Origin of the sequence: Niveibacterium sp. (assembly GCF_041909475.1) — a bacterium.
Taxonomy (GTDB): Bacteria; Pseudomonadota; Gammaproteobacteria; order Burkholderiales; family Rhodocyclaceae; genus Niveibacterium.
On sequence record NZ_JAYRDJ010000011.1, the window covers coordinates 1 to 114,843 of the forward strand.

Here is a 114,843-nt window from a genome sequence, read left to right on the forward strand (position 1 = left end):
CCCCCCCCGGGGCCCCGCGGCGGGCGCGGGGGCGGGCTCCCGGTTGGGCGGTGGGGGCGGCCTTTCGCGGGGGCCCCCCACGGCGGCCATTGCCGAATACGCGCTGGATCAAGCCGGCGCAAGGCATGCGGTGCTAGCCTGAACGGCTCTGAATTCTCAGCGCCGCCTGTGGGCGGCCGGCTCGACATGTCTTCTTCCCGCGATGGCTTCAGTTCCACCTTCGGCGTGCTCGCCGCCACGCTCGGCTCCGCAGTCGGGCTGGGCAATATCTGGAAATTCCCGTATCTGACCGGAGCTAACGGCGGCGCCGGTTTCCTGCTCGTCTATCTGCTTGCGACGCTGCTGGTCGGCTTGCCGGTGATGATTGCGGAGATCTCGATCGGCCGTGCGGCACGCGGCGATGCGGTGAGCGCCTTCCAGCGCCTGCGCCCGACCCAGCACTGGGGCCTGATCGGTGTGCTGGGTGTCGTCGCTGCGTTGCTGATCATGGCGTTTTACAGCGAGGTGGCGGGCTGGGTATTCGCCTATGTTGCCAAGGCGGCAGCGGGCGGCTTGCTCAGTACCGACCCGGCGACACTGTCGGCGGCCTTCGGCGGTCTGGTGAGCGACCCGGCCAGTGCCTTGTTGTGGCAATGGGTGGTGCTGGCGCTGGTCGGCGTGATCATTTCGCTCGGGGTATCGCACGGCATCGAGGCGGTGACGAAGCGGCTGATGCCGATCCTGTTCCTGCTGCTGGTGGTAATCGGCATCCGCGGCTTGATGTTGCCCGGCGCCAGCGAGGGGCTTGCTTTCCTGTTCAAACCCGATTTCTCGAAGATCACGCCGGCGGTGGTGCTGGTGGCCGTGGGGCTGGCGTTCTTCAAGCTGTCGGTCGGCATGGGCACGATGGTGACCTACGGCAGCTACTTCCGCGCTGAGCAGAATGTGCCGGCGACGGCCGTGCGCGTGATGCTGGCGGATCTGACGGTGTCGATGCTGGCCGGCATCGCGATCTTCCCGGCCGTGTTCGCGTTCGGCTTCAAGCCCGAGGCGGGCCCATCGCTGGTGTTTATCACCATTCCCGCGGTGTTTGCCAGCATGCCCGGTGGCGCGTTCTTCATGCTCGCCTTCTTCGTGCTGACTGCGTTCGCCGCACTTGGCGCAATGCTGTCACTGGTTGAGGTGCCGGTTGCGGTGCTGGCGGAGCGCTTCCGGCTGCGCCGCTGGCAGGCGACCTTGATCAGCATCGGTGCGATCGGTGTGCTCGGCACGCTCGCCGCGCTGTCGGGCAGCCTGACGGCGGAATGGAAGCTGTTCGGCATGAACGCCTTTGACCTGTTCGACTATGTGTCGTCGAACATCCTGCTGCCACTTGGCGGCATCCTGATCGCCTTGTTCGTTGGCACATCCTGGGGGCGTGCGGAATGGCTCGCCGAGCTGAGCAATCGTGGTGTGCTGGCGAACGGTGCAGTCGCGCGCAGCCTGTTCGTGCTGGTGCGCTTCGTTTCGCCGCTGTTGATCGTGCTGGTGATGCTGAAGGGCTTGGGCGCGTTCTGATCGAGCCGAACAACGCGGGTGCGGCGGGCGTGCTCAGGCGTCCGCGTGCGCCAGCACGGCGCGCGCGCCTTCGCTCAGGGCATCGAGCCCGTCTGGCGGCACGTCGAGCAGGCGCAGGCAGGCGTCGCCGAGTTTGTCCCATTCGCGCGTGGCACTCAGGCCGGTCGCGCGCTGAAACAGAAATTCCGCCAACTGCACCATCGCGATCAGGCGCTGCGCCGAGGCCGGCAGGCCGCCATGGGCTGCGGTCAGCGCGAAGTTATCATGGTGATGGCGGATCGCGAGGCAGGTTTCTTCCGGCATCCACCAGCTTTGCGCGAGCAGGCAGCCGACCATCGCATGGTTGGTCGGGTGCTGCGCATCTTCCACGTCGGTGAAGCGCTGATCCGTGGCTTCGTTGGCGGCCTTCAGCGTGACACCGTAGTCGCTGAACTTGCGCATCAGCACCGGTATGCCGCAGTCGCGGAACAGCCCAAAAGTGTAGGCCTCTTCGGCGCGGATACCGTTGCGGGCGCCAAGTTCCTGCGCGAGCCAGCCCGACACCATCGCAATGCGTGCCGAGGCATCCCAGAAGCGCTCCAGCGCAGGCACCGACACGAACACCTTGCGCAGAATCAGGCCCGCCACCGCGCGGCTTGAAACATCGAGGCCGAGCATCATCAGCGCCTGCGATACGGTGCGGGCACGGAAGCGGAAGCCGAAGTAAGGCGAGTTGGCGGTCTTCATCAGCCCCGCGGCAAGGCTCACGTCGCTTGAGATGAGCGCTGCGAGGCGGTGGAAATCGGGCGCTTCCTTGAGCATCTCGGCGCCGATGCTGTCGAGAATCGTCGGGCGCGGCGGGATGCCGATGTCGCGGATCGCGTCGCCGAGTACGCCGTCGATTGCGGCGGTCTGGTCCGGTGTCATACCGCTGTCCTTTGTTGCAGCCAGGCGATCAGGGCTTCGCCGTCCATCGGGCGCGCATGCAGGAAACCCTGGATCGCGTCGACCCCGACATCCACCAGCGCTGCCTGTTGCTCTGCGGTCTCTACGCCCTCGGCCACCACCGTCATGCCGAGTTCGCGTGCCATGTTCGTGATTGCCCGCACGATCGCCAGCGCCCGCAGGTCGTGCGGCAGCACCTTGATGAAGGCGCGATCGATCTTGAGTTTGCTGGCCGGTATGTCCTTGAGGTTGGCCAGGCACGAGTAGCCAGTGCCGAAGTCGTCGATCGCGAGCGAGATGCCGGCCATCTTTGCGGCCATCAGATTGCTCTGCACAACGTCGGAGACATCCATGAACAGCGATTCGGTCAGTTCAAGTTCGATCAGTTCGGGCGGTGCGTCGCTGCACAACAGTGCGGCATGCAGCGCCTGAGTGAACTTGGGCGCAGTGAGCTGGGCGCGCGACACGTTGATCGCGACCTTGGTACCCAAGCCAAGCGCCGCAAGCCGGTGTGCGTACATCGCGCCGTGCAGCATGCTCCACTCGCCCAGCCTTACGACCAGGCCGGTTTTCTCGGCAACCGGGATGAAGCGCACGGGCGAAACGGACTCGCCCTCAGCGGTGCAGCGCATCAGCGCTTCGACCGCGTGGATCGAGCCATCGAGCGCGAGGATGGGCTGGTAGTGCAGCGCCAGGCCGCCGCTTTCCAGGGCCATGTGCAACTTGTTCTCGACGGCGAGTTCTTCGCGCGCAAGCAGCACGCCCAGCCGCCCGGCAACCCGCTCGTCGCCAGAGACAACGGCACGGTCGCCGCCGAGGCGTTTGGCTTCGACCATTGCGCGGTCGGCACGCTCCAGTACGCTGACTGCATCCTCGCCGTTTTCGAGCACCGCGATGCCGATGCTGCCGGTGGGGTAGAGGCGGATGTTGCCGACTTCCAGCGGCGTCTTCACGCAGCTCAACAGGTCGGCCGCAATGCGCTGCGCCGCGTCGGCACTGGTGCTGCGTGCGAGAAACACGAATTCGTCGCCACTCATCCGGCAGGCCTCGGCGCGCCCGGCCAGGCGTTCGGCAAGCCGTCTCGCCATGCGCGCGAGTACCGCATCGCCGCCGACATGGCCGAAGGATTCGTTAACCAGCTTGAAGCGGTCGAGATCCAGCCAGATCACCGCCAGCGCGTCGTCGGTGCTCGGCTGGCTATTGACGATCGCGGTCACCGTGGCGATACACCCCGCGCGGTCGAGAAAGCCGGTCAGCACATCGATGTGTTCCGGGGGCATGCGTCTGCGCCGAACTGAGAGGCCGTGGTCGCCGGTTTGCGATCCTGTGGATGTTTTCGGCTGCGGCGAGCGGGACTTGAGTACCTTGTTCGCACGCCGTACTGCCGGGATCGACTCTTGCGGTGTCGATCCCGGCAGTGAGTGCCCTGCCTCAGAAGCGGTAGTTCAACTGCATACCCAAGAGACTCGAGCTGAGGTTGTACCGCCCGCGCACTGTCGCGCAGCTGGACGTATTCCGGGTGCGGTCACACACGCTCGACCCGCTGGCGTTGGTCACGCCGCCGTTTTCATACATGTCGACGTTGCCCTCGGGACGGTAAATGTCCGAATCGGCAACGTCGAGCGACAGCGCCGGTGAGTACGCCCAGTTGGCGCCGATCGAGAACCAGGATCGATCGTTGTCGGGAATCGACGGGGTGCGATTCTCGGCATTGACCGGTGATTCGTCGTAGGCGTAGCCGCCACGCAGCAGTAGCGCGCTGCTGTAGCGCCACGTTGCGCCGATCGAATAGCGCGTCGTGTCTTTCCAGTGCTCAGGCGTGACCGAGTCGGGGAGACTGTTGGCGAAGTCGATGCGCAGCTCTTTCAGTCGTGAATGGCGGGTGCGCGTGATGTCGCCCATCAAGGCCACGCTGTCGGTGATCTGCTTGAACGCCTGGAGCGAGTACGACTCAGGCGTTTCCACCGCGAGTGAGGCATCGCTGTTGGTGTAGGCGGCGGTCAGATTGTTGGCGACCAGATCGCCAAGCCCTGGCCCCAGCGCTCCGTTCAGGTAAGTTTTAAGGTTGTTGGCCGCGTTGGCAACGTCCCATTCCGCTGTGCCCTCCAGTGTGTGGCGGACCTTGGATCGGTAGGCCAGGCCGAGGCGGAAGCCCGGATCGATATCCCACAGCAGCCCCAGGTTGAAACCGTACGAGATGTCGCTGCCTTCGACGTCGACGCCCCCTGAGTAGGTGGGATTGCCGGACACCTCCTTGATCACGCCGGCAAGGGAGTTGACGACCGTTTGGCGCACGACCTCGGTTGGTACACCCGGCTTCGCATTGGCGAGCGTCAGGAGGTCGACCACGCCATTGAGTGCGCCGGAGCCAAAGTCTGCTGCCTTCGCGAGTTTTCCGTGGATGTACTGCGCGCTGACGCCACCGCCGATCGTGAACTTGTCATTCACCCGCCAGGCAAACGCCGGATTGATTGCGATCGTCTTCAGTTCAGTCTCGATGATGTTGTAGCGGCCCGTCCATCCCTCGTCGTACTTGGTGCGGGAGCCAAACGGCACAAACATGCCGATGCCTGCCGTGACCGTGTCACTGAACTGATGCGTCAGGTATGCGTGCGGCACGACGGTCGGTTCGGCGAAATCGCCGCCGTTGTTGCCGCCGGTACGCAGGCCGAACAGGGTGACGCTCCCTTCGTCGGAATAGCCCGGATTAGGCAGCACCACGTTGAGTACGCCGCTCGCCTGAGTGCCCTTGATGTGGATGATGTTCGCAGGGTTGTAGAACAGCGTGCTCGGGTCGGCGGCTTCGGCACTGCCAGCGTTCGCGCTGCCTTGCGCAGATGCGGACTGCGATCCAAAGTGATAGCCAGAGGCCCACGCGCCATGAGCGCTCAAGGCGAGACTCAGGCCGACCAGGCGGACAGCGGCGGTCATTGGTTTCAGGGTCATGCGGTGTTCTCCTCCGTTGGTTTTGTTTTATTGGCAGCCTTGTGCACTGCAGATTGCGCCGGCTCCCATACGGACTAGTATGGCACGGCCTTTTCATGCGTGAGCGTCGTCTGGCGGACATGTCATCAACCCGAGTTCGCGCATCATCTGCGGATCGATAACCGGCAAAAGAACAACCAGGAGGAGACGGAATGCAAAACACCACGGCAAGCGCGGCTGGCAGATTCACGTTTCGCACGATGCTGGCGGGCATGGCGGCGGCAATGCTCGCCGCGTGCGGCTCCAACGATCCTTCGCGTACCGCCAATGGATCTGGCGGTAACGGTTATGCGGCCGAGATCCGCTACACCTCGTTCGGCGTGCCACACATCAAGGCCGACAACTGGAAGGGCGCTGGCTATGGCTACGGCTATGCGTTTGCAACCGACCACGTCTGCCTTTTCTCGCAGGAGGTCGTTACGCTTCACGGTGAACGCGCCCGCTACTTCGGCGAGAAGGACAGCAGCGGCAACGCCATCACCTACCTTGGCCAGCTCGGCGGCTTCATCGGCAACCTCGAGTCGGATTTCTTCTACAAGTCCTACATGACGCCGGACGTGGCCGACAGGATGAAGGCGGCCAGCAGCGCCGATGTGCGTGATCTCGTGGCGGGTTTCGTCGCCGGCTACAACCGCTATCTGCGTGATACCGGCGCAAACGGTTTGCCGGCCGAATGCAAGAACGCCAACTGGGTGCAGCCGATCGCCGAGGCAGATGCCTATTTCCGCATGCACCAGGCGGCAATGACGGGCAGTTCGCTGGCCTTCATCACCCAGATCGCGTCGGCCCAACCCCCCGCTTCCGCGCGCATCACGCAAGCGCGGGTAACGCCAGCGACAGCCCAGCAGTTGCAGCAGTCCGAGATGCTCAAGGCGCTTCACGTATTCAAGGACGGTGTGATCGGCTCCAACGGTTACGGGCTTGGGCGCGAGGTCACCGCTTCCGGCAAGGGCATCGTGCTCGGGAACCCGCACTTCCCGTGGTGGGGCGTGCTGCGACTGCACCAGTTGCATATCACCGTCGCCGGGCAGTACGACGTCTACGGTGCAACGCTGCTCGGCGCACCCTTGCCGTTGATCGGCTTCAACAAGGACGTGGCCTGGACTCACACCTTCTCGACAGATCAGCGTTTCACGCTGTTCCAGCTCAAGCTCGATCCGGCCGACCCCAAGCGCTACATGGTCGGCACGGAATCGCGCGCCATGACGGCGACCCGCGTGCAGGTCCAGGCCTTGCAAGCAGACGGCTCCATGGCGACGCGCGAGCGGACGATGTATTCGACCGAATACGGCCCGATCGCAACCGACAGCCTGTTCACCTGGACCACCTCGACGGCGTACGCCTTCAAGGATGCCAACCGCGAGAACTTCCGCCTGATGGATCAGGTGCTGCTCAACGGCAAGGCGACCAGTGCAGCGAGCTTGCGCGAGGCGCTGGCGACTTACAGTGAAATGCCATGGGTCAACACCATCGGTGCCGACAAGGATGGCAGCGCGCTTTACGCCAACTACTCGGTCGCTGCGAACGTGACCGATGCCCAGCTAGCCAGCTGCGTCGGCACCGGCTTGCCACAGTTGGCGCTTGCGGTGGAAGGCGTGGCGATCCTCAACGGCAACGACGCCAGCTGTAACTGGAGTGGCCATGTGCCGAGCGCGCAGCGCCCCTACGTGCTGCGCACCGACTACGCGATGAATGCCAACGACAGTCACTGGTGGCCGAACCAGAACGTACGCCTCGCCGGCTACCCCAAGATCATCGCCACCGGGCCGGACGCTGAGGGCGTGGAGCAGGGCGAGCGAACCCGTGCTGGCATCGCACAGATCCTTGATCGGGTATCGGGTGCGGATGGCCTGCCCGGCACGCTGTTCACGGTGGCGTCACTGCAGGAGGTCTACAAGGCGGGCCGCTTCTACAAGCCGGAACGCTGGCTCGGTGAGTTCGTCACCGCTTGCCTCGCCAGCGCGCGCACCGATCTCACGGCTGCCTGCACGGTGTTGCGTGACTGGAACCGCAAGGAACAGCTCGACGCCAAGGGCGCCCTGCTATTCCGCGAGTTCTATGCGCGCATGAATGAGATGAAGGATGCTTCGCTGTGGCGCGTGCCTTACGACCCGGCCGACCCGCTCAACACGCCGAACGGTTTCAATCCCGCCAATACCACTGCGTACGACAAGCTGGCCGAGACGGTGGCCTACTTTGGCACGCAGGGCTTTGCGCTGGATGAGACGCCGGGCGCACGCCAGGTCATCACGCGCAACGGCAAACCGCTGGTCATCCCTGGTGGGCGCTACACCTTCAACAACTGGCGTGGCCAACTCGCGAACGGCAAATATGGCGACCCCGCTTACGGCAACAGCTACATGCAGTTCGTGACCTTCGACGACAAGGGGCCGGTGGCGGAGGGCATGCTGACCTACTCGCAATCCACCCACGCGTTCTCCGAGCACTACGCCGACCTGACCGAACTGTATGCGCAGCGCCAGTGGGCCAAACTGCCCTACACCGAAGCCCAGATCACGGCCGATCCGAACCTGCGCACGCTGAAGATCTCTGAGTAGCCGCTGGCGTGTGATCCGGCATCCGACAGTTGCTCATACAGCCCTCGCCACGGCGGGGGCTTTTTTCATTGCTTGCTCGGCAAGCTGCGAAAGGCGCTGTGTTTGGCGAGTTCGACGAAGTACAGCGAAACGCCGTGTCGTTCCCTTGCAAGGGAGCGTGGTACTGGAGCGTCCGGCGTCGTAGTCGTAGGGCGGGTTAGCCGAAGGCGTAACCCGCCATTCAACGATTCAAACATCGACGCTTGTCAGGTTCTGTGCGGGTTCGCCAGCGGCGGACCCGCACTACAGCGTTGCGCCCAGACCCCAGTCCAGCGGATAGTTGCCCAGCGCCACGTGGCGGTGAAAAGACGACCACGGCCAGTCGGCAACACGATTCACGAGCCCGTGTTTCACCGGGTTCCAGTGCAGGTAGTCTAGGTGATGACGAAGGTCCGCCTCGTCGCGCAACAGATGTTCCCAGTAGCGGTGTTGCCATAGCGTGCCGCAGCCCTTTTCGGCCCGGCGGTCGGTAAGCCAGTCGGCGCGAAAGTATGCGGCACCGCAGGCACGGGTCACGTGGGACTTGATCAGGCGCCAACGGGTTGAAAAGTCCGCATCACCCTCCGGCAACGTCCAGATCGCATGCAGGTGGTCTGGCAACAAAACCCAGCCGTCGATCCGGAAAGGGCGCCTTGCCCGCACCGTTTCAATCGCCGCCCGCAGCGCCTCGCGGACGTCGGCGTCCGTCAAAATTGCCTGCCGCCGCTCGGTCACAACCGTGAAGAAATACGACCCTCCTGCCACGTTTGCACGCCGATACCGCGCCATTGAGATGGCTCCGAAAAAATGACCGTGACATCGTAGTGCGGGTTAGCCGCAGGCGTAACCCGCAATTTAACGGGTCACCATTTGGCAACCGTTTGCGCCGCGCGGGTACGCCTGCGGCGGACCCGCCCTACAGGGCTATGTCATTTTTGAGATATTTCAACGCTTGATCAGCTATTACGTCTCGTTGAGTGCGCGATATTGGAACGCGCTCTGCAGACCAATACGGACAGAGACGAGAACGCGAGACCAATGGATAGGTAATAGAAGAACAGTAAGAAGGCGGATATCGCCGTGGTGGACACCGCCAAGAGGAACCGACTCCGTAACGTCAGCGCCAACATGACGTCGCCCTTGGTGGGCAAGTGGGAAAAATCAATTGGTCCAATCGGAAGCCAGACGAAAAAGGCCGTGGATAGCAGTGAGGCCATGACGACCATAAGGGTCAGAAAGAGAAGGTTCGTCCAACCGAGATTACGATGCGCCACGGCGGCTCTCGTCGGCAGTTGATCGCCAAAAACAATGATCGCAAGCGAAAGCGCCACAAATATCCACGACGACGAGGTCACGCCGATAACCAACTCAGGACTTGTCGACGCTTTGGCTAGAATTGTGATGGACGGGATTACTTCAGGAATCCAACGTAACAGAGAGCCAAGAAGGGAGCCAGGCGCAACCCATTCTCCTTGAAATAGAAGAGACCAAACAAAGAACCCCACAAGCAGTTTTATGGATAGACGTTCGAGCCTCAGGTTTGCCAGCCGGAGCGTTTCAATCTCTTCAGCGGTTGCTCTTCCGGAGTAAAGGGGCTGTCCCGGAAGGTGAGCATCGCTTTGATGGTGCGGCACGTTCTTTGACATGTTCAATTTGTCCCGTCGTCGGCAGATTGTTCGGGCTATCCGCATCTCGTACAGCGCATCACCGCTCTCTCAAACGAGTGTCGTTGTCCTGAGTGCTGGACTTGGGAAACACTCAATTGTCCGCCGCGGCTCGGTCGCGGCTACGGCCCTCGCCGCCATGCCGGTTGAGGGAGACACGTCTCACTCGTCAAGTTGGATCGCTGTGCGATCGAATCTTACGGAACGGCCGATGCTCCGCCAGTTCATCCACATACTGTGCGATGCCGTCGCGCTCCCTTGCAAGGTAACGTGACACGGCGGCATCCAGCCGCGGATCGGCGAGCCAGTGCAGCGAGGTGGTCTGTACCGGGTCCATGCCGCGGGCGAGTTTGTGCTCGCCTTGCGCGCCGCCCTCGAAGCGTTTGAGGCCCCGTGCGATGGCGTATTCGATGCCCTGGTGGTAGCAGGCTTCGAAGTGCAGGCAGGGTATGTATTCGAGCGCGCCCCAGTAGCGGCCGTAGAGCGCTTTGTCGTCGCGCAGCATCAGGCTGGCGGCAATCGGGTTTCCGGCGCGCTCGGCGATGACCAGCACGCAGGCATCCGGCAGGCGTGCGCCGAGTTGCAGGAAGAAGTCGAGCGTGAGGTAGGGCGTGGAGCGGTGAAGCGCGTAGGTGGTTTCGTAGCAGCGCACGAAGAAGGCCCAGTCCGCCTCCGAAATCTCGCGGCCTTCAAGCCAGCGCAGGCTGACGCCGGCGTCGCTGACCTTGCGGCGTTCCTGGCGGATCTTCTTGCGCTTGTCGTGGGACATGCGGGCGAGGAAGTCGTCAAAGCTCGTCTCGCCCGCGCTGAGCCAGTGAAACTGCACCGCATGGCGGCGGTGCATGCCGAGCGCGTCGCCGGCGGCCAGGGTGGCATCGTCGGCGAACAGCACATGCAAGGAGCTGAGCCCCGCGTCGCGACAGGCGTCGATCACTGCTGCCAGCAGCGTCGCGCGGTGCGTGTTGTCGTGCGCGAGGATGCGCAGGCCGGGCACCGGCGAGAACGGAATCGCGCCGAGTGCCTTGGGGTAATAGCGGATGCCCGCGCGCTCCGAAGCTTCCGCCCATGCCCAGTCGAAGACAAATTCGCCGTACGAGTGGGTCTTTACGTACAGCGGCATTGCAGCGAGCAGCGCGCCGGCCTCGTCGCGCAGTGCCGCGTGCATCGGCTGCCAGCCGGAGCCCTCGCCAACACAGCCGGTGGCCTCGAACGCATCGAGAAAGGCGTGGCGCAGGAAGGGCTGCGAGCCGGCGAGGGCGTCCCACTCGGCGGCGGGCAGATCGGCGATGCGGCGATGCAGGAGCAGGCGCGTCAAGGGTCGGGTCCGCGGTGATGCTGGAAGGCTGCATCATCGCCGATCCGGCCGGCCCTCGACAGCGTCGGTGTGTCAGAACACCACGCCTGCGCGCAGGATCACATTGGCGTAGGGCGAGAATTCGCCGGTGCGGACGATCGCGCGGGCGCGCGCGCTTAGCGCCTTGAAGTCTTCATGCGACATGCGCGCTACCGGCGTGTTGCCGAGCAGTTGCAGCGTGGCGGTGTTCACGGCCGGGTTGCGCGCGATGATCTCGTCGGCCAGCACGGCCGATTCGACCTGCATTTCGCTCAGCACGGCTTTCAGCACATCGACAAAGCCGGGCAGGTTTGCGCTCACCGCCAGGTCGATGCGGCGCGGGCCGTCCGGAATCGGCAGGCCGGCGTCGCCGATCACCAGCATGTCGCCGTGGCCAAGGCGGGCAATCACTTCCGACAATTCGGCGTGCAGCAGCGTGGTGCGTTTCATGAGCGGGCCCTTTCGGTGGGTGTCAGTTCGGAGCGCCACGGGATCGACGGCTGCGCGCCGATTCGCGTGACGCAGATTGCGCTGGCCGCCTGGCCGAGCGCGGCCGCGTCGTCCAGGCTCATGCCTTCGGTGAGGCCGACGGCAAGGCCGCCGACGAAGGTATCGCCGGCCGCGGTGGTGTCGACTGCTTCGACCTTGCGGGCCGGCAGGTGCCGCGCGCCCTGCGCATCGCAGATCATCACGCCCTGTGCCCCGAGCGTGATCAGCACCGTGCCAACGCCGCGTGCGCGCAGCACGGCGGCCGCTTCGGCGGCGCTGGCGGCGTCTTTCACTTCAACGCCGCTGAGCAGCGTGGCTTCGCTTTCGTTCGGCACCAGCAGGTCGATCATGGGCCACAAGGTGTCGGGCAGGGTGGCCGCCGGCGCCGGGTTCAGCAGTACCGGCACGCCGGCTGCATGGGCGCGCTTGATCGCTGCGACGACCACCGGCAGTGGTACTTCAAGCTGCACAACCAGCATCGCAGCCTGTTCGATCTGCGCCGCGACGCCGTCGATGTCCTCGGTGCTGACGCGGCCGTTGGCGCCGGCCGAGATCAGGATGCGGTTCTGGCCGATGTCTTCGACCAGGATCATCGCGACGCCGCTGGTCACGCCTTTGGTTACGGTGACCTGACTCACATGCACGCCGTCGCGCGCGAGCCCGCTCTTCAGCACCTCGCCGAAGTTGTCGTCGCCCACTCGCCCGACCATCGCGACATGGCCGCCCAGGCGGGCGCAGGCCAGCGCCTGGTTGGCGCCCTTGCCGCCGGGCAGGGTTGCGAAGTCGTGGCCGAACAGGGTTTCGCCGCCCCGCGGTACGCGCGGGGTGCGCATTACCAGATCCATGTTGAGGCTGCCGACGACGAGGATCGGGCGGTTCGGGCTGTGCTGCGGATAGCTGGGCATGGCTTGGCTTTCAGGTACTGGGCCGATAGCGCGCGGTGCTCTTGCGCACCCGCAGTTCCGGCTGAAGGATCAGGCGCTGCGGCGCGCCGGTTGCACCCGCGACGCGTTCGAGCAGCAGTTTCGCCGTGCCGGTGCCGATGGCCTGCTTGGGCTGGGCAACCGTGGTCAGCGGCGGGAAGGTGTAGGCGGCGAGTTCGATGTCGTCGAAGCCGACGACCGAGATGTCTTCCGGCACGCACAGCCCCGCTTCGTGGATCGCGCACAGCGCGCCGATCGCCATCACATCGTTGCAGACGAAGACGGCGCTGGGCCGATGCTTGCGGGCCAGCAGGCTCTGCATCGCAAGGTAGCCGCTACGGCTGGTGAAGTCGCCGCGCACCAGATCGCCCTCGCGGCGCGCGACGCCGGCTGCGGCCAGCGCACGCTTCCAGCCAGCACGCCGTTGCGAGCTGGGTGTGAGGCCGGCGGGGCCGCTGATGCAGACGACTTGCGGGTGACCGAGTTCGAGCAGGTGGCGGGTGGCGATTTCCCCGCCGGCAGTGTGGTCCACCTCGACCAGATCGCAGTCCAGCCCCGGCACCTCGCGGTCCACCAGCACCACCGGCAGCGCCTGCGCCTGCAGCTGCGCGGCAAGGTCAGGCGCGACACCGGAGGAGACGAGCACGAGGCCGTCGATGCGCTTTTCGGCCAGCACACGCACGTAGCTCGCCTGCTTGTCGGGCTGGTCGTCGGAGTTGCACAGGATCAGGTTGTAGCCGGCGTCGAAGCAACAGGCCTCGACGCCGCGGATGATCTCGGCGAAGTAGGGGTTGGAGTTGTTGGGGATCAGCATGCCGAGCGTGCGCGTGGTGTTGTGCTTGAGGCTGCGTGCCACGGCGCTGGGCACATAGGCCAGCGCCAGTACCGCGGCCTCGACGCGCTCGCGTGCGTCGTCGCTGACGAAGCGTGTGGCGTTGAGCACATGCGACACCGTGGTGACCGACACCCCGGCGCGTTGCGCGACATCCTTGATCGTTGCCATTCCCCGAAACCCTGTTGATCAGGCGCTGCGGCGGTTGCGTCGTTCGCGCACCATGTCGAGCACCACGGCCGCGATGATGACGCAGCCGGTGATGATCCGCTTCGTGGGCTCACTGGCGCCGACCTGCGCGAGGCCCGCTTCGAGCACCGAAATGATCAGCACGCCGAAGAAGGTCGCGATCACCGAACCGCGGCCGCCCATCAGGCTGGTGCCCCCGATCACCACCGAGGCGATCACGACCAGCTCGGCGCCGATGCCGGCATTCGGGTCGGCGGCTTCCAGTCGCGAGGCCTGGAACATGCCGGCCAGGCCTGCGAGCGTACCGACGATGGCGAACACGGCGATCTTTACCGGGCGGGGATCAACCCCTGCAAGGCGCATTGCTTCTTCGTTGGTACCAATGCCGATCATGTAACGGCCGAACACCGTGCGGGTGAGCACAATCTGCGCGGCAATCACGATCAGCACCGCGATGATGAAGGCGGGCGATACGCCACCGAAGAGCGGTGCGCTGAGCCAGTCGATCGCGCTGCCGATGTACTGCGTGCGCGAGTTCGTCGCGATGTAGGCCGATCCGCGGGCGACTTCCAGCATGCCCAGCGTGACGATGAAGGAGGGCAGGCGCCAGCCTACCGAGATCAGGCCATTGACCATGCCAGCGACGAGCCCGGTGAGCATCGCGACCAGCACCGCGGGGAACAGGCCCCAGTGCCATTGCAGCATCACGAGGCCGGCGGTGGCACTGGCGAGCGCCATCACCGAGCCTACCGACAGGTCGATGCCGGCGATGATCAGCACGAAGGTCATGCCGACGGCAGTGACCGCGATGGCCGGAATGTCGTTGGCGATCGTGATGAAGGTGCTGACCGAAAAGAAGTACTCGGACAGCGAGCCGAACAGCGCGATCATCAGCACCAGTGCGACGACCAGGCCGAGGTAGTTGCCGAGGCTGCCGCGCAGCGACAGGGCGGGCGTGGATGCAGGGTTGGACATGGTCTTCTCAGGCATGGTGGGCGGTAGGGGTTGCGGTCGTTGCGCCGGCATGGCCAGCGCTGTAGCCACTGAAGGCGGCTTCGAGCAGCGCGTGCTGCGACCACTCGCCGCGCTCGAAGATGCGCACCAGGCGGCCGGCGCTCATCACTGCGATGCGGTCGCACACCGACATCAGCTCGCGCAGATCGCTCGACACCATCACCAGCGCTTTGCCGGCGGCGGCCAGGCGATCCATCTGGGCGTAGATGTCGGCACGCGCGCCGATGTCGACACCGCGCGTCGGTTCGTCGAGCAGCAGCACGTCGCTGTCGCGATGCAGCCAGCGTGCGAACACGACTTTCTGCTGATTGCCGCCGGAGAGCTCGCCGACGGCTTGTTCAATCGAATTGCAGCGCACGCCCAGCGTTTCGCGCAGTTGCTCGACCGTGCTGCGTTCGCGGGTGCGATCAAGCCAGCCGCGGTGCGAGACATCCGCGATGCGCGCAAGCGTGGTGTTTATGCGGATCGGCAGCGTCAGCAGCAGGCCCTGCGCCTTGCGGTCTTCGGTCACCAGACCAATGCCGTGGCGCACCGCTTCCATCGGCGAGCGCAAGGGGCGCGGATTCGTTTCGCCATTGAGGCGGATCTCGCCGGCGTCGGCGCGGTCGGCGCCGTAGATCAGCCGCAGCAGTTCGGTGCGCCCGGCGCCGACAAGGCCGGCGATGCCCAGCACTTCGCCGTGGGCAACGTCGAAGCTCACATCCTTGACCAGCTTGCCGCGCGAAAGGCCGCGCACCTGCATCGCGATGCCACCGGTGGGGCGGCGCGGGCGGTCGAGCTCTTCGCGCACGTCGCGGCCGACCATGCGGCGCACGATGTCGTCCTGCGTCATGCCGGCCATCGGCTGGGTGTCAATGTGCTTGCCGTCGCGCAGCACCATCACACGGTCCGCGATCTGCTGCACTTCGTCGAGCCGGTGCGAGATGTAGATGATGCCGACGCCGCGCGCCTTGAGCAGCGCGATCTGGCGGAACAGGTGTTCGATCTCGCGGCTGGTCAGTGTTGCGGTGGGTTCGTCGAGGATCAGGATGCGGCAGTCACCGACCAGGCTGCGCGCGATTTCGACCATCTGCTGATGGCCGACGCCCAGTTCGCCAACGGGGGTGTGCGGGTCGATTTCGGAGAGCCCGATCGCCGCCATCTGCGCGGCAGCCTGCTGGTTGAGCGCCTCGCGGCGAATGAAGCCGGCGCGGCGCGGCAGGTGGTCCAGCAGCAGGTTCTCGGCAACCGTGAGGGTGGGCACCAGCCCGAGTTCTTGCAGCACCATGCGCACGCCCTGGTTTTCGGCGTCGCGTCGTGATTGCGGGCGGTAGGCTTGGCCAGCGAGCTCAAGCTGGCCGTCGCTGGGCGGTATCAGGCCGGCAATGATCTTGCTCAGCGTGCTCTTGCCAGCGCCGTTCTCGCCGGTGAGTGCCAGCACTTCGCCCGCGTTGAGGGTGAAGCTCACATCGCTGAGCACCGGCGTCGCATAGCGCTTGCCGAGTCCGGTGCCGCGTAGCACGGGTGGGGTAGGGGGCATCGTCGTGCGTCCTGCGTGCGGCGCGCACGAGGCGCGCCCCACGGCCTGGCGTTACTTGGTGATCAACTTGACCGGCGTTTGCACGGTGCCGGGCAGATCCTTCTGCGGCGTCTTCGCCTTCACGGCCTTCAGCGCGGTCTCGATGCCGAACACCGCTTGCTGCGCGGCGAACTGATCGGCAGTCGCGAGCACGCGGCCATCTGCCAGCATCGGTTTGATCGCGGAGATGTTGTCGTAACCGACCACCTTCACCTTGCCAGCCTTACCGGCGGTCTTCACCGCAGCCACGGCGCCGAGCGCCATGTTGTCGTTGCCGCAGAGCAGGGCGGTCAGGTCCGGGTGCTCACGCAGCATCGCGCTGGCGACCATGTTGCCTTTGTCCATTTCCCACTGGCCGGATTGCACCCCGACCACATTGGCGCCGACGGCCTTCATAGCGTCCTGGAAGCCGGCCGTACGCTGCTGTGCGTTGGTGGTGGTGGACACGCCCTCGAGGATGCCGACCTTGTCACCGGACTTGAGTTGCTTGGCGAGGTACTCGCCGACCAGCTTCGCGCCGGCGCGGTTGTCGGGGCCGACGAAGGGCACGACGATGCCTTTTTCCTTCAGGGCGGCGTCGTCAAGCTTGTTGTCGATATTCACGACGATGATGCCCTTGTCGATCGCTTCCTTGACCACCGGCACCAGCGCTTTGGAATCGGCCGGCGCCAGCACCAGCGCATCGACCTTCTCGACCATCATCTGCTGGATGATCTTGATCTGCGCGGCGGTGTCGGTTTCGTCCTTGATGCCGTTGGCGATCAGCGCGTATTCGGCGGCGTGCTGCTTCTGGTGCGCCTTGGCGCCGTCCTGCATGGTCTGGAAGAACTCGTTGGCGAGCGACTTCATGACCAGTGCGACTTTCGGCTTGGCATCCGCGGCGCTTGCGCTGCCGAGCGGCAATGCAACGGCGACGGCAATCATGGCGAGCGACTTCAGGGTGCTGCGACGTGTGTTCATCTAGGTCTCCTTCGGTGTTTTGCCTGTGCGGTAGCGAGTTGCAGCCGCCAGCGCTGACGTAATAGCAAACGTTTGCGCAAACGTTTGCGTGAAGTGTAGTGATTCCGTTCCGAGTGGCAAGAACTTTCGATGCTGCGGTGCGGAAGAGACTTTGTTGCCAGGCTTGTCGGGGCGGGAACTTGTTGGCGCGAGTGCGGTTCAGAAGAACAAGCCCATTGCTTTGGATTGACTGTGCCCGCCTGGTTTCGCCTCTCGCCGCTGCGCGTTCTGCGCTCCCGACTGTTGCGCCCCTTCGCCAACCGCTTGCTGGATCGCAGGCTGTGGCGCCCGGCACCGCATACCGTGGGGCTGGGCGTGGCGCTCGGCTTGTTCTTCGGCATCCTGTCGCCGGTCGCGCAGATCTTCTTTGCGGCGCTGGCGGCCGCGCTACTGCGGGCCAACCTGATGGCGGCTGCAGTTGCGGCGCTGGTGACGAACCCGCTGACCGCACCACCGATCTATCTGGCGGCCTATCGTTTGGGCGCAGAGGTGTTGCCGTGGATGGTGCCGTCGCTTGACGTGGCGTTGCTGCCGCGGCTCGAGGCGTTCAGCTTCGAGGCGCTTCAGACGATGTGGCAGGGAATGTCGCTGGGCTGGGCCGGTTTGTCGTTTTTTACCGGCCTTGCGTTGATCGCCTGTGGCTCGGCGGCGATCGGCTATCTGGCTGGCTGGGCGGTGATGCGGGGCATTGCGCCCCGCCATGCGGCCAGTTTGCCGGTTGTTCGGCCCTGATCAGACGACCAGTTCTTCGACCGGCAGTACCGTGGTGCGCTTGACCTCTTCCAGCGCAAAGCTGGATTTGACGTCCAGCACGCCCGGGTGGCGCAACAGTTTGTCCATCACGAAGCGTGAGAAGTGCTGCAGATCGGTGACCAGCACCCGCAGCAGGTAATCCATTTCGCCGGTCATCGCGTAGCACTCGGTCACTTCCGGCCAGCCCTGAACGGCGGCCTTGAAGCTGTCGGTGCCTTCGCCGGCGCGTTTGTCGAGCGACACGTTAACGAAGGCCAGCAGCGTCAGCCCCAGCTTTGTGGGGTTGAGGATCGCGGTGTAGTGGTCGATGACGCCGTCTTCTTCCAGACGCTGCAGGCGGCGCAGGCAGGGCGATGGCGACAGCGCAACGTTCTTGGCGAGTTCGACGTTGGGAATGCGGCCGTTCTGCTGCAGCACTTCAAGGATTCGGCGGTCGGTACGGTCGAGTTTGACGGCGTCTGTCATGTTGTTGCTTGAATATAAATAATTCTATTCAAAAGTTGCTCAAATTCTAATTGTTTGAGCAATAAACGCAACGAAAATTCGAGCGCGTTTGACTATTCTTCTTTCTGCGAGGCGCTGCCGACAGAGCGGCCCCCAACAGAGGAGACAAAATCATGCCGCTGAACCTTGTCCGGCCGCGGCCGGAACCGCGCGCCCTATGGGACAACCCCATGGGCACCGACGGATTCGAATTCGTCGAATACACCGCGCCCAACCCAAAGCTGCTGGGCGCGCTATTTCAACAGCTCGGTTTCAAGGCTGTTGCGCGCCACCGCTCGAAAGACGTGACACTTTACCGCCAAGGCGAGATCAACTTCATCGTCAACGCGGAAAAAGACAGTTTCGCGCAATCCTTCGCCCGTGTGCATGGACCCAGCGCCTGCGCGATGGCATTTCGTGTCCGTGACGCGAAAGCAGCCTACGAGCGCGCGCTGTCGCTCGGTGCCGAGCCGCATGCGCAGCAGTGCGGCGCGATGGAACTGCAGATCCCGGCGATCAAGGGCATAGGCGGCTGCCCGGTGTATCTGGTGGATCGTTACGGCGGCCCGTCGATCTACGACGTGGATTTCATTGCGCTGGATAGCGAGGTCGAGCACAAGGGCTTCGGCCTGACCTACATCGACCACCTCACGCACAACGTGCAGCGCGGCCGCATGAAGGTGTGGTCCAGCTACTACGAGAAGCTGTTCAACTTCCGCGAGATCCGCTACTTCGATATCGAGGGCAAGCTCACCGGCCTGAAGAGCCAGGCGATGACCAGCCCCTGCGGCCAGATCCGCATCCCGATAAACGAATCCTCCGACGACAAGAGCCAGATCGAGGAATTCCTGCACGCCTACAACGGCGAGGGCATCCAGCACATCGCGCTGGGCACCGACGACATCATCGCCACCGTCGAAGGCATGAAAGCCAATGGCATCAAGTTCCTCGATACGCCGGACACCTACTACGACGCGGTGGATACCCGCGTGAAGGGGCACGCCGAGGACGTGGCTCGGCTGCGCGCCAACCGCATCCTGATCGACGGCGCACCCTCCGAAGGGCAGGGCTACCTGCTGCAGATCTTCACCGAGACGGTGATCGGGCCGATCTTCTTCGAGATCATCCAGCGCAAGGGCAACGAGGGCTTCGGCGAAGGCAACTTCAAGGCGCTGTTCGACTCGATCGAGCTCGACCAGATCCGCCGTGGCGTGCTGAGCGACCCGGCCGTAGTCTGAAGGACTGAAAAGCCTCGCCGCGGGTTTCGCGGATGAACGCGGACAAGGACAAAACCGCATCGGGCTTTGATTCGAGCAGTCCGTTTAGTCCGCGCAATCCGTGGCAAGGCCGTTCGCTTGTACCCGGAAAGGAGCCCACGATGCTCACACCCGAAAACCCGCTGCGTGGCGATTACTCGCGGATGCGGGACGACTACACCGTCGACCAGGACTGGATGGCCTATACGCCCGACGAGCACGCGCTGTACCGTCGCCTGGTCGAACGCCAGACGAGGAAGCTGCCGGGCTACGCCTGCGACGAGTTCATCGAGCATGTGCATGAACTCGCCAGCGACGGCATCCCGCGCTTCGAGCGTGCCAACGAGCTGCTTGGCCGCGCCACTGGCTGGCAGATCGTCGGCGTGCCGGGCCTGATCCCGGATGACGTGTTCTTCCGGCATCTGGCCAACCGGCGCTTTCCGGTCACGGTGTGGCTGCGCAAGCCGGAGGAGTTCGATTACATCGTCGAGCCCGACGTGTTCCACGATTTCTTCGGCCATGTGCCGCTGCTGATGAACCCGGTGTTCGCGGATTACCTGCAGGAATACGGCCGCGGCGGCATCAAGGCGTTGTCGCTCGGCGGCCTCGGTTATCTCGCGCGGCTTTACTGGTACACCGTCGAGTTCGGCCTGATCGACACGCCGCAGGGGCTGCGCACCTACGGCGCCGGCATCCTGTCGTCGGGCGGCGAGATCCTGCACTGCCTCGATGCGCCCGCGCCGCACCGGGTGCGTTTCGACCTGATGCGGGTGATGCAGACCGAGTACCGCATCGATCGATTTCAGGACACCTACTTCGTGATCGACAGTTACGATCAGCTGTTCCGCGAAACGGCGCAGGACTTCGCGCCGCTGTACGAACAGCTGCGGGGCTTGCCGACGATCGATCCGTCCGTCACCGTAGCGGGCGATGCGCTGGTGCCGCCCGCCAGCCTCTACGACACCCACCGGAGATCCGCCGCATGAAACGCTGGATCAGCTACCCCAAAGCGGAGGGGGAATTCTCCCGCCAGGCGCACTGCGACCTGCCCGAAGGCAGCTTCGAGCGCGAGATGGGCAAGGAGGGCTTCTTCGGCCCCGCCTGCCACTTCCACCACAAGCACGCCCCGACCGGCTGGACTGGCTTCGACGGCCCGCTGCGGCCGCACGCCTTCGACCTGAACCGCCTGGAAGTGCGCGCTGCGAGCCCGTTCCAGGCCTATCCGCTGCTGGCTAACAGCGATGTGCGCATCCGCTGGTGGCTGCTCGATGCGCCGATGCCGGCGCTCGCCCGCAATGCCGACGGTGATGAGCTGCTGTTCATCCACGAAGGCGAGGGCGCGCTGTTCTGCGACTGGGGGCATCTCGACTACCGCGACGGCGATTACATCGTGCTGCCGCGCGGTGCCATGTGGCGACTTGAGCCCCGTGTGCCAACCCGCGTCATGCTGGTGGAAGCCACCGGCAGCAGCTACCAGTTGCCGGACAAGGGGCTGGTCGGGCCCCACGCAATTTTCGATGCAACGGTGCTGGACACGCCGAAACTCGATGCCGCCTTCGCCGCTCAGCGCGATGGCGAGGCAGGCAATCGCCCGTGGCAGGTACTGGTGAAGCATCAAGGCAAGCTGACCATCATCGACTACCCGTTCAACCCGCTCGACGCGGTGGGCTGGCATGGCGACCTTGCCGCCTGCCGCGTGAACTGGCGCGACATCCGGCCGCTGATGAGCCACCGCTATCATCTGCCGCCCTCGGCGCACACCACCTTCGTGGCGCGCAACTTCGTCGTTTGCACCTTCGTGCCGCGGCCGATCGAATCCGACCCCGGCGCGCTGAAGGTGCCGTTCTACCACTCGAACGACGACTACGACGAGTTCATCCTCTACCACCGCGGCAGCTTCTTCTCGCGCGACAACATCCGCCCCGGCATGACGACGCTGCACCCCTGCGGCTTCACGCATGGCCCGCATCCGAAGGCCTTTGCCGCGGGTATGAAGGCCGAGCGCAAGGAGACCGACGAGGTCGCGGTGATGATCGACAGCCGTTTCCCGCTCGACGTCAATGAGCCAGCGCGGGCGGTCGAGCTGCACGAATACGTCGATTCCTGGAAACCGAAGGCCTGAGGGCCGAGAACGTAGGTAGCCACCATGAAACTTGCCACCCTCAAGACTGGCGGCCGCGACGGCACGTTGGTCGTCGTTTCCCGTGACCTGACCTTGTGCCAGCCGGTGCCGGAGATTGCCCGCACGCTGCAGGCGGCGATCGACGACTGGGCGCGCTGCGCGCCGCAGCTCGCCGAAGTCTCGCTGGCGCTGAACAACGGCCATGCGCGCCACGCCCAGCCCTTCGACCCCGCCGCTTGTCACTCGCCGCTGCCGCGCGCCTACCAGTGGGCCGATGGTTCGGCCTACGTCAATCACGTCGAACTGGTGCGCAAGGCGCGCGGCGCCGAGATGCCGCCGGAGTTCTGGACCGATCCGCTGATGTACCAGGGCGGCTCCGACAGTTTCATTGGCCCGCGTGATCCGATCGCGGTGCGCGACACCGCCTGGGGCGTCGACCTCGAAGGTGAGGTGGCGGTGATCACCGGCGACGTGGCTATGGGCGCCACGCCCGAGCAGTGCGCTGGCGCGATCCGGCTGCTGATGCTGGTGAACGATGTGACCCTGCGCAACCTGATCCCGGCCGAACTCGCGAAGGGCTTCGGCTTCTTCCAGAGCAAGCCGGCGACAGCCTTCTCCCCGGTTGCGGTGACGCCCGACGAGCTGGGCGAAGCCTGGGATGGCGCGCGGGTGCATCGCCCACTCGAAGTGACGGTACGCGGTGAGCACTTCGGCCGGCCTGAGTGCGGCGTCGACATGGTGTTCGGCTTCCCGCAACTGATCGCGCATGTCGCAAGAACACGCGAGCTGGAAGCCGGCTCCATCGTCGGCAGCGGCACGATCTCGAACGTCGACCGCTCACGCGGCTCGGCCTGCATCGTCGAGCGGCGGATGCTGGAAACCCTGGCCGAAGGCAAGCCGGCCACGCCCTATCTGGCCTATGGGGAACGGGTCACCATCGAGATGTTCGGTGCCGACGGGCAGTCGGTCTTCGGCGCCATAGACCAGATCGTTGCCCCGTACCCGGCTTGAGTCAAAACCCTTGCGGGCAGATCAACCGCTGTGCGGTCTGTCCATGAAATCGATTGCGCCGCGTGCTATGACTCCCCTGACGGCCGCGCCTGAATGGCGCGCGCCATGCATGCCTTGTTGCAGTGTCCAGTGATGAACCGGGGGAATCATGAAACTGACGATTGCGCGCAGGTTGTGGTTGATGGTCGGCGTGGCGGTGCTGGCCTTGCTGGTGGTGGGGCTGAACGGTGTTCGCGTGGCGTCGCAACTGAGTGCCGCGCTCGATGATGTGAACGACAACATCCTGCCCAGCTATTCGGTGCTGCAGGAGGCAACCAACGCAACGCTGCGGCTGCGCCTGCGCACCTTGCAGCACATCATCTCGCCCGATCAGCAGAAGCGCGACGAGATGGGCAAGCTGGTCGACCAGTCGCTCGCCGAGGTCGACAAGCAGCTCAAGGCCTATGAAAAGCTGATTTCCGACGACACCGACAAACAACTCTTGGCGGCGGATGCCGAAGCCTCCGCCGGCTACGCCGCCGCGGTGAAGGAAGTCGTTGCAGTCTCGAACAAGGGCGATGCGGCGGCGGCAACGAACCTTGCGCTGACGTCTGCGCGCGATGCAGGCAACAAGCTGGTGGCGGCGCTCGCCAAGCATGTCGAGTACAACACCAAGCTGGCGGCCGACGGACGTGCGAGCGCGGCCAGCATGCAGAAGGCCGGGCTCGCGATTGCGTGGGGGCTTGCGATCGGCTGCAGCATCGTCGTTGCGCTGCTGGGCGCGGCGCTGGTGCGCCGGGTCAGCCATTCGCTTTCAGGCGTCGAGCACACGGTGACGCAGATCGATCGCGATCTCGACTTCACGCTGCGCGTTCCGGGCGGCGGGCATGATGAGGTGGGCCGCACCGCGATTGCGGTGAATCGCTTGCTCGAAAAGCTGCAGGCCAGCCTCTCGTCGATCAGCCAGTCTGCCTCGGCAGTTGCGAACTCGGCCAGCGAAATGGCGATTACGTCCGACCAGGTGGCGACTGCCGCCGCGGCGGAGAGCGAATCGGCCGCGAGTATGGCCGCCGCGGTGGAAGAGCTGACCGTCAGTATCAACCACGTCGGTGAGCGCGCAGGTGACGCCAGCGCGCATTCGGCCGAATCGGGCCGGCTTGCCGCCGACGGGGTGCAGATCATCGCGCAGACGGTCGGCGATATCGACGAAATCGCCCGCAAGGTGGACGAAGCGGCCGGCCGCATCAACACGCTGGAGAGCCAGAGCCACGACATCACCAAGATCGTGTCCGTCATCAAGGAGGTGGCGGACCAGACCAACCTGCTGGCGCTCAACGCGGCGATCGAAGCGGCTCGCGCGGGCGAGCAGGGCCGCGGCTTCGCGGTGGTGGCCGATGAGGTGCGCAAGCTCGCGGAACGCACCGCGCACTCGACGCAGGAGATCACCCGCACGGTGGATGCCATGCGCGAGGGCGCACGCGAGGCGGCGGGCTCGATGGCTGGCGCGGTCGATACCGTGGCGGCGAGTGTCGAGCGCGCGCGCGTTGCCAGTGCCGCGATCGAACAGATCGGCACCTCAAGCGGCCAGGCGGTTGCGATGGTGCAGGAGATTTCCAGCGCGATCCGCGAGCAGAGCACCGCCAGCACCAGCATTGCGCAGTCCGTTGAGCGTGTTGCACAGATGGCCGACGAGAGCGCGGCGGCCGCGGCGGGCAGTGCCGATACCGCGCGCAACCTCGATACGATTGCCCGTTCGATGCAGGAGACTGTGGCGCGCTATCGCGTTTGAACAGGAGAGGCCGACGCATGAAGCTCTACACCTACTTTCGTTCGTCGGCCGCCTGGCGCGTCCGCATTGCCCTGAACCTTAAAGGCATCGCCGCCGAGCAGTTGCCGGTGCACCTGCTGCGCAACGGGGGCGAGCAGAAGCAGCCCGCCTATCTGGCGCTCAATCCGCAGGGCCTGGTGCCGGCCTTGGAAGACGACGACCACCTGCTGACGCAGTCGCTCGCGATCATTGAATACCTCGATGAAACGCATCCCGAGCCGCCGCTGCTGCCGCGTGATGCGCTGGGTCGGGCACGCGTAAGGGCGATTGCGCAAAGCATCGCCTGCGAGATTCACCCGCTGAACAATCTGCGGGTACTGGGCTACCTGAGCGGTACGCTGGGCATTTCGGATGAGCAGAAGGGCGCGTGGTACCGGCACTGGGTGAGCACCGGCTTCGCAGCGCTTGAGCAGCAGCTCTGCGGTGATGACGCGAGCGGCCGGTTCTGTCACGGGGATACGCCCACGCTGGCGGACTGCTGCCTCGTGCCGCAACTCTTCAATGCCCGCCGCTTCGAGGTCGATCTGTCGCCCTATCCCACCCTGCTGCGTATCGAAACCGAATGCCTTGCCCTCGAGGCCTTCGCCGCCGCAGCCCCCGCGCGCCAGGCCGACGCCGTTTGAGCATGCGCGTCGTCGTCGCTCAAGCATTCGCTCGCCCAGGCCGTAACTGAAGCATTGCCCGCCACTGCGGGCGCGCCGTGGAGAGGGCGAATGAGCGCAGGCACGCGCCGAGTGCTGCCGTGGCTGATCGGGCTGTTGGGAATCGTGGTGCTGGTCTGCGTCGCGCAGGCGCTTGGGCGGCAGCAGGCCTTGCTGACGCAGCGCTCGCTCGACGCCGAAGCGGCGGCGTTGGCTCGCGCAGCAGAAACCGTCATGAATGACCGCATCCGTTCGCTCGCCCGCATGGGCTTGCGCTGGGAAGCCGGCGACGGTACGCCTGAGGCGCTGTGGCGCCGCGACGCGCGCGCCTATGTCGATGATCTGCCGGGCACCGCGGCGGTCGAGTGGGCCGATGAAACCGGCGTGATCCGCTGGATCGAGCCGCTGGCTGGCAACGAGAAGGTGCTGGGGCTCAACCTCAACCGCGACGGCGTGCGGCGCGAGCGCATCGCCCTAGCGCATGCCACCGGCAAAGCGGTAACCACCCCGGTGTTCGACCTTGTGCAAGGCGGCCGTGGTTTCCTTGTTTTCGTACCGCTGCAACGGCGGGGCAAGAACGACGGCACGCTGGTGATGGTGTTCCGTGTCGATGCCTTCGTACCTTTCCTGTTCCCGGAACATGCCCGCCAGGGCCTCGGGCTGCTGCTGACCGAAGCCGCGCAGCCGGTGGCGAGCGTGGGCCTGGCCTTGTCGCCCGATCAGGTCAGTGCCCGCGCCAGTGCGCCGATCCGCTTTGCCGGAGGCGAGTGGCGGCTGGATGTGCTGGCGCCCGAGACCTACGGCGCCACCGGCCTGCTTGCCACGCGGAACATCGTGCTAGCGACGGGCGGGCTGATCGTGTTGCTGATGATGCTGCTCAGCCTGCTGATGCTGCGCATGCGCGACAAGAACCGGGCGCTCGCCACGGCCAATCACTCGATGGAGCAGAGCCTCGCAGAACAGTTGCGGGTGTCGGCCGAACTGACGTTCCGGCAGTTCGCGCTGGATCAGTCGGCGATCGTTGCGATCACCGATGCGGCGGGCGTGATCGAGGAGGTCAACGAGCGGTTCTGCCAGATCAGCGGGTACGCGCGTGAAGAACTGGTCGGCGCCAACCACCGCATGCTCAATTCGGGCTATCACCCGCCCGAATTCTTTGCCGCGATGTGGGCGACGATCTCGTCGGGGCGTGTCTGGCACGGCACGATCCGAAACCGCGCCAAGGAGGGATCGTTCTACTGGGAGGATGCGACGATCACGCCGCAGTTCGATCCGGCCGGCAAGCCGCGCCGCTACATCGCGGTGCGTTTCGACATCACGCGCCAGAAGCAGGCCGAAGAAGCGCTGCGCGCAACCCTGACGCTGCAGAGTGCGATTCTCGACAACGCCGGTTCTGCGATCATGGCGACCGATGCCAACGGGCTGGTCACGCGTTTCAACCCCACCGCCGAGCGGATGCTAGGCTGCAGCGCCGACGAGGTGCTTGGCCGGCAGACCCCTGCGCTGTGGCATCTGCCGGAAGAGGTGGTGGCTCGCGCGGCGCAATTGTCCGAGCAACTCGGCGAGCCCATCGAACCCGGCTTCGAAACTTTCGTCGCACTATCGCGGCGCGGCTTGCCGAACGAGTTTGAATGGACATTCGTTCGGCGCGACGGCGGCCATGTGCCGGTGCTGCTGGTGGTTACCGCACTGCGCGAGCGGGGCGGGCAGATCACCGGCTGGCTGGGTGTGGCGATCGATCTGACTCAGCGCCGCCATGCCGAAGCTGCGCTGCGCGAAGCCAACGCCCTGATGGCAGCGGCCGGCCGTATTGCCCGGATCGGGAGCTGGGAGGTTGAACTTGCTTCCGGCGCGGTGCGCCTGTCCGACGTCAGCTACGACATTTTCGGGCTGCCGCAAGGCGCGCCGCTGACGATGGCGGCCCTGCTCGGCATGTATGCCGAAGAAGCGCAGCCGCGGATCGCGGCAGCCATCGAGTGCGCGCTGAGCGAGGGCGAGCCGTGGGAGCTTGAAGTAATGCTCAATCGCGCCGACGGCCGTAGCCGCTGGGTGCGCGCCCGCGGCGAACCGGTGCGTGATGCCGATGGATCGGTGCGCCTGCGCGGCGTGGTGCAGGACATCGACGAGGAGAAACGCGCGCAGATCGCGCTGCGCGATCGCGAAGCGATGCTCAAGGCGATCATCGAGAACGTGCCGGGCGGCGTTTCGCTGATCGATTCGAATCTCGAGGTGGTTGCCTGCAACGAACTCTTCAAGCACCTGCTCGGCTTTCCGCCCGAGATGTTCGCCGAGCACATGCCCTCGCTCGAAGCGATCTTCCGTTTCAACGCCGCGCGTGGCGAATACGGCCCGGGTGACGTTGAGACCCAGGTGCATGAGCGCCTCGCGCTGACCCGGCAGATGAAACCGCACCGCTTCGAGCGCGTGCGGCCGGACGGCACGGTGTTGGAGATTTCCGGTATGCCGCTGCCCTCCGGCGGGTTTGTCACCTTCTACCTCGACGTGACCGAGCGCCGGCGGCAGGAGCAGGAACTGCTGCGCCACCGCGATCACCTGCAGGAACTGGTTGCCGAGCAAACCGCTGATCTGCTCGCGGCGAAGCAGGCGGCCGAAGCGGCCAACACGGCGAAATCGGAGTTTCTCGCCAACATCTCGCATGAACTGCGCACGCCGATGCACGCGATCCTGTCGTTTGCGCGGCTTGGTCGCGAGCGCGCGCACGGCGCGCCACCGGACAAGCTCGCGGGCTACTTCGACCGCGTTTGCGTGTCCGCCGATCGCCTGATGCTGCTGATCAACGATCTGCTGGATCTCTCCAAGCTCGAGGCCGGCCGCATGACGCTGGATCTGGTGGTCGCCGATCTCGCCGGCATCGCGCGCGAAGTGGTTCACGACCTGGAACCGCTGGCGCTGGCACGGCATCTGACGATACACATCGACGTGCTCACAGCCGATCCGCGCGCCACCGTGGACCCGCTGCGGGCCGCGCAGGTGTTGCGTAATCTGGTCTCCAACGCGATCAAGTTCACGCCGGCCGGGCAGCGGGTGCTGCTTAGCCTGCGTGACGCCGAGCTGGATCGCGGCGGCGAGACCCGCCCGGCCGTCGAATTGCTGGTCGAGGATGAAGGTGTCGGTATTCCCGACGCGGAACTCGACTCGGTATTCGACAAGTTCGTGCAAAGCAGCAAGACGCGCACCGGCGCCGGCGGCACCGGGCTTGGCCTGTCGATCTGCCGCGAGATCATGCATGCGCACCACGGCAGCATCCGCGCCTACAACCGTGATGGCGGTGGTGCAGCGTTCGAAGTGCGTTTTGCGCGTGCGCTGAGTACCCCCGCCACAACGGCTGAGGCGGACAAGGAGGCCATGAACGGCTGGCTCTGACTCTGGCAGCAACGCACGGCGCCATACGGAACAGTAGGGGGGATTGAGGCTGAATCGACTAAACTCGCGGGCTTCCCGCCTTGCTGGCGGACTATCCTGAATTCCATGCTGCGTGTCGGACTCCTACTCCTGCCGGGTTACCCGCTTGCCGAGCCTGCGTTGGTGCGCAGCCTGCTGGCCGACAGCGATGCCGCAGGCGGCCAGCCGCTCGCCACGCTGACACTGTGCGCGACCGACACTGTGATGCCGCGCGAAGGCGGCGATCTGGTGCGCGGCGATCTCGCGCTGGCCGATGCGCCCGCCTGCGACCTGCTGATCGTGTTCGGCGGCGAGGCGGTGGCGCGCGGCGGTGACGGTGCCCGCGCCCCGCTGGTGCAGGCGCTCACCGGTGCGGGTGAAGTCATGGTGGTGGGCAACGCGCACTACGGGCTTGCCCGCCACGGCCTGCTGGCCGGCCTGACGCTTGCCTTGCCCTGGCATGGTGCGCAGCGTTACCTCACGCAGAACCCCGACCACCGCTACACCGACCGCTTGTTTGCGCGTACCGGCAAGTGGTGGAGCGTGGCGGGTGGCCTCGCGGTGGCCGATGCGATGCTCGCCTGGATCGCCGAACGCAGCGGCAACGAAGTCGCCAACGCGCTCGCCGCCCGCTGGATGCTGCCGCGTGGCCGCGCAAGCGAAGAGCGCCAGCCGGTGCCGCTCGGCGCCGGGGCCGGGCCAGCGGTGGACCCGAAGGTCGCACGCACCGTCGCGCTGATGGAAGCCAATCTCGAAGAGCCGCTCACGACGGACCAGATCGCCGAACGAATCGGCGTTTCACGTCGTCAGCTCGAGCGATTGTTCAAACGCCACCTCGAAGCGGTGCCCTCGCAGTACTACCTTGAGCTGCGTCTGCAGCGGGCACGGCAGTTGCTGCGATCCACCCGCCAGTCGATCGTGCAGATCGGTCTGGCCTGCGGTTTTGCGTCGGGTCCGCACTTTTCCAGTGCCTATCGCAACCGGTTCGGCATGACGCCACGAGAGGACCGCCTCAAGGGCGATACGGATCCTGCCCAGACAGGGGCCGCTGAGCGAGGCGAGGACTGAAGCAACAGAGTAGGGCCGGCGCGAGACGGCGCCACCCACGCAAGGAAAACGCTGTCGCGTTCTTGTAAGGCGGTACCCGCGACGCTTCCTACAATCCCCCACGATCGAAGAGTAAGGACAGATGATGAACGCTGCATTCACCCGCGCCGATTTCGACCGCGTCATGGTGCCCAACTACGCCCCGCAGGCTTTCCTGCCGGTGCGTGGCGAAGGTGCCCGCGTGTGGGATCAGGACGGGCGCGACTACATCGATTTCGGCGGCGGCATTGCGGTCACCAGCTTGGGACACTGCCACCCGCGATTGGTTGCAGCGCTGACCGAGCAGGCCGGCAAACTGTGGCATCTGTCCAACGTCTACACCAACGAGCCTGCGCTGCGCCTGGCTGATCGCTTGGTGCGCCGCACCTTCGCCGAGCGCGTGTTCTTCGCCAACTCGGGCGCCGAAGCCAATGAAGCCGCGCTGAAGCTCGCGCGCAAGGTGGCGATCGACCGTTTCGGGCCGGACAAGATCGACATCATCGCCTTCAACGGCTCCTTCCACGGCCGTACTTTCTTCACAGTGTCGTGCGGCGGGCAGGCGAAGTATTCGTCCGGTTTCGGGCCCAACCCGGCCGGCATCATACATGTCGACTTCAATGATCTCGACGCGGTACGCAAGGTCATCTCGAAGAACACCTGCGCGGTGATCGTCGAACCGATCATTGGCGAGGGCGGCATCATCCCCGCCACGCCGGAATTCCTGCAGGGCCTGCGCGAACTCACGCGCGAGAACGACGCACTGCTGATCTTCGACGAAGTGCAGTCCGGCGTTGGCCGCACCGGCAAGCTCTACGCCTACGAACTCTACGGTGTCGAACCGGACATCCTGACCACCGCGAAGGGTATTGGTGGCGGCTTCCCGATCGGCGCGATGCTGACGAAAGACGCGTGGGCCAAGCACTTCCAGGTCGGCACGCATGGCACCACTTACGGCGGCAACCCGCTCGCCTGCGCGGTGGCCGACGCGGTGCTGGAGCTGGTGGATACGCCCGAGGTACTGAACGGCGTGAGCGCCAAGGCCGATCGCATCGCCAAGCGCTTGCAAGAGATTGGCGAGCGCTGCGGCGCCTTTGCCGAGGTGCGCTACCGCGGTCTGTGGTTCGGCTGGGAACTGAAGCCCGAATACGCCGGCCGCGCCAAGGATGTGCTGGCGGCCGCGACGCGCGAGGGTGTGATGGTCCTGATGGCGGGGCCGGACATCGTCCGCATGGCGCCCTCGCTGGTGATTTCCGATGCCGAGATCGACGAGGGGCTTGCGCGCCTCGAGCGTGCGGTAACTGCAGCTTTCGCTGCCTGAGGCCTGAATGGATCGACTTGTTCTGCGGCCCGCCGCGTACTCCGACCTGCCGGCGGTCGAACGGATCGCCGGTGCGAGCCCGGTCGGCGTTACTTCGCTGCCGCGCAGCCGCGACAAGCTGTTCGACAAGATCGCCTCGTCGCAGGCTTCGCTCGCGGCCGATGTTTCGGGCTGCGGCGAGGAGAGCTACTTTTTCGTGCTCGAACGCGAACACGACCGCGAAGTGGTCGGCACCGCCGCCATCGTTGCGTCGGCCGGCTTCTCGGAGCCGTTCTACAACTACCGCAACGAAACCGTGACACATGCCAGCCGCGAGCTGGGCGTGCATCACCGGGTACACGTGCTGACGTTGTGCCACGACCTCACCGGCGCAACGCTGCTGACCTCCTTCGTGCTCGATCCGGCGTACAAGCACGGCGACTACCCGGATCTGCTGTCGCGCGCGCGCATGCTGTTCATCGCGGCGCATCGCCAGCGCTTTGCCGACCATGTGGTGTCGGAGATGCTGGGTCTGTGCGACGACGACGGCCATGCACCGTTCTGGGATTCGGTCGGTCGCCATTTCTTCGGCATCGACTACCCACTCGCCGAGTTCTACTGCGGCGTGAAGGGGCGTTCCTTCATCGCTGAGCTGCTGCCGCAACACCCGATCTACGTGCCTCTGCTGCCACGCGAGGCGCAGGAAGCGATCGGGCAGATTCACCCGTTCTCGCGCCTGCCGTGCGAGATCCTGTTGCGCGAAGGCTTCGAGACCGAACGCTACGTCGATATCTTCGATGCCGGCGCGGTCGTTCAGGCGCGCACCGAAGAAATCCGCACCGTGGCGACGCATGCGCGGGCCACCGTGGTGGGGCACCCGCCCGGCGCCGACGGCACCCGTTACCTGGTCGCCAACCTCGATCTTCCGGGCTTCCGCGCGATCCTCACCGATGCCGCCTTCGACTCCGAACGGGGCGAGGTGTGGCTGGCGGAGGCTGACCTGAAGTCGCTCAACGTGACGGCCGGCGGCAGCGTCGTGCTCGCGCCGCTCTGACAAGACAAACCATCATGCGACTTCGTCCCATCGCCCACGGTGACCACGCTGCGCTGATCGATCTCGCGCGCGGTGCCGGTATCGGCGTCACGACCCTGCAGCCGAACGAGGAGCGCCTCGGCCGGCGGATCGAGATTTCGGTCGATTCCTTCAGCGGGCGGCTCGAAAAAGCCCAGGCCAACTACCTCTTCGTGCTGGAGGACGTGCTTTCGGGCCACCTCGTCGGCACCAGCGGCATCGCAGCCGCGGTCGGGCTGGATGAGCCCTGGTACAACTATCGCGTCGGCACGGCGGTTTATTGCTCGCGCGAAATCGGCGTGTATCGGCAGCTGCAGACACTGTTCCTGACCAACGACCTGACCGGCACCACCGAGCTGTGCTCGCTCTACCTGCACCCCGAACATCGCCACGGCGGTAACGGCGGGCTGCTGTCGAAGGCGCGTCTGCTTTACCTCGCCGAGTTTCCGGAGCGTTTCTCGACCAAGGTCATCGCCGAGCTGCGCGGCGTGTCGGACGAGCAGGGGCGTTCCCCCTTCTGGGATAGCCTGGGCCGCCACTTCTTCCGCATGGACTTCTCGCGTGCCGACTACCTTTCGGGCGTGGGCAACAAGAGCTTCATCGCTGAACTGATGCCGCAGCACCCGGTCTACACCGCCTTCCTGTCGGAAGCAGCACGCGAGGTGATCGGCGAAGTGCACAGTTCGACGCGCCCGGCGCGCGCGATGCTGGAGGCCGAAGGCTTCAACTACCAGGGCTATGTCGACATCTTCGATGCCGGCCCGGCGGTGGAGTGCGCGCTCGCGGCGATCCGCGCAGTGCGCGACAGCGTCGTGTGCGAGGCTGCAGCGGGTGAGCCGGCCGAGGGCTCGATGTACCTCGTCTCCAACCGCAGGCCGCAGGAATTCCGTGTCGTGCTGGCGCGCGGTGGCGTGGATGATTCGGGCCGCTTCGTGCTCGATGCTGCGCAGCTGGATGCGCTTGAAATCTCTGCGGGCGATAGCGTCCGGATCGCACCGCTGCAACCGGTTCGCTGAGGTTCTGCCATGTCCGACCACCTGATTGGCCCCCGTTGGGTGCGTGGGGCCGGTGTGCCCCTGCAAAGTCGCAACCCGGTTTCTGGCGAGTTGGTGTGGGACGGCCAGGCCGCCGATGCGGCCCAGGTGCATGTGGTGGTGCTCGCCGCCCGCGACGCGTTTGCCGGCTGGCGTGATGCCGGCTTCGAGGCGCGGCTCGCGATCGTGCGGCGCTTCGGCGAATGCCTTGCGGCCAACGCCGCCGAACTGGCTGCGGTGATCGGCCGCGAGACCGGCAAACCGCGCTGGGAAGCGGCGACCGAAGTGCAGACGATGATCGGCAAGATCGACATCTCTGTGCGCGCGCATCAGGAGCGGACCGGCTCGCGCGAGAGCGAATCAGCCGGCACCCGCGCAGTGCTGCGCCATCGCCCGCACGGCGTGGTCGCCGTGTTCGGCCCTTACAACTTCCCCGGCCATCTGCCGAATGGCCACATCGTGCCGGCGCTGCTGGCCGGCAACACGGTGGTGTTCAAACCTTCCGAGCTGGCGCCGGCCGTCGCGCAGCGAACCGTGAAGCTTTGGCGCGACGCGGGTCTGCCCGACGGCGTGATCAACCTGCTGCAGGGCGGGCGCGATACCGGCGTGGCGCTGGCGGCGCATCCGCAGCTCGATGGCCTGTTCTTCACCGGCAGCCATGCGACCGGTGCCGCGCTGCATCGCCAGTTCGCCGGCCAGCCCGAAAAGATTCTTGCGCTCGAAATGGGTGGCAACAATCCGCTGATCGTGCAGGACGTCGCCGATCTCGACGCCGCGATGTTCACGATCGTTCAGTCGGCCTTCATCTCGGCGGGGCAGCGTTGCACCTGCGCGCGCCGCCTGCTGGTGCCGCAGGGCGAGTGGGGCGACGCGCTGCTGGCGCGCCTCGTGCGCGTGGCGGCTGGCTTGCAGGTCGGGGCCTGGGACGCTGAGCCCGCGCCCTTCATGGGCGCGGTGATCACACCGGTGGCGGCCGAACGCCTGCTCGCTGCGCAGGCCGCGCTGATCGAGCAAGGTGCCGCGCCGTTGCTGGTGATGCGCAGCCTGGCCGCCGGAACGGGTCTGCTGTCGGCCGGCATCCTCGATGTCACGCCGATCGCTGCACTGGCCGATGAAGAACATTTCGGCCCCTTGCTGATGGTGCAGCGCTATCGCGATTTCGACGAAGCGATGCGGCTGGCCAACGCGACCCGCTTTGGCCTCGCCGCGGGTTTGATCTCGGATGATGCCGCGTTGTTCGAGCGCTTCTGGCGCGAGGCGCGCGCAGGCATCGTCAACTGGAACAAGCCGCTCACCGGGGCATCCAGCGCGGCGCCTTTCGGGGGCGTCGGCCATTCAGGCAATCACCGACCGAGCGCGTACTACGCTGCCGACTACTGCGCCTATCCGGTGGCCGGCATGGAAACCGCGGCGCCGGAGCGACCCGCGCAGTTGCCGCCCGGCCTCGACTTGGTGGCCTGACCAGTGAATCCCGCGCCGTGATCCGGTCCGGCGTGGGGCGCTTCAATCCGATCCATGTTCGGCTGCGCGCCGCGCGGCACAGTTGCAATCAGGGGTGGTGATCTCCATGAAGGCGCTCGAAGCCAATTTCGATGGCCTGGTCGGGCCGACGCATAACTACGGCGGTTTGTCCTTCGGCAACGTCGCATCGCAGAACAACACCGGCGATGTGTCCAACCCGCGTGAAGCGGCACTGCAAGGGCTGGCGAAGATGAAGGCGCTGGCCGATCGGGGTTTCCGCCAGGGCGTGCTGCCGCCGCATGAACGGCCGGATCTCGCCACGCTGCGCCGACTCGGCTTCAGCGGCAGCGATGCCGAGGTGCTGCAGGCCGTCGCGCGCGCCGCGCCGGCGTTGTTGCCGCAAGTCAGCTCTGCCTCCTGCATGTGGACCGCGAACGCCGCAACGGTGAGCCCTTCGGCTGACACCGCAGATCGCCGCACGCACTTCACGCCGGCCAACCTGAACAACAAGTTCCATCGCGCGATCGAACACCCGACTACTGGCCGCGTGCTGCGCGCGGTGTTTGCTGATGAACGCCATTTCGCGCATCACCCGGCCTTGCCCGACTGTGCGCAGTTCGGCGATGAAGGGGCAGCCAACCACACCCGCTTGTGCGGCGAATACGGCGAGCCGGGCGTTGAGCTCTTCATCTATGGTCGAGCCGCATTCGGTAACGAGCCGGGTCCCACGCGCTATCCCGCACGCCAGACACGCGAGGCCTGCGAGGCGATCGCCCGCCTGCACGGGCTCGATGCCGGGCGCACGGTGATCGCGCTGCAGAACCCGCGGGTGATCGACGCCGGCGTGTTCCATAACGACGTGATCGCGGTCGGCAACCGCAATGTGCTGTTCTTCCACGAACATGCGTTCCACGACAAGGCGCGCTTGCTGGCCGACGTGCAGCGCGGGCTCGGCGAGGTGTCGCTGCAGGCCGTGGAGGTGCCGGATGTGGCGGTCAGCGTCGCCGATGCGGTATCGACTTATCTCTTCAACAGCCAGCTGCTGTCGCGGGCCGATGGCCGCATGCTGTTGGTGGTGCCGGACGAGTGCCAGCGCAACGAGCGGGTGTGGGCCTATCTGCAGGGCTTGCTCGCGAGTGGCGGGCCGATTGCCGAAGTGGCGGTGTTCGACCTCAAGCAATCGATGAAGAACGGCGGCGGCCCGGCCTGCCTGCGGCTGCGCGTGGTGCTGAACGAAGCGGAACTCGCCGCCGTGGCGCCCGGTGTGTGGATCAACGACGGCTTGTATGCGCGCCTGACCGATTGGGTCACGCGCCACTATCGCGACCGCCTTGCCGTCGCCGATCTGGCCGATCCGCAATTGCAGGGCGAGTGCCGTACCGCGCTGGACGAGCTGACGCGCATCCTCGGCATCGGCCCGGTCTACCCCTTCCAGCTCGTCTGACATGAACCTGCTCGCCGACCTGCTTGCCAACGACGACGCGTTATTGCCTGCGCGGCTACCGGGTGGCGCGCAGGTCGAACGCGTGGCCAGCGCCGTCTGGCAGATCACGCCGCCGACGGCTGCGGCGGGGCGGGCGCTGATCGTGTCGGCCGGCATCCACGGCGATGAAACCGCGCCGGTCGAAGTGCTGTGTGGCCTCGTATCCGCGTTATGTTCGGGTGCGCTGGTGCCGCGCGTGCCGCTGCTGTTGGTGTTCGGCAACCTGCTGGCATTGCGTGCTGCGTGCCGCTACCTCGACGACGACCTGAACCGGCTCTTCGGCAATGCCACGGTGCCCGGCTCGCGTGAGGCGCCGCGCGCGGCAGCGCTTGCGGCCGCGGTGGATGCCTTCTGCACGCGGCACGCCAAGCCGCTGCATCTGGATCTGCACAGCGCGATACGCGACTCACGCTACGCCTGCTTTGCGATCGCGCCGCGCAATGAGAGCGGCCCGCTCGGCGCTGCACCGCGCGCCTTGCTTGCCGCCTGCGGCATCGAGGCGGTGCTGCTGACCGGCGCGCAGGCGCCCACCTTCAGCGCGCGTAGCGCGCGGCGGCATGGCTGCGAGGCCTACACCTTCGAGCTTGGGCGCGTGCGTCGCCTGGGTGACGGTGTAGCGGGTGAATTCGCGGCCGCCGAGCGCGTGCTGCGTGCCCTGATTGCCGCCGAGCCTTTGCCTGAACCCGTTGCGCAACTGCATGCGTTCCGCGTCAGCCGCGAACTGATCAAGCGCAGCGACGCGTTTCGCCTCACGCTGCCGGCCGGTGCCGCGAACTTCACCGCCTTTGAAGCGGGCGCCCTGATTGCGGAAGATGGCGCGCTGCAGTGGCACGCCGAACCCGGCGAACTGATCGTGTTTCCCAACCCCGCTGTGAAGCCCGGCCTGCGGGCTGGTCTGCTGGTCGTTGCCGACGCCGCTTCAGACGTTTGAATCTTTGCCGTAATCAAGAAGAGCCGCCGTGGCGTCTGCACGCGGCATGTACCGACCGGAGCCCCCCCGCAATGGAATTACTTTTCGCCGACGACGAGCCGCCGCTGCCCGGCAGCGAAGCGCCGTCGCCCTCGATGCCGCCCTGGAAAATGCTGGTCGTTGATGACGACCCGGAAGTCATCGCGGTGACGCGCCTCGCACTGACCGGCTTCGAATTCCTCGGCCGGCGTGTGCAGATCCTCGCCGCCCACAGCGGCGAAGCCGGGCGCGAGCTCTTCGTGCGCGAACCGGACATCGCCGTCGCGCTGATCGACGTGGTGATGGAAACCGATGACGCCGGCCTGCGCCTGGTCGAATTCATCCGGAAGGGCTGTGACAACCATACGGCCCGCGTCTACTTGCGTACCGGGCAGCCGGGGCATGCGCCGGTCGACCGCGTGATCCGCGAATACGACATCGACGACTACAAGGAAAAGACCGAACTCACGGCGCAGAAGCTGCGCACGCTGCTGTATTCCGGCCTGCGGGCGTATCGCGACATCACGACGATCCAGCGCCAGCGCGACGGCATGCGCCGCGTGATCCTCGCCACCTCCGACATCCTGCGCAGCGGCAGCCTGCGCGAATTTGCGTCGGCCGTGCTGGGGCAACTGACCGAACTGCTGGGCTTGCGCGATACGGCGATCTACTGCCTCGTGATGCCGGCGCAGGGCACGGGAAGCCGCGCCGCGCGCACGCTGGCGGCCAGTGGCTCGCTGATGGAGTTCGCCGACCAGGGCGATCTGGATTCGCTGCCGCCGGCGATCTCCGCTCGCTTCCAGGAGGCCTTGCAGCGCCAGGAAAGCCTGCACGGCGACAAGGACTACGTGCTGTATCACCGCAGCTTCGGCGGTAAGGAAAACCTGCTCTACGTCGAGCTGACGCACGCCATCGCCGCACATGAGCGCGAACTGCTCGAGCTCTACGCCATCAACGTGGCGCTCACCTTCGAGAACCTCTCGGTGATGGAGGAGATGCACGCCACGCAGGGCGAGGTGGTCGGCATGCTGGGCGACGCGGTGGAGCAGCGCGGCACGTCGTCCGCGGCGCATGTGCAGCGGGTTGCACGCATCAGCCAGGCGCTGGCGCGCGCGGCGGGGCTGGACGAAGCGACTGCCCGCATGATCCTGCTTGCCGCGCCACTGCACGATGTGGGCAAGATCGCGGTGGCCGACCGCATCCTGCTCAAGGCCGGTGCGCTGGACCCGGACGAATGGACGGCGATGAAGGCACACACCGAACTGGGCGCCGAGCTGCTGGCTCGCTCGCGCCGTGAAGTGTTGCAGCTGGCCGCTACCATCGCGCGCGCGCATCACGAACACTGGGACGGCAGCGGCTACCCGGTCGGGCTTGCCGGCGAGGCGATTCCCTTCGCCGGTCGCGTGGTGTCGCTGGCGGATGCCTTCGATTCGCTCGCGAGCGATCGCCCGTACCGCGCACGCTGGTCCGATGAACAGATCCGCACCTATCTGCAGGAGCAGGCCGGCAAGCGTTTCGACCCGCAGCTGGTGAGCCTGCTGCTGGCCGATTTCGCCCGCTACGTGGCGCTGCGTGCCGAGGTGCAGGACAGCTGAACACCGGGCGCTGTGCTCTGGACGGGCGCCGGCGTGCGGTTCAGCATGGCGGTGCCGCGCGGGTGATCTTTTTCCTGCGCGGCGGCAAGCGCCAGCGTGGAGATCGGGCAGATGTGGCTGAGCGAGATCCGGATCGAGAACTTCCGCGTGATCGGGCGGGTGCGCATCGCACTGAACGCCAGCACCGTGCTGATCGGCGAGAACGACGTCGGCAAGACAGCGATCCTCGATGCGCTCGCGGCGGTGCTCGGCCCGTGGCCGGACGGCGCGCCGGTTTTCAGCGCAAGCGACATCCATCAAGCCCCGTCCCGCGCAATCGCCCACCCGGCCGGGATCGCCATCGACCTGTATTTTGCCGAGCGCGAGCCCGGCGAATGGGATACCGCCGCCTGTGCGCCGCTGCGCAGTGCGGCGGGCTGGGTGTCGCGCACGCGGCGCGGTTTCGCGCTGGGCCTGCGGGTGCATGCGGTGTCCTTGCGCCAGCACTGGGTCGTGCGATCGCCGCAAGGGGCGGAACTGCAGGCCGACCGTGCGCTGGTCAGTGCGGTGCGCCGCCTGTGCCCGTTGATCCAGGCGCGCAGCAGCCGCATGCTGGGGGTTGGGGCGGCGCTTGCTGCGCGCACCAACGGATCGAGTGAGCTTGACCGGCTTGCGCAGGCCGTCAGCCACTACTGGGCGGCACTCGAAGCCGGCGCGTCGGCGGCGTCCGAGCATGACCTGAATGCCGGTTACCAGGCTGCGCGGCAACTGCTGTTGCGCAGCGTGCCGGGGCTGGGCGTGGAGCAGGGGCCTTCGCGCGAACACATCGCCGCCGTGATCGGCGATCTGCCGCCGGGCGAGGCACCGATACGCAGCGCGCCGGTTGCCGGTACCGCGTCGCGCAAGATCGCCATGCTGCTGATCGCTGCCGCGCTGGTGCGCGAAGGCGGTGGCAGCCTTGCGCCCGAATCGCGCCCGCTGCTGGTGATTGAAGACCCGGAAGCCCATCTGCACCCGATGACGCTCGCTGCGCTGTGGAGCCTGCTCGAACCGATCGGCCTGCAGAAGCTGGTGACGACGCAGTCGGGTGAGTTGCTCGCTGCGGCGCCCTTGAGTGCCCAGCGTCGCCTGGTGCGCCACGGCGGCGAACTCGGCGCCTTCCAGGTTGATGTCAGCCGCTTCAAACCCGAAGAGCTGCGCAAGTTCGCCTACCACCTGCGGGTGCGCAACGGCGTCGCGAGCTTTGCGCGCTGCTGGCTGCTGGTCGAAGGCGAGACGGAGTTCTGGGTGCTGTCGGAGCTGGCGCGCTTCCTCGGCTACGACTTCGCGCAGGAAGGAGTGGCCTGCGTCGAGTTCGCGCAATGCGGGCTCGACCCGCTGATCAAGATGGCGCAGGCGCTGCGTATCCAGTGGCATGTGCTGGCGGACGGCGACCGTTCGGGCCTCGCCTACGGCGAGTCGGCCCGCCGCCATCTCGGCAGCGACCCGCTCGCAGAACGGCTGACCTTGCTGCATGAGAAGGATATCGAGCACTGCTTCTGGAGCCACGGCTTCGATACCGTGTACCGCCACGCCGCCGGCGCGCCGCCCGCAACGAGTGGTACGCCGCACAAGGTGATCGACCGCGCGATCGGGCGGCATTCCAAGCCGGGCCTTGCGTTCGCGATCCTTGCCGAAGTCGCCGCGCGTGGCCCTGCCAGCATTCCGCCGCCACTCGCCGGCGTGATCGAGACCTGTGTGCGGCTTGCCCGCGAATCGCCCCGTCGCGCACTGGCCGGCGACCGGCATGAAGCGATCGAACACCACCCGAAGAAGGGTGGCAAACATCATCCGCATCACCGGCGCCATGAAGCCTGAGGTTTTCTTGCGCAAACCGGGGTATCGGGGGCTTGCGCCGGCCTAGACTCCCGCGTTGTTCCGTCGGGTGTTTCAACCATGTCGCGCCTGTTCCGCCTGCTGTGTCTGGTGTGCCTGCTGTGCCCCGTGGTGGCCGGCGCGGCAAGCTTGGCGTTTGGCTTGGAGCGCCTGTCGCCCGACCATGCCGCGTCGGATGCAGCCGTTCGCGCGGGGGCGCTGGACGATCGCTTCGTGCCAACGGACACCACCGCCCTGCGGGATCTCGACCGCCCGACCTGGTTCCGCATCGTGCCGCTGCAGGATTGGCAGATCGACGCACCGCCCGTGCTCGTCGTTCGGCAGACGCGCTTCCAGGTACTGACGGTTTATCCCGGCAATGATGTTGCGGCCACCACGCTTGGCGCGCTGCGCGCCGACTACCCCGCGCATCTCTCACGTGGGCTGATGATCTTCCCGCTCGCTGCAGCGCCGCGCGCCGGTGTGCCGATCTATTTTCTGGCAGAACCCGGTGGTGATCCGACGCAGATGCGCCCGGTGCTGTCGATCGAAACGCGCGACGCGGCCGAAGCGGCGTCGCTGACGCATGTGCGGCTGGCGATTGGCACCTTTGGCGCTTTGCTGACGCTGGCTTTGTGTGGCGTCTGCGTGTGGCTGATGCTGCGCGAATCCCTGTTCCTGCTGTTTTCGTCAGTGGTCGCCTGCCAGGGCTTTTACGTTGCGATGGTGTTCGGCGAGGGGCTGTCGCTGCCTGGCATGGAAGTGCTGCTGCCTGTCGGCGGCCGGCTGGTGAATCTGTTCGCGGGTCTGGGGGCGCTGTGTGCGGCGATGTTCGCGCGTCGCATGGTCGATATCGGCCGCATCGCGCCGCGCCTCGATCGCGGCTTTGCGGTGTTGCAGTGGGCCTACGTGGCGGTCCTGTGCGCGGTGCCGTTGGTGCCGGCAAAGGGCATGTTCGTGCTGGTGGCGCTGGGCAATCTCACGGTGATGGCCGGCACCGTGATGGTGTTGGCGGCGGGGTTCCTCGGCTGGCGCAGCGGCAGCCGGGCCGCAGCCTTTTTCCTGCTCGCCTGGATGATGATGCAAGGCTTCACCTTTGCGCGCACTGCGAGCTTCCTGCTCGGCACCGAAGCCGGGCCATTGCTGTATTACGGATTCCCGCTGTCGATGGTGGTCGCGGGCGTGATGCTCGCGCTGGGCCTGGCCGACCGGGTTCGCGAAATGCGGCTCGCGCTGCGCGAAGCGCAACGGCGCGCGCAGACCGATGCACTGACCGGCGCGCTGAACCGCCGCTCTATCCTCGAACGCCTCGACGCCGCCCGTATCGCCTTCCGCGACACCAGTGAGCCGGTGTCGGTGCTGTTCATCGATCTCGACCACTTCAAGCGGATCAACGACTCCCACGGCCACCTTGCCGGCGATGCCTGCCTGCGCGAAGCAAGCAAGCGGATCGGCAGCGTGTTGCGGCGTACCGATGCTTTGGGGCGCTACGGCGGCGAGGAATTCCTTGTCGTGCTGCAGGGCGCGGCAGGCCCGGTGGCCGGCGCGATCGCCGAGCAGATCCGCGCCGCGGTGGCCGCTGAACCGGTGCAGGCCTTGCACCAGGCGATCCCTCTGAGCTGTAGCGTGGGCGTCGCCAGCAGCAGCGGCGATGCGCTGTCGGCTGAAGACCTGATCGCGCGAGCCGACGCCGCGCTGTACGCCGCAAAGCGCGAAGGCCGCAATCGCGTGGCGCTGGCGCCACTTTCGTCACTGGTAGCCCCGCCGATGTTGGTGGCTGAGGGTAAGTCTCTTGCCTGATCCGGCGACCCTTACGCCGGCGGATCGGGCCAACGGCCGGCGTTTCGGCAGCGTGGGGCGCTTGCTGCAGTCCGCTTGAGTCGTACCCGTTGCGGGCGGACAATCCGCCTTGCAGGCGCCCAGCGCTGGAGCTGGGGCACGAGCCGGGGGGCAGTGCGATGGTCAGCGTACGGTTTTGCGGTGCGGTCGGCGAGGTGACGGGTTCGGGCTACTGGCTTGAGACCGAACAGGCGCGGGTGCTGGTCGATTTCGGCATGTTCCAGGGTGGGCGCGATATCGAGGGCCGCAACCGCGTAATCGAGCCGGTCGAGCCCAAGCGTTTGGTGGCCGGTGTGCTGACGCATGCCCATGTTGACCATTCCGGCCGCTTGCCCTTGCTCGCCGCACATGGCTCGCGCGCGCCGATCTACGGCACGCCTGCAACGCTTGAACTGGCCGAGGTGCTGCTGCTCGATTCGGCCAAGATTGCGGAGGAAGACACCAGTCGCGCCAATCGCAAGTTGCGGCGGGCGGGGCGGCGTGAGCAAAGCCCACTCTACACGGTGGATGATGTCGAGAGCCTCGTGCGCCGCTTCGTGGCATTGCCCTACGGTGAGCAGCGTGAAATCGCGCCAGGTATTGCGATCCGCTTTTTCGATGCCGGCCACATCCTCGGCTCCTCCAGCGTCGAGATGCAGATTGCGCGCCAGGGGGCGGAGCCCCTGACGGTGGTGTTCTCCGGCGACCTCGGCACCCGCGACGCGCCGATCCTGCGCGATCCGGAAACGCCGCCGCGGGCCGATGTGGTGTTTCTCGAATCCACTTACGGCGACCGCAGCCGGCCGCCGCGTGCCGACACGCTGGCAAGCTTCCATGCCTTGCTGCGCCGCGCCGTGGCCGAGCGCCGCCGCATGATCGTGCCGGCCTTCGCCGTCGGCCGCACCCAGGTGCTGCTGTATGAACTGGCACACGCATTCCGCGATGGCATCGTGCCTGCGTTCCCGGTGTTTCTCGACAGCCCGATGGCCACGCGCGCCGGCGCGATCTACGCGCGCCATGGCGAACTGCATGATCAGGAGGCCAAGCGACTCGGCCGACGTGGGCAGTTGCCGGATACGCTGCGGGTCGTCGAGTCGTCGGCAGAGTCGCGCTTGCTGAACGTCAGCGGCGAGTTCTGCATGATCATGAGCGCAGCTGGCATGTGTGAAGGCGGCCGCGTGCTGCATCACCTGCGCCACAACTTGTGGCGCGAAGACGTGCTGGTGATCCTGCCCGGCTACATGGCCCCGGGTACGCTAGGGCGGCAACTGGCCGAAGGCGCGCGCGAGGTCGAGATTTTCGGCGAGACGATCGCGGTGCGCGCCGAAGTCGTGCAACTGGAAGGTTTCTCCGCACATGCGGACCGCGAAGGGCTGCTTGATTGGCTTGCGCCGCTGGCGTCCGCGCATCCGCGCGTGGTGCTGACGCACGGAGAAGACCCTGCGCGTGCCGGGCTCTCCGCGGGCGTGCATGCGCGCTTCGGCATCACGGCGGAAACGCCGGTGCCCGGCGCGGTGCTGACGCTCGATTAGGCGGAACCGCGGCGCGCGATCTCTTCCGATTCGACCGCGCCCGGCGGGCCGCCGTCGCCCAGTGCGCAACGCAGCATCGCGCGCGCGACGGTTTTCGCGCCGACCGGGCGGTAGCGCCGCAAGGGGCCGCCCATCAAGGGCGCGATCAGGCGCCCGATCGCCAGTGCAATGCGTTCGCCGGGTCGTGATTCCTGGCGTTGGCCGTCAAGCAGCGACGGCCGCAGGCACCACAGCGCCGGCAAGCCCAGCGCAGCCAGATCGCGCTCCGTCTCGCCCTTGACCCGGTTGTAGAACACCGTCGAGTCTGCATCCGCGCCGAGTGCCGAAATCAGCAGGAAGCGCCGGGCGCCTGCGCTTTTTGCGAGTTGCCCAAGCGCCAGCGGATAGTTGTGATCCACGATGCGGAACGCTTCTTGCGTGCCAGCCACCCGGATCGTTGTACCCAGGCAACAGAAGAAATCGTCCGCGGCGAGCGTCGGATCCGCAACGGGCAGCGCGGCGAAATCGACCATCCGTTCGTCTAGCTTTGGGTGCTGCAATCCGCTCGGGCGCCGCACCAGTGCGATGACACGGCCGTATTCGGGCGATGCAAGCAGCATCGCCAGCAGTTCGCGGCCGACAAGGCCGGATGCGCCGGCGATCAGGGCTGTCCGTGGGAGCGAGGTTGGCATTGGCAAGGGCTTGATACAAAACAATCCTGCAGCGGGGTGCAGGAGATATATAATTGATAACGATTCGCGTTGGCGTTCTTTTCCGAAGAACGCTGCCACGGCTGATCCACCCGATTCTGCAGGTAGCGTACATGACACATTGCACCAACGACACAGCGACGCTGGACCGCCAGGCCGGCGTTGCGGCAGACGGCTCCGCGCCGGGGGTGTTCGCCCTCGTCGGAAACCCGAACGTCGGCAAATCGGTGGTGTTCCATCGCCTGACCGGCACCTATGTGAATGTATCGAACTACCCGGGCACGACGGTCGACGTATCGCGCGCCTCGGCCCGCTTCGAGCGCGGTGCCGAAGTGCTGGACACCCCCGGCGTGCTGGCGCTGCCCGCCCGCTCGGACGACGAACACGCAACGATGCGCGCGCTGCTGCACGAAAACCTGCGCGCCCTGGTTCAGGTCGGTGATGCGAAGAACCTGCGCCGCACGCTGGCGCTGTCGCTGGTCTTCGCCGACCTCGGACTACCCTGGGTGCTGGCCCTGAACATGGCGGACGAAGCGCGCGCGCGCGGCGTTGGCGTCGATCTGCAGGGCTTGTCGAAGGCCATCGGTGCGCCGGTCATCGAAACGGTTGCCACCAGTGGCGAGGGCCTCCAGCGCTTGCCCGAAGCGCTCAAGCATGCCTACGCCAGCCGCGGCCCGGCACACCGCTTCCACTACCCGGCGGCCGTTGAGGCGGTTGTCGTGCAGGCGGCGGACTGGATTGCCGCACGGGTGCCGAAGGCCCCGCTGGCGGCGCGTGGTCTGGCTGTGCTGTTTCTCGGTCGGGATGCCGAAGTCGAGCGCTGGCTTGCGGCGCATATGGGGGCCGAGGCGCAACAACTCGTCGCGTTGCGCGAGGCAGCCGAAGCCGCCAGCGCCGAACCTCTGTCGACGGCGCTCGCACAAGCCCGCGCGACCGAGGCGGATCGCCTTGCCGGCGCTTACCTGCGCAAGGAAGTGCCGAAAGCGAAGTTGTTGTCGACGCGGCTTGGCCGGCTTGCGGTGCACCGCATCTGGGGCCTGCCTATTCTGTTGCTGGTGCTGTTCGCGGTGTACGAATTTGTCGGCGTGTTCGGCGCGAGCTTTCTCGTCGGGCTGACCGAAGAGAATTTGTTCGGCGAAATACTGAACCCCGCGGTGGAGGGGGTCGTGCGGGCGCATGTGCCGTGGCAGTGGGTCGCCGACCTGATGGTCGGGCAGTACGGGCTGTGGACCATGGGCATGACTTACGCGCTCGCACTGATCCTGCCGATCGTGACGACCTTCTTCCTGGCCTTCGGCGTGCTGGAGGATTCGGGCTACTTCTCGCGGTTGTCGGTGCTGGCGAACCGGGCGTTCTCGCTGATCGGCCTCAACGGTCGCGCCGTGTTGCCGATGGTGCTGGGCCTTGGCTGCGTGACGATGGCGACACTCACGACGCGCATCCTGCACACGAAGCGTGAGCGGGTGATCTCCACCTTCCTGCTTGCGCTGGCGATTCCGTGCTCGGCCCAGCTGGGTGTGGTGATGGGCATGCTGTCCGGCATCTCGTTCTCCGCCACGCTGGTCTGGCTGAGCTCGGTCTTGCTGATCCTGCTCGCTTCCGGTTGGCTGGCGGCCAAGCTGATCCCGGGGCGCCGCATTCCGCTGGTGACCGAAATGCCGCCGATGCGCATGCCGGTGATGGGCAACGTGATGAAGAAAACGGCAGGCCGCCTGAAGTGGTACCTCGTTGAAGTGATTCCGCTGTTCCTGTTCGGCACGTTGCTGATGTTCGTGCTGGACCGCGTTGGCGCCTTGCCGTGGATCATCGAGAAGGGAGAGCCGTTGGTAACGGGCTGGCTTGGGCTGCCTAAGGAGGCCAGTGCCGCGTTCGTGATGGGCTTCCTGCGCCGCGATTTCGGCGCGACCGGCCTGTTCGCGCTGGGCCATCAGATGACGCCATTGCAGACGGTGGTTGGCATGATCACGATCACGCTGTTCGTGCCGTGCATCGCCAGCGTGATGATCGTGATCAAGGAGCAGGGCGGCAAGATCGCCGCTGCGATGTTGGGCCTGATCATGCCGACCGCCTTCCTGGTCGGCGGCATCTTCCACTTAATCCTGAAGCACTTCTGGTAAGCCGCGATGAGCCCCAACGAAATGCGTCTCGCCGACGCCACCCCTGGTGCGACCGTCCGTTTCCGCGGCTTCGATGCCACGCTCGACACCCTCTTGCAGGACCAGTTCCTCGCCTACGGCATCGCTGTCGGGCAGGCGCTCAGCGTGTTGCAGCAGCGCCCGCTGACGATCATCCAGTGCGATCACACCGAGCTTGCGGTCGAGTCGGTCGTCGCCCGCGCGATGGTGGTTGCGCCGGCCTGAGCCGGCGCATTTTTCGGTGCTTCAGACGCCCAGCTGGCGCAGGTCGGGCGCGCCAGCGCGCATCGGCGGGCACCAGAAGTAGGCCCCGGTGAGCGGCCGCGTGAAGCGGAACAGGCCGTCCACGATGCCGTCCTCGGCGCCGCTCATGCGCTTGAGCTGCGCTTCGAATGGGGCGAACGATGCACCGAAGGCAACGAACTGCAGCCCGGCGCGCTCGCCCTCGATCCACGCCATCGAGCGCCGCAGCACGAAGGCCTCGGGCGAGAAGTTTTCCTGCGCGGTGCGCTTCACATGCGCGCATTCGGAGGCATCGTCGAGTTCCTCATTCGACTCGCGTTCGCGACCGATCACTCTGTCCTGCATTGATTTGGGCATCGCATCGAAGCGCTTGAAGTCATGCAGCCACTGCTGCACCGCGACGAAGGACGAGCCCGCGAGCGTCGCCACATCTTCCGCCACGATTGCGGCGGCCGCGGCATCGTCGCCTTGCGGGTTTTCGGTGCCATCCTCGTAGCCGGTCAGGTCGCGTCCGCCGCGATGCAGGAACCCCTCCAGCGAATGCTCAAGCACGAAGGTGTCAGCGAGCAGCGCTTCGATCTGCCGCTCGCGTTGCATCAGCGCCGCACGGTCCTCGCCGCGCAGCCACAGCCACAGCGCCGCGGGCGTGTTCGGGAGCTCGACGGCAGCAGCGTCAAAGCTCGGGAATGTCGTCAGCCCTTCCACATGTCGCCCCAGCGCGCTGGCGAGGCTCGCACCGATACCCAGCACGGCCTGCTCGCCATCCACCTCCGCCGCTATACGGCGCAGCGCGCCACGCGCATCGGCGCCCTGCAGCAAGGAAAAAGTCAGGTAACGGGCTGCCGGGGGCAGTGGGGCGAGGATTCCGCTCTGGGGGCCACTCATGGGGCTATCTCCTGCATGGTTCGCAATAACTGATAGAGCACGAATGATCGCGCGTTGCCCGCGTGCGTGCCAACCGGTTTGCGGAGCGGATTTGAGTCACATCGCGAAACATCCACGCACGGGCGGGTCACGGCCGCGGTGGTGCTGGCCGCTTAGGCTCGGCCTTGCCGGCGCGTGATCAGCGCGTACGGCCAAAACCTATAAGGGGAGAGCGTGATCATGGATACCAAGAATTCGAGCGGGCCGAGCGCGGCACCGGAACGACGGCGCCTGCTCGGTGCAATCGGTTCGCTGTGGGCTGCCGTGGTGTGGGGCTGTGGGGGATCGGATTCCGCCACAACGGCAACCGGCACTGTCAGCACCGGCGGCACCGACACGACAAGTACGGGTAGCACGGTCAGCACGAGCGGTTCGACAGGCACTGGCAGCACGGCAGGCACGTGCGCTGTCATTCCACAGGAAACGCAGGGCCCGTATCCCTTGCTGGCGATCCTGAGCAACGCAGCGATGGTCCGGCAGGACATCACCGAAGGCAAGACGGGTGTTCCGCTGACCTTGCGGCTGAAGCTGGTGAACGTGAATGGCAGTTGCGCACCGATCGCGAATGCGGCCGTGTACGTGTGGCATTGCGACAAGGACGGCGTGTATTCCGGCTACAGCACGAACACCAACGGCAATACGCTGGGGCAGACTTTCCTGCGCGGCATCCAGGTCTCGGACGCCAACGGCGAAGTGACGTTCACGACGATCTATCCGGGCTGGTATGCCGGGCGGATCACGCATGTGCATTTCCAGATCTATCTGGCCGACAACCTGCAGGTCACAGCGACGGCCACCTCGCAGATCGCCTTTCCGCAGGCGGATACGACGGCCGTCTACAACTCCACGCTGTACGTCACGCGGGGCCAGAACACGTCCGTCACGAGTTTTGCCGCCGACAATGTCTTCAGCGACGGCACGACTTACCAGATGGCCGCACTGACCGGTGATGCCGCCAACGGCTACACCGCCACGCTGACCGTCGGCATCGCCGTCTGAACCCGCAACCGGCGCCGCTGGGCGCCGGAATATCAGGTCCGAAAACGGCGAGCAGGGGGCGCGAAGGGGCGGATAATCGACCCCATGAACCGCAGTGCCCAAGCCCCTCACGAACCCGCCGAACACGGTGCCCACTACGCCGCGCTCGTCGCCCGAGACAGCCGTTTCGACGGCCGCTTCTACGTCGGCGTGACGTCCACCGGCATCTACTGTCGCCCGGTCTGTCGGGTGCGCACGCCGAAGGCCGCCAATTGCCTGTTCTTCGCAAATCCGGCAGCGGCGGAGGCGGCCGGTTTTCGCCCGTGCCTGCGCTGCCGCCCGGAGCTCGCGCCGGGGCAGGCGGGCATCGATTCGGGCTCGCGCCTGGCGTGGGCGGCGGCGCAGCGGATTGAGGCCGGGCAAGTCGACGAGGCCGGGCTCGAAGGCCTCGCAGCCCGGCTCGGCATCACCGATCGCCATTTGCGACGGATCTTTGCCGACACGTTCGGCGTGACGCCGGTGGCCTATGTGCAGACGCAGCGTTTGCTGATGGCCAAGCGCTTGCTGGCCGACACCGCTTTGCCTGTGACTGAGGTGGCGCTTGCCGCCGGCTTCGGCAGCCTGCGCCGCTTCAATACGCTGTTTCAGAGCCACTACGGGCTCACGCCATCTGACTTGCGGCGTGTGAGTGCGGCGCCGGGTCCCGGCGAAGGGCTGCGCTTCGAACTGGCCTTCCGCCCGCCTTTCGACTGGATTCGCCTGCTTGCCTTTCTCGCCGGCCGCTGCGTGGCCGGCGTGGAGGAAGTGGCGGGCGACAGCTATCGTCGCAGCGTGCGCATCGAACAGGGCGGCACGACTCACCTTGGCTGGTTGTCGCTGGCGCTGGCGGACGGGCGCGATGCCGTGGCCGTGACGGTGTCACCCAGTCTGGTGCGGGTGCTCCCGGCGGTGCTGGCCGGCGTGCGCCGCGTTTGCGACCTGGCATGCGAACCCGATGCCGTGGCGCGCGTGCTCGGGCCGCTGGCGGCCGATGCGCCGGGTTTGCGGGTACCGGGTTCGTTCGACGGATTCGAGATGTCGGTGCGGGCGGTGCTCGGCCAGCAGGTCACCGTGAAAGCGGCACACACGATCGCTGGCCGGTTTGTTGCGGCCTTCGGCGATGAGCTTGACACACCGTTTGCGGCGATCCGCCGCGTGTTCCCGACGCCGCGGCGGATCGCCGAGGCGAGCGTGGAGGAAATCGCCTCGCTCGGCATCGTGCGCCAGCGCAGCAATGCGATTCTGGCGCTGGCGAACGAAATCGCGGCGGGCCGCCTCGATCTCGGGCCGGCTGCCGACGTGGCGGCCACGCTGGCACAACTCGAAGCCTTGCCCGGTATCGGCCGCTGGACGGCGCAGTACATCGCACTGCGGGCACTCGCCTGGCCCGACGCATGGCCCAGCGGCGATGTGGCGCTGATCAAGTCGCTCGGTGCCGCGACGGCCCGCGAGGCGGATTCGATGGCGGAGGCCTGGCGGCCGTGGCGCGGTTACGCGACCTTGCATCTTTGGCGGCGCTTGTCCGAGCCGGCGCCGGCGGAAGGAGGAAAGACATGAGCATGATCTGGATGCAGCACGACACGCCGATCGGGGCGATGATCCTGGCGGGTGATACGGCTGGCCTCGCCGGCGCGTGGCTCGTCGGGCAAGCGCATTTCGATGGCATCCGGCCCGACTGGCGAGAGGACGTACATGCCAGCTTGCTGCGCGACACCGCCGCGCAACTCGATGAATGGTTTGCCGGCACACGCCGGGAGTTCGACTTGCCATTGGCGCCGCGTGGCACGCCGTTCCAGCATGCCGTGTGGCACGAGATCGCCCGTGTCGGTTATGGTGAAACCCGCGACTACGGCAGTGTTGCGAAAGCGCTCGGCAAGCCTTCTGCGGCACGCGCGGTGGGGGCGGCGACCGGTCGCAATCCGCTGACCATCATCGTGCCCTGCCATCGCCTGGTCGGGCGTAGTGGTGCGCTGACCGGCTATGCCGGCGGTTTATCGCGCAAGCAGGCCTTGCTTGCTTTCGAGTCGCAGGGCAGGCCGATCTCGATCGCCGCCTGAGTCACGTTTCGTTGAATCATCACAACCCGACATCGGGCGCTCACGAGGCGACCCGGGAAAGCGCTTCCCCGTGAAACCCCAACACTTGCTTGAACTGATTCTGCTTGCCGCGCTGTGGGGCGGCTCTTTTCTCTTCATGCGCTACGCGGCGCCGGCCTTCGGCGCGGTGGCGCTGATCTGGCTGCGGGTCGCGATCGCATCGCTATGCCTTGCACCCTTGCTGCTGTTGCGTGGCCAGGGCGCGGTGCTGCGTGAGCACGCCGGCGCGATTGCCGTGATGGGCGTGTTCAACTCCGCGCTGCCCTTCGTGCTGATCGCATGGGCGACACTGTCGATCACGGCCGGGCTGGCATCCATCCTGAACGCCACGGTGCCGATCTTCGCTGCGCTGATCGGCGCCGTGTGGCTGGGCGACAAGCTCGGCCCCTCACGTGCGCTGGGACTTGCCGTGGGCTTCGGCGGCGTGTTGATGCTGGCCGCCGATAAGGCGGACTTCAAGCCGGGTGGTTCGGGGTGGGCGATCGTCGCGATGCTGGTGGCGACCTTCTCGTATGGCTTTGCCGCCAACCTCACGAAGCGGCGGCTTGCCGGCGTGCCGGCACTGGTGAACGCGGCCGGCTCGCAGATCATTTCGGCGATCGTGCTGGCGCCGCTGGCTTACTGGTTCTGGCCGGCGCAAATCCCTGGCGGCATGGCCTGGCTTGCGGTGCTGGTGCTCGGCGTTGGCTGCACGGCACTGGCCTATCTGCTGTTCTTCCGCTTGGTTACGCATGTCGGCGCGTCGCGCACGGTGACCGTCACCTTCCTGATCCCGCTCTTCGGTGTGCTGTGGGGCAGCGTGTTTCTCGGCGAGGCGCTCAAGGCCGGCATGCTTGCAGGTGGTGCCGTCGTGGTGCTGGGCACTGCGCTGGCGACCGGTGTCGTGAAACTGCCCGCGCGGCGCTGAAGCCGAGCCTCAATCGTCAGTGTGCAGGTGTTTTTCGATGCGGGGGTCGGGCACCAGCCAGATCAGCGCCACGGCAACATAGAGCGCCTGCGCCAGCCATTCCGCAAAGAACGCGAGCGGGATCGCGAGTGCATAGATGAGCACCGACAGCACGCCCTTGCGGTCCTTGCCGATCGCGCGGGCGAGCAGTGAATCCGGCCCTTCTTCTGCGATCAGACAATGCGCGAGGATCCAGTACGCAATGCCCGCCATCATCAGCACGACCCCGTAGAGGGCACTCGGCAGCGGCGCGAAGTGGTTCTCGCCCATCCAGCCGGTGACAAAAGGCAGCAGCGACAGCCAGAACAACAGGTGCAGGTTGGCCCACAAGGCCCCGCCGGACACATGCCTGACGGCGTGCAGCATGTGGTGATGGTTGTTCCAGTAAATGCCGATGTAGATGAAGCTCAGCACATAGCTGAGAAAGGCCGGCAGTAGTGGTTGCAGTGCGTCGAGCCGCTCGCCGTGCGGCACCTTGAGTTCCAGCACCATGATCGTGAGGATGATGGCGAGCACACCATCGCTGAAGGCTTCGAGTCGGTTCTTGCCCATGCTGTGCCCGCAATCCGGTGGAGGGAAGCGGCAGTTTTACGGCCACGCGCCGGACTGTCCAGTGCGCGATGCAGCATACGCAAGCAAGTTGGGCCGGAACTGGGGGGACGAGAAAGCCAATCGGCCCCGGTGCTTGATGCCGCTTGCTGTTTGCGGCTGCGCTTGTTCGATCAGGTCAAGACGCCGTGAGCCGATCTGCGGCAAACTCTCAAAGTTTTCTCCGCATTTCCGAGGATAAGAACATGGCACACCCCCTGGCAGGCCAACCGGCGCCGAAAGACGTTCTGACTGACATCCCCGCGTTGCTCGCCGCCTATACCGCGATCACGCCGAACGTGAACAACCCGACGCAGCGTGTCGCCTTCGGCACCAGTGGCCACCGCGGCAACGCCTTCGCCGGCAGTTTCAACGAAGCGCACATCCTGGCGATCACGCAGGCGGTGTGCGAATACCGCGCGCAGGCTGGCATCACCGGCCCGCTGTATCTGGGCAAGGACACCCATGCGCTGTCCGGCCCGGCGCAGATCAGCGCACTCGAAGTGCTGGCCGCCAACGGTGTCGAAACCCGCATCCAGGCGGACGACGGCTACACGCCGACGCCGGTGATCTCGCGTGCGATCCTGGTCTATAACCGCGACAACGCTGGCCCGCGTGCCGACGGCATCGTCATCACGCCGTCGCACAATCCGCCGGTCGATGGCGGCATCAAGTACAACCCGCCGCATGGCGGCCCCGCGGACACCGACATCACCGGCTGGGTCGAGGCGCGCGCGAATGCGCTGATGGCCGAGGGCAACAAGGGCGTCAAGCGCGTGCCTTACGCCGAGGCGCTGGCCGCTTCGACGACGAAGGCCGAAGACTTCGTGATGCCCTACGTGAAGGATCTGGGCGCGGTGATCGACTTCGACGCGATTCGCAAGGCGAACCTGAAGATCGGCGTGCACCCGCTGGGCGGCGCTGCCGTTGCGTACTGGAAGCCGATCGCCGACACCTACGGCCTGAACATCGAGATCGTGAACCCGGCGGTCGATCCGGCCTTCTCGTTCATGACGCTGGACCACGACGGCAAGATCCGCATGGACTGCTCCAGCCCCTACGCGATGGCGAGCCTCGTCGCGCTGAAGGACAAGTTCGACATAGCCTGGGGCAACGACGCCGACGTCGACCGCCACGGTATCGTCACGCCGTCCGTGGGCCTGATGAATCCGAACCACTACCTCGCGGTTGCGATCAACTACCTGCTGACGCACCGCCCGCAGTGGCCGGCGAGCGCCGCGGTCGGCAAGACGCTGGTGTCGAGCGCGCTGATCGATCGCGTGATGGATGGTCTTGGCCGCAAGTTCCTCGAAGTGCCGGTCGGCTTCAAGTGGTTCTCCGGGGGCCTGCTCGAGGGCAGCTTCTGCTTCGGCGGTGAGGAGAGCGCTGGCGCATCTTTCCTGCGCCGCGATGGCAGCGTGTGGACCACCGACAAGGACGGCCTGATCCTCGGCCTGCTGGCGGCGGAAATCACCGCCGTCACCGGCAAGGACCCGGGCGTGCATTACCAGGAGATGGCCGCCAAGTACGGCGCGCCCTTCTACACCCGCATCGACGCCGCCGCCACGCCGGCGCAGAAGGCGGCCTTCAAGGGCCTCACCGGCGAACGCGTGACGGCAGCGACGCTGGCTGGCGACGCGATCACCGCCAAGCTGACCAAGGCGCCGGGCAACGGCGCGTCGATCGGCGGCCTGAAAGTCACCACCGCCAACGGCTGGTTCGCCGCGCGCCCCTCGGGCACCGAAGACATCTACAAGGTGTATGCGGAGAGCTTTGTCAGCGCCGAGCATCTGCAGCAGATCGTCAAGGAAGCGCAGCAGATCGTCAGCGACGCGCTGGCGAACTGAATGCGGCGGTGCATCGAGAACCCGGCCTCGGCCGGGTTTTTTATTGGCTGCGTGACGTCGGCATCAGGTGTCGAGATGTGGAATGGCTCAGCATGCGGCGGGTTGTTGCATTGGTCATTGACAAGAAGTCGGGCAATTGGCGCGAACGGAGCGAAGCAGGATGCGGATCAGCGAGTACGAACTGAATCAGGCGGGCGGTTGGCAGTGTCTTTCTGCATTGGTGCAGTGGGAGTCGGTTGATCGCGCGCCGCAGCGGATTGAGTTCCGAGTGCCCAGCAACGGCTTGCCGATGCGGCTTCATGCTGCGCCCTTTGTGTTGGCCGCGGCGGTTCCTGCGATGGCGGCAGGTGAAACGCGGATCGCGAGCACGTTGCCGCTCGATCCTGTTCTGGTTGAAGGTATCCCGTCAGCGCTGGCGATCATCAAGCACTGGTGCCGGGACATGTCCGCCACGTGGTCCTTGCCGACACTCGAATGCGCGGTTGAGGCCTGTGTTGCTGCGCCCCGCCGTGCTACGGCGAGTTTCTTTTCCGGTGGCGTTGACGCGACCTTCACGCTACTGCGTAACCACAGTTTGCTGCCCACCGGTGCGGCCGAGCGCATCCAGTACGCGCTGACGGTATTTGGATTGGACCTTGGTTACCGTTCGGATCGGAACGATCGTCCAGCATATGACCAATTTGTGGCGTCAGCTAAACCCTGGCTTGATTCGCTGGGCGTCCGGCTTGTGCCGGTGGAGACCAATCTACGCCAACTCGATCCTCGACCCGGTTTCTGGGGGCGAGCGTTTAATGGATTTGCGCTGTCTGCGCTCGCCCAGTTGTTCCCGGATGCGCTGGAGCAAGTGCATATTGGGACGAGCGGAGAGCGACTGGGCGAGTCAGTTCAGTTTCCCTGGGGGTCGCATCCAGTATTGCACCCTTACCTGAGCTCGTCGGCAGTGCAGGGCCGCTCTCCGTATGTAGAGTTCTCTCGTTTGCAGCGATTGGCGTGGATTGCAAAAGATGCGCGCGCGCGTGCCCAGCTTCGGGTGTGTTTTGCTTCGCGGGGAGGGGCACTCAATTGTGGCGTCTGCGAGAAGTGTGTCAGAACGCGCCTGGGGTTATTGTTGTGTGGTGCTGATTCTCAACTCGGGTTTGCCGGCCCGCCGCTAAGTGCTGCGATGATCAGCGCGGTGTCGATTACCAGTAACCTGGGGCAGGCTGAACACGAAGAGCTACGCGATGCACTGCGTAATCACGGCGACGTTGAACTTTCGGCCGCGGAAGACGACCTTATCCATCGCTGGCTGACTTACGAGCGCTGGCGCCAGAATCGAGGCTTCAAAGGGTGGCTTCGACGCAAGCGCACTGCGTTTCTGCAGCGCATTGCAACGCGTTAATGTGACCGTGGGGCCGAGTCAGCGCTCGTTGCGTCCTATCACCACTGTCGTAGCACTCCGTTGCTCTACGCATGGTGACGCTTGGGATGTGCCCCATCGGATCATCGGGGGGGGGGGGCGACGTTTGATCGTGCTACAGCGAGGCCAGCACCGTCGTCGATACGACAGACGTTGAAGTGCGCCGGCGATCAATACGAAATTGCCCAACCGGCCGTATCGACCCGTACATGCGGGCGCCCGACCGCTTTCAGGGTATTTTCGGCAAAGCGCTGAGCCCATTCGTTGGGCCGCGCGAAGCGGGTTTCGCCGCCGTACTTGGCGACGTTGAGGATCTGGTCGACGATCAGCAGCTTGCCCATCGGATTGCTTGGGGTGCATTCGAGTTCGACAAATTCGCGATCGAACCACTGGCGCGGTGCACGGTTATCCAGCGCGTCGAGCGTGTCGTCGTTGACGGTGAATTCGTAGTCGCGACCGTCGCCAAAGCTCACGATCAGGGTGTTCATGGCGGAAGCCTTTCAGTGTGCAGTCTTGCCATTTTGCTACTGGTCAGCGCGCAGTGATGGCGCCTTTGTCAGGGCTTGGACACTCATGTGTGCGAGCGGCCTACAGTAGCGGGCTCGCAAGATGCGCCGCATGTTCGGCGAGTCGCGCACGGGTGCTGCGGCGCGCCCAGCTGTGTGGATCCACCGGGCGGGCTTCACGCTCGTAGCGCGCCTGAAGTGCGCGCAGTGCAGCGGTGAACTGCGGGTCGTAGACGACCAGGGTTACCTCGAAGTTCAGCCGGAAGCTGCGGATGTCCAGGTTGGTGGTGCCGAACAATGCGAGGCTGCCGTCGACGGTGACGCTCTTCGTGTGGAGCAGCCCGCCGTGGAATTGCAGGATGCGGACACCCGCAGCCAGCAGCGGCTCAAAGAACCAGCGGCTGGCGTGGCGTACAAGGATCGAATCAATCCGGGCCGGCACGATCACGGTTACACGCACGCCACGCAGAGCGGCCGCTTCCAGCGCGAGGAACAGCGGTTCGTCGGGCACAAAGTAGGGCGTCGTCAACACGATCTCTTCGCGCGCGCCGTAAAGCGTGGCGAGGAAAAGCCGTTGCGCGCCTTCGCCTTCGAAACCGGGGCCGGAGGGCAGTACCTGGACTTCGGCGCCATCTTCGAACTGTGTGCCGACTGCGTTGGCCAGCCCGGGCGCCACCTTGGCGATGGCGTCGCCGGTTTCGATGCACCAATCCCACAGCACGATGCCGGCAAGCATCTCGACGGCTGGCCCCTCGATCCGCGCCATCGCATCGATCCATTCCCCAACCCCTGCGTCCTGCTTGAAACAGCGCGGATCGACCAGGTTGAGGCTGCCGGTCCAGCCGATGACGCCATCGATCACGATGATTTTGCGATGCAGGCGCAGGTCGAAGCGGACAAAGGCGGCCCGCAGCAGGCCGACCGAGAGCGTCTCGACGACGCTGATGCCCGCGTTACGCAGGTGCGCGGGCCATGGGCTGCGAAAGAAGGCGGCGCTGCCCACCGCATCGAGCAACACCCGGCAGCTCACGCCCCGCGCGGCGGCGTCGATCAGCGCGTCGGCCACGCGATCTGCATCGCCGCCAGGGTTCCAGATATAGAACTCCATCAGCACGGTGTGTTGCGCGGTGCGGATATCGTCGGCGATCGCGAGCAGGATTGCGGATGAGTCGCTGCGCAAGTCGAGACGATTTCCGATCGTCGAGGGGAGCCCCGCGGCGCCCTGCGCGGTGCGCCGGATGCTGAACCAGCGGTCATCGCGATCGTGCTGATTCAGCATCGCAGGCGGGAGCTGGCGCACCCAGTCTTGAAGCAGAGGTACCAGGGCGCGCGCATGGCTGCCGCGCCGCCGGCCCAATTGGCGCTCGCCCATCAATAGATAGAGTACGGCGCCGAAGTAGGGCACCCCGACGATCAGCAGCAACCAGGCGAGGGTGGTCGACGGCGGATGTCGCTGCATCAGCGCGCGCACCGCGAAGGCGGCGGTAATAGCGATGTGAGCGGCGGCGGCGAGGCTCCCGAGGTGGTCGCTGAGGGTCATCGGCAAGTGATGTCCGGCTGCAGGGCAGGTGCCAAGCATAGCCGAGGTGTGGGGCGGCGAGTCGGCGTACAGAACCGCGTTACGTGGTAACACGATAGGGCGTACCGCGATGCTATGCTCCCGCGCCGTGTGATCTGTCGATCACGTTTCATCTTCGGAGTCTGCCTGTCATGCAATTGCGTTCCTTTGCTGTATGCGCCGTCCTGGCCCTGGTTGCATCGCCTGTTGGTGCCGCACCGGCGTCGATGAACTTCACCGCTGCGTGGACCAACGTATTCGAGACGGATCTCGGGCAAGGGGGTACGGTCGCTCTGTCTGGCTTGACGGTCACGGGCGGCGCGAGCTGGGGGCTGTCGCAGACCTCTTCGCTGGGGCTGCAGGCGCGCGTGGACGTGGACAACTGGCAGTTCGACAAGCCGGCCGGATTTGGCGGGCTGACGCCGTGGCAGGCTACCAACCGTTTCTCTCTGAGCCTGCCGTATGCGACACGGCTTGAGAACGGGTGGAACATCGCGCTGACGCCCAGCATCGAGAGCAATGGTGAGGAGGGCGCTTCGTCGTCCAAAACCTTGGCCTACGGTTTTACCGGGATGGTCATGAAGGGGTTTGCGCCGGACAAGGTCATCGGCTTGGGTCTTGCGGCGTTCCGCAACATCGAGGACACGCGCTTCTTCCCGTTTTTTGTCGTGGACTGGAAGCTGGCCGAGAATTGGCGTTTGTCCAACCCGCAGCAAGTGAGCCCCTCGGGTCCTGCCGGGCTGATGCTGTCCTATCAGTTGTCGCCGCAGTGGGAACTGGGCGCCGGTGCAGCCTACCGGTCCTATCGTTTCAGGCTCGCAACTGACAATGCGGTGGCGCGCGACGGCATTGGCGAAGCCAACTACATGCCGGTCTTCGCACAGGCGACCTATCGGGGCCAAGGTGGCTGGCGTTTCGATGTGTACGGCGGCGCGATGGCCGGCGGTCGGCTGAAAGTCATGGATCGCAGCGGTGACAACGATATCGCGAAGGACGACGTTAAGACCGCTCCCGCGATGGCTGCGTCGATCACCACCCGCTTTTGACTCTTGCTCTGTCGTGTTTTGTGGCGCCTCGCGCGCCATAGCGCAAACGGCGCAAGTCGGGGCCCCGTCTTGCGCCGTTTGTTCATGCCTCACGAAAAGCGCCGCTCTGCGGCGTTCGCTCACGCCATTTCTTCGTACAGCGGCAAGGTCAGGAACTCGGTGAAGTCGATCCGGGTACTCATGTCCTCGAAGATCTGCGCCGCGCGCTCGTAGGTCGATGTGTTTTCGCCTTGTGCACTGACTGCCTTGCAGACCTTGCCCAACTCGTCCGCGGTCAAGCTGCGCACCAGTTCGGCCGTGACCTTACGGCCATCTTCCAGCACGCCCTTCGGCGAGCGAATCCACTGCCAGACTTGTGAGCGGGAGATCTCGGCCGTGGCGGCGTCTTCCATCAGATTGTGGATCGGCACACAGCCGTTGCCGGCAAGCCAGCTGCCCAGATAGTGGATGCCGACGTTGATGTTGTTGCGCAGGCCGGCCTCGGTGATCGGTGCTTCCGGCTGGAAGTTGAGCAGATCGCCTGCGGCCACGCTCACATCGTTGCGCTTCTTGTCGATCTGGTTCGGCTTGTCGCCCAGCACCGCCTTGAATTCGGCCATCGCCGCCTCGACCAGCCCCGGGTGCGCAACCCAGCCGCCGTCGTAGCCGTCGGTCGCATCCCGCCTCTTGTCGTTGATGATGCCCTGCATCGCGATGGCGTTCTTCTCCGGATCGTTCTTGATCGGAATCAGCGCTGACATGCCGCCGATGGCCGGCGCATTGCGCTGGTGGCAGGTCTTGAGCAGCAGCAGGGCATAAGCGCGCATGAACGGTGTTGTCATCGTGATCTTGCTGCGATCAGCGAGGCAGAAGTTCTTGTCGACCTTGAACTTCTTGATGCACGAGAAGATGTAGTCCCAACGGCCAGCGTTGAGGCCGGCGGAGTGCTCGCGCAGTTCGTACAGAATTTCGTCCATCTCGAACGATGCGAGGATCGTTTCGATCAGCACCGTTGCCTTGATCGTGCCGCGAGGGATGCCGATTTCGTCCTGAGCGAGGCAGAAGATGTCATTCCACAGCCGCGCCTCAAGATGAGATTCCATCTTTGGCAGGTAGAAGTACGGGCCAGCACCGCGCGCAAGCTGTTCTTTCGCGTTGTGAAACAGGAACAGACCGAAGTCGAAGATGCCGCCTGATACGCGCTGGCCGTCCACCAACACGTGCTTCTCGTCCAGGTGCCAGCCGCGCGGGCGCACCACCAGCGTCGCGACCTTATCCTTCAGCGCATAGCGCTTGCCGTTGGCATCAAAATCGATCTGGCGACGGATTGCGTCGTAGAGATTGATCTGGCCCTGGATCTGGTTTTCCCAGACCGGCGAGTTCGAATCCTCGAAGTCCGTCATGTAGCTGTCGGCGCCTGAGTTCAACGCATTGATGATCATCTTGCGCTCGACCGGGCCAGTGATCTCGACGCGACGGCGCTCGAGGGCCTTCGGAATCGGCACGATCGTCCAGTTGCCCTCGCGGATGTGCTGCGTTTCGGGCAGGAAGTCAGGGCGCTCGCCTTCGTCCAGTCGTTTGGTCCGCTCCACACGTGCAGCGAGCAGCGCTTGGCGTCGGCTTTCAAAGCTGCGGTGCAGTTTGGCGACAAACGCGAGTGCCTCCGGCGTAAGGATCGCCTCGAATGCGGGCGTCACCGGCGCATTGATCTGCATGCCTGCGGGTAGTTGAAGGGCCATGTTCGTCTCCTTTGTTTTCTGAATCTGATGTTCATTGCCGGCCAGCGCTGGCGCTGGCGACGAATTCGATCAATTCGGTCAGCGAGCGCCCCTCGGCGCTCGGCGCGATGTCGAGGTGTTCACGAGGCAGCCCTGCGCGGTTGCACCAGAAGGTGCCGAACCCGTACCAGCCCGCCCCGGCTGCGTCCCAGCCGTTCGATGAGACGAAGAGGATTTCTCGCGCGGCGCGCTTCAATGCCTGAGGGCCCAGCGCATAGGCGGTGGGCGAAGTCTTGTACGCGCCAACCGCATCCACCGACAGAACGGTGTCCAGCAACGGGGCCAGACCGGCACTCTTGATCGCGATGTCGAGCATCTGCGGTGTGCCGTTCGACAGAATGCCCAGTGTCAGTCCCGCGTCCCGCAGGGCTTTCAGCGTGGGCTTCACATCAGGGAAGGTGGCCAGGCACGCGTACTGGTTCATCACTCGCTCGCACTGCGAGGGCGTCAAACCGAGCGCGAGTCGCTCATTCGCGAAGTCCAGCGCGTTGCGGGTCACTTCCCAGAACGGCTTGTAACGACCGGCCAGCGTCCGCAGTTGCGTGTACTCGATCTGCTTCTGGCGCCAGAGCATCGACAGCTCAGCGCCGCGTCCCGGCGCCAACTGCTCGGCCAGTGCCGCGACGGAATGAACGTCGAACAGCGTGCCGTAAGCATCGAACAGAATCGCCGAGTACCGCATCTTTCCCCCCCGGAAAAAGCAGCCGCCGCCTCCCGTCCCCCCGGCGAGAGGCGGCGCTGCGCAGGTCAATGCGCAAGCTGCGACGGCAGTCTATTCGCGTTCAAACGTGTTTAGAATCGCCGCTTAAGTCAATTTATCTTTGTTGTCTGATCAAAAATGGATAAGTTCAAAGAGATTTCAGCGTTCGTTCGTTCGGCCCAACGCGGCAGCCTGAGTGCAGCAGCGGAAGCCGAGGGAGTAACGCCAGCAGTGATCAGCCGCCGTCTTGACGCGCTGGAGGCCCGCTTGGGTGTCAAACTGCTCGTTCGCACGACCCGCAGGCTCGCATTAACGTTTGAAGGTGCGGCATTCTTTGAAGATGGAATGAGATTGCTTGACGACCTCGCGAACGCTGAAGCCATGGTTAGCTTGGGGGGCGTTAAGGCGAGTGGACACATTCGACTCAGCGCTCCCGCTGGGTTTGGGCGTCGCCATGTCGCTCCATTGGCTCGAGAGTTCCTGGATGACAACCCGGACGTATCGATCAGTCTTGACTTGTCTGATCGGATCGTGGACTTGACGAATGAAGGAATCGATGTCGCCATTCGGCTTGGCGAATTACGTGACTCCAGTCTTGTCTCGATCCGACTGGGCGAGAATAGGCGAGTTGTTGTCGCGAGCCCAGACTACCTAAAAAGACGTGGCACACCATTGGCGCCCGACGATCTTGTCACGCACAACTGTTTGGCACTTTCGCAGCAGAAAGGGTGGGTGTTCTGCGATGGGGACGACAACCTCGGCGTTCGCGTTCTGCGCGTTACTGGTAGCTTTGAGTGTAATGACGGTGCCGTGTTGCGTGATTGGGCGCTTGCGGGGGCTGGTCTTGCGTGGCGATCCACGTGGGAGGTCGGCGAGGACCTTCGGGCTGGGCGGCTTGTCTCCGTTCTCGACGATTTCGCTGCTCCACCGATCGGAATTCACGCGGTGTTCCCCCAGCGGCGGCAGGTTGCGCTGAGAGTGCGGCTATTAATTGACCGTTTCAAACACCACTTCGGGCAGCCGGGCTATTGGTTGCCAGCGCAGTAAAGCAGCTTGTCCGCTTGTCCGATGGTCTTGCCCGTTCGTCGTTAAGGTCCTTCGCTCGGCGGCGGACACTGACTACAGTGCAAACGTGTAAAAGGAGGTTCTGGTGGGTCAAAAGGGATTTACCGCCATCGAATTGCTGTTCGTCGTCGCGATCACGGGCATCTTGCTTGCAATCGCGGTGCCATCGTTTTCGGATCTGATTGCTCGTCAGCGTATCGCGGGTGCTGCCAGCGATCTGTCTTCCGACCTAATGTTGGCACGCATGGAGGCCTCGCGACGTGGCGGACGCGTAAGCGTCTGCGCCAGTACCGATGGCGCGACCTGCGGTGCGGCGTCGGCGTGGTCAACTGGGTGGCTCGTGTTTGTTGATACCGACGGTGACGGTGCGCATGCCGTGGCGGAACCAATCATCAAGGCGAGAGCAGTCGAGACCTCCTCTCTGCAGATCAGTGAGGCTGCAGCAAGTGCGTCGGTCTCGTTTCAAGGCACTGGTCGTTTGAACGCGGCGCGTACTTGGACCGTCTGCGTTGCGGGGCAAACCGGGCGTGTGCTTAATGCACGCCTTACCGGCGCCGTCACAGGATATCGAACAGCGGCGGTGTGTCCATGACGAAGGCAATGATTCATTCATCTCGCGGTCAGAGCGGTGTGAGCTTGGTCGAGGTCTTGGTGGCCATGGTGATCGTGGCCGTCGGACTGCTTGGCGTATCGGGAATGTTCTTGCTCAGCACCAGAGGTGCAACCGATGCTGCAGCACGATCAGTTGCCGCGCAAGCCGCGTACGAGATTACGGACAAGATTCGCGGCAACCGGCAGGCTCTCGCCACTTACCTTACGCCAACCTGGGGTGCGTCGACTGTAATTCCTACTGCAGCGGCGCCTGCCGTCGATTGCTTTACGGTCGTTTGCACGCGCCCACAACAGGCTTTGTTCGACATGATTGTTTGGGCGCGCTCACTTACCAATGCTTCGTTGGGGGGTATCGTTCAGGCGCGTGCGTCGCGTTTGCCCCAGGCCCAGGCACTGATCTGCCAGGATTTAACACCGGATGACGGAACACCCGCCGCACCGGCTTGCACTGCGGGCGCGACTGATCCGCTTGTGGTTAAAGTCTGGTGGTCGGAGCGTGCAATGAATGCAACTGAGGGGGCGGGGGCTGCGAGCCTCCAACGGCGTTACGTGCTGAGTTTCGTGCCATGACCACAATTTTCCGTACTTCACCTTGCGTGCCACAGGCTGGCGTTTCGCTGATTGAACTGATGGTGTCGATGGTCATCGGAATGTTGGTTGTGTTGGCGGCGACCCAGCTTTTCAGCGGCAATATAAACGCATCTCGTGCCACGCAATCAATCGTCCAGATTCAAGATGGCGCACGGATCGGGTTTGATACGCTTACTCGTCACGTTCGCATGGCGGGCTATCATCCCGTTGCATCGCTAACCAATTTCAATAGTGGCAACGTTGCGTGTGCAAATCAGGTTGTTCAGGCGATCTGTGGTATCAATGACCAAGGGGCGCCCACGCCGAATCTTTCAGACGAAGTACGTGTACGTTTTTGGGGTACCGATGGAACTGTCGTTGGCACCGCAGACAGCGCGACTGTTGACTGTGAAGGATTGGTGGTTTCGTCGACTCAAATTGTCGAAGAGCGATTCCATATCGTTAATCTGCCGACGAATCCTGGAGATGCGACCACCAATACCCCAACGCTTGTGTGTGACGTTGTGCGAGGCGCTGGCAATATCGCGCTTGGGGGGCCCGTTGCCGCTCAGGTGCCATTGGTCTATGGCGTAGACACCATGCAAGTTCTGTACGGGGAAGATTCTGACGGCAACGGCAACCCCGACATTTGGCGCAACGCGACAGCAGCCAATATGGCGAACGTCGTAGGTGTTCAGATTGCAATGGTTTTGCGTGGAGAGGGCCGAAACAATCCGTCAATGCCCTACACGTACCGATTGTTTGGGGAGACCTACGGTGGTGCGGCGGTTGGTGATCCGGGTGCAAACTTTCTGGATCCGAACGATCAGCGCGCTCGCCGCGTTGTCTCATTTTCGGTGAATCTGCGCAATCGGGTCAGGACGCAACCATGAAACGTACCAGTATCCTTCGCCAGAAGGGGGCGACTCTGATTGTCAGCTTGCTCCTTCTATTGATCGTTACGATCATGGGGCTAGCGACAATGCGATCTTCAACGATGGAAGAGCGCATGGCCCGCTATACAAGGGAGCAGGCCGTAGCATTTCAAGCCGCAGAAGCGGCGCTGCTCGATGCGGAAATTGATCTCTCTCCTTCCGGTACTCGTGTTCCGCCGGTTCAGGGAATCGCCGGATTTGCGGCGGATTGCAATGCGGGCACGCCCGCGTGGGCGGGTTTGTGTCTCCAGGCGGCTGCAGGCTTGCCTACTTGGCTCGCGCGGATGGATGTCGCAGGTGCAACGGTGAACTACGGCACCTTCAGCGGAAGTCCTGCGCTTTCCATGGTAGCCGGCAGTGCGTCGTCTGTAGCCCGCCAGCCTCGCTACATCGTTGAGGGCATTAACACCCCAATTCCTGGAATTGACTCAATTGCGGTTGGCAAGACCAAGCCGAGGTACCGTGTGACTGCGGTGGGTTTCGGCCCGCGCGCTGACGTTCAGGTTTGGCTTCAGGCAACTTATCGGCCAGGCTACTAGCCATCTGGAGATATCTTATGACTCAAACCACTCCATTCCGCAGAGCCTTCTGCGGCGTATTGGCTGGGACGTTTCTGTTTGCGCCCGTTCATGCATCCGCTGCAGCGTTGAACTTGTCACAAACCCCGATGTTTCTGCAGTCTCCGCAGAAGCCTAACCTAATTGTCACGCTGGATGACTCGGGGAGTATGACGTGGGCGTACGTTCCGGATTCGTTCGGCTCAGACATGAAGACGGATACCGGCCCGGGTACTTATAGTCCAAAGCGGATCTTTAGCTCCGACTATAACGCAATGTATTACAACCCAGCGACAACCTACGCGCCGCCGCTAAAAGCTGATAACAGTGAGTATTCGACCTCGTTCACGGCGGCTTGGAAGAACGGCTTTGATACGTCGCAAGGGGCGATTAACCTGAAGTCGGCTTACCGCCCGACGAAGGACTTTAATCCCAATGGCAGTAGTCAGAGTTATGCCAATCATCCAAATGATTTGGCTGCAATTGGGGCGACGTCAAGACAATCGAATGCCAAGGCTTATTACTACACGCTTGATACGACGAACGCGTCGTGCGTTTCGCCTTATACAGCAGATGCCTGTTATGACCTGCATTTAGTGGAAAATGATTCGGCTGACTTGCAGCAGAATTTTGCAAACTGGTATTCGTTTTATCGAATCCGCAACCTTGCTGTCGTCTCCGCTGCGACGCGTGCTTTCTCGAAGGTCGATCCGGAAATGCGAATTGCGTGGCAGTCGCTGAATAGCTGCAATTCGTTCAATGATTCATGTAAAGGGTGGTCGGGAATAGCTTACAGGAACAAGATTCGTCGGTTTGAGTCGAATAAGACGGATTTCTATAGCTGGCTATCCCGGCTCCCTGCGGCCAATAGCACGCCGTTGAGATCAGCAATGCAGCGAGCGGGGAAGTACGTCATGAACTCGGGCTTGGGGATTGGCGACGTTTACGCCTATGACCCCAATGTTGCGGGCAAGGAGTTCCCCAAGTACACATGTCGTGCGTCGTACGCGATCTTGATGACGGATGGCATGTGGAACAGCGATACCCCAAGTGCGTGCAGCGGACTTTCTGGGTGCTCGAGCGACAATATTGATGGCACGAGCTATAGCCTTCCCGATGGTGTGGTCTATACGCCAGTGGCGCCCTATATTGATGGTACTGCGACGCCCAACACTCTGGCGGATCTGACGTTCGGCTATTGGTCGCGTGATCTGCGACCCGACCTCGGCAACAATGTCCCGAAGCGGCACTCGGATCCAGCCAAAGTGGCTCCGGATACGACATGGTCCGCCACGGACTATTGGGATGCTCAGAAGGACCCCGCGAATTGGCAGCACTTGACGACCTACGCGATCGGTCTTGGATTGGCCAAGGGGCTGCCGCTTGCTACGCCGTCATTAACATGGGATTCGAGAGTTGGGACATTTGGTGGTAGCTATCCGGCGATTAAGAGCGGTGCAACAAAATGGCCGGTCGTTACTGCGACCACTGATAACGAAGCGAAGATCGCCGATCTTTGGCATGCGGCGATAAACGGGCGAGGCAGATTTTACGCAGCTGAGTCCCCTGCTGACGTTATAAATGCGTTCACAGATATTTTTAATGATATCAGTACGGGGATTGCGGCCGCTGGGGCTGCCGCGTCGAGTTCGCAGTCATACTCGGCAGGGTCTGCAACTTATATTAGCGTTTATCACCCTGCCTCTTCCCCGAAGGCGAGCGATGCATCACTCCGGCCGTGGGTAGCAACCCTGGCAACGGGCGATGCGCAAAAATGGTGGGGAGATCTGGAAAAATTTCCGTTTGAAATGGCGACGAGCGATAGTCTGGTTTCGATAGGCGCCCGACCGGTTTGGTCTGCTGCCGCGCAATTCGCGCATGACGCTAGCGTCGTTGCATCGCCGGCAAAGTATGTGGATGCGCGTACGATCCTTAGCTACAACCCATCCAATGCGATTGGGGCGAGAGCCGTATCGTTCAGGTGGGGGAACTTGTCGGCCTCGCAGCAATCCTTGATCACGGGCGCAGCTTCTGTTCGGACAGGCCAGGATCGACTGAATTGGTTGCGTGGAGACGCGACGCATGAGGGGGCGTACGATCCTGTTACGACCAAGGGTGGGCTGCGTGCGAGGCCAGTAACTAAGCTCGGTGATATCGTCTATTCGTCGCCGGTATACGTTGGCGCTCCGAGCGATAACATCGGCGAGGCGAGCTATGCCGCGTTCCGTTCGGCGCAGTATTCTCGTGCCAAGATGATTTATGTCGGTGGAAATGACGGCATGCTCCACGGCTTTCGTGATGAAGACGGCGTTGAGACGTTGGCCTACGTTCCATCTGCGGTATACGAGAATCTTCGAATGCTGACGGAGAATTCGGCGCCGCATCACGCATTTGTGGATGGCCATTTGAAGGTTGGCGATGCAGAGTTCAGTGATGGTTGGCATTCAGTTTTGATAGGTGGACTCCGCGCGGGGGGGAAGGGCTACTTTGCATTGGACGTCACGAACCCCAGTTTCTCTGAGGGGGCGCCGAGGTCAACAGTGCTGTGGGAGTTCACGGCCGCGGATGATGCCGGGAACAACCTAGGTTATTCGTATGGACGGCCAGTCATTGCAAAGCTGCAGAACGGGAAGTGGGCGGCGATCTTTGGAAATGGCTATAACAGCACGAGCGGGAAAGCTGGTCTGTATATTGCGTACATAGAGGAAGGAAAGGCTGGTTGGTCGTCTGGTTCGAACTTCAAATTTGTCGATACAGGGGCTCCTGTTGGAGCCTCTCCCAATGGTTTGTCGACACCGACCGTCGTCGACTTGGATGGGGATGGAAAGGTTGATGCTGCCTATGCTGGTGATCTCTATGGAAACGTCTGGAAGTTCGATCTGACGTCGTTCTCAATGGGGTCAAGCCCGGCTACGAAAAAGATATTCTCCGCGGTTGATGCTGGCGGCCACGCGCAGCCAATTACAGTTGGACCTGAAGCAATGCTCCACCCGAAGGGCGGCGTGTTGGTGTTGGTCGGAACCGGTAAGGCGATTGAGGATACCGATGTTGCCGATCTCAGTGTGCAGTCGTTCTATGGCATTTGGGATTCCGCTTCTCCTACTCCTGTGACCCGCGCGAAGATGCTTCAGCATGTATTTGAACCGAGTGTAATGCGAAGCACTGTAAACGGGACAACCGGTGCTGTTTATGATTACGAGCTCCGCACTGTTGACACGGCGACCCCGAGTTGGTGGGATCCGGTAACGAACCCTACCGGGCAGCTTGGTTGGTACGTTGACTTGATGGAAGCAAAACCACCCGCGACGGCCCTGACGGCATATGGCGAGCGTGTAATTGAGGATCCACAGATTGACGGAGGGCGGATCATGTTCGTCTCTGCAACGCCGACAAATGATCCGTGCAACGGCGGCGGCGAGGGTTGGATCAATGTGATGGATGCAGTCACTGGCGCGCGCTTGGTCGTGCCGCCGTTCGATCTGAATCACGATGGGCAGTTTGGCGATCCGGATAGAATCGATCCGGGCAAGTCGCCGACAAGCAAGAGGGTTTCTCCGGTTGGAGGGTTGCCGACGTTCCTGGGGCCGCCGCCGCCTTGTGTCGGGCCAGCTTGCGCGGCGTCAACACAGAGGTGCGCTCTGGAGATCAAGCGGAGTGACGGAACCGTAGAAATGGTTCCAACCTCGTGTTCGGCGTCGACTGGGCGCTTGAACTGGCGTGACCTCTCGCGATGATGGGGGCTTTGAAATTGAGATCGATATCGGAGGGGTTTACTCTAGTTGAGCTGCTGATAGTCGTTGCAGTGATTGCATTGCTTACAGCAATCGCGGTTCCTTCGTATAGCAGCTACATAGAACGCGGGCGGCGGGCGGAGGGCCGGGCGGCGCTTGAGCAGGCCGCTCAAATGTTGGAGCGGCTCTACACACGCACCAACAGCTATTCGGTCACGCTAGCGGATGCTGGGATTCCTGCAACCTCGAGTAGTGGGCGCTACACGATCTCAGTCGCAGCGATGGCCGCTGATGTGATTGCAACATCGTATGTAATCACTGCCACGCCTAGCGGTTGGACGGATCCGCACTGTGGAAGCTTGACGTTGAACAGTGTTGGACAACGCGGCCGAACGGGTACTTCGCCGGTAACAGAGTGTTGGCAACGATAGACGAAAATCCGGACCTGATTCTTGGCCCGTTTTCACGGGCCATTTTTCTTTCGCTGACACTTCATTTGACGGTAGCGTGTGTTGTCGAATGGCTAGGTCTGCACCGGACTGATCGGGCAGGTGTTCGTAGTGAGTTAGAATACCCTACCCTGCGGGTCGCCCTTCTAAAGAGACGTGCGGATGCCGATCCCGAGCGGCCTCTTCGCACGGAGCTTGTTACCGGGCCGAGTCAGACGCAATTGCCGGTGAGACCTCGCGTGGCAACCCACTTTCCTCGACTTGCACTCAAAGAGCTTCCCTCGTTTGCTGAGCCGGGGGCCGTCAAATCGCTGTCTGACCAGGATCTCAAAATTGCATCTACCTACACAGCGGGCGAGATGACTCCCGAAGGGACTTTTGGGTACAACGTGAGGGAGGCGGCATTCGATGAGCTGAATGGACGGTCGCTGCACCTTCCGAATGGAGGGGAATGGTTCGAGTCGCTGACGCTGTCCCGTCGTCCCTACGCAATCGTGGATCTTGATCTGTCGCACAGGGAGTTCCCGGCGCGGTCACGGCAGGTCGAGTTCTTGGTGGTCGTAATGATCGGCAAAGACGGTCGTGTGGTTGACGTCCAGAGTTTCGGGGAAGACTTGGAGTACGAGATGCCGGTCGTCGACGAACTTTCAAAGGTGCTGTTCTCACCCGGAGAAATCAATGGCGCGGCCGTTAATTCTATGCTGCTACTTTCCTTTTCCTTTGACGCCCGGGCGAACTAAGGCCTGTTCCGGATACTAGACATGTCTGCACGCCCATGAACTCTTCGTAATGTCATGGATTGACAACTGCTAAACGGCGCGCAGTGAGGACAAATCGCGTGTCTTCCTCCCGGAGGGCCGACGCAGTGGTGATGAATCGCCTCGCCTTCCCTAGACAGTTTCTTATTCTTGAAGTGCTGCCGCTTGACCTCGACGGGAGACCAGCGCTCGAAGTGACTATGCCTCCGTTTAGGGCTGTAGAACAGTTCTATGTGATCGAAGACATATCGCCGTACCTCGTCACGGGTGGTGTAAGTCGAATGACTCAACGGCAGTAGCTGGGCTGAATGGCTTAACGAGAATTACATAGAGTCCCTCGCCGAGCCCCGACAAGTCATCACCGCTCGGTGCAACGACTATAAGTAGGTGAGTCTGCGCAGTTCATTTTACGACATCCCGCTCGCCGTCTTTGCCGGGGAACACAGCCGCAACGCAAGCGCTTCTGGGACAAATGTCACCCCAGCAGCCATTTCACCTATCAAGCTAGCCTAGAACCTTTCTCCAAACCGCTGGTACAGAAAGCGGGAGCAGGTCGGACCGTGACCGCCTGATTTGAAACAGATAGGTTCCGCGAAAACAAGGGCGATTCATACATCAACAAGCATAAAACTGTCTACGGTAGTCGGGGCGATTCAGGCGTTGTCGATCAACGGGTTCAGAAACCCCTGGCTGGAGAGGAAACTGATGTAGGCCACCGCGCCCTAACCGAAGGTCAGCAGGAACAGGAGGCTCGTGACGACCAGCGACAGTATGGCGAGCTCGCCGAGCGCTTGCTGGTGGAACATCACGGCGCGGTGGCGTTGCTGACGCGATGCGAAGAGCAGGGGCTTGTCGAACTCCGGCGCAGCGATACCGACCGGCGGACGGTCGAAATCCACCTCACCGCCACCGGCGCCCACCACTTCGAACACCTGGCGGCCATGCATGAGGCGGAACAGCGGTCTCTGCAAAACACGTTCCGGGTCGCGCGCATTACCGCATTCAACGACGATGCGTGAAGCATGCGAAGATAGTTAACTATTTCCGATGTAGCTGAAGGGTGTTGTGGGAAATCGAGGGGACGTCTCTGTGCGCACTTCCATACTCAGTCGCCTAAGCCTTGGGCCGATTTGGCGGCTCGCTCATGAGTCGATAGATGTCGATACTCCGACCGGAATTCGGACGGACTGCGTCACACGCCCGGACGAAGCTAAGCCGCAAGAGCGAGACCGGGCGAGTGAGATATCGCTGCGCGCGGATTTGGCGAGCAACCGTGAAGCGCTGCCTGTGCAGCAGTGGGGCTGGGGCGATTTGAACCGTTTGGTCGCGGAATGCAGCCGGTGTGGTTTGGCTTCGCACCGCACTCAGGCCGTCCTTGGCGTTGGCGATCAGCAGGCAGATTGGCTGTTCGTTGGCGAAGGTCCTGGCGCGGAGGAGGATCTTCGCGGCGAGCCCTTTGTGGGGCAGGCTGGCAAGTTGCTGGATGCGATGCTCGCCAGTTTGGGGATTGCGCGGGGGAATCGCGTTTATATTGCCAATGCCGTGAAGTGCCGGCCGCCTAACAACCGTACGCCGGAGCCAGACGAAATCGAGGCCTGCTTCCCGTATCTGCAACGCCAGATCGAGTTGATTCAGCCGCGCGTGATCGTGGCTTTGGGTCGGCCCGCAGCACAAGCTTTGCTGAAGCAAGAGGTCCGGATAGGCGCGGCGCGCGGACAGGTGTTCCGATTCGGCGAAACGCCTGTGGTGGTGACCTACCATCCGGCGTATCTGCTTCGCAATCCGGCGGACAAGGGTAAGGCGTGGGCGGATCTGTGTTTTGCGAAGAAGACGCTTGAATCGTCGCCGCCTAAGGCCGTCGTTGCGGGTTAAGTCAGGCCGGCCACGGTTCCGGACTTTGCCGCAGGCTACTGGCGTTCAGTGTCGGCAGTCGTCAAGCTGGCTGACCGAGTCCCGCTCGCGCTGATTGGCTTCGTGCCGGAGCTTGACGAGGAATATGGTGCCAGCGACGAAGGCACCGAACATGACGATCACGGCGTGAACCGAGAGGCCACCCCAGATCAGCAGGGCATAGAGCCCGGTCATGGCGAGGATGCTCAGGTTCTCGTTGAAGTTCTGTACTGCGATTGAGTGCCCCGCGCCCATGAGGATGTGGCCGCGGTGCTGCAGTAAGGCGTTCATCGGCACCACGAAGAAGCCTGCGAGTGCGCCGATGATGACCATCAGGAACATCGCGAGCCGGATGTCGTGGACGAAGATCATGATGTTTACGATCAGGCCCATCGCAATGCCAACAGGCAGTACGCTGATCGAGCGGCGCATCGAGATGAGCCGCGCCGCCAAGATGGATCCCACGGCCACGCCGAGCGCGAAGACGCCTTGAATCATCGACGCCTTCGACAGGCTCAAGTTGAGATTCTCTTCTCCCCATTTGATCACGATGAATTGCAGCGTCGCGCCGGCCCCCCAAAACAGGGTTGTTACCGCGAGCGTGATCTGCCCGAGACGATCGCGCCACAGCAACTGGCTACAGTGAACGAACTCATGAAACAGGTAGAGGGGGCCGCTTCGTATTGGCTTGTGATCGACGCCGGTGTCGGGGATACGCAAATTGATGATGGCGGCAATGGCGTAGAGAACGCCAATGATTGATATCGCCAGCTCGCCACGGGTATCGATGCCGGTGTTGATTCCGGGAAAGTCGAACGCCAGCATCCGATTAACGAAACTCGGCTCAATCAGCATGCCGCCGACCAGCGTGCCGATGACGATCGCGCCGACGGTTAGCCCTTCGATCCATCCGTTGGCAACGACCAAAAGTCGCGCGGGGAGCAGTTCCGTCAGGATGCCGTACTTGGCCGGCGAGTAAGCGGCCGCTCCAAGCCCCACAACGGCGTAGGCAAGCAGGGGGTGAACACCGAAGAACATCATGCCGCAGCCAAGCACCTTGATGCCGTTGCTGATCAGCATGACGCGCCATTTCGGCATCGAGTCCGCAAAGGCGCCGACAAACGCTGCCAGAACGACATAGGAAACTGTGAAGAAAAGCTTCAGCAGCGGCTCGTAGGCCGCCGGTGCCTGCATATCCCGCAGGATCGCGATTGCCGCGATGAGCAAAGCACTGTCGCCAAGCGCAGAAAAGAACTGCGCGGCCATGATGATGTAGAAGCCTGGGGTCATCCTGATACGTTTCGCGTGGCCCCGGAGGGACGCGGCTTTATATCACGAACACGTGAAGCGGCCGAATCGCGGCAGTCGGGCTGGCTGCGTCGCTGGCGGCCCCGCCTGATTTGTGATGCAATCGTGCGCTGCAAAAACCCTTGTTTGACGGGCGTTTCGGCGGCGTGCCATGTAGTGCAGAACCCTGCCTGCATATCGGAACCCGCTGCCCGTCAGGAGCATTCACCATGGCAACCATGGCCGACCGCCGGTTACAGGTATTCCTGGCCGTCGCGAAACATCGTTCATTCACGCGCGCGGCTGAAGCGCTTTACATGACTCAGCCGGCCGTCACCTTCCAGATCAAGCAGCTGGAAGAACATTTCAATACCCGTTTGCTCGACCGCGGCTACGGCAAGGTCACACTGACGCCCGCTGGCGAGATCGTGCTGGACTACGCCGAACGCATCCTTGGCATGAGCGCCGAGATGGAGGACCAGGTAGCGGGCCTGACGCAGGAACCCAATGGTGTGGTGTCGGTTGGTTTGTCGCCGACGATCGCCTCCTACTGGCTCCCGTCGCTGCTCGACGGTTTCAAGCGTCAGTACCCCAAGGTCGTGCCGCGTGTTTTCGTTGGCAACTCGGAGTGGGTTGAACGGCGCGTGGCCGACAAGGAACTGGATGTTGGCCTCGTCGAGCTCGAATCTTCCGACGCGGGAATTGAATGCCGCGAAGTGGGGCGCGATGAGTTGTTCGCGATCGTGCCGCCGGGCCATGTGCTGGCGCGCCATGTTCGCGTTCGTGCGGACGACCTGGTCGGGCTGCCGTTCATCGATCGCGATCCGGGGGCGGCGATCCGGGAAGCGGCAGAGCGCTTCTTCCGTGAAGCGGGTTTCCCGCCGGAGAACCTGGATGTGACCGCCGAGCTCTCCAGCCTTTCCACGATCAAGCATCTCGTGCAGCAAGGTGTCGGTTTTGCGATCGCAGCCCGTGCGTCGATCGAGAAGGACATCCAGAGCGGCCGTCTGGTGGCACTGCCGCTGGAGCCGCATCTGTACGAAACGCTGTCGGTGCTGTTGCCGAAGGATAAGTTCCGCTCACGCGTCGTCACAATTTTCGCCGACTTCGCGACCGAGCATCTCAAGTCGCGGGGGATCAACCGCGATGCCTAGGCCGATTCGGGCAACGATCGATCTGCCTGCTTTCCGTCACAACTACCTGCGGGCGAAATCGCTCGCGCCGGCTGCCAAAGCGTGGACCGTGATCAAGGCGAACGCCTACGGCCATGGCCTCGTGCGTTGTGCGCAGGCGGTTGCCGACGTGGCGGACGGCTATGCGATGCTGGATTTCGCCGAGGCCGCCACGCTGCGTGAAGCCGGCTTCAAGCAGCCGCTGCTGATGCTGGAAGGTGCGTTCGATAGCGCGGATACCCGCATGGCCGGCGCGCTGGGCTTGAGCCTCGCGGTTCATGACGCGTCGCAGATCCGGATGCTCGAAACCGAAACGCTGGCGCAGCCGGTTGATGTCTTCCTCAAACTCAACACCGGAATGAACCGGCTCGGCTTTGCGCCGGAGCAGGCCGGTGTGCTCAGCGCGCGTCTCAAGGCCCTACGCAACGTGGCCAGCGTGACCTTGATGACGCACTTTGCGCGCGCCGACGACGACACTGGTATCGCCGTGCAACTCGCGCGCTTTGACGCCGCAGCGGCCGGGCTCGGTTTGCCGCACAGCATCGCCAACTCGGCGGCCTTGCTGCGCTTTCCCGAGGCGGCGCGCGACGGCGTGCGACCCGGCATCATGCTGTACGGCGGCTCGCCGATGCCGGATCTGAAGTCCGCTGCGTCGCTAGATCTGCGCCCCGCGATGCATCTCGAATCGCGCGTGATTGCCGTACAACAGATCGCGGCGGGTGAGGCGGTTGGTTACGGTGCGCGTTTCGTCGCCGACAAGCCGACCCGTGTTGGCATCGTCGCCTGCGGTTACGCCGATGGTTATCCGCGCCATGCGCTGACCGGCACACCGATTCTCATCGATGGGCGGCGCACGCGAACCCTCGGGCGGGTGTCGATGGACATGCTGGCCTGCGACCTGACCGATCTGCCGAGCGCATCGGTCGGCAGCGAAGTGGTGCTGTGGGGCCGCGACCTGCCGGCTGACGAGGTGGCTGCTGCTGCCGGCACGATCAGCTACGAGTTGTTCTGTGCACTCGCCAATCGCGTGCCAGTCAGCGTCATCGGCGCGGCTTGATGGCGAAGGTCAAAACGGTTTACCAGTGCACCGAATGCGGTGCGCAGGCGGCGCGCTGGCAGGGGCAGTGCCCCGGCTGCTCGCAATGGAACACTCTGGTTGAATCGATTGCCGCGCCGGCTGGCGGGGCGGCCAGTCGCTTCAGTGCCTTGGCGGGCGAAGTCAGCCAGATCAAGAAGCTGGCGGATTTCACGCCACAGGAACACTCACGTTTCGCGACCGGCATTGAGGAATTCGACCGCGTGCTGGGTGGTGGCCTGGTCGCTGGTGGCGTCGTGCTTATTGGCGGTGACCCGGGTATTGGCAAGTCAACGCTGCTGCTTCAGGCGCTCGCGACGCTGTCGCTGCATTGCAAGGCGGTGTATGTCAGCGGCGAGGAATCCGGCGAACAGGTCGCGCTGCGTGCGCAGCGCCTGCAACTGGATGCCGCGGCGCTTGAAATGCTGCCGGAGATCAACCTTGAGCGCATCCTCGATACGCTGAAGGCGCAGAAGCCGCGGCTCGCGGTGATCGATTCGATCCAGACGCTGTATTCCGAGGTGCTGCAGTCCGCCCCCGGTTCGGTGGCGCAGGTGCGCGAATGTGCCGCGCAGCTCACCCGCTTCGCGAAGCAGAGTGGGTGCGCGCTGGTGCTGGTCGGCCATGTCACCAAGGACGGTTCGCTGGCCGGCCCGCGCGTGCTGGAACACATCGTGGACGCAGTGCTGTACTTCGAGGGGGATACCCAGTCGAGCTTCCGCCTGGTGCGGGCGTTCAAGAACCGCTTTGGCGCGGTCAATGAGCTGGGTGTGTTCGCGATGACCGACAAGGGCCTGCGCGGTGTCAGCAATCCGTCCGCGATCTTCCTGTCGCAGCATGAGCAGGATGTCTCCGGTGCCTGCGTGCTGGTGACGCAGGAGGGTACGCGCCCGCTGCTGGTCGAAGTGCAAGCCCTGGTCGACCCCGCCCATGCGCCAAGCCCGCGCCGGCTCAGTGTTGGCCTGGAGCAGAACCGTCTGGCGATGTTGCTCGCGGTGCTGCATCGGCATGCGGGCCTGATGTGCGCCGACCAGGACGTGTTCGTCAACGCCGTGGGCGGTGTGCGGATCGGTGAGCCGGCGGCGGACTTGGCGGTGTGCCTTGCGATCGTCTCGTCGCTGCGCAACAAACCGCTGCGGCGCGATCTGGCGATGTTCGGCGAGGTCGGCCTAGCGGGTGAGATCCGCCCCGCGCCACGCGGGCAGGAGCGATTGCGCGAGGCGGCCAAGCTGGGCTTCCGGGTCGCCCTGGTCCCCAAGGCCAATTTGCCGAAACAGGCGATTCCCGGCATCGAGGTGATTGGCGTGGATCGCATCGAGGATGCATTGACCAAGGCGCGTGAACTCGAGGCCTGAGTCGAAGCCTGAGGTCCGCACCTGCCGCCAATTTGATCTGGCCGGTGTCCTGAGCACCGTCCTCCAACTAAAATCCAATATTTCCCCCTTCGGCTTCGCGCCGGCAAAAACCGAAAACAAGGAGTTCCCATGCGCAAGACCTACGTCATCGGCAACTGGAAGATGAATGGCAACAAGGCCGCCAACAAGGCGCTGCTGGATGGCCTCAAGGCGGGCGTGCCTGCCGCCAAGGCGGGTGTGGCCATCGCTGTGTGCCCGCCGTTCGCTTACCTGGAATCGGTGATCGCCGAAACCGCAGGTTCCGTGATCGGGGTCGGCGCGCAGGACGTGTCGGAATACGACAAGGGCGCCTACACCGGTGAAGTCTCGGTGTCGATGCTCAAGGATGTCGGCGTGACCTACGCCGTGATCGGCCACTCCGAGCGCCGTGCGCTGTTCGGCGAGACCGACGAATGGGTTGGCAAGAAGACCGCCGCTGCGCTGGCTGGTGGCCTGGTGCCGGTGGTCTGCGTCGGTGAAACCGAAGCCGAGCGCGTCGGTAACCAGACCGAAGCCGTGCTCGCCAAGCAACTGGACGCGATCCTGGCTGCCGTGCCGAACGCGGCTCCGGGGGCGATCGTGATCGCCTACGAACCCGTCTGGGCAATCGGCACTGGCAAGACCGCCACGCCGGAAATGGCGCAGGAAACCCACGCCTTCATCCGCAACTACATCAAGAAGGCCGGTGACGCCTTCGCCGCTGAAACCGCGATCCTGTACGGTGGCAGCGTCAAGGCCAGCAACGCGCTGGGCCTGTTCGCGATGCCGGACATCGACGGCGGCCTCGTCGGCGGTGCATCGCTGATCGTTGAAGAGTTTGTCGGCGTCTACAACGGCGCTGCGGAAGCCTTCGCCAAGCGCTAAGCTCAGCGGCTGGCAGTAAAACAAACGGGGCGCCCCTCATCGTGATGGGTGCCCCGTTTTGTTTGGTACCGCTTGGCGTCAGGTGCCGGCGGACAGCCGCTCTGCGTTGGCGAGCATGCGGCTCATCAGATCTCGGAGCTGCGTCACTTCATCGGCGCTGAAGCCCTCGAAGTGCGCGTTGAGTACGCGGGCGGCGTATTCCGGCAGTTTCTGATTCACGTCGGCGCCGGTTTCGGTCAGATGCAGATAGGCGGCGCGGCGGTCGTGATCGCTGCGGGCGCGGCGAATCAGGCCTTTTTCCTCCAGCCGGTCGAGCATGCGCGTCATCGATCCGGTGTCGTAATGCACCCGGCGGCATAGCGCGGCGGCGGTCACGCCCGGCGTTTCGGCAACCTGCACGAGCACCGCCCACTGTGCGCTGGTGATACCCAGCGGTGCGAGCTCACGATCCATCACCGCCATCATGCGCGCCCGCAACGCGTTGATCATGAAGCCGAAGCTGTCCTGCACCTTGTATGTCTCCGCGGTGAAAATCGGGGCATCGTTCGCCATCGTTTCAGCCTTTCTGTTTCTGTGTGTGGGGATTCTGAGCCCGCTCGTAGAGCGGCATGACTTCCGGAAGGTGGCGCTCGATCTCCCGGATTCTGTCCTTGCCGGCCGGATGCGTCGAGAGCCAGGCGAAACCGCCTCCGCCTCCAGCCTTCGACATCTTCTGCCAAAGCGATATACCGGCGCGCGGGTCGTAACCGGCACGGGCCGCGAGGTCGAGGCCGACGACATCGGCATCGCTCTCGTCTTCGCGCGAGAACTTCAGCGTTAGCAGGTTGCCGCCGATGCTGAACGCGTCTGCATACCGCCCCTGGCCTACGAACTGGCCAAGCAGACCGACGCCGAGTTGTGTGAGCTGCGTCTTTGCGATGCGCTCCCGCGCGTGTTCGCGCAGCGCATGGGCGATCTCATGGCCCATCACGATTGCGATCTCGTCGTCGCTGAGCTTCAGACCGTCAATCAGCCCGGTGTAGAAGGCGATCTTGCCACCCGGCATGCAGAAGGCGTTGGCTTCGCGCGAGGCGATCAGGTTCACCTCCCAGCGCCACGCGTTCGCTCGCGGGTTGAAACGCGCGGAGAAGGGGACGATCCGGTCGGCAATCCCGCGCAGGCGCTTGAGCGCTGGGTCTCCCGCGGGCGCAAGGGCACGCTTGTCCGCCGCGGCGCGCAGCATCTGGTGGTATTGCTGGCCGGCTGACTGCTCAAGTTGCTCCGCCGGAACCAGCTTGCGCAGGCGCGATGCTTCGTCGACCTGTACGCCATCGGCACGCACGCCGGGCGATGCGAGCGGAAGAAGGACGACACAGGTGAGGGCGAGGCGGCGAAGCATTCTGCAGTAACAGTCAGGGCAGTCAGCAAGTCCCGCGGATCATACCCGCGTGTTCCGCGCTCTACTACCCTGGCGCCATGCCCAGTCTGGGTGCGTTTGCGCCGCGCCGCCCCTTGAACCTTACTTGCGGTGCTTGTTGTGGTGGGCGCCGGCCTTCGCGCCGCCCGACTTCGATGCCCGGCTGCCTTTGGCTGTGTGGTGGCTCGCAGAGCCACCCCGCGGCGGTTTGCCAAGGCGCGGTGCCGGCGCGGGCGCTTGGGATGCGAAGCTGAGTTTCGGGGCGAGTACCGGGGCGCTTTCGGCCATTGCGACCGCGTCGCCAGAAGGCACCAGCAGCGTGTAGCCGGGGCCGGGGCGCATACGCGGGGCGAGACCGTTAACCTCACGCAGTTTGGTGACGCTGATGCCGAAACGTGCGGCGATCTGTTCGACGCGTTCGCCGCGTTCAACGGTATAGGTTTTCCAGCTCAGCAGCGGGCGATCGTGGTTTTCAAGGTTGGTGACGAAGGCGTCCGCCTTGTCCTTGGGCACGATGACGTGATGGTCAGACTCCCCCGGAATCACCGGGCGATTGAAGGATGGATTGAGCTCCAGGAAATCCTTCATCGGCATTTCGGCGAGCTGTGCCGCGGTGTGGAGGTCCATGCCGCCGCGGGTGCCGATCGACACGAAGTAGGGTTCGTTGGGAATCGGCGGCAGCGTGATGCCGAAGAGCTGCGGGTTGGCGATGATGTTCTTCAGCGCCTGCAGTTTGGGCACGTAGTAGCGCGTTTCCTGCGGCATCGTCAGGTAGGCGAACTCGGTTGGCAGGCCGGCAGCCTTGTTCTTTGCTACGGCGCGTGCGACGGCGTTTTCGCCCCAGTTGTACGAGGCCAGCGCAAGCTGCCAGTCGCCATGCATTTCGTACAGCGCCTGCAGATACGTCAGTGCGGCGTTGGTCGAGGCGATGATGTCGCGGCGTTCGTCCACCCACCAGTTCTGGTCGAGCGAGAAATCCTTGCCGGTGGATGGAATGAACTGCCACAGGCCGGAAGCACGGGCGGGCGAGTAGGCCATCGGGTTGTAGGCACTCTCGACCATCGGCAGCAGTGCCAGCTCGGTCGGCATGCCGCGCTTCTCAAGTTCTTCGACGATGAAGTACAGGTACTTGCGGCCGCGCTCGAGCGTGTTGCGCAGCGCGCTGGGGCGGGCGAGGTACCAGATCTGGCGGTCGGTGACGAGATCCATCGACAGGTCGCGCATCGCGAAGCCCTGGCGCATGCGGGCCCACAGGTCGGAGGACTCGGTGGTGAGGTCCACCGTCGCCACCGACGGGGTGCCGAGCTTGGATAGATCGATGCTCGAAACCGCAGTCAGGCCGGTGCCGGCGGTTGCCGCGATCGGCGTGGCCGCTCCGGTCTGTGCGGGGGGCGGAGGCGGGTCGCTCTCGTCTGCGGCCGCATTCCCGGTGGGTGAGATCGCCAGTGTGACTGCGCAACAAAGCAGCGCAGCGAACCGGCGCGCGATAGACTGCATGGGAAAGGCCCGGCGACGTGCAAAGGCGTGATTGTATCGGGCTAGCGGCGATGGGGTCAAAATGCTTTTGTTTCATAGGGTTGCGTTACTGAATCGGCCTTGCGGCCGAGCGTTTGGCGGGGCGGCACGATGACGGGGCTGATGGACGGGTCGCCGGTTTTCCGTCGCGAAGGGGGCATGAAAGCGCTGCTGATCGAGGATTCGCTCACCAGCGCGACATTGATCGCGCATCAGTTGCGGGCGATCGGCATTGAGCCGCTGGTCGCGCGCGAGGGAGAGGAGGGGATCGAGCTGTTCAAGGCCCATCGGCCCGATCTCGTGCTCCTTGATGTGATCCTGCCCGGCATTGATGGTTTCGAGGTCGCCAAGCGCATTCGCCAGTTGGAACAGCACGGCGAGTGGACCCCGATCATCTTCCTTTCCGCGCGAACTGGCGACGACGATTTGCAGCGCGGCATTGAGGTGGGCGGCGACGACTATCTGTTCAAACCGATCAGTTCGATCGTGCTGGCCGCCAAGGTGCGTGCGATGCAGCGCCTGTCGCAGATGCGCTATTCGCTGGTGGTGCTGACGCGCCGCCTCGACGACGCGAACCGCGAGCTGCAGCGCCTGTCGTCGATCGATGGCCTGACCGGCATTGCCAACCGCCGCCAGTACGACAGCACGCTGGTGCGCGAATGGCGCCGTGCGCAGCGCCGAAGCTCATCGATCGCACTGGTGGTGTGCGACGTCGACCACTTCAAGCGCTACAACGATCACTTCGGGCACCAGGGTGGCGACGAATGCCTGCGCCAGGTCGCTGCATGCCTGGCGGAACAGGCCAAGCGCCCGGCCGATCTGGTGGCGCGTTACGGTGGCGAAGAGTTCGCCGCGATCCTGCCGGATACCGATGCCGAGGGCGCATTGCAGGTCGCGGAAGCAATGCGGCGTGCGGTGTACGACCTCGCGCTGCCGCATGCGCCGACCGCGGATCTGCCCAATGTGACGATCAGTCTTGGCATTGCCGCGGCGGTGCCGCCGCGCGAGGCGCCGACGCCGGGCGCCCTGATGGCCTCGGCCGATGCGGCGCTCTACGAAGCCAAGCGTTTGGGCCGCAATCGCGCACTCATCGCGCAATCGCTGCTGGCCTGAAGCCCTTAGCGGAACTCGTTCTTCCAGCGGCGCAGCGTGGCAAAGACGGCGCCCGCGTTGACCAGCGTTTCGCCACTCACTTTTTCGGCCATGCGCTGTACGTCGGGCTGATCGCAGCGCAGGAACGGGTTGATCCGCCGCTCGACGCCGATCGTGGTCGGGATCGTGGGGCGTGCCTGCACCCGCAGCACTTCACATTGCCTGTTGTACTCAAGGATATCGGCGTTGCCCGGCTCCACCGCCATGGCAAAGCGCAGGTTCGACAGGGTGTATTCATGCGCGCAATACACCTTCGTGTCGTCGGGCAGGGCCGCGAGTCGCCCGAGTGAGGCATGCATCTGGGCCGGCGTGCCTTCGAACAGCCGTCCGCAACCCGCCGAGAACAAGGTATCCCCGCAGAACAGCGCGCCGTGCGTGAGGTAGGCGATGTGGCCGGCGGTGTGGCCCGGCACTGCGATCACCGACAGGGGCAGGGCACCGTTCAGCAGGCTCAGCGTCGCCCCATCGGTCAGCGTGGCGGTGAGGCCCGCGATCGCTTCCGTCGCGGGGCCGAACACCTTGGGATGGTGGCGCGCCGACAGCGCCGCGATGCCGCCGGTGTGATCGCCGTGGTGATGTGTGATGAGGATCGCGTCGAGCACGAGCTTGTGCTCGGCGAGAAAGCGCTGCACGGGCTCGGCGTCACCCGGGTCGACAAGCACACAGTGGCCGTCAGCGACGATCGCCCAGATATAGTTGTCCGAGAAGGCGGAAAGCGGAACAATCTGCATCCCGGCAATTTTCGGCGCACTGCTCACGATGTCAATTCCCGGATGTGCCGCGTGGCTAGAAACGCCACTGGGCCGCTATGTGATCGATTGGGAATTGGCGCAGGTCGATGCCCGGGTGGCCGACGTGTTCGGCTTCCATGCGATCCAGATCGGCCTGCCCGAGCGCGACTACCTGCGCAACAACCGCATCGGATTCAAGTTCCGCTGTGCCCGCTCGGGCGAGGTTGCGCTGATCAGCGACACCTATGAGTTGCCGCTCGCGTCGCAGAGTGTCGACCTCGTGGTGCTGCCGCATGTGCTGGAATTTTCCGAGCATCCTCACCAGGTGCTGCGCGAGGTAGAGCGGGTGCTGGTGCCGGAAGGGCAGTTGCTGATTTCGGCCTTCAATCCGGTCAGCCTGTGGGGTGCGCGTCGATTGCTAGCGGCCAGCACCGGCGAGTTTCCGTGGCAGGGGCAGTTTCTCAGCGTACGGCGCATGAAGGACTGGCTCGCGCTGCTGAGTTTCGAGAGCCAGCCGGCGGTGTTTGGCGCCTACATTCCGCCGGTGACGCCGCCACGCTGGATCGAACAGTGGGATTTCATGGACAATGCCGGCCCCCGCTGGTGGCCGTTTGCCGGCGGCGTCTACCTGATTCAGGCGACCAAGCGCGTGCGCGGCATGCGCCTGGTGGCCCCGGCGTGGCGCGATCGCCGTGCCCGCGCGAAAGCCTTTGCACCGGTTGCCCAGCGCGATCCGGTGTCGATAGAAAGAAACTTCCCTGAATGACTGATTCAATCGTAGATATCTACACCGATGGCGCCTGTTCCGGTAATCCCGGCCCGGGTGGCTGGGGCGCGATCCTGCGCGCCGGCGGGCATGAGAAGGAACTGTTCGGCGGCGAGCCGTCGACCACCAACAACCGCATGGAGATGACCGCCGTGATCCGCGCGCTGCAGGCGCTGACGCGGCCAGTGGAGGTGCGGGTGCACACCGACTCGCAGTATGTGCAGAAGGGCATCTCCGAGTGGATCCACGGCTGGAAGCGCCGCGGCTGGAAAACGGCCGACAACAAACCGGTGAAGAACGACGATCTGTGGCGCGAGCTGGATCAACTGGCGGCACTGCACAAGATTCAGTGGCTGTGGGTCAAGGGCCACGCCGGCCACCCCGAGAACGAGCGTGCGGACGAACTGGCGCGGCGTGGTGTTGATCAGGTGAGGGGCAAGTGATGCGGCAGATCATCCTCGATACCGAAACCACCGGCCTCGATTGGCGCACCGGTGACCGCGTGATCGAAATCGGCTGCGTGGAAATGGTGGCGCGCAAGCTGACCGGGCGGCACTTCCATGTGTACATCAACCCCGAACGGCTGGTCGATCCGGGGGCTATGGCGGTGCACGGCATCACGGACGAGTTCCTGGCCGACAAGCCGAAATTCAAGGACATCGTCGAGGATTTCGAGGCCTTCGTTGCCGACGGCGAGCTGATCATCCACAACGCGCAGTTCGATGTGGGCTTCCTGAACATGGAGCTGGACCGCCTTGGCCGGCCCAAGCTCGATGTGCTGTGTGCTGGCGTGATCGACACGCTGAAGATGGCGAAGGAGCAGAACCCGGGCAAGAAGGCTTCGCTCGACGCGCTCTGCCAACGTTACGAGATCGATAACGGCCACCGCGAGTTGCACGGCGCGCTGCTTGACTCCGAGCTGCTGGCCGAGGTCTACCTCGCGATGACGCGGGGCCAGGACAGCCTGATCATGGATCTGGACAGCGAGCCCGCATCGGCCGCTGGCAGCGACGAGTCGGGCGCCCCGCTGGAGCGCCATCCCTTGCGGGTGGTTCGGGCCTCTGCGGAAGAACTGGCTGCGCACGACGAGGTGATCGCCGCGATCGCCAAGGCCAACAAGGGCAAGTGCCTGTGGCTGCCGCCGGAGCCGCCGCCCGCAGCGGGATGAGCGGACGACGCCCATTGTGGGCGGCGACGCACTGCTAGATCGGGGCCTTCAGGCCCCGATTTTCATTGCGACGCGGGATGCGATCGCCAGCGACGCCGTCAGCCCCGGTGATTCGATACCGAAAAGTTGAATGACGCCGGCGACGCCGTGGTCGGCGGGGCCGTCGATTCGGAAGTCGTACGCAGGCGCGTTCGGCCCACCTAGTTTGGGTCGAACGCCGGCGTAGGCCGGCTGCAGCCGCGCAGCTGATACGCCGGGCCAGTAGCGGCGTATCGATGCGGCGAACGCTGCCGCGCGATCGGCGGGCACGCTGTAGTCGGGGGCATCGACCCATTCGACGTCCGGCCCGAAGCGGGCATTGCCGGCCAGATCCAGCGTCAGGTGGGTGCCCAAGCCGCCCGGTTCCGGCACCGGGTAGATCAGGTGCTTGAACGGGCTGCGCCCCGACAGCGCGAAGTAGTGCCCCTTGGCGAAGTAAAGCGGCGGCACCGCCTCGGCGGGGAAGCCCTGCAGGGCGCTCGCCAGCGCCTGCGCGCCAAAGCCGGCGGCGTTAACCAGCCAGGCTGCTTCGACCCGGTATGGCTCCGCACCGCCAACCAGCAGTTCGACGCCGCGCCCGGTGCAATTGCCGCTGACGACCGGCGCGCCGTACACCAGCATCGCGCCGGCCCGTTCGGCGTCGTCCGCGAGTGCCTGCATCAGCGCATGGCTGTCGACGATGCCGGTGTCGGGCGACCACAGCGCCGCGCAGCAGCGCAGTTCCGGCGCCATCGCTTGTGCGGCCTCGGCGGAGATCAGGCATGCGCTGTCGACGCCATTCGCACGCGCCTGGGCGGCGATGCGTTCGAGTGCGGGCAGATCGGCTGGCCCGGTGGCCACCACCAGCTTGCCAACGCGCTGGTGTGGAATCTGCTGCGCGGCGCAGTACGCGTACAGCGTGTGTGCGCCTTCGACGCAGAGCGCTGCCTTCGACGAGCCCGAGGGGTAGTACAGCCCCGCGTGGATCACCTCGCTCGAACGGCTGGAGATGCCCTGGCCGAAGTGATGCTCGCGTTCGAACACGGCGACCTGCAGCCCCCGCTGTGCGAGGGCGCGCGCGCAGGCAAGGCCCACGACCCCCGCGCCGGCGACGACGACATCGACGCGAACGCTGTCAGAAGCGGAGCACGTCATCGGGTGCGGCCCGCTCGGCGGCGAGGCGTTTGAAGGCGTCGCGCAGATCGAGCCCGGTTTCGAGCTTCAGTGCGGCCGCGCGCGCCTGGATCTCGGCGAAGGGCAGGGCAAAGGCATCGCCAGCGTTGGCGAGCGCGACGACGTTGCCGGTTTCGCACTGTGGCAGCGCGATCGTACGGCCGTCGAAGGCGTCCGCGATGCGGGTGAGGCTGTCGCGGAAGGTCTTGCGCTTGCCGAACAGGTTGCTCGCAAGCAGGCCGTTGGTGGCCAGCGCGGCACGGGCGGCGGTGTAGAACGGGGCGGTATCGAGCACCCCGGCGCGTGCGTTGTGATCGAAGCCATCGACCAGGATCATGTCCCAGTAGCCGGTTTGGCGCATCACCACCTCGGCACCATCGGCGACCACGATGCGCAGGCGGGCGTCCTCGTCCGGCAGTTTGAAATGCATGCGTGCGACGGCGACCACGCGGGGGTCGATCTCTGCCACGGTGATGCGGGCCTGTGGCACGTTGCGGTAGAAGAACTTGGTCAGCGAGGCGGCGCCGAGGCCGATCAGCAGCACCTTGCGTGGCCATGGCGCCGGCCGCAGCAGCAGGCCGGCAGCCATGTGCTGCGTGTATTCCAGTTCCAGCGCGTACGGGCGCCGCACCTTCATGGCGCCCTGCACCCACTCGGAACCGAAATGCAGGTAGCGGATGCCGGCTTCTTCGGAGACGTCGATCGAATGGGCCATCGCTTCAGTCCTCGTCGCGCAGTGGCCGCGGGCGAATCCGCATCAGGCGCTCGGCCTCGGTATCCACGGTGATTTCGAGCCAACCGGGAATCGGCGAGCCGAACACCTCGGCACGGCGGAAGCGTTCTATCGTTTCGCCGTTGGTGTCGTGCAGCGGGCGGTCGACGCGCATCACATGCGTGTCACCGTGAATCAACAGCACCTCGCCGCTGAAGCCCAGCACTGCAGTGCGCAGCGCGTACAGCAGTTCGGAATAGGCGCGCGGCGGCGTGCCGGCGGCGAAGGCCTCGAAATCCGGGTTGGCGTGCATGAAGATCACGATGGCGGGCAGCGACTTGCGCTGCGCTTCGGCGAAGCCGGCGTCGAGCCAGTCGCGCACCGCGCTCATGCGCTGGCGGTATTCGGTGCTCGGTTCGCGTTGGCTGCCATAGTGGTTGTCGCTCCCCGGTACATTCAGCGTGAGAAACAGCACCGGGCCGCGCTGCCAGCGCAGGTGTTCTTGGTAGGCGCCGTGAGTGAAGTCGGCGTCGCTCTGGCGCACCGCGCTGAAGGGCGTGGTGCCGAGCGATTCGGCTTTTGCGAAGTACAGGCTGCGCAGTTTATCCAGCCGTTCGAGCGGGTCGAAGGCGCCTGCGCTGCGGCGCTCGCAATCCACCCACTCATTGTTGCCGGGTACGAACAGGGAAGGGAAGGGCGCACCAGCGAGCAGATCGCGGAAGTCCTGCAGCGTCACGTCGTCGCACGGCGTGCTGCCGTGTTTCATGTCGCCGACGTGCACCGCAAAAGCGACTTCCGCGTCACGCATCGCGTCGATCAGCTGCGGCAGCTCGGCGCGCTCGATGTCGGTGTAGGGCAGGTCGCCGAAGGCGGCGAAGCTGAAGCGCTCGGCGTGTGCGGGCGGCATCGCCAGCAACAGGGCTGCGGAGGCGCCGAGCAGCGCGCGACAGCACTTGGCGGCAAGCTTCATCGCGTCAACGCCTTCAGCGCGTAGAGGTGTTCGAGCGCTTCGCGCGGCGACAGCGCGTCGGGGTCGATGCCGGCAAGCCGTTCCAGCACCGGATGCGGTGGCGCTTCCTCCACTTCCGGCGGCAGCGCGGAGAACAGGTCAGCCTGCGGCCCGCCCGAGGCTTCGCGATTCTCCAGCGCGCGCAGACGGCGCCGTGCTTCGCGCACGACTGGCGCGGGAATGCCGGCCAGCGCTGCCACCTCGATACCGTAGCTCTGGCTGGCCGGGCCTTCCTCCACCGCATGCAGGAAGACGATACGGTGACCGTGTTCGACCGCGCCAAGGTGCACGTTGGCGCACTCGGGGTGTTCCACCGACAGCCGCGTCAGCTCGAAGTAGTGTGTCGAGAACAGCGCCAGCGAACGGTTCTTCTCTAGCAGATGGCGCGCGATCGCGAACGCGAGCGCCATTCCGTCGAAGGTGGATGTCCCGCGGCCGATTTCGTCCATCAGCACCAGCGAGCGTTCGGTGCTGCTGTTGAGGATCGCCGCCGCCTCGGTCATCTCGACCATGAAGGTCGAACGCCCCGAGGCGAGATCGTCCGACGCGCCGATGCGCGTGAAGATGCCGTCGATCGGCCCAAGTTCGGCGCGCTTTGCGGGAACGAAGGCGCCGCAGTGCGCGAGCAGCACGATCAGCGCGATCTGCCGCATGTAGGTCGATTTACCGCCCATGTTCGGGCCGGTTACCAGCAGCATGCGGCGCGTTGCCGAGAAGTCGCAATCGTTGGCGATGAAGCTGTCCACCTGGCGCTCCACCACCGGGTGTCGGCCACCTTCGATGGCAAGCCCGGCTTCACTGCGGAACACCGGTTTGCAGTAGTCGTAACGCAACGCGGCGCGTGCAAAGCTGGTGAGGCCATCGAGCAGCGCCACGGCGCGGGCGATGCGCTGGAAGGCGAGGATGTCTTGCGCCAGCGTGTCGAGCAGCGCTTCCCACAGGCCTTTTTCGCGCGCCAACGCACGTTCCTGCGCCGACAGCGCCTTGTCTTCGAAGGCCTTCAGTTCGGGGGTGATGTAGCGCTCGGCGTTCTTCAGCGTCTGCCGACGGCGGTAGTCGTCCGGCACCTTGGTGGTGTTGGCGTGGCTGACTTCAATATAGAAGCCATGCACCTTGTTGAATTCCACCTTCAGGCTGGCGATGCCGGTGCGTTCGCGCTCGCGCGCTTCGAGCTCCATCAGGAAGGCGCCGCAGTTCGACTGGATCCCACGCAGCTCATCGAGCTCCGCGTCGAAACCTTCGGCGATGACGCCGCCGTCGCGGATATTCGTCGCTGGTTCCGGCGCGATCGCGCGGGCCAGCAGCGTGGTCGGGGCGAGCGGTGCGGCAAGGTCGCCGTGCAGTTGCGCCAGCAGCGGCGCGCTGGCGGTCGGCACGGTCGCTTGCAGTTCAGGCATGCGGGCGAGGGTGTCGCGCAGCGCGGACAGATCGCGCGGGCGCGCGCTGCGAAGGGCGATGCGTGCCGTGATGCGTTCAACGTCGGCGACGCCGCGCAGCACGCGCGCGAGCCCTTCGGCGGAAAGCCCCTGGTCTTCGACCAAGGCTTCTACCGCGGCGTGCCGCTGCGCGCAGGCCTGACGATCGGACAGCGGATGGTGCAACGCATGGCGCAGCCAGCGCGAACCCATCGAGGTTTCGCACAAGTCGACCAGCGAGAACAGTGTTGGTGCGGCTTCGCCGCGCAGTGTCTCGGTCAGCTCCAGATTGCGGCGGGTCGCTGCGTCCATGCGCAGAAACTCGGCTTCGCGCTCGACGTGCAGGCCGGATACATGCGACAGGCTCTGGCGCTGCGTTGCGCGGGCGTAGTCGAACAGCGCTGCGGCGGCCGCGAGCGCGACTTCGAATTCGTCGGCACCGAAGCCGGAAAGATCGCGCGTGCCGAAGTGCTCGGGCAGCACGCGGCGCGCTGTTTCCGCATCGAATTGCCATTCGGCGAGCCGGCGCACGGCGGGGACGCGTTGTTCCAGCCCATCGAGGGTCAGGCCATCTGGCACCAGCGCCTCGGCCGGGCGCAGGCGTTCAAGCTGAGACGCCAGTTGCGTGGGCTCGCATTCGAGCAGGCGGAAGTCACCGTTCGCGAGGTTCAGCCACGCCAGCCCGAGGCGGCCGCGATGTTGCGTGGCGGCCAGCAGCGGTGCATCGGTCTTGTCATCGAGCAGTGCGGAATCGGTCAGCGTGCCGGGGGTGACGATGCGTGCCACGGCGCGCTCGACCGGCCCCTTGCTTGTGGCCGGATCGCCGACCTGTTCCGCAATCACCGCCGATTCGCCGAGCTTCACCAGCTTGGCGAGGTAGGGTTCCAGCGCGTGGAAGGGCACACCCGCCATCGCGATCGGTTTGCCGGCCGACTTGCCGCGCGCGGTCAGCGTGATGTCGAGCAGCCGCGCCGCTTTCTCCGCATCGTCGAAGAACAGCTCGTAGAAGTCGCCCATGCGATAGAACAACAGCGTGCCCGGATGCTGCGCCTTGAGCGCGAGGTATTGCTGCATCATCGGCGTGTGGCCGTCGAGATCGGACGGGAGCGAGGCGGTCGAGGCGGAGGTGCGGGTCACGGAGCGGGCTGCCGGGGATTCTGTAAGCGCGTGATTTTCGCACAGAGCCCAGGGCCGGCGGCAGCACGCCGTGAAGCGCGCCGGTGGCATGATCGAAGCGCAGGTTGCGCTGTGATGCGAGCGGGAGCGGGCAGCATGATCTTCGGCAAACGGGCGGTTCGACGGCTCAATCTGGCCTTGCAGGGCGGTGGCGCGCATGGCGCCTTCACCTGGGGCGTGCTCGATCGCCTGCTGGAAGACGGCCGCATGCGCTTCGATGGCGTCAGCGGCACCAGCGCCGGGGCGATGAACGCGGTGATGCTCGCGCAGGGTTTGAGCGTGGGCGGCGCTGACGGCGCGCGTCAGGCGCTGGCGGATTTTTGGTCAGCGGTTGCGCGCAGCCTGCCTTTCGACGTCACGCTGCCGGCGGCGGACGGGCAGGGGGTGGTGATCGCGCCGCCCTTCAAGATGATGCTGCAGTGGACGCATTACCTCTCGCCCGACCAGCTCAACCCCTTCGATCTGAACCCCTTGCGCGACATCGTCAGCGCACAGGTTGATTTCGCGCGTTTGCGCCGTGCGAGCCCGGTCAAGCTCTTCATCGCCACCACGCATGCGAACTCCGGCAAGCTGCGGGTGTTCCGCAACGCGGAGTTGAGCGCGGATGTGGTGCTGGCCTCGGCCTGCCTGCCGACGCTGCATCGCGCGATCGTGATCGACGACGAACCCTACTGGGACGGTGGCTACGCAGCGAACCCGGCGGTTTTTCCGCTGTTCTATGAATGCGTCAGCCGCGACATCCTGCTGGTGCTGCTGACACCGCTCAAGCACGCCGAAACGCCGGCCAGCGCCACCGATATCCGCTGCCGCATCCTCGAGATCGCGTTCAACTCGACCTTTCTGCGCGAGATGCGGATGTTTGCGCATCTGCGTGACTACACCCGCCGGTCCTGGTTGCCGCTGGGCCGTTTCGAGCGGCGCGTATCGCAGACCCGCTTCCATTTGATCGGAGCCGAGGATCTGCTCGGCGCGCTGCCGGCCGAAACCAAACTCGCCGCGAACATGCAGTTCTTCGAGATGCTGAGAGACCAGGGCAGGGCGCGCGCGGATGATTGGTTGCAAGCCCATGCGGAGCAGGTCGGGCGACACAGCAGCGTCGACCTGGGGGCGCTGTTCTACTGAGCGCAGCAGGGCACCTGCAACGCTCCTGGCGCCAAGTGCCTAAAAGAAAACGAGCACACCCGCAGGTGCCCGCTCGATTGCATGAGTGAGGTTCAGCCAGCCACGCTGGCTGGCACATTGCGCCGCCACTTGCGCGCAGCCCACTGGCCGAAATCGTCGAGATACGTATAGACCACCGGCACCACGACAAGGGTCAGCATCGTGGATGCAATGACGCCGCCGATCACCGCATGCGCCATCGGCGCGCGTTGCTCGCCACCGTCACCCAGGCCGAGTGCGACCGGGATCATGCCGAAGACCATGGCGAAGGTGGTCATCAGGATCGGGCGCAAGCGGATGCGGCCGGCATCGATGATCGCCTGCCGCCGCGGCTCGCCGCGCTTCGGCGCATGCTCGACGAAGTCCACCAGCAAGATCGCGTTCTTCGTGACCAAGCCCATCAGCATGATGATGCCGATCACCGAGAAGATCGAAAGGGTGCTGCGCGCCACCAGCAGCCCGAGGAACACGCCGATCAGCGACAGCGGCAGCGAGGTCATGATCGCCAGCGGATGCAGGAAGCTGCCGAACTGCGAGGCGAGGATCATGTAAATGAAGATGATCGCCAGCGCGAGCGCCGACACCGCGTAGCCGAAGGATTCGGCCATCTGCTGGTTCTCGCCTTCCTCGACGATGCGGTAGCCTGGCGGCAGCGTCTTCTTGAAATCCGCCAGCACCTTCTGCACGTCCGCTCCCACGTCGCCCGCCGAGCGGCCCGACACACCGGCAAAGACCCAGATGTCGCGCGCGAGGCTCTTGCGGTTGATGCGCGTTGGCGAACTCGACGCGACGACTTTGGCGACCTGCGACAGCGCGATCATGTAGGGCAGGCCGGTTGCGGCGTCGGTCGTGCTGCTCGCCATCCACAGCAGATCGAGGTCCGATCCGGTGCGGCGCAGTTCGGCCGGCAGGCGGATCTTCACGTCGTAGGCTTCGCCGTCCGGTGCCTGCCAGGTTGTCGCGGCCACCCCTTCGATGAAGGGGCGCAGCGTGGTGCCGACGCGTTCGACCGAGATGCCGAGGTCGGCGGCCATCGCACGGTCGACGACGATTTCGAGCATCGGCCGTGTGTCTTCGGCGGTGGTCTGGATGTCGACCGCGTTCGGGATCGCACGGATGCGGGCCGCGAGATCCTGCGACAGGCGCGTCAGCACCGCGAGGTCGTCACCCTGCAGGTTGACCGCGATCGGGTTGTCGCCGCCGCCTTCGCCGATACCGAGCGACTTGAGTTCAACGCCTCCGAGCTCACGCAGGCGGCTGCGCAGGCGGGCGACCATCTGCTCCTGCGTCGCCTTGCGCTGGGTCTTGTGGACCAGTTTGATGTCGAGCTGGATCTGTTCCGGCCCCTGCGTTTGCCAGCCTGCATTCACGGTGATGTAGGTGCGCTGCACCTCCGGGAACTCATGCAGGGCAGCATCGATCTGCTTGGCTTTGGCGAGCGTGTAAGCAAGGCTCGAACCGGTTGGCGTGACCATGCGACCGCCAAGCTGACCAAAGTCGCCCTTCGGCACGAACTCCGAACCGATGTAGGGCACTAGGAGGAAGCTGCCTACCAACAGTGCGCTGGCCGCGAACAGCACCGTCTTGCGATGCCCCAACGCCCAGTCGATGAGCCGACCGTAACGCTCCGACAGCCGCGTCTGGAAGGCCTCGAAGGCGTTCAGCCAGCGGCCCAGCAGACCCTTGCGGGTGGGGCCGTGCGCATCCGGGTCGTGCCACACCGACGAGAGCATCGGATCCAGCGTGAAGCTGACGAACATCGACAGCATTACCGCCGACGCGACTGTGAGGCCGAACTGGTAGAAGTAGCGGCCGATGATGCCGCCCATGAAGCCGACTGGCAGGAACACGGCGACGATGGTCAGCGTGGTGGCGAGCACCGCGAGGCCGATCTCATGGGTGCCGTCCAGCGCGGCCTGGTAGGGCGATTTGCCCATCAGCGCGTGGCGAACGATGTTCTCGCGCACCACGATCGCATCGTCGATCAGCAGGCCGATGCACAGCGACAGCGCGAGCAGCGTCATCATGTTCAGCGTGAAGCCGAGCGCCTGGATCATGAAGATCGAACCGAGCAGGGCCAGCGGCAAGGTGAGGCCGGTGATGACGGTGCTGCGCCAGGAGCCGAGGAAGATGAAGACGATCAGGATCGTCAGCAGCGCGCCTTCGATCAGCGTGTGCTGCACATCGTTGAGCGAGTTGCGGATGTCGTCCGAGCCGTCGTAGATGAGGTCCAGCACCATGCCTTCGGGCAGCGACTGGTTCAGCTCGGCCATCGTCTTGCGCACGCCGTTCGCCACCTCCACGGTGTTCGATTTGGAAACCTTGTAGATGTCGATCGACAGCGCGGGTTTGCCGTTGATCAGGGCGTGTGAGGTGGGTTCTGCTTCACCGTCCGACACGCTCGCCACGTCGCGCAGCCGGATCTGCGCATCGCCACGCTGCGCGATCACGATGTCGGCAAACGCCATCGGGTCGCGCAGGCGCCCCTGCACCTGAACCTGCATTTCCTGCCGCGCGTTCTTCAATGCGCCGGCCGGCAGCATCTGGTTCTCGCGCCGCAGCGCTTCGCTGATCTGCTCGACCCCAACATGCAGTGCGCGCATGCGGAACGGATCGAGCTGGATCTGGATTTCGCGCGCGATGCGCCCGGCCAGATCGGCACGGCCAACGCCCTTGACGGTCTGCAGGCGCTTGAGCACCAGCTTGTCGGCACGTTCCGTCAGCTCGCGCGGCGTGTGGCGATCGGAGGTGAAACTGAGCGACATGATCGGCCGGTCTTCTTCGCCCCAGGTGCCGATCGTTGATTGCTTCACCTCATCCTTGAGCGAGGGCCGCACCTGGCTGAGCTTGTCGCGCACATCGGCGACAGCCTTGTCGGCATTGACGTCGAGCTCGAACTCAACGAACACCAGCGAGTAGTCCTGATACGAACGGGACGTCACACGCTTGACGCCAGCCAGCGTATTCATCGCCTCTTCGATCTTGCGCGAGACTTCGGTCTCCACCACCTCGGGCGTTGCGCCGGGGTAGGGCGTGGTGATCGCGATGGACGGAAACGTCACGTCGGGCATCGCCTCGACCGTGAGGCGCTTGTAGGAAAAGAGGCCGAGCACTGCCAGGCAGAGCATCAGCATTGCTGCGAAAACGGGGTTCTTGACCGAGATCCGGGTCAGCCACATGGCGTGCGCTCCTGCTCGATCAGGCTGCGGGCTTGAGCCGCACAGCAAGGTTTTCGGTCGCGCCCTTGAGCGGCATCGCAACCACCTGCTCCCCGCCGTTCAGGCCCTTGGTGATGCGTACCAGGTCTACGCGCAACTGCTGGTATTCCACCGGCTGCCATTTGAGCTTGTTGTCCGCGACGATCCATACGCCGCGGCCGGTCTTCGATGCCTGTATCGCGGTTGCCGGCAGCTGGATCTGCTGTTCCGCCGTGCCGGTCTCGATTTCGCCAGTGACGTAAAGCCCGGCGCGGAGCCGCTCGCCCGGGTTGTCGACCGCCACGTAGGCCAGCACGCTGCGTGTGCCCGGTTGCGTTGTTGGGTTGATCCGCGTCAGTCGACCCTCGAATACCTCATCGCCAAAGCCTTCGGCACGCAGGCGCACCTTCTGCCCCGGCACCAGGCTGGCGATGTGCTGGCTTGGGATTGCTGCCTCAACTTCCAGCTTGCGCAGATCCACCAGCGAGAACAGCTTGCGGTTGGGTTCCACCCACTGACCCGGCTCCACCTGCCGGTACGACACCGTGCCGGCGAAGGGCGCGACGACCTTCGCGTCTTTCAACGCGCGCTGAACGATCGCAAGTTGTGCCCGCTGTGCATCCACTGCCGCCTGGCGCTCTGCATAGCCGCCGAGCGTGTTGTCGAAGGCGTTCTTCGAGATGAAGTTCTGATCGAGCAAGGCGCGGCTGGAAATCCGGTTGCGCTCCGCTACGCGCATCTGCTCTTCCGCGCTCGCAACCGCGGCGGCCCGCTCAGCATGGCGGGCGCGCAGGTCAGTTTCGTCGAAGCGTGCGAGCACCTGGCCGGCGACTACCTTGTCGCCCGGGCGCGCACTGACCTCGGCCACGCGGCCGTCGAATGGGGCGTGCAGATGGATCTGCGTGAGCGGATTCAAGGTGCCCGCCAGCAGCACGGTTGGCTGTACCGCGACCTGCCGGGCGACCAGAACGTCAGCCGGAGCCAGTTCCATCAGCGTCGCCTTGGCCTGCGCATCAGCCGGCTTGGCCTGAACATCCTTGCGCGCGCTGAGGGCGTAGACCGAACCGATCAAGACGCAGGCAAGCGCGACGCCTCCGATCGCCCAGCGACGTGACGGGCGCCGAATCATTTGAAACATGATTGTCTGACTCCAAGGCGGCCAGTGCGTGGCGCAAGCGGTTGGGGATGATTGATTCTAGGCGCCGTCCCGAGCGCCCGTTTGTCGGGTTTGTGTCACGCGACGGGGTGTCGATACAAAGCGGTGGGCTGGCGGTAATGAAGGGGGCGTGAACGACAAAGGGGCCCGCGAACGGGCCCCTTTGGCATTGTCTGGTGCTGCTGACCGGAATCGAACTGGTGACCTACTGATTACGAATCAGTTGCTCTACCGACTGAGCTACAGCAGCGAAGCCCTGCATTCTAATCGAGGTTTTCGCGAAGCTGCAAGTCTGCGTGTATTTCAATTTTCGAATCGGCGACATGTTTTGCCGGGAAAGCGTCACAGATCCGACATCAAAGTCGCGACAGGGCGCCGACGTAATGCATGGCGGAGCGACGTGTTCGTTATGGTGCGTCGCACCAATCTGGTGCTGAAATCTCTTGTAAACACTCGCAACACCTTGTGTTTTGTCCGAAATCGCATGGCACAACTCTTGCTGAACCTGCCCCGGCAGTGAGTCACATCGTCACTGTCAGGGCCGCCGAAAGGGGCATAAACGCGTGTTTGTAGCTGTTGCAACCGGGCTTCGGGATTGATTGACACCCTAATTTCCGCGCCGCGACAATGCGACGCCCTCGAAAGAGGGTGGCATAACAATAGTTACAAAAAGTGCCTTGTGAGGGACAGGCGGTCCGTTCAGGTGTTGCGGGATAAGCTCGCGCACCACTGAGCTTCCTCGTTGGAGACCCCGACGGGATTGATTGAGAAAATACAAGGAGAGGCACCTATGGCACTTGCACTGAGACCCGGCTACCGGGCTCTGCTCCAGGCGTTCGGCACGACCGTCGCGTTCGGCATGCTCCTGCAGCCGGCGATCGCGGAAGAGCAAGTTCAGAAGATCCAGGTTACCGGTTCGGCGATCAAGCGGATTGCGTCGGAAGGCGCGCTGCCCGTTCAGTCGATTTCGGCTTCCGAGATCAAGAAGACTGGCGCCACGAACGTTGCGGAACTGCTGCAGAACCTGCCGGCGATGCAGGGGTTCACGAACGCGGCGGCGAACGTTGGCTCAGGTAACGTTGGATACTCGAGCGCGTCGCTGCACAACCTGGGCGACAGCCGCACGCTGGTGCTGCTCAACGGCAAGCGCCTCGCGACCTTTGCCGGTCAGACCTTTATTGGTGGTAGCTCGGGCGTAAACCTGAACTCGATTCCGATCGCCGCTGTTGAGCGCGTTGAAGTGCTGACCGATGGTGCCTCCGCCATCTACGGTACCGACGCCGTCGCGGGTGTGGTGAACTTCATCCTGAAGTCCAACTACCAAGGGCTCGACGCTTCGATTTCGTATAACGCCCCTGAAGCGGGTGGTGCTGAAGAGAAGCGCATCAGTGTCAGTGGCGGCTTTGGCGACATTGAGCAAGATCGTTTCAACGTGCTGCTGACCTATTCGCACACCGAGAATGATCCGCTCGCAGCGGCTGATCGTAAGAACTTCGCGGTGCCACCGAGCCAAGGTTATTACAACTTCACGGGTACGGATGGCCAGATTTATCGCCTGCGCCCGAGCTCCGGGCGCGGTAACCCGGCGAACGCCACCATTACGTGGTACAACCCAGATCCATCTCTGCCGGACGATGAGCACTACATCTCGCAAACCTTCAATCCGTCGGTGAGGGCAGGCAATCCGTGTCCGGCGAAGCATGTTCAGAGCGGTACGTCGTGTCGCTACATCTATCCGTACGATCTTGAAATCTACCCGGAACAGAAGCAGGATGCGTTTACGGGGTCGGTTCAATTTAAGGTCAACGAAAACCACACGCTGTTTGCGGACATGCTTTATTCGAAGCACATCATGACTTCGAATATTGCGCCGCCGCCAGGAGAGGTGCCGCTGACGGTGGGTGATCCGATTTGGAATACCTACATTCAGCCCTACCTGCGTACGGTTCCGGCGGGCTACGATATTGTCGATGCGGTAGCGCCGTGGCGGATTTCCGACGCGGGTCCGCGCCGCACCAAGGGTACAACTGAGGCGATTCATTTCTCAGGCGGTTCCAAAGGCGTGATCGCCGGATGGGATTACTCTGCTGCATTTACTCACTCCGAGAATAAGTGGCAGGAAGAGCTGCTCTCCGGTTACCTGTATAACGATGACCTCAATGCACTCATTTCGTCAGGTGCACTGAATCCGTTCGGTCCTGCAGGCTCGAATAAAGCTGCGCTGCAGTCTGCATTGGCCAGTGGCGTATGGAAGAAGGGCACTGCAGTCCTCGATGCAGTTGAGGTGCGTGGATCGAAAGAAATCGCCCAGCTTCCGGCCGGTGGTTTGATGCTCGGCCTCGGTCTCGACTGGAAGCGTGAAGCCGACAAGTACGAGCCGAATGGCCTTGCGCAGGGTACCTTGCGTGGTGGTCAGTTCCCGGACTTCGCGACCGACGTTCCGTTCGATGTGTCGCGTGACTCGTATGGTTTGTTCAGCGAGTTGATCGCCCCCGTCGTCAAGAACCTGGAAGTCAGTGGCGCGCTGCGCTACGACAACTATTCTGACGTCGGTGGCACGACCAACTACAAGGTTGGCGCGCGTTGGCAGGCGCTGAACAACCTGTTGTTCCGTACCAGCTTTAACACAGGCTTCCGTGCGCCGCGCCCCGCACAGACTCAGAACATCACGCAGCTCTACGGAGTGACGGCCAATCCGTACGATTGCCCGTATTCTGATTCGCGTGCCGTCTATTGCAAGCCGCCGGGCACGCAATACCCGCTCTACACCGGCGGCTCCAGCGAACTGAAGCCGGAGGAGTCGAAGCAATTCTCGTTTGGCATCCGCTTCGAACCGACCAGTTGGGCGAGTGTTGGGGCTGACTACTGGAACGTGTCCATCAAGAATACGTTCGGCACCATTTCTGAGGAAGAGGTAGCTGCCGACTACGAAGGTGCTTGGGGTACTTCCATTCGCACGGATCTGTACACCGATCCTCAAACCGGTAAGCCGATTCTTGCCTGGTACACGCCGCTGAAGAACCTTGGTGAACGTAAGGCTCAGGGCGTCGATTACGATGTCACTCTTGGTTCGCGCTACTCGTTCGGTCGTATCCTGTCCAGCTTCAAGGGCACCTGGATGCTTTCGGATAAGCAGCAGACCGAAATCGGTGGCGAGTACTACCAGATCGTTGGTATCTACAACAACATCCTGCGGCAAGTGGCTTTGCGTCATCAGTTCCAGTGGGCGAATACCCTCTCGATGGCTGATTGGGATCATCGCCTGACCATGAACTACAAACATGGTTACTATGAATCGCGTGACGGTGCAGTGACGGGTGACGTTATTCAGCCGGCCGGGTGTGATGGAGATTCTTCCCCGTTCTGCAAGGCAACGTACAAGGTCAAGGAGTACGTGACCTTCGATTGGCAGACGACCTATCGCACGCCGGTCAAGGGGCTGGACGTCACGGGCGGTATCCTTAACATCTTCGATGCCAACCCGCCGTTCTCGCTCAATGGGGGCACAGGTCAGGCTGTGGGCTACAACCCGCAGGTTGCCGATCCGCGTGGTCGTACCTACTACCTGCAAGCCGGTTACAAGTTCAAGTAATCTGGTCTGAGGGGACGGAAGAGAGCCCGAAAGGGCTCTCTTCCTATTTTGATCGACGAGTTGTCAGCGATCAGCCCCGCTCTGCGCCCGCCGTTTTTTCGTACGCGCCCGTCGCGCAGAAGTAAGTCTTCGGTCGTCGTGGGCGCAAAACTAGAGTCTCGCGTGACGTAATCATCGACCGACACGCTGATTCTGGTTCCGGGTGTCTCTGTTGTTTGGTGCTGCCCAGTCTTTCAACCCGTCATCAGATCCATGTTCAAGCGACACTTCGGTGGGTGCTGCGAACGATTGCCCCACAAGGGCGGTGGTGAGCCGGCATACGCCATTCAGGATCCAACACGTTAAATGCAAGTCGCCAAGCTCGAATTCGCTTCAGTCGTGACCTCTCCCGTGCGCAGGTGCGGAGGGTGCTGGCTGGCAGCAAGGGATTCCGCAGCTGGTCGATCTTTGCTTTCTTCCGAGGTTTGTTCATGAGTTACGCCCAACCCGCTGCTGCAGGCCGCAGGACGGTTGGTCTCGTCGTCGTGGTCTTGTTTCACGCGATTCTCTTTTACGCACTCGTATCAGGCCTTGCTCGCAAGGTCGTCGAGGTCGTGAAGGCGCCGCTCGAAACGAAGATCATCGAAGAGGTCAAGCCGCCCGAGGATAAGCCGCCGCCCCCTCCACCGCCCAAGCTCGCTCCGCCACCGCCGGCCTTTATCCCGCCGCCTGAGGTGCGCGTGACGACCGCTACGGCACCGTCCGACGCGACGATTTCGACTGTGACCCAGACGAAGCCGACCGAGCCGGTCCCGGTTGCTGCGCCGGTGCCGGTGGTCAAGCAGTCGAACGTTCGCCATACCGCTTCGTTTGTGAGTTGCGAGACGCCCGTGTATCCGCGTGGCGCCGCTGATGCCGGTGAGCATGGCACGACCCGCTTGGCTTTCTTGCTGGATGTCACTGGCAAGCCGCTGGAAGGTCGCGTCGAGAATTCGAGCGGCTACCGCCGTCTTGATCAGGCAGCACTGAAGGCTTTCACGAAGTGTGTGTACAAACCTGCCATTGAAAATGGTCAGCCCGTACAGGCGTGGGTAGTCATCGATTTTGAATGGACTCTTGAGTAGCGCAGGCGCTCGGTCCCTCTTGAACAGATCATCAACGATTGGAACTAATACAAATGAGCATTCACAAGATCACCCGCCGCGCGTCTGCCGCCCTTGGTGCCGCGCTGTTTTCCCTGATGTTCTTCGCGACGGAAGCGCTCGCTCAAGGTGAGAAGATTTCGGTCGAGAACCCCTACGGTCTTGGCGCGCTTTGGGCGCAGGGCGACTTGGTCGCTCGTGGCACTCTGGTGATCCTGGTGATCATGTCGATGGGCACGTGGTACATCGCCGTCGTCAAGCTGATCGAGCAGGGCAAGATCTTCAAGCAAGCCAAGGAAGCGCAAGAGAAGTTCTGGGGCGCCCCGTCGGTTGAGGCCGGCATCAAGGAGTTGAACGAAGACAGCGCTTTCCGCTACATCGCGGAAGAGGGCAACAAGGCCGCACATCACCACGGCAACTCGCTGACTGCGTCGGTCGACCTGAACTCGTGGATCGCGATGTCACTGCAACGCGCAAACGACACCATCCACGGCCGTCTGCAAGGTGGCCTCGCCTTCCTCGCAACCGTGGGTTCGACCGCGCCGTTCGTTGGTCTGTTCGGTACCGTGTGGGGCATCCTGCACGCGCTGACCGCCATCGGTGTTGCTGGTCAGGCTTCGATCGACAAGGTTGCCGGCCCGGTGGGTGAAGCGCTGATCATGACCGCGATCGGTCTGGCGGTGGCGGTTCCGGCGGTGCTGGGTTACAACTGGCTGGTTCGTCGCAACAAGGCGGCCTCCGACTACGTCCGTCAGTTCAGCGGCGAGCTGCACATGGTGCTGCTCGGCGGCAAGAAGGGCTAAGAAATGGGCATGTCCGTCCCTTCGTCGGGCGGCGACGAAGACGAGGTCGTATCGGCGATCAACACGACTCCGCTCGTGGACGTGATGCTGGTTTTGCTGATCATCTTCCTGATCACGATTCCGGTTGTCACGCAGTCGATCCAACTCGAACTGCCGCAAGAAAAGAACCTGCCGACGCAGACCAAGCCGGAAAACGTCGTCATCTCGGTCAACCGGGATGGCGAGACGTTCTGGAACATGCAGTCGGTGCCGGATAACAACGCCCTGGTCGAGAAGCTCAAGACCGTGGCCGTGATGGATCCGCAGCCGGAAGTGCATATCCGGGGCGATTCGGGCGCGCGCTACGAGTTCGTTGGCAAGGTGGTCGTTGCCTGTCAGCGTGCCGGTATCGTCAAGGTTGGCTTCATTACCGAGCCCCCCGCCGGCGATGTCGTTCGCTGATCGGATAGGAGAACGACATGGGAATGAATGTTGGTACTGGCGGCGGTTCGGGTGATCCGGATGTCATCGTCGACGTCAACACCACGCCGCTGATCGACGTGATGTTGGTGTTGCTGATCATGCTAATCATCACGATCCCGATCCAGACGCACGCAACCAAGCTGAACATGCCGGTCAACGCGCCGCCGCCTACCGCGGCGGAGCCGCCGGTGATCTACCGGATCGATGTCGACTTCGACGGCACCATCCTGCTCAATGGCGAAGTGGTCCCCGACCGCGCCGCGCTTGAGCAGCAGTTGGAGAAGATCGCCGCGATGCCGGTGCAGCCGGAGGTGCATCTCCGTCCCCACAAGCTCGTAAAATACGACAAGGTGGCGATGGTGATGGCGTCGGCACAGCGTATCGGGGTCAAGAAGATCGGCCTCGTGGGTGCTGAGCAGTTCATGTAAGTACCGTGTGGCGCGGTGGGAGCAGTCCCGCTGCGCCCTTATTTTTTGCGTAATACGGCAGGGACACGAATGATCAAGGGATATCTGGCTGCTGCAATGCTGGTCGGACTTGTTGGTGCTGCGCTGGCGCCGACTGTTTCGATGGCGGAAGAGGGCGCGAAGGCGACTGCCGTGCGTTCGGAAGTCGGCAAGCCGATCCAGGCCGCGCTTGACCTGATCAAGGCAAAGAAAACCAAAGAAGCGCTCGCCAAGGTGCGGGATGCCGAAGCGGTGAAAGACCGTACGCCTTACGAGATCTATCTCACCGAGCGTGTGAAGGCGCAGGCTTACGCCAGCGCGGGTGACGCGATGGCCGCCGGGCGCGCCTTCGAGTCGGCTGCCACGCTACCGGGGGCACCGGCAGCCGAGCGCACCACCTTGTTGAGTGCTGCCGCTGGGCAGTATTACAGCGGGCGCGATTACGCCAAGGCGGCGGCGATTTCCGGACGTTACCTGAAGGATGGTGGCACTGACGCGACGATGCGCACGATCTATGTGCAGTCGCTCTACCTGTCGGGCGACTACGCCGCTACCGCCAAGGCGCTCAGCGCCGAGTTGCAGGGCCAGAAGAAGCCGAGCGAAGAACAGCTTCAGATGCTCGCGCAGGCTTACCTCAAGCTCAACGACCAGGCTGCCTACGGAAAGACGGTCGAGCGCCTGCTGTCGAACTATCCGAAGAAAGAGTACTGGCAGTCCGTCATCTACGCGGTCAAGCAGCAGCCTGGCATGAGCGATCGTCTTGCGCTCGATCTGTCGCGCCTGCTTCGCGCGACGGGTACGCTGCGAACCTCGGCTGAGTACGAGGATGCGGTTGCACTTGCGCTGCAGCAGGGCTACCCGATCGAGGCCAAGAAGGCTTACGACGAAGGTATGGCTGCAAAGATCATGGGGCAGGGAACCGATGCCGATCGTCATCGTCGTCTCGGTGACATGACCAACAAGCAACTTGCAGAGGACAAGCAAACGCTCGGCACCCAGGATGCGCAGGCCGTCGCCGCCAAGGATGGCAACGCGCAAGTCAGTCTCGGCTACAACTATGTGCTGCACGGGCAGGCTGACAAGGGCTTGGAGATGATGGAGGCCGGCATCAAGAAGGGCGGCCTCAAGCGGGCTGAGGACGCCAAGCTGCGGCTTGGCTACGCTTACTACGTTGCAGGCAAGCGCGCCAAGGCGATCCAGGTCATGAAGAGCGTGACCGGTACCGATGGCGCCGCCACTCTTGCTGGGCTCTGGGGGATCTACCTGGCCCAATCGAACTGAGCATATCGCGCCCTCCGCGGCGCGGTTGTTTCGATTTGGCAACGAGGGTCGTGGGTCACCGCGGCCCTCGTTTGCTTTTGCGCGGCAGCCCAAGCCGCTCACGGTATAGTTCGCCCTATGGCACAAGACCCCCTCAAGATCGCAGTTGCGCAACTCAACTGCGTTGTCGGCGATATCGACGGCAATCTCGAAAAGATCCGCCAGGCGGCGCGCCGCGCGCGCAAGGCCGGCGCGCATGTACTGGTCACCCCGGAACTGAGCCTTTGCGGTTACCCGCCGGAGGATCTGCTCCTTCGGCCGGATTTTTACCGCAGTTGCAACCGGGCCATGGCGTCGCTTGCGACCGAGAGCGACGAGCTCGCGATCATCGTGGGCCACCCCTTGCAGGACGGCGAACGCCGCTTCAACGCCGCCTCTGTGTTGTCGGGTGGCCGAGTGATTGCGACCTACCGCAAGCTGCGCTTGCCGAACTACGAGGTTTTTGACGAAGAGCGCTATTTCGATGCAGGCACCGAAGCCTGCGTATTCGAGCATCGCGGCGTGAGAGTCGGCCTGAATATCTGCGCCGATGTGTGGGAGGCGGGCGCCGCGGAGGCGTCGCGTGCGGCCGGTGCGGAGTTGCTGGTCGCGATCAATGCATCGCCGTACCACATGGACAAGCTCCAGGTGCGGCACGAAGTGTTGCGGGACCGCGTTGGCGATACCGGCATCCCGGTCGTGTACTGCAATCTCGTTGGCGGGCAGGACGAACTGGTGTTCGATGGCGCCTCGTTCGCCCTCGCGCGCAACGGCGGCTTGCGCTACCAGGGGCCGTCGTTTGAAGAGAGTCTCGATCTCGTCACTTATGTGGATGGCGACCTCGTCAGCGACCGTGTCTCGGCGCCCCGCACCATCGAAGAGGACGTCTGGTCCGCACTTGTCATGGGCGTGCGCGACTACATCGGCAAGAACGGTTTCCCGGGTGTCCTGCTCGGCCTCTCGGGCGGTATCGATTCGGCCTTGACGCTGTGCGTTGCCGTCGACGCGTTGGGTGCGGACCGGGTCCGCGCCGTGATGATGCCGTCGCCCTACACCGCTCAGATGAGCCTCGACGACTCGCGCCTGCTGGTACAGCGGCTTGGCGTGCGTTACGACGAAATCGCAATCGCCCCGGCGATGGCGACCTTCGATCAGATTCTTTCTCCGATGTTTGCCGGGCTCAAGGCGGATACGACGGAAGAGAATCTGCAGGCGCGCATCCGCGGCATGTTGCTGATGGCGCTGTCGAACAAGACGGGTTCGCTGGTGCTGACCACCGGCAACAAATCCGAGATGGCGGTGGGCTACGCCACACTCTATGGCGACATGGCTGGTGGTTTTGCTGTCATCAAGGATATTTTCAAGACCTTCGTTTACCGTCTTGCGCGCTGGCGTAACCGCGACGGCGAGGTGATTCCGGACAACATCATCACGCGTCCGCCCTCGGCCGAGCTCAAGCCCGACCAGACGGACCAGGACACGCTGCCGGAATACGAGGTGCTCGATGCGATCATCGAGGCCTACATGGAGCGCGACGAGAGCCCGCGTGAGATCATCGACGCTGGCTATGCCGAAACGGATGTCCGCCGTGTTGTCGGCATGCTCAAGCGCAACGAGTACAAGCGGCGGCAATCGCCGGTCGGTATCCGCGTGACGCGACGCGGCTTCGGCAAGGACTGGCGCTATCCGATCACGGCGCGGTACCAGGACGAGTTCTGAACACAATCCCGGAGGAGTAAGCAGATGAAGAAAATCGAAGCGATCATCAAACCGTTCAAGCTCGATGAAGTGCGGGAGGCGCTGTCCGAAGTCGGCATCACCGGGCTGACCGTGACTGAAGTGAAGGGCTTTGGCCGCCAGAAGGGCCACACCGAGCTCTACCGTGGCGCGGAGTACGTGGTCGACTTCCTGCCGAAGATCAAGATTGAGGTCGTGGTGGCTGACAGCACCGTCGACCAGGCGATCGAGGGCATCATCAAGGCGGCGCGCACCGGCAAGATCGGCGACGGCAAGATTTTCGTGACGCCGGTCGAGCAGATCGTGCGTATCCGCACCGGTGAAACGGACGAAGCGGCCATCTGAACAGCACTGCCCGCTCGACAAAAGGCCGCCCTTGGGCGGCCTTTTTGTTGTGCCGTGTCCCTGCCTCAGCCCGGTAAGCGCGGGGCGCGCAGCAATACCAGCAAAGCGCCATCACCGCCGTCATGCGGTTTTGCTTGGCAGAAGGCGAGAATTTCCTCGCGTTGAGCAAGCCAGTTCCGTGAGAGTTGCTTGAGGACGCCGATACGCCCCGGTGAGCCCAAGCCTTTGCCGTGAATCACTCGCACGCAGCGCTCGCCACGTGTTAGCCGCAAGGCGAGGAACTGAGCCAGCGAGAGCCGTGCTTCGTCACGATCCATACCATGCAGATCCAACTCGGCTTGCACCACCCAGCGACCACGTCGCAGGTCCGTGAGCACCCGGCGCGGAATGCCAGGGCGGAGGAAGGCAGCCTCGTCGCCGATATCCAGTCGATCTTCAAAGCTCATCGGCGCCACGATGCTGTCGGTCAGCACCTGCTGTTCATCTGCTTCGCGCTGCCGCGGCTGTGGCGCGGGTGCGGGCGGTGTCAGGTGCAGGCGGCCGGATTCACGCAAGGGCGCTGCAGGCCCCACCGCGTGGCGGAAGAGCGCTGCGGGGTCGTGCGGGTTCTCGGCCCGGTCCAACCAAGCGCACATCGTGTCGGCACTGGCTTCATGCGCCGGATGCGGACTCGGCGCGCGGCGCCCCATCTTGTCCGGATCGATCCGGCCATCCTTGCGCAATGCGATGACGTCGTGCATCGCGTCGTGAAACGAGGCGAACTCGTCGCGGGGCGCGCCGGGCGCGCGCTCGTCGGGAGTCTCGTCTTCGGGCTGCTTTGCCCGCGGCTCAGGTACAGGTTTCGGGCGCGAGATTTCAGCCAGGTTTGGGGTCGGCAAGGGTTTCGCGCCCTGCATCGCCGCAGCGAAGTCGATCTCTTCGGCATCGCGTGTTGGTTCGGCGGCTGGACGTGGCGGCTTCGTCGGCCGCCCCGTGGCGGCCGGCAGCTTGTTGCGCAGCGCCCGCAGCGCATCGAAGTGCTGCGGTGCGGGTGGTGTGTTGCGCTTGCTCATTGGCGTTGCCTGTCGCAGCGAGACCGTATTACGCTCGATCAGGCCTTGCCCAGACTGTCCAGGTAGCGTTCAGCGTCCAGTGCTGCCATGCAGCCGGTGCCAGCGCTGGTCACGGCCTGGCGATAGACGTGGTCCTGCACATCGCCAGCGGCAAACACGCCCTTCACCGAGGTTTGCGTGGCATTGCCGTTGCGGCCGCCTTCGGTGATCAGGTAGCCGGTGTCATCCATCTCCAGCTGGCCTTTGAAGATGTCGGTGTTGGGCTTGTGGCCGATCGCGATGAACACACCCTTGAGAGCGATGTCCTTCGTTTCACCCGTCTTGACGTTCTTCACGCGCATGCCGGTGACGCCGGTCTTGTCGCCGAGGACTTCATCCAGCGTCGCATCCGTCTCCAGCACGATCTTGCCTGCAGCCACCTTCTCGTACAGCTTGTCGATCATGATTGCCTCGGCGCGGAACTTGTCGCGCCGATGCACCAGCGTGACCTTACTGGCGATGTTTGCGAGGTACAGCGCCTCTTCAACCGCCGTGTTGCCGCCGCCGACCACCGCGACTTCCTGGTTGCGATAGAAGAAGCCGTCGCAGGTTGCGCAGGCCGAAACGCCGCGGCCGGCAAAGGTTTCTTCGGACGGCAGGCCGAGATACTTCGCCGTCGCGCCGGTGGCTATGATCAGCGCATCGCAGGTATAGGTGCCGGAATCGCCGATCAGCGTGAAGGGGCGAGCATCGAGCTTGGCCGTGTGAATGTGGTCGAAGATCATCTCGGTGTTGAAGCGGGCTGCATGCTTCTCGAAGCGCGCCATCAAATCCGGGCCCATCACGCCATCGGCATCGGCCGGCCAGTTATCGACATCGGTCGTGGTCATCAGCTGCCCGCCCTGCGCGAGACCGGTGATCAGCACCGGCTTGAGGTTAGCGCGCGCGGCATAAACGGCGGCGGTGTAGCCGGCAGGGCCGGAGCCAAGGATGATCAGGCTGGTGTGGCGAGTGGTCGTGCTCATTGAGGTATCTCCCTGTCCGATAGCGAAAAATTATAGCCGAGCGGGTGACTCTCGGCCCTGTGGTCCGGTTGGCATATTCCTTGTGCCATAATCCGCGGGCTAAACGCTGCTGCCGTGTGCCTCGCGCGGCAGAGACGCTACACGCGCAAGCTTCGCGATCCGGAGAACGTCATGAGCACAAGCACCCCAGTTTCTGTCACCGCCCTGAAGACGTTTCCGATTTTTCAGGGTTTGTCCGACGAAAAGCTGCAGCCGATTGCCCGCTGCGCGATCATGCGCCGCGCGCCGCGCGGTTCCAGCGTGGTGAGCGCGGGCGACCGAACCGATTACGTGTACTTTGTACTCACCGGCAGCCTGAAAGTTCTCGTCAGTGACGAGGATGGCCGTGAAGTCATCCTGACCATGATCGGCCAGGGCGAGTTGTTCGGCGAAATGGGCGTGGTCGATGAAGAGCCGCGTTCGGCGACGGTGGTGGCGGTGACGCCGGCCGACCTGGTCACCATTTCCAAGACGGATTTCCGCCGCATCCTGCAAGAGAACTTCGAAGTTGCGCTGCATCTGATGCGCAACCTAGCGCGCCGTCTGCGCGTGGCCGATCGCAAGATCGAAAGCCTTGCGCTGATGGATGTCTATGGCCGCGTCGCACGCTTGCTGCTCGACATGGCGGCCGAAGATGGCAGCGGTCGCGTGGTGAAGCGCAAGATCTCGAAGCAAGACATCGCGAAGATGATCGGCGCCTCGCGCGAGATGGTCAGCCGCGTCATGAAGGACCTGCAAGTGCAGGGGCTGATCAAGGAAACCGACGACGGCATCGTCCTCTGCGACAGCATTGACGATCTGTAAGGCTTCCCGGCACCGGATTCGGTGCCGCGCACAATTCTAATACTCCCGTAGCGGTTTCCGATGCTGTTTTCCGGTTCGATGCGCGCCCCGTCCCAACCCCTGCCTGAACGCATGGCGGGTTTGGTGCGCGAGGCGCGCTGGATTTTGTTCGGCGTGCTGGGTTTTTACCTTGCGCTGATCCTGTTCGGCTATCAGAAGTCCGATCCGGGCTGGTCGCACGCCGTGCGCGTCGAGAAAGTCCTGAACCCCGGCGGTCGATTCGGTGCCTGGTTCTCCGACCTGTTGCTGTCGGTGTTCGGTGTGTCGGCCTGGTGGTGGGTTGCGCTGTTGGTGTGGGGCATCGTGGCCGGGCTGCAGCGGTGGCGCCAGGAGCTCGCGGGCAGTAAACGTTCGACCTTCCTGGTCGTGGCGGGCTTCGTTGTCGTACTGCTGGCAAGTGCCGCGATCGAGGCGGTGCGCTTCTATGCCCACAAGTGGGCATTGCCGGGCGAACCTGGCGGTGTGCTGGGCATCGAGCTTGGCCGCATCGTCACGAACTACCTTGGCTTTACCGGCGGCACGTTGGTGTTGCTGGCGCTTTGGGCGGCAGGTACCAGCCTGTTCTTTGGCTTCTCGTGGATGAACGCGCTTGAGCGCATCGGCTACTGGGTCGAGAACGGCGGCGCCGAGCTGCGTGCGCGGATCCAGGCCTGGCAGGATCGCAAGGTCGGTCAGCAAGTGGCCGAGAAGCGCGAAGAGAAGGTCAAACGCGAGCGCAAGAAGCGCGAAGACGCGCCGCCGCCGCAAATCCGTATCGAACCCGCGGTGGTCGAGGTGGTGAAATCCGAGCGGGTCGAGAAAGAGCGCCAGCAAGTACTGTTCGCCGATGCGGCGAGCGGTGGTTTGCCGGCGCTGTCGCTACTCGACCCGGCGGCGAACGATGTCGAACCGCCGTCGGTTGAGGCGCTCGAATACACCTCGCGCCTGATCGAACGGAAGCTGGCGGACTTCGGTGTCGAGGTGAAGATCCTCGCGGCCTATCCGGGCCCGGTGATCACGCGTTACGAGATCGAGCCAGCGGTGGGCGTGAAGGGCAGCCAGATCGTGAATCTGGTGAAGGATCTGGCTCGGGCGCTGTCGGTGATGAGCATCCGCGTGGTCGAGACGATTCCCGGCAAGAGCTGCATGGGGCTTGAGCTGCCGAATCCGAAGCGGCAGACGGTGCGCCTGTCCGAGATCCTCGGTTCTGCCGCCTACCACAACATGCATTCGGCGCTGACTGTGGGCCTCGGCAAGGACATCGGCGGCAACCCGGTGGTGGCCGATCTGGGCAAGATGCCGCACCTGCTGGTGGCTGGCACAACCGGCTCGGGCAAGTCGGTCGGCGTGAACGCGATGATTCTGTCGCTGCTCTACAAGTCCGAGCCCGATAAGGTCCGCCTGATCATGGTGGACCCGAAGATGCTGGAACTCTCGATTTACGAGGGTATTCCGCATCTGCTCGCGCCGGTGGTGACCGACATGCGCCATGCCGCGCACGCGCTGAACTGGTGTGTCGGCGAGATGGAACGCCGTTACAAGCTGATGGCCGCGCTCGGTGTGCGCAACCTTGCTGGATTCAACAAACAGATCACCGACGCGCAGAAGGCCGGCAAGCCGCTGACCAACCCGTTCTCGATCACGCCTGAGAGTCCCGAGCCGCTCTCGACAATGCCGGCGATCGTGGTCGTGATCGACGAATTGGCCGACCTGATGATGGTGGTTGGCAAGAAGATCGAAGAGTTGATCGCCCGCCTGGCGCAAAAGGCGCGGGCGGCTGGCATTCACCTGATTCTTGCCACGCAGCGCCCGTCGGTGGACGTGATCACGGGGCTGATCAAGGCCAACATTCCGACGCGTATCGCGTTCCAGGTATCGAGCAAGATCGACTCGCGCACGATTCTCGACCAGATGGGGGCTGAAGCCCTGCTGGGCATGGGCGATATGCTCTACCTCGCCCCGGGAACCGGTTTCCCGACCCGTGTGCATGGCGCCTACGTGGCCGACGACGAGGTGCACAAGGTCGTCGAGTACCTTAAGCAGACTGGCGAGCCCGATTACATCGAAGGCATTCTGACCGGCGCGGACGAAAGCGGCGGCGATCTGATGGGCGAGGGCGGCGGAGGTGGCGAGGCTGACGCCGAAGCGGACCCGATGTACGACCAGGCGGTGGATGTGGTGCTCAAGACGCGGCGTCCGTCGATCTCGCTGGTGCAGCGTCATTTGCGGATCGGCTATAACCGTGCCGCGCGCCTGATCGAACAGATGGAGAAGGCCGGGTTGGTCTCTCCGATGGGCCCAAGCGGTGGGCGCGAGGTCATCGCCCCCAACCAGCAGCGCGAAGAATAGGTGGCCCAAACCGCCGGCATGATGAGTCGGCGGATGGTGCTGCATGAAAGGATTGACTGCATGCCTCATTTCAAAGTCGCCGCGCTGGTCGCGGCGCTTGCCTTTTCCGGGGTCTCAAACGCTGCCGGCCTGGACGATCTCAAGCAGTTCCTGACCCAGACGAAGGCCGCCAAGTCGCGTTTTTCGCAGACGGTGGTGGGCCGCAATGGCAAGACCACCCAGAAGGCCTCGGGCACCTTCGTGTTCCAGCGGCCGGGCAAGTTCCGTTTCGTGTACGAGCAGCCTTACGCCCAGATCATCGTTGGCGATGGTCAGAAGCTCTGGACTTGGGACAAGGATCTGAATCAGGTTACGGTCAAGCCGGTGACCCAGGCGCTCGGTGCGACGCCGGCGGCGCTGCTCACGGGCGACGGCCAGCTTGAGCGCAATTTCGTGCTGAAGGATGCGGGCCAGTCCGATGGCATGGCCTGGGTCGAAGCAACGCCCAAGCAACAGGAGGCAGGCTTTGACCGTGTGCGCATCGGTTTCGCGGGCGGGCAGTTGCGTGGCATGGAAGTGCGCGACAACTTCGGCCAGACAACGCTGATCCAGTTCTCGAACTTCGAGGCCAACCCCACCCTCGATACTGCCGAATTCCGCTTCACGCCGCCCAAGGGGGCGGACGTCGTCGGTGAGTGAGCCGATGACCGACGCCGCGTCGTCTTGCGACGATCTGAGCGCACTGGCGCACGGCTGCGCCTCGACGATGGGCGCTACCGGCTCGCCGGCTTTGCGAAAGAATGGGGCAAAGCATGACTGCTGACCTTTTCTCGACTTCCAACGAGAACAATGCGCCGCTTGCAGAGCGCCTTCGCCCGCAGACGCTGGACGACGTGGTTGGGCAGCGTCACCTGCTGGGGCCGGGCAAGCCGCTGCGGCTCGCGGTTGAAGCGGGGCGCCCGCATTCGATGATCCTGTGGGGGCCGCCGGGCGTTGGCAAGACCACGCTGGCGCGCCTGATGGCGACGCATTTCGACGCCGAATTCATCGCGCTGTCGGCCGTGTTCTCCGGCGTGAAGGAGATCCGTGAAGCGGTTCAGCGCGCCGAGATCCATCGCGCACAGGGCCGCCGCACAATTCTGTTCGTCGATGAAGTGCATCGCTTCAACAAGGCTCAGCAGGATGCCTTCCTGCCCTTTGTTGAGTCCGGGCTCTTCACCTTTATCGGCGCGACGACGGAGAACCCGTCATTCGAAGTGAATTCCGCGTTGCTGTCGCGGGCAGCCGTGTATGTGCTGGAAAGCATCAAACCTGAAGACATGCAGGCGCTGTTCGTGCGCGCACAGCGTGATGCCTTTCCGGATCTGTCGTTCGATGCTGAAGCGCTTGAGCGTCTTGTCGGCTGGGCAGACGGCGATGCCCGACGTTTCCTGAACGTGCTGGAAACGCTGCGCACCGCAGCCGAGGCGAGCGGCCAGGATGAGGTCTCGGCCGAATTCGTGCAGAACACGCTTGCGCAGAATCTGCGGCGCTTCGACAAAGGCGGCGACGCGTTCTACGACCAGATCTCGGCGCTGCATAAATCCGTGCGCGGCTCGAATCCGGATGCCGCGCTCTACTGGCTGGTGCGCATGCTCGACGGCGGCGCTGATCCCCTTTACCTGGGGCGCCGCGTCGTTCGCATGGCTGTCGAAGATATCGGCCTCGCTGATCCGCGCGCCCTCACGATGAGCCTTGAGGCCTGCCAGACTTTCGAGCGGCTTGGCTCCCCCGAGGGCGAACTCGCATTGGCCCAGGCTGTGATCTACCTTGCCTGCGCCGCAAAATCCAACGCGGTGTACATGGCCTACAAGGCGGCACGCAAGTTCGTTAGCGAAGACGTCAGCCGTCCGGTGCCGGTGCACCTGCGCAATGCGCCGACCAAGCTGATGAAGGAACTCGGCTACGGCAAGGCGTATCGCTACGCCCATGACGAGCCAGAAGCCTACGCGGCAGGGGAGGACTATCTCCCCGAGGGGATGGCCGCGGTCAGTTGGTATGCGCCAACTGACCGCGGGTTGGAGGCGAAGATCGCCCAGAAGCTCGCATACCTGAAGGGGTTAGACCACAACGCACGAGAGGCAGAGGGTCAATGAGCGAGCGGGTGCGCGGCTTTAAACCGCGCATACACGTGTGAAACGTGTTCGGCTTTGGCGATCTGACCGCCGGTGCGTGCCTGATCGATCATCTCTTCCATCAAGTGGTCGATCAGTAGCACGCCGGAAGAAGTCTGAACCAACCCGCAGGCAATGTGCGCCGCCACGTCATGCGGCAAGTGCTCATGTTCCGCGAGGAGATCAACGTCTTCTTCGGTCAGGTCGCAGTAATCAAGGCAGTCGCGCAGTGACAGCATGCCTGCTCCTCCGTGGGTTGGGCGGATCGTCTTGCTGCGATCGAAGCCATGATTAAGGCTAGGTGAGGTGGCCGTCAAAGCAATGCATCTGTTTCTATCGAATGTTTGTAAGTCATTGAAAATACAAATAAAATAGTGCGCCGCATCAAATTGAAACGGCGCGGCGAAATCCCAAGCGGATCATCCGCTTGCAGTGCATCCCTGCGAAACGACCCCAGCTTCGGGGCATAATTCGCTGATAGCAAAAGAAAATCAGGATTCAGACATGCTCGACATTCAGCTACTGCGCACTCAACTTGACACCGTTGCGCAGCGCCTCGCCGTTCGCGGCGTAACCTTCGACACCGCAAGCTTCCAGGCGATGGAAGATGAGCGCAAACAGTTGCAGACCCGCACTCAGGAACTGCAAGCCAAGCGCAACAGCCTGTCGAAGCAGATCGGTGTGTTGAAAGGGAAGGGCGAGGACGCGTCGGCGGTCATGGCTGAAGTCGCAGGGTTGGGCGATGAGCTCAAGGCGAACGAAGCAGCGCTGGCCGCGCTGCAAGGGCGCCTCAACGACTTCCTGATGCGCATTCCGAACTTGCCGCACGAGTCGGTGCCGGTGGGCAAAGACGAAACCGAGAACGTCGAAGTGCGCCGCTGGGGTACGCCCGCGCAGTTCGACTTCGACGTGCGCGACCATGTCGATGTCGGCGAACGCCTTGGCCTCGACTTCGATACGGCGGCCAAGCTCTCCGGTGCGCGTTTTGCGCTGCTGAAGGGGCAGGTCGCCCGGCTGCATCGCGCGCTGGCGCAATTCATGCTCGACACTCATACCGGCGAACATGGTTACACCGAGTGCTACACCCCCTATATCGTCAATCCGGATGCGCTCTACGGTACTGGCCAGTTGCCGAAGTTCGCGGAAGACATGTTCCGTGTTGAAAAGGGTGGCGCTGAGAATGTCGTGACGCAGTACCTGATTTCGACGTCCGAAATCTCACTCACCAACACCGTGCGCGAGTCGGTGCTGCAAGCAGAAGATCTCCCGATCAAGCTGACCGCGCATTCGCCGTGTTTCCGTTCCGAGGCCGGCTCCTACGGGCGCGATACGCGTGGCCTGATTCGCCAGCATCAGTTCGATAAGGTCGAGATGGTGCAGATCGCGCACCCGGAGAAATCTTACGACGCGCTGGAAGAGATGGTCGGTCATGCAGAGAAGATCCTGCAGCGCCTCGGCTTGCCCTACCGCGTCGTCGCGCTGTGCTCTGGCGATATGGGCTTCTCCGCCGCCAAGACCTATGACCTTGAAGTCTGGCTGCCGGCTCAGAACACCTACCGCGAAATCTCCAGCTGTTCCAACTGCGAGAGTTTCCAGGCACGCCGGATGCAGGCCCGTTTCAAGAACGAGCAGGGCAAGAACGAACTCGCTCACACGCTCAACGGTTCGGGCCTCGCGGTCGGACGAACCCTGGTGGCGGTGCTGGAAAACCACCAGCAAGCAGACGGCTCGGTGACCGTGCCGGAAGCGCTGCGCCCCTACATGGGTGGCATCGAAGTCCTGCGCCCAACAAATTAATCGTCAAGGCGCTAGCCAAAACAAAAAAGCGCTGTATAATTGTGGGCTCGATTTCGAGACCGCGGAGAGGTGGCAGAGTGGTCGATTGTACCTGACTCGAAATCAGGCGTACGTGCAAGCGTACCGTGGGTTCGAATCCCACCCTCTCCGCCACAGCACTAACAAAATCGCGCCTTCCGGGGCGCTTTTTTGTTTTACCCATCATAAAACCCATCATCCGGATGCCCATTGCGGCGCCGCTAACGGTCCCGAAATGAGCGGGGCTTCGAGCGTGATTTGAACGCGTCCGGGCACTTTGTCGTTGAAACGGTAGACGGACAAAGCCCTCGGCGAAGGTTGTCACCGAGGGCTTTGGTCAGGCAGTCGGCGCCTGCGGGGCGGGCGGCGTCGCTATTGCGCGAAGGTGCGGTTTGCAGCAATCGTCGCGGAAATCCACTGTTCGACCTCGATCTCGATCCATCCCGACGCTCGGCCGACCTTGATGGGGCGGGGGAACTCGCCCCGCTGAATGCGCCGGTAGATCGCCGTCTTCTGCAGTCCGACGCGGTGAGTGACCTCGCGCATCCGGATTAGTCGTTGTGCCATGCGTTCCTCCAAAATAGGTTTGAATAGTGGTTGCGGATCCGGCCAG

97 protein-coding genes and 2 tRNA genes are annotated in these 114,843 nt (G+C 64.0%); 63 read left to right on the forward strand and 36 right to left on the reverse strand.

The window, feature by feature from the left end:
* Positions 1-186: 186 nt before the first annotated feature.
* Entirely contained in the window at positions 187-1,536 is a 1,350-nt protein-coding gene (locus ACE3P0_RS09330) for a sodium-dependent transporter (RefSeq protein ID WP_374402142.1), read from the forward strand.
* Between the two features lie 33 nt (positions 1,537-1,569).
* Here the strand turns inward: ACE3P0_RS09330 and ACE3P0_RS09335 are convergent, their stop codons facing one another.
* The 3 genes from ACE3P0_RS09335 to ACE3P0_RS09345 all read right to left on the reverse strand — a co-directional run bounded on the left by ACE3P0_RS09335 (position 1,570) and on the right by ACE3P0_RS09345 (position 5,406).
* Positions 1,570-2,442, reverse strand: coding sequence for an HDOD domain-containing protein (locus ACE3P0_RS09335; protein ID WP_374402144.1), 873 nt, complete (start codon positions 2,440-2,442; stop codon positions 1,570-1,572).
* A complete protein-coding gene (locus ACE3P0_RS09340) occupies positions 2,439-3,740 on the reverse strand; it encodes a putative bifunctional diguanylate cyclase/phosphodiesterase (protein ID WP_374402146.1) in 1,302 nt (433 codons plus the stop codon). Before ACE3P0_RS09340 ends, ACE3P0_RS09335 begins: the two co-directional genes overlap by 4 nt.
* Before the next feature lie 151 nt (positions 3,741-3,891).
* Positions 3,892-5,406 carry an OmpP1/FadL family transporter gene (locus tag ACE3P0_RS09345; RefSeq protein WP_374402147.1) on the reverse strand — a complete coding sequence of 505 codons (1,515 nt, stop codon included), beginning with the start codon at positions 5,404-5,406 and terminating at the stop codon, positions 3,892-3,894.
* 191 nt (positions 5,407-5,597) lie between these two features.
* On the opposite strand from ACE3P0_RS09345, the gene ACE3P0_RS09350 reads away from it, so the two are divergent.
* A complete protein-coding gene (locus ACE3P0_RS09350; RefSeq protein ID WP_374402148.1) occupies positions 5,598-8,003 on the forward strand; it encodes a penicillin acylase family protein in 2,406 nt (801 codons plus the stop codon).
* 282 nt (positions 8,004-8,285) lie between these two features.
* On the opposite strand, the gene ACE3P0_RS09355 is transcribed toward ACE3P0_RS09350, so the two are convergent.
* The 9 genes from ACE3P0_RS09355 to ACE3P0_RS09395 form a co-directional block, all read right to left on the reverse strand.
* Positions 8,286-8,810, reverse strand: a complete 525-nt coding sequence (locus ACE3P0_RS09355) for a transposase (protein WP_374402150.1) — start codon at positions 8,808-8,810, stop codon at positions 8,286-8,288.
* Positions 8,811-8,977: 167 nt separating this feature from the next.
* Positions 8,978-9,667: a hypothetical protein gene (locus ACE3P0_RS09360; RefSeq protein WP_374402152.1), complete on the reverse strand. Its 690-nt coding sequence runs from the start codon at positions 9,665-9,667 to the stop codon at positions 8,978-8,980.
* A 187-nt stretch (positions 9,668-9,854) separates the two neighbouring features.
* Positions 9,855-11,000: a GNAT family N-acetyltransferase gene (locus ACE3P0_RS09365; protein ID WP_374402154.1), complete on the reverse strand. Its 1,146-nt coding sequence runs from the start codon at positions 10,998-11,000 to the stop codon at positions 9,855-9,857.
* 72 nt (positions 11,001-11,072) lie between these two features.
* Positions 11,073-11,468, reverse strand: coding sequence for a D-ribose pyranase (gene rbsD, locus ACE3P0_RS09370; protein WP_374402156.1), 396 nt, complete (start codon positions 11,466-11,468; stop codon positions 11,073-11,075).
* The gene (gene rbsK, locus ACE3P0_RS09375; RefSeq protein ID WP_374402158.1) at positions 11,465-12,412 is read right to left on the reverse strand and encodes a ribokinase; all 948 of its coding nucleotides are present in this window, start codon (positions 12,410-12,412) and stop codon (positions 11,465-11,467) included. Before rbsK ends, rbsD begins: the two co-directional genes overlap by 4 nt.
* Before the next feature lie 10 nt (positions 12,413-12,422).
* On the reverse strand, positions 12,423-13,433 hold the full coding sequence (locus tag ACE3P0_RS09380) for a LacI family DNA-binding transcriptional regulator (protein ID WP_374402160.1): 1,011 nt from the start codon (positions 13,431-13,433) through the stop codon (positions 12,423-12,425).
* A gap of 18 nt (positions 13,434-13,451) precedes the next feature.
* A complete protein-coding gene (locus tag ACE3P0_RS09385; protein ID WP_374402162.1) occupies positions 13,452-14,426 on the reverse strand; it encodes an ABC transporter permease in 975 nt (324 codons plus the stop codon).
* A gap of 7 nt (positions 14,427-14,433) precedes the next feature.
* Positions 14,434-15,984: a sugar ABC transporter ATP-binding protein gene (locus ACE3P0_RS09390; RefSeq protein ID WP_374402164.1), complete on the reverse strand. Its 1,551-nt coding sequence runs from the start codon at positions 15,982-15,984 to the stop codon at positions 14,434-14,436.
* Positions 15,985-16,035: 51 nt separating this feature from the next.
* The gene (locus ACE3P0_RS09395) at positions 16,036-16,983 is read right to left on the reverse strand and encodes a sugar ABC transporter substrate-binding protein (protein WP_374402166.1); all 948 of its coding nucleotides are present in this window, start codon (positions 16,981-16,983) and stop codon (positions 16,036-16,038) included.
* Positions 16,984-17,214: 231 nt separating this feature from the next.
* Between ACE3P0_RS09395 and ACE3P0_RS09400 the strand changes: the two genes are divergently transcribed.
* Positions 17,215-17,754, forward strand: a complete 540-nt coding sequence (locus ACE3P0_RS09400; RefSeq protein ID WP_374402168.1) for a DUF2062 domain-containing protein — start codon at positions 17,215-17,217, stop codon at positions 17,752-17,754.
* Here the strand turns inward: ACE3P0_RS09400 and ACE3P0_RS09405 are convergent, their stop codons facing one another.
* Positions 17,755-18,240: an Lrp/AsnC family transcriptional regulator gene (locus tag ACE3P0_RS09405; protein WP_374402170.1), complete on the reverse strand. Its 486-nt coding sequence runs from the start codon at positions 18,238-18,240 to the stop codon at positions 17,755-17,757.
* 152 nt (positions 18,241-18,392) lie between these two features.
* Between ACE3P0_RS09405 and hppD the strand changes: the two genes are divergently transcribed.
* From hppD to ACE3P0_RS09495, 18 genes are all read left to right on the forward strand, one after another.
* Positions 18,393-19,496, forward strand: coding sequence for a 4-hydroxyphenylpyruvate dioxygenase (gene hppD, locus ACE3P0_RS09410; RefSeq protein ID WP_374402172.1), 1,104 nt, complete (start codon positions 18,393-18,395; stop codon positions 19,494-19,496).
* Positions 19,497-19,636: 140 nt separating this feature from the next.
* Positions 19,637-20,500, forward strand: a complete 864-nt coding sequence (gene phhA / locus ACE3P0_RS09415; RefSeq protein WP_374402174.1) for a phenylalanine 4-monooxygenase — start codon at positions 19,637-19,639, stop codon at positions 20,498-20,500.
* Positions 20,497-21,636, forward strand: a complete 1,140-nt coding sequence (locus ACE3P0_RS09420; protein ID WP_374402176.1) for a homogentisate 1,2-dioxygenase — start codon at positions 20,497-20,499, stop codon at positions 21,634-21,636. The genes phhA and ACE3P0_RS09420 overlap by 4 nt, the downstream gene beginning before the upstream one ends.
* Positions 21,637-21,660: 24 nt before the next feature.
* A complete protein-coding gene (locus tag ACE3P0_RS09425; protein ID WP_374402178.1) occupies positions 21,661-22,647 on the forward strand; it encodes a fumarylacetoacetate hydrolase family protein in 987 nt (328 codons plus the stop codon).
* Between the two features lie 148 nt (positions 22,648-22,795).
* Positions 22,796-24,415, forward strand: coding sequence for a methyl-accepting chemotaxis protein (locus tag ACE3P0_RS09430; RefSeq protein WP_374402180.1), 1,620 nt, complete (start codon positions 22,796-22,798; stop codon positions 24,413-24,415).
* A 17-nt stretch (positions 24,416-24,432) separates the two neighbouring features.
* On the forward strand, positions 24,433-25,077 hold the full coding sequence (gene maiA / locus ACE3P0_RS09435) for a maleylacetoacetate isomerase (protein WP_374402182.1): 645 nt from the start codon (positions 24,433-24,435) through the stop codon (positions 25,075-25,077).
* Between the two features lie 90 nt (positions 25,078-25,167).
* Positions 25,168-28,479 carry a PAS domain S-box protein gene (locus tag ACE3P0_RS09440; RefSeq protein ID WP_374402184.1) on the forward strand — a complete coding sequence of 1,104 codons (3,312 nt, stop codon included), beginning with the start codon at positions 25,168-25,170 and terminating at the stop codon, positions 28,477-28,479.
* A 105-nt stretch (positions 28,480-28,584) separates the two neighbouring features.
* Complete coding sequence (locus ACE3P0_RS09445) at positions 28,585-29,565, forward strand: GlxA family transcriptional regulator (RefSeq protein WP_374402186.1); 981 nt, start codon at positions 28,585-28,587, stop codon at positions 29,563-29,565.
* Between the two features lie 124 nt (positions 29,566-29,689).
* Positions 29,690-30,901, forward strand: coding sequence for an aspartate aminotransferase family protein (locus ACE3P0_RS09450; protein ID WP_374402188.1), 1,212 nt, complete (start codon positions 29,690-29,692; stop codon positions 30,899-30,901).
* Between the two features lie 7 nt (positions 30,902-30,908).
* Positions 30,909-31,934, forward strand: a complete 1,026-nt coding sequence (locus ACE3P0_RS09455) for an arginine N-succinyltransferase (RefSeq protein ID WP_172198140.1) — start codon at positions 30,909-30,911, stop codon at positions 31,932-31,934.
* Between the two features lie 14 nt (positions 31,935-31,948).
* Positions 31,949-32,968, forward strand: coding sequence for an arginine N-succinyltransferase (gene astA / locus ACE3P0_RS09460; protein ID WP_374402190.1), 1,020 nt, complete (start codon positions 31,949-31,951; stop codon positions 32,966-32,968).
* A 9-nt stretch (positions 32,969-32,977) separates the two neighbouring features.
* Entirely contained in the window at positions 32,978-34,447 is a 1,470-nt protein-coding gene (gene astD, locus ACE3P0_RS09465) for a succinylglutamate-semialdehyde dehydrogenase (protein ID WP_374402192.1), read from the forward strand.
* A gap of 106 nt (positions 34,448-34,553) precedes the next feature.
* Positions 34,554-35,891 carry an N-succinylarginine dihydrolase gene (gene astB / locus ACE3P0_RS09470; protein ID WP_374402194.1) on the forward strand — a complete coding sequence of 446 codons (1,338 nt, stop codon included), beginning with the start codon at positions 34,554-34,556 and terminating at the stop codon, positions 35,889-35,891.
* Position 35,892: 1 nt separating this feature from the next.
* A complete protein-coding gene (locus ACE3P0_RS09475) occupies positions 35,893-36,861 on the forward strand; it encodes a succinylglutamate desuccinylase (RefSeq protein WP_374402196.1) in 969 nt (322 codons plus the stop codon).
* Between the two features lie 71 nt (positions 36,862-36,932).
* Positions 36,933-38,474 carry a DUF3369 domain-containing protein gene (locus ACE3P0_RS09480; protein WP_374402198.1) on the forward strand — a complete coding sequence of 514 codons (1,542 nt, stop codon included), beginning with the start codon at positions 36,933-36,935 and terminating at the stop codon, positions 38,472-38,474.
* A gap of 111 nt (positions 38,475-38,585) precedes the next feature.
* Positions 38,586-40,310: an ATP-dependent endonuclease gene (locus ACE3P0_RS09485; protein WP_374402201.1), complete on the forward strand. Its 1,725-nt coding sequence runs from the start codon at positions 38,586-38,588 to the stop codon at positions 40,308-40,310.
* Between the two features lie 78 nt (positions 40,311-40,388).
* Positions 40,389-42,107, forward strand: a complete 1,719-nt coding sequence (locus ACE3P0_RS09490) for a diguanylate cyclase (RefSeq protein WP_374402203.1) — start codon at positions 40,389-40,391, stop codon at positions 42,105-42,107.
* A 158-nt stretch (positions 42,108-42,265) separates the two neighbouring features.
* Positions 42,266-43,657 (forward strand): MBL fold metallo-hydrolase RNA specificity domain-containing protein, encoded by a 1,392-nt coding sequence (locus tag ACE3P0_RS09495; protein ID WP_374402205.1) that lies wholly within the window; start codon positions 42,266-42,268, stop codon positions 43,655-43,657.
* On the opposite strand, the gene ACE3P0_RS09500 is transcribed toward ACE3P0_RS09495, so the two are convergent.
* Positions 43,654-44,328: an oxidoreductase gene (locus tag ACE3P0_RS09500; protein WP_374402207.1), complete on the reverse strand. Its 675-nt coding sequence runs from the start codon at positions 44,326-44,328 to the stop codon at positions 43,654-43,656. The genes ACE3P0_RS09495 and ACE3P0_RS09500 overlap by 4 nt on opposite strands.
* 131 nt (positions 44,329-44,459) lie before the next feature.
* Here ACE3P0_RS09500 and feoB point away from each other — a divergent pair, with 131 nt between their 5' ends.
* Both feoB and ACE3P0_RS09510 read left to right on the forward strand, forming a co-directional pair.
* Positions 44,460-46,463 (forward strand): ferrous iron transport protein B, encoded by a 2,004-nt coding sequence (gene feoB, locus ACE3P0_RS09505; protein WP_374402209.1) that lies wholly within the window; start codon positions 44,460-44,462, stop codon positions 46,461-46,463.
* A gap of 6 nt (positions 46,464-46,469) precedes the next feature.
* Entirely contained in the window at positions 46,470-46,706 is a 237-nt protein-coding gene (locus ACE3P0_RS09510) for a FeoA family protein (RefSeq protein WP_206253454.1), read from the forward strand.
* A 21-nt stretch (positions 46,707-46,727) separates the two neighbouring features.
* Here the strand turns inward: ACE3P0_RS09510 and ACE3P0_RS09515 are convergent, their stop codons facing one another.
* Positions 46,728-47,609: a Dyp-type peroxidase gene (locus tag ACE3P0_RS09515; RefSeq protein ID WP_374402211.1), complete on the reverse strand. Its 882-nt coding sequence runs from the start codon at positions 47,607-47,609 to the stop codon at positions 46,728-46,730.
* Between the two features lie 219 nt (positions 47,610-47,828).
* On the opposite strand from ACE3P0_RS09515, the gene ACE3P0_RS09520 reads away from it, so the two are divergent.
* From ACE3P0_RS09520 to ACE3P0_RS09535, 4 genes are all read left to right on the forward strand, one after another.
* A complete protein-coding gene (locus ACE3P0_RS09520; RefSeq protein ID WP_374402213.1) occupies positions 47,829-48,647 on the forward strand; it encodes an intradiol ring-cleavage dioxygenase in 819 nt (272 codons plus the stop codon).
* Positions 48,648-48,731: 84 nt separating this feature from the next.
* The gene (locus tag ACE3P0_RS09525; RefSeq protein ID WP_374402215.1) at positions 48,732-50,222 is read left to right on the forward strand and encodes an AlkA N-terminal domain-containing protein; all 1,491 of its coding nucleotides are present in this window, start codon (positions 48,732-48,734) and stop codon (positions 50,220-50,222) included.
* Positions 50,219-50,722 (forward strand): methylated-DNA--[protein]-cysteine S-methyltransferase, encoded by a 504-nt coding sequence (locus ACE3P0_RS09530; RefSeq protein WP_374402217.1) that lies wholly within the window; start codon positions 50,219-50,221, stop codon positions 50,720-50,722. The genes ACE3P0_RS09525 and ACE3P0_RS09530 overlap by 4 nt, the downstream gene beginning before the upstream one ends.
* A 70-nt stretch (positions 50,723-50,792) precedes the next feature.
* Complete coding sequence (locus ACE3P0_RS09535) at positions 50,793-51,668, forward strand: DMT family transporter (RefSeq protein WP_374402219.1); 876 nt, start codon at positions 50,793-50,795, stop codon at positions 51,666-51,668.
* A gap of 9 nt (positions 51,669-51,677) precedes the next feature.
* Here ACE3P0_RS09535 and ACE3P0_RS09540 read toward each other — a convergent pair whose 3' ends face one another.
* The gene (locus ACE3P0_RS09540; RefSeq protein ID WP_374402221.1) at positions 51,678-52,259 is read right to left on the reverse strand and encodes a TMEM175 family protein; all 582 of its coding nucleotides are present in this window, start codon (positions 52,257-52,259) and stop codon (positions 51,678-51,680) included.
* Between the two features lie 242 nt (positions 52,260-52,501).
* Between ACE3P0_RS09540 and pgm the strand changes: the two genes are divergently transcribed.
* Positions 52,502-54,142, forward strand: a complete 1,641-nt coding sequence (pgm, locus tag ACE3P0_RS09545) for a phosphoglucomutase (alpha-D-glucose-1,6-bisphosphate-dependent) (protein WP_374402224.1) — start codon at positions 52,502-52,504, stop codon at positions 54,140-54,142.
* 160 nt (positions 54,143-54,302) lie between these two features.
* Positions 54,303-55,523: a hypothetical protein gene (locus ACE3P0_RS09550; protein ID WP_374402226.1), complete on the forward strand. Its 1,221-nt coding sequence runs from the start codon at positions 54,303-54,305 to the stop codon at positions 55,521-55,523.
* Between the two features lie 188 nt (positions 55,524-55,711).
* Here the strand turns inward: ACE3P0_RS09550 and ACE3P0_RS09555 are convergent, their stop codons facing one another.
* Together ACE3P0_RS09555 and cls are read right to left on the reverse strand one after the other, a co-directional pair.
* The gene (locus ACE3P0_RS09555; protein ID WP_374402228.1) at positions 55,712-56,029 is read right to left on the reverse strand and encodes a hypothetical protein; all 318 of its coding nucleotides are present in this window, start codon (positions 56,027-56,029) and stop codon (positions 55,712-55,714) included.
* A gap of 100 nt (positions 56,030-56,129) precedes the next feature.
* Positions 56,130-57,587: a cardiolipin synthase gene (gene cls, locus ACE3P0_RS09560; RefSeq protein ID WP_374402230.1), complete on the reverse strand. Its 1,458-nt coding sequence runs from the start codon at positions 57,585-57,587 to the stop codon at positions 56,130-56,132.
* A 170-nt stretch (positions 57,588-57,757) separates the two neighbouring features.
* Between cls and ACE3P0_RS09565 the strand changes: the two genes are divergently transcribed.
* Positions 57,758-58,651 carry a DUF6268 family outer membrane beta-barrel protein gene (locus ACE3P0_RS09565; protein WP_374402232.1) on the forward strand — a complete coding sequence of 298 codons (894 nt, stop codon included), beginning with the start codon at positions 57,758-57,760 and terminating at the stop codon, positions 58,649-58,651.
* 119 nt (positions 58,652-58,770) lie between these two features.
* On the opposite strand, the gene aceB is transcribed toward ACE3P0_RS09565, so the two are convergent.
* The gene (gene aceB, locus ACE3P0_RS09570; protein ID WP_374402234.1) at positions 58,771-60,369 is read right to left on the reverse strand and encodes a malate synthase A; all 1,599 of its coding nucleotides are present in this window, start codon (positions 60,367-60,369) and stop codon (positions 58,771-58,773) included.
* A 31-nt stretch (positions 60,370-60,400) separates the two neighbouring features.
* Complete coding sequence (locus ACE3P0_RS09575; protein WP_374402236.1) at positions 60,401-61,159, reverse strand: haloacid dehalogenase type II; 759 nt, start codon at positions 61,157-61,159, stop codon at positions 60,401-60,403.
* 87 nt (positions 61,160-61,246) lie between these two features.
* On the opposite strand from ACE3P0_RS09575, the gene ACE3P0_RS09580 reads away from it, so the two are divergent.
* From ACE3P0_RS09580 to ACE3P0_RS09625, 10 genes are all read left to right on the forward strand, one after another.
* Positions 61,247-62,155, forward strand: coding sequence for a LysR family transcriptional regulator (locus tag ACE3P0_RS09580; protein WP_374402238.1), 909 nt, complete (start codon positions 61,247-61,249; stop codon positions 62,153-62,155).
* A 103-nt stretch (positions 62,156-62,258) separates the two neighbouring features.
* Entirely contained in the window at positions 62,259-62,765 is a 507-nt protein-coding gene (locus tag ACE3P0_RS09585; RefSeq protein WP_374402240.1) for a GspH/FimT family pseudopilin, read from the forward strand.
* Positions 62,762-63,355: a type IV pilus modification protein PilV gene (gene pilV, locus ACE3P0_RS09590; RefSeq protein ID WP_374402242.1), complete on the forward strand. Its 594-nt coding sequence runs from the start codon at positions 62,762-62,764 to the stop codon at positions 63,353-63,355. Before ACE3P0_RS09585 ends, pilV begins: the two co-directional genes overlap by 4 nt.
* Complete coding sequence (locus ACE3P0_RS09595; RefSeq protein ID WP_374402244.1) at positions 63,352-64,248, forward strand: PilW family protein; 897 nt, start codon at positions 63,352-63,354, stop codon at positions 64,246-64,248. The genes pilV and ACE3P0_RS09595 overlap by 4 nt, the downstream gene beginning before the upstream one ends.
* The gene (locus tag ACE3P0_RS09600; RefSeq protein ID WP_374402246.1) at positions 64,245-64,829 is read left to right on the forward strand and encodes a PilX N-terminal domain-containing pilus assembly protein; all 585 of its coding nucleotides are present in this window, start codon (positions 64,245-64,247) and stop codon (positions 64,827-64,829) included. The genes ACE3P0_RS09595 and ACE3P0_RS09600 overlap by 4 nt, the downstream gene beginning before the upstream one ends.
* A 17-nt stretch (positions 64,830-64,846) precedes the next feature.
* Positions 64,847-68,581 carry a pilus assembly protein gene (locus ACE3P0_RS09605; RefSeq protein WP_374402248.1) on the forward strand — a complete coding sequence of 1,245 codons (3,735 nt, stop codon included), beginning with the start codon at positions 64,847-64,849 and terminating at the stop codon, positions 68,579-68,581.
* Positions 68,581-69,009, forward strand: a complete 429-nt coding sequence (locus ACE3P0_RS09610; protein WP_374402321.1) for a type IV pilin protein — start codon at positions 68,581-68,583, stop codon at positions 69,007-69,009. The genes ACE3P0_RS09605 and ACE3P0_RS09610 overlap by 1 nt, the downstream gene beginning before the upstream one ends.
* A gap of 257 nt (positions 69,010-69,266) precedes the next feature.
* A complete protein-coding gene (locus ACE3P0_RS09615) occupies positions 69,267-69,767 on the forward strand; it encodes a hypothetical protein (protein WP_374402250.1) in 501 nt (166 codons plus the stop codon).
* An 833-nt stretch (positions 69,768-70,600) separates the two neighbouring features.
* The gene (locus tag ACE3P0_RS09620) at positions 70,601-70,804 is read left to right on the forward strand and encodes a hypothetical protein (RefSeq protein ID WP_374402324.1); all 204 of its coding nucleotides are present in this window, start codon (positions 70,601-70,603) and stop codon (positions 70,802-70,804) included.
* A gap of 46 nt (positions 70,805-70,850) precedes the next feature.
* Positions 70,851-71,657, forward strand: coding sequence for a uracil-DNA glycosylase (locus ACE3P0_RS09625; protein WP_374402252.1), 807 nt, complete (start codon positions 70,851-70,853; stop codon positions 71,655-71,657).
* A gap of 45 nt (positions 71,658-71,702) precedes the next feature.
* Here ACE3P0_RS09625 and lplT read toward each other — a convergent pair whose 3' ends face one another.
* Entirely contained in the window at positions 71,703-72,965 is a 1,263-nt protein-coding gene (lplT, locus tag ACE3P0_RS09630; RefSeq protein ID WP_374402254.1) for a lysophospholipid transporter LplT, read from the reverse strand.
* 227 nt (positions 72,966-73,192) lie between these two features.
* Here lplT and ACE3P0_RS09635 point away from each other — a divergent pair, with 227 nt between their 5' ends.
* The 4 genes from ACE3P0_RS09635 to tpiA all read left to right on the forward strand — a co-directional run bounded on the left by ACE3P0_RS09635 (position 73,193) and on the right by tpiA (position 77,467).
* Positions 73,193-74,116: a LysR family transcriptional regulator gene (locus tag ACE3P0_RS09635; RefSeq protein ID WP_374402256.1), complete on the forward strand. Its 924-nt coding sequence runs from the start codon at positions 73,193-73,195 to the stop codon at positions 74,114-74,116.
* Positions 74,109-75,191: an alanine racemase gene (gene alr, locus ACE3P0_RS09640; RefSeq protein ID WP_374402258.1), complete on the forward strand. Its 1,083-nt coding sequence runs from the start codon at positions 74,109-74,111 to the stop codon at positions 75,189-75,191. Before ACE3P0_RS09635 ends, alr begins: the two co-directional genes overlap by 8 nt.
* Complete coding sequence (gene radA, locus ACE3P0_RS09645; RefSeq protein ID WP_374402260.1) at positions 75,191-76,564, forward strand: DNA repair protein RadA; 1,374 nt, start codon at positions 75,191-75,193, stop codon at positions 76,562-76,564. The genes alr and radA overlap by 1 nt, the downstream gene beginning before the upstream one ends.
* A 129-nt stretch (positions 76,565-76,693) precedes the next feature.
* A complete protein-coding gene (gene tpiA / locus ACE3P0_RS09650; RefSeq protein ID WP_374402262.1) occupies positions 76,694-77,467 on the forward strand; it encodes a triose-phosphate isomerase in 774 nt (257 codons plus the stop codon).
* Positions 77,468-77,545: 78 nt separating this feature from the next.
* Here the strand turns inward: tpiA and ACE3P0_RS09655 are convergent, their stop codons facing one another.
* The 3 genes from ACE3P0_RS09655 to ACE3P0_RS09665 form a co-directional block, all read right to left on the reverse strand.
* On the reverse strand, positions 77,546-78,019 hold the full coding sequence (locus ACE3P0_RS09655; RefSeq protein WP_374402264.1) for a MarR family winged helix-turn-helix transcriptional regulator: 474 nt from the start codon (positions 78,017-78,019) through the stop codon (positions 77,546-77,548).
* 4 nt (positions 78,020-78,023) lie between these two features.
* Positions 78,024-78,845 carry a M48 family metallopeptidase gene (locus ACE3P0_RS09660; RefSeq protein WP_374402266.1) on the reverse strand — a complete coding sequence of 274 codons (822 nt, stop codon included), beginning with the start codon at positions 78,843-78,845 and terminating at the stop codon, positions 78,024-78,026.
* A 120-nt stretch (positions 78,846-78,965) separates the two neighbouring features.
* A complete protein-coding gene (locus tag ACE3P0_RS09665) occupies positions 78,966-80,360 on the reverse strand; it encodes a transglycosylase SLT domain-containing protein (protein WP_374402268.1) in 1,395 nt (464 codons plus the stop codon).
* 177 nt (positions 80,361-80,537) lie between these two features.
* On the opposite strand from ACE3P0_RS09665, the gene ACE3P0_RS09670 reads away from it, so the two are divergent.
* Positions 80,538-81,491: a diguanylate cyclase gene (locus tag ACE3P0_RS09670; RefSeq protein ID WP_374402270.1), complete on the forward strand. Its 954-nt coding sequence runs from the start codon at positions 80,538-80,540 to the stop codon at positions 81,489-81,491.
* A gap of 5 nt (positions 81,492-81,496) precedes the next feature.
* On the opposite strand, the gene gloB is transcribed toward ACE3P0_RS09670, so the two are convergent.
* Positions 81,497-82,261: a hydroxyacylglutathione hydrolase gene (gene gloB, locus ACE3P0_RS09675; RefSeq protein ID WP_374402272.1), complete on the reverse strand. Its 765-nt coding sequence runs from the start codon at positions 82,259-82,261 to the stop codon at positions 81,497-81,499.
* Between the two features lie 28 nt (positions 82,262-82,289).
* Between gloB and ACE3P0_RS09680 the strand changes: the two genes are divergently transcribed.
* The 3 genes from ACE3P0_RS09680 to dnaQ are packed head-to-tail and all read left to right on the forward strand — an operon-like array spanning position 82,290 to position 84,195.
* A complete protein-coding gene (locus ACE3P0_RS09680; RefSeq protein WP_374402274.1) occupies positions 82,290-83,027 on the forward strand; it encodes a class I SAM-dependent methyltransferase in 738 nt (245 codons plus the stop codon).
* Entirely contained in the window at positions 83,024-83,470 is a 447-nt protein-coding gene (rnhA, locus tag ACE3P0_RS09685) for a ribonuclease HI (protein ID WP_374402276.1), read from the forward strand. Before ACE3P0_RS09680 ends, rnhA begins: the two co-directional genes overlap by 4 nt.
* On the forward strand, positions 83,470-84,195 hold the full coding sequence (gene dnaQ, locus ACE3P0_RS09690; protein WP_374402278.1) for a DNA polymerase III subunit epsilon: 726 nt from the start codon (positions 83,470-83,472) through the stop codon (positions 84,193-84,195). Before rnhA ends, dnaQ begins: the two co-directional genes overlap by 1 nt.
* A gap of 48 nt (positions 84,196-84,243) precedes the next feature.
* Here the strand turns inward: dnaQ and ACE3P0_RS09695 are convergent, their stop codons facing one another.
* From ACE3P0_RS09695 to mutS, 4 genes are read right to left on the reverse strand one after another with little or no spacing between them, the layout of a single operon-like run.
* On the reverse strand, positions 84,244-85,368 hold the full coding sequence (locus ACE3P0_RS09695; protein ID WP_374402281.1) for an NAD(P)/FAD-dependent oxidoreductase: 1,125 nt from the start codon (positions 85,366-85,368) through the stop codon (positions 84,244-84,246).
* Positions 85,349-86,101, reverse strand: a complete 753-nt coding sequence (locus ACE3P0_RS09700; RefSeq protein WP_374402283.1) for a fused MFS/spermidine synthase — start codon at positions 86,099-86,101, stop codon at positions 85,349-85,351. Before ACE3P0_RS09700 ends, ACE3P0_RS09695 begins: the two co-directional genes overlap by 20 nt.
* A gap of 4 nt (positions 86,102-86,105) precedes the next feature.
* The gene (locus ACE3P0_RS09705) at positions 86,106-87,068 is read right to left on the reverse strand and encodes a hypothetical protein (protein ID WP_374402285.1); all 963 of its coding nucleotides are present in this window, start codon (positions 87,066-87,068) and stop codon (positions 86,106-86,108) included.
* Positions 87,065-89,599 carry a DNA mismatch repair protein MutS gene (gene mutS, locus ACE3P0_RS09710; protein ID WP_374402326.1) on the reverse strand — a complete coding sequence of 845 codons (2,535 nt, stop codon included), beginning with the start codon at positions 89,597-89,599 and terminating at the stop codon, positions 87,065-87,067. Before mutS ends, ACE3P0_RS09705 begins: the two co-directional genes overlap by 4 nt.
* A gap of 195 nt (positions 89,600-89,794) precedes the next feature.
* Here mutS and ACE3P0_RS09715 point away from each other — a divergent pair, with 195 nt between their 5' ends.
* Positions 89,795-90,820, forward strand: coding sequence for a patatin-like phospholipase family protein (locus ACE3P0_RS09715; RefSeq protein WP_374402287.1), 1,026 nt, complete (start codon positions 89,795-89,797; stop codon positions 90,818-90,820).
* Positions 90,821-90,912: 92 nt separating this feature from the next.
* Here the strand turns inward: ACE3P0_RS09715 and ACE3P0_RS09720 are convergent, their stop codons facing one another.
* The 3 genes from ACE3P0_RS09720 to ACE3P0_RS09730 all read right to left on the reverse strand — a co-directional run bounded on the left by ACE3P0_RS09720 (position 90,913) and on the right by ACE3P0_RS09730 (position 95,462).
* Complete coding sequence (locus ACE3P0_RS09720; RefSeq protein WP_374402289.1) at positions 90,913-94,038, reverse strand: efflux RND transporter permease subunit; 3,126 nt, start codon at positions 94,036-94,038, stop codon at positions 90,913-90,915.
* Between the two features lie 19 nt (positions 94,039-94,057).
* Positions 94,058-95,194, reverse strand: a complete 1,137-nt coding sequence (locus ACE3P0_RS09725) for an efflux RND transporter periplasmic adaptor subunit (RefSeq protein ID WP_374402291.1) — start codon at positions 95,192-95,194, stop codon at positions 94,058-94,060.
* A gap of 192 nt (positions 95,195-95,386) precedes the next feature.
* Positions 95,387-95,462: transfer RNA gene (locus ACE3P0_RS09730), tRNA-Thr, on the reverse strand.
* A 540-nt stretch (positions 95,463-96,002) separates the two neighbouring features.
* Between ACE3P0_RS09730 and ACE3P0_RS09735 the strand changes: the two genes are divergently transcribed.
* The 8 genes from ACE3P0_RS09735 to ACE3P0_RS09770 all read left to right on the forward strand — a co-directional run bounded on the left by ACE3P0_RS09735 (position 96,003) and on the right by ACE3P0_RS09770 (position 105,017).
* Positions 96,003-98,804: a TonB-dependent receptor domain-containing protein gene (locus ACE3P0_RS09735; RefSeq protein WP_374402293.1), complete on the forward strand. Its 2,802-nt coding sequence runs from the start codon at positions 96,003-96,005 to the stop codon at positions 98,802-98,804.
* Between the two features lie 470 nt (positions 98,805-99,274).
* The gene (locus ACE3P0_RS09740; RefSeq protein ID WP_374402295.1) at positions 99,275-99,907 is read left to right on the forward strand and encodes an energy transducer TonB; all 633 of its coding nucleotides are present in this window, start codon (positions 99,275-99,277) and stop codon (positions 99,905-99,907) included.
* A gap of 53 nt (positions 99,908-99,960) precedes the next feature.
* Positions 99,961-100,728 (forward strand): MotA/TolQ/ExbB proton channel family protein, encoded by a 768-nt coding sequence (locus ACE3P0_RS09745; protein WP_172198293.1) that lies wholly within the window; start codon positions 99,961-99,963, stop codon positions 100,726-100,728.
* 9 nt (positions 100,729-100,737) lie between these two features.
* A complete protein-coding gene (locus ACE3P0_RS09750; RefSeq protein WP_374402297.1) occupies positions 100,738-101,169 on the forward strand; it encodes an ExbD/TolR family protein in 432 nt (143 codons plus the stop codon).
* Positions 101,170-101,186: 17 nt separating this feature from the next.
* Complete coding sequence (locus tag ACE3P0_RS09755; RefSeq protein ID WP_374402299.1) at positions 101,187-101,618, forward strand: ExbD/TolR family protein; 432 nt, start codon at positions 101,187-101,189, stop codon at positions 101,616-101,618.
* Positions 101,619-101,687: 69 nt separating this feature from the next.
* Positions 101,688-102,917 carry a hypothetical protein gene (locus tag ACE3P0_RS09760; RefSeq protein ID WP_374402301.1) on the forward strand — a complete coding sequence of 410 codons (1,230 nt, stop codon included), beginning with the start codon at positions 101,688-101,690 and terminating at the stop codon, positions 102,915-102,917.
* Between the two features lie 117 nt (positions 102,918-103,034).
* Complete coding sequence (locus ACE3P0_RS09765; RefSeq protein ID WP_374402302.1) at positions 103,035-104,654, forward strand: NAD+ synthase; 1,620 nt, start codon at positions 103,035-103,037, stop codon at positions 104,652-104,654.
* Between the two features lie 24 nt (positions 104,655-104,678).
* Positions 104,679-105,017, forward strand: coding sequence for a P-II family nitrogen regulator (locus tag ACE3P0_RS09770; protein WP_172198308.1), 339 nt, complete (start codon positions 104,679-104,681; stop codon positions 105,015-105,017).
* A gap of 65 nt (positions 105,018-105,082) precedes the next feature.
* Here ACE3P0_RS09770 and ACE3P0_RS09775 read toward each other — a convergent pair whose 3' ends face one another.
* Positions 105,083-106,069, reverse strand: coding sequence for a Smr/MutS family protein (locus ACE3P0_RS09775; RefSeq protein WP_374402305.1), 987 nt, complete (start codon positions 106,067-106,069; stop codon positions 105,083-105,085).
* 38 nt (positions 106,070-106,107) lie between these two features.
* On the reverse strand, positions 106,108-107,073 hold the full coding sequence (gene trxB / locus ACE3P0_RS09780; protein WP_374402307.1) for a thioredoxin-disulfide reductase: 966 nt from the start codon (positions 107,071-107,073) through the stop codon (positions 106,108-106,110).
* 171 nt (positions 107,074-107,244) lie between these two features.
* On the opposite strand from trxB, the gene ACE3P0_RS09785 reads away from it, so the two are divergent.
* From ACE3P0_RS09785 to ACE3P0_RS09800, 4 genes are all read left to right on the forward strand, one after another.
* Complete coding sequence (locus ACE3P0_RS09785) at positions 107,245-107,916, forward strand: Crp/Fnr family transcriptional regulator (protein ID WP_172198317.1); 672 nt, start codon at positions 107,245-107,247, stop codon at positions 107,914-107,916.
* Between the two features lie 60 nt (positions 107,917-107,976).
* Positions 107,977-110,283 carry a DNA translocase FtsK gene (locus ACE3P0_RS09790; RefSeq protein WP_374402309.1) on the forward strand — a complete coding sequence of 769 codons (2,307 nt, stop codon included), beginning with the start codon at positions 107,977-107,979 and terminating at the stop codon, positions 110,281-110,283.
* A 60-nt stretch (positions 110,284-110,343) separates the two neighbouring features.
* Positions 110,344-110,961 carry an outer membrane lipoprotein chaperone LolA gene (gene lolA, locus ACE3P0_RS09795; RefSeq protein WP_374402311.1) on the forward strand — a complete coding sequence of 206 codons (618 nt, stop codon included), beginning with the start codon at positions 110,344-110,346 and terminating at the stop codon, positions 110,959-110,961.
* A 113-nt stretch (positions 110,962-111,074) separates the two neighbouring features.
* The gene (locus tag ACE3P0_RS09800; RefSeq protein ID WP_374402313.1) at positions 111,075-112,397 is read left to right on the forward strand and encodes a replication-associated recombination protein A; all 1,323 of its coding nucleotides are present in this window, start codon (positions 111,075-111,077) and stop codon (positions 112,395-112,397) included.
* Here ACE3P0_RS09800 and ACE3P0_RS09805 read toward each other — a convergent pair.
* Positions 112,391-112,654 (reverse strand): hypothetical protein, encoded by a 264-nt coding sequence (locus tag ACE3P0_RS09805; protein WP_374402315.1) that lies wholly within the window; start codon positions 112,652-112,654, stop codon positions 112,391-112,393. The two genes, ACE3P0_RS09800 and ACE3P0_RS09805, sit on opposite strands and share 7 nt — an antisense overlap.
* 265 nt (positions 112,655-112,919) lie before the next feature.
* On the opposite strand from ACE3P0_RS09805, the gene serS reads away from it, so the two are divergent.
* Both serS and ACE3P0_RS09815 read left to right on the forward strand, forming a co-directional pair.
* Complete coding sequence (gene serS, locus ACE3P0_RS09810; RefSeq protein WP_374402317.1) at positions 112,920-114,212, forward strand: serine--tRNA ligase; 1,293 nt, start codon at positions 112,920-112,922, stop codon at positions 114,210-114,212.
* Between the two features lie 63 nt (positions 114,213-114,275).
* Positions 114,276-114,365 (forward strand) — tRNA-Ser (locus tag ACE3P0_RS09815).
* Between the two features lie 237 nt (positions 114,366-114,602).
* Here ACE3P0_RS09815 and ACE3P0_RS09820 read toward each other — a convergent pair.
* Positions 114,603-114,843 (reverse strand): helix-turn-helix transcriptional regulator (locus ACE3P0_RS09820; protein ID WP_374402319.1); only part of this gene is annotated, 241 nt, incomplete at its 5' end.

Excerpts from the sequence above, each read along its gene's own strand:
- ACE3P0_RS09670 (WP_374402270.1), top strand. The coding sequence starts at position 80,538 with ATGAAAGCGCTGCTGATCGAGGATTCGCTCACCAGCGCGACATTGATC.
- ACE3P0_RS09580 (WP_374402238.1), top strand. The coding sequence starts at position 61,247 with ATGGATAAGTTCAAAGAGATTTCAGCGTTCGTTCGTTCGGCCCAACGC.
- lplT (WP_374402254.1), bottom strand. The coding sequence starts at position 72,965 with ATGACCCCAGGCTTCTACATCATCATGGCCGCGCAGTTCTTTTCTGCG.
- ACE3P0_RS09695 (WP_374402281.1), bottom strand. The coding sequence starts at position 85,368 with ATGACGTGCTCCGCTTCTGACAGCGTTCGCGTCGATGTCGTCGTCGCC.
- ACE3P0_RS09420 (WP_374402176.1), top strand. The coding sequence starts at position 20,497 with ATGAAACGCTGGATCAGCTACCCCAAAGCGGAGGGGGAATTCTCCCGC.
- serS (WP_374402317.1), top strand. The coding sequence starts at position 112,920 with ATGCTCGACATTCAGCTACTGCGCACTCAACTTGACACCGTTGCGCAG.
- ACE3P0_RS09500 (WP_374402207.1), bottom strand. The coding sequence starts at position 44,328 with ATGCCAACCTCGCTCCCACGGACAGCCCTGATCGCCGGCGCATCCGGC.
- ACE3P0_RS09720 (WP_374402289.1), bottom strand. The coding sequence starts at position 94,038 with ATGTGGCTGACCCGGATCTCGGTCAAGAACCCCGTTTTCGCAGCAATG.
- ACE3P0_RS09705 (WP_374402285.1), bottom strand. The coding sequence starts at position 87,068 with ATGAAGCTTGCCGCCAAGTGCTGTCGCGCGCTGCTCGGCGCCTCCGCA.
- ACE3P0_RS09455 (WP_172198140.1), top strand. The coding sequence starts at position 30,909 with ATGGATCGACTTGTTCTGCGGCCCGCCGCGTACTCCGACCTGCCGGCG.
- ACE3P0_RS09745 (WP_172198293.1), top strand. The coding sequence starts at position 99,961 with ATGAGCATTCACAAGATCACCCGCCGCGCGTCTGCCGCCCTTGGTGCC.
- rbsK (WP_374402158.1), bottom strand. The coding sequence starts at position 12,412 with ATGCCCAGCTATCCGCAGCACAGCCCGAACCGCCCGATCCTCGTCGTC.
- ACE3P0_RS09430 (WP_374402180.1), top strand. The coding sequence starts at position 22,796 with ATGAAACTGACGATTGCGCGCAGGTTGTGGTTGATGGTCGGCGTGGCG.
- trxB (WP_374402307.1), bottom strand. The coding sequence starts at position 107,073 with ATGAGCACGACCACTCGCCACACCAGCCTGATCATCCTTGGCTCCGGC.
- ACE3P0_RS09480 (WP_374402198.1), top strand. The coding sequence starts at position 36,933 with ATGGAATTACTTTTCGCCGACGACGAGCCGCCGCTGCCCGGCAGCGAA.
- ACE3P0_RS09540 (WP_374402221.1), bottom strand. The coding sequence starts at position 52,259 with ATGGGCAAGAACCGACTCGAAGCCTTCAGCGATGGTGTGCTCGCCATC.
- ACE3P0_RS09395 (WP_374402166.1), bottom strand. The coding sequence starts at position 16,983 with ATGAACACACGTCGCAGCACCCTGAAGTCGCTCGCCATGATTGCCGTC.
- ACE3P0_RS09520 (WP_374402213.1), top strand. The coding sequence starts at position 47,829 with ATGGATACCAAGAATTCGAGCGGGCCGAGCGCGGCACCGGAACGACGG.
- ACE3P0_RS09345 (WP_374402147.1), bottom strand. The coding sequence starts at position 5,406 with ATGACCCTGAAACCAATGACCGCCGCTGTCCGCCTGGTCGGCCTGAGT.
- ACE3P0_RS09525 (WP_374402215.1), top strand. The coding sequence starts at position 48,732 with ATGAACCGCAGTGCCCAAGCCCCTCACGAACCCGCCGAACACGGTGCC.
- maiA (WP_374402182.1), top strand. The coding sequence starts at position 24,433 with ATGAAGCTCTACACCTACTTTCGTTCGTCGGCCGCCTGGCGCGTCCGC.
- ACE3P0_RS09405 (WP_374402170.1), bottom strand. The coding sequence starts at position 18,240 with ATGACAGACGCCGTCAAACTCGACCGTACCGACCGCCGAATCCTTGAA.
- ACE3P0_RS09360 (WP_374402152.1), bottom strand. The coding sequence starts at position 9,667 with ATGTCAAAGAACGTGCCGCACCATCAAAGCGATGCTCACCTTCCGGGA.
- ACE3P0_RS09550 (WP_374402226.1), top strand. The coding sequence starts at position 54,303 with ATGCGGATCAGCGAGTACGAACTGAATCAGGCGGGCGGTTGGCAGTGT.
- ACE3P0_RS09385 (WP_374402162.1), bottom strand. The coding sequence starts at position 14,426 with ATGTCCAACCCTGCATCCACGCCCGCCCTGTCGCTGCGCGGCAGCCTC.
- ACE3P0_RS09750 (WP_374402297.1), top strand. The coding sequence starts at position 100,738 with ATGTCCGTCCCTTCGTCGGGCGGCGACGAAGACGAGGTCGTATCGGCG.
- ACE3P0_RS09495 (WP_374402205.1), top strand. The coding sequence starts at position 42,266 with ATGGTCAGCGTACGGTTTTGCGGTGCGGTCGGCGAGGTGACGGGTTCG.
- ACE3P0_RS09330 (WP_374402142.1), top strand. The coding sequence starts at position 187 with ATGTCTTCTTCCCGCGATGGCTTCAGTTCCACCTTCGGCGTGCTCGCC.
- ACE3P0_RS09700 (WP_374402283.1), bottom strand. The coding sequence starts at position 86,101 with ATGGCCCATTCGATCGACGTCTCCGAAGAAGCCGGCATCCGCTACCTG.
- ACE3P0_RS09490 (WP_374402203.1), top strand. The coding sequence starts at position 40,389 with ATGTCGCGCCTGTTCCGCCTGCTGTGTCTGGTGTGCCTGCTGTGCCCC.
- lolA (WP_374402311.1), top strand. The coding sequence starts at position 110,344 with ATGCCTCATTTCAAAGTCGCCGCGCTGGTCGCGGCGCTTGCCTTTTCC.
- ACE3P0_RS09760 (WP_374402301.1), top strand. The coding sequence starts at position 101,688 with ATGATCAAGGGATATCTGGCTGCTGCAATGCTGGTCGGACTTGTTGGT.
- ACE3P0_RS09660 (WP_374402266.1), bottom strand. The coding sequence starts at position 78,845 with ATGCTTCGCCGCCTCGCCCTCACCTGTGTCGTCCTTCTTCCGCTCGCA.
- ACE3P0_RS09595 (WP_374402244.1), top strand. The coding sequence starts at position 63,352 with ATGACCACAATTTTCCGTACTTCACCTTGCGTGCCACAGGCTGGCGTT.
- ACE3P0_RS09485 (WP_374402201.1), top strand. The coding sequence starts at position 38,586 with ATGTGGCTGAGCGAGATCCGGATCGAGAACTTCCGCGTGATCGGGCGG.
- ACE3P0_RS09665 (WP_374402268.1), bottom strand. The coding sequence starts at position 80,360 with ATGCAGTCTATCGCGCGCCGGTTCGCTGCGCTGCTTTGTTGCGCAGTC.
- ACE3P0_RS09635 (WP_374402256.1), top strand. The coding sequence starts at position 73,193 with ATGGCAACCATGGCCGACCGCCGGTTACAGGTATTCCTGGCCGTCGCG.
- tpiA (WP_374402262.1), top strand. The coding sequence starts at position 76,694 with ATGCGCAAGACCTACGTCATCGGCAACTGGAAGATGAATGGCAACAAG.
- ACE3P0_RS09715 (WP_374402287.1), top strand. The coding sequence starts at position 89,795 with ATGATCTTCGGCAAACGGGCGGTTCGACGGCTCAATCTGGCCTTGCAG.
- ACE3P0_RS09770 (WP_172198308.1), top strand. The coding sequence starts at position 104,679 with ATGAAGAAAATCGAAGCGATCATCAAACCGTTCAAGCTCGATGAAGTG.
- ACE3P0_RS09785 (WP_172198317.1), top strand. The coding sequence starts at position 107,245 with ATGAGCACAAGCACCCCAGTTTCTGTCACCGCCCTGAAGACGTTTCCG.
- ACE3P0_RS09425 (WP_374402178.1), top strand. The coding sequence starts at position 21,661 with ATGAAACTTGCCACCCTCAAGACTGGCGGCCGCGACGGCACGTTGGTC.
- ACE3P0_RS09350 (WP_374402148.1), top strand. The coding sequence starts at position 5,598 with ATGCAAAACACCACGGCAAGCGCGGCTGGCAGATTCACGTTTCGCACG.
- phhA (WP_374402174.1), top strand. The coding sequence starts at position 19,637 with ATGCTCACACCCGAAAACCCGCTGCGTGGCGATTACTCGCGGATGCGG.
- rnhA (WP_374402276.1), top strand. The coding sequence starts at position 83,024 with ATGACTGATTCAATCGTAGATATCTACACCGATGGCGCCTGTTCCGGT.
- alr (WP_374402258.1), top strand. The coding sequence starts at position 74,109 with ATGCCTAGGCCGATTCGGGCAACGATCGATCTGCCTGCTTTCCGTCAC.
- ACE3P0_RS09390 (WP_374402164.1), bottom strand. The coding sequence starts at position 15,984 with ATGCCCCCTACCCCACCCGTGCTACGCGGCACCGGACTCGGCAAGCGC.
- ACE3P0_RS09515 (WP_374402211.1), bottom strand. The coding sequence starts at position 47,609 with ATGAGTGGCCCCCAGAGCGGAATCCTCGCCCCACTGCCCCCGGCAGCC.
- ACE3P0_RS09680 (WP_374402274.1), top strand. The coding sequence starts at position 82,290 with ATGTCAATTCCCGGATGTGCCGCGTGGCTAGAAACGCCACTGGGCCGC.
- ACE3P0_RS09655 (WP_374402264.1), bottom strand. The coding sequence starts at position 78,019 with ATGGCGAACGATGCCCCGATTTTCACCGCGGAGACATACAAGGTGCAG.
- ACE3P0_RS09725 (WP_374402291.1), bottom strand. The coding sequence starts at position 95,194 with ATGTTTCAAATGATTCGGCGCCCGTCACGTCGCTGGGCGATCGGAGGC.
- hppD (WP_374402172.1), top strand. The coding sequence starts at position 18,393 with ATGCCGCTGAACCTTGTCCGGCCGCGGCCGGAACCGCGCGCCCTATGG.
- ACE3P0_RS09740 (WP_374402295.1), top strand. The coding sequence starts at position 99,275 with ATGAGTTACGCCCAACCCGCTGCTGCAGGCCGCAGGACGGTTGGTCTC.
- astD (WP_374402192.1), top strand. The coding sequence starts at position 32,978 with ATGTCCGACCACCTGATTGGCCCCCGTTGGGTGCGTGGGGCCGGTGTG.
- feoB (WP_374402209.1), top strand. The coding sequence starts at position 44,460 with ATGACACATTGCACCAACGACACAGCGACGCTGGACCGCCAGGCCGGC.
- ACE3P0_RS09565 (WP_374402232.1), top strand. The coding sequence starts at position 57,758 with ATGCAATTGCGTTCCTTTGCTGTATGCGCCGTCCTGGCCCTGGTTGCA.
- dnaQ (WP_374402278.1), top strand. The coding sequence starts at position 83,470 with ATGCGGCAGATCATCCTCGATACCGAAACCACCGGCCTCGATTGGCGC.
- ACE3P0_RS09555 (WP_374402228.1), bottom strand. The coding sequence starts at position 56,029 with ATGAACACCCTGATCGTGAGCTTTGGCGACGGTCGCGACTACGAATTC.
- ACE3P0_RS09790 (WP_374402309.1), top strand. The coding sequence starts at position 107,977 with ATGCTGTTTTCCGGTTCGATGCGCGCCCCGTCCCAACCCCTGCCTGAA.
- ACE3P0_RS09440 (WP_374402184.1), top strand. The coding sequence starts at position 25,168 with ATGAGCGCAGGCACGCGCCGAGTGCTGCCGTGGCTGATCGGGCTGTTG.
- rbsD (WP_374402156.1), bottom strand. The coding sequence starts at position 11,468 with ATGAAACGCACCACGCTGCTGCACGCCGAATTGTCGGAAGTGATTGCC.
- ACE3P0_RS09335 (WP_374402144.1), bottom strand. The coding sequence starts at position 2,442 with ATGACACCGGACCAGACCGCCGCAATCGACGGCGTACTCGGCGACGCG.
- ACE3P0_RS09445 (WP_374402186.1), top strand. The coding sequence starts at position 28,585 with ATGCTGCGTGTCGGACTCCTACTCCTGCCGGGTTACCCGCTTGCCGAG.
- ACE3P0_RS09755 (WP_374402299.1), top strand. The coding sequence starts at position 101,187 with ATGGGAATGAATGTTGGTACTGGCGGCGGTTCGGGTGATCCGGATGTC.
- ACE3P0_RS09765 (WP_374402302.1), top strand. The coding sequence starts at position 103,035 with ATGGCACAAGACCCCCTCAAGATCGCAGTTGCGCAACTCAACTGCGTT.
- ACE3P0_RS09380 (WP_374402160.1), bottom strand. The coding sequence starts at position 13,433 with ATGGCAACGATCAAGGATGTCGCGCAACGCGCCGGGGTGTCGGTCACC.
- cls (WP_374402230.1), bottom strand. The coding sequence starts at position 57,587 with ATGACCCTCAGCGACCACCTCGGGAGCCTCGCCGCCGCCGCTCACATC.
- ACE3P0_RS09735 (WP_374402293.1), top strand. The coding sequence starts at position 96,003 with ATGGCACTTGCACTGAGACCCGGCTACCGGGCTCTGCTCCAGGCGTTC.
- ACE3P0_RS09355 (WP_374402150.1), bottom strand. The coding sequence starts at position 8,810 with ATGGCGCGGTATCGGCGTGCAAACGTGGCAGGAGGGTCGTATTTCTTC.
- ACE3P0_RS09510 (WP_206253454.1), top strand. The coding sequence starts at position 46,470 with ATGAGCCCCAACGAAATGCGTCTCGCCGACGCCACCCCTGGTGCGACC.
- ACE3P0_RS09775 (WP_374402305.1), bottom strand. The coding sequence starts at position 106,069 with ATGAGCAAGCGCAACACACCACCCGCACCGCAGCACTTCGATGCGCTG.
- gloB (WP_374402272.1), bottom strand. The coding sequence starts at position 82,261 with ATGCAGATTGTTCCGCTTTCCGCCTTCTCGGACAACTATATCTGGGCG.
- ACE3P0_RS09800 (WP_374402313.1), top strand. The coding sequence starts at position 111,075 with ATGACTGCTGACCTTTTCTCGACTTCCAACGAGAACAATGCGCCGCTT.
- astA (WP_374402190.1), top strand. The coding sequence starts at position 31,949 with ATGCGACTTCGTCCCATCGCCCACGGTGACCACGCTGCGCTGATCGAT.
- aceB (WP_374402234.1), bottom strand. The coding sequence starts at position 60,369 with ATGGCCCTTCAACTACCCGCAGGCATGCAGATCAATGCGCCGGTGACG.
- astB (WP_374402194.1), top strand. The coding sequence starts at position 34,554 with ATGAAGGCGCTCGAAGCCAATTTCGATGGCCTGGTCGGGCCGACGCAT.
- ACE3P0_RS09450 (WP_374402188.1), top strand. The coding sequence starts at position 29,690 with ATGAACGCTGCATTCACCCGCGCCGATTTCGACCGCGTCATGGTGCCC.
- ACE3P0_RS09605 (WP_374402248.1), top strand. The coding sequence starts at position 64,847 with ATGACTCAAACCACTCCATTCCGCAGAGCCTTCTGCGGCGTATTGGCT.
- ACE3P0_RS09475 (WP_374402196.1), top strand. The coding sequence starts at position 35,893 with ATGAACCTGCTCGCCGACCTGCTTGCCAACGACGACGCGTTATTGCCT.
- ACE3P0_RS09610 (WP_374402321.1), top strand. The coding sequence starts at position 68,581 with ATGGGGGCTTTGAAATTGAGATCGATATCGGAGGGGTTTACTCTAGTT.
- ACE3P0_RS09340 (WP_374402146.1), bottom strand. The coding sequence starts at position 3,740 with ATGCCCCCGGAACACATCGATGTGCTGACCGGCTTTCTCGACCGCGCG.
- pgm (WP_374402224.1), top strand. The coding sequence starts at position 52,502 with ATGGCACACCCCCTGGCAGGCCAACCGGCGCCGAAAGACGTTCTGACT.
- ACE3P0_RS09600 (WP_374402246.1), top strand. The coding sequence starts at position 64,245 with ATGAAACGTACCAGTATCCTTCGCCAGAAGGGGGCGACTCTGATTGTC.
- pilV (WP_374402242.1), top strand. The coding sequence starts at position 62,762 with ATGACGAAGGCAATGATTCATTCATCTCGCGGTCAGAGCGGTGTGAGC.
- mutS (WP_374402326.1), bottom strand. The coding sequence starts at position 89,599 with ATGATGCAGCAATACCTCGCGCTCAAGGCGCAGCATCCGGGCACGCTG.
- ACE3P0_RS09805 (WP_374402315.1), bottom strand. The coding sequence starts at position 112,654 with ATGCTGTCACTGCGCGACTGCCTTGATTACTGCGACCTGACCGAAGAA.
- radA (WP_374402260.1), top strand. The coding sequence starts at position 75,191 with ATGGCGAAGGTCAAAACGGTTTACCAGTGCACCGAATGCGGTGCGCAG.
- ACE3P0_RS09530 (WP_374402217.1), top strand. The coding sequence starts at position 50,219 with ATGAGCATGATCTGGATGCAGCACGACACGCCGATCGGGGCGATGATC.